Origin of the sequence: Streptomyces sp. yr375, from assembly GCF_900110755.1 — a bacterium.
Classification (GTDB): Bacteria; Actinomycetota; Actinomycetes; order Streptomycetales; family Streptomycetaceae; genus Streptomyces.
The window spans coordinates 1-113,663 of record NZ_FOFF01000026.1; the positions used below are offsets into that span (position 1 = coordinate 1).

The 113,663-nt window shown below is 71.1% G+C and carries 94 protein-coding genes and 1 pseudogene; 55 read left to right on the forward strand and 40 right to left on the reverse strand.

The genetic code is table 11. The annotated features are described in order from the left end of the window. Positions 1–258 precede the first annotated feature (258 nt). The 3 genes from BMZ82_RS24050 to BMZ82_RS24060 are packed head-to-tail and all read right to left on the reverse strand — an operon-like array spanning position 259 to position 6,913. Positions 259–1,023, reverse strand: a complete 765-nt coding sequence (locus BMZ82_RS24050) for an SDR family NAD(P)-dependent oxidoreductase (RefSeq protein WP_093779156.1) — start codon at positions 1,021–1,023, stop codon at positions 259–261. A 53-nt stretch (positions 1,024–1,076) separates the two neighbouring features. Continuing rightward, complete coding sequence (locus tag BMZ82_RS24055; RefSeq protein WP_093779158.1) at positions 1,077–1,919, reverse strand: Fpg/Nei family DNA glycosylase; 843 nt, start codon at positions 1,917–1,919, stop codon at positions 1,077–1,079. 50 nt (positions 1,920–1,969) lie between these two features. Next, positions 1,970–6,913 carry an ATP-dependent helicase gene (locus tag BMZ82_RS24060; RefSeq protein ID WP_093779160.1) on the reverse strand — a complete coding sequence of 1,648 codons (4,944 nt, stop codon included), beginning with the start codon at positions 6,911–6,913 and terminating at the stop codon, positions 1,970–1,972. Positions 6,914–7,033: 120 nt separating this feature from the next. On the opposite strand from BMZ82_RS24060, the gene BMZ82_RS24065 reads away from it, so the two are divergent. Genes BMZ82_RS24065 through BMZ82_RS24075 form a run of 3 tightly spaced genes read left to right on the forward strand, consistent with a single transcriptional unit; the run spans position 7,034 to position 9,005 of the window. Further along, positions 7,034–7,900 carry an AraC family transcriptional regulator gene (locus tag BMZ82_RS24065; protein ID WP_093779162.1) on the forward strand — a complete coding sequence of 289 codons (867 nt, stop codon included), beginning with the start codon at positions 7,034–7,036 and terminating at the stop codon, positions 7,898–7,900. Between the two features lie 50 nt (positions 7,901–7,950). Then, entirely contained in the window at positions 7,951–8,700 is a 750-nt protein-coding gene (locus BMZ82_RS24070; protein ID WP_093779164.1) for an AzlC family ABC transporter permease, read from the forward strand. Further along, entirely contained in the window at positions 8,697–9,005 is a 309-nt protein-coding gene (locus BMZ82_RS24075; protein ID WP_093779166.1) for an AzlD domain-containing protein, read from the forward strand. The genes BMZ82_RS24070 and BMZ82_RS24075 overlap by 4 nt, the downstream gene beginning before the upstream one ends. Before the next feature lie 51 nt (positions 9,006–9,056). On the opposite strand, the gene BMZ82_RS24080 is transcribed toward BMZ82_RS24075, so the two are convergent. The 4 genes and pseudogenes from BMZ82_RS24080 to BMZ82_RS41985 all read right to left on the reverse strand — a co-directional run. After that, on the reverse strand, positions 9,057–10,001 hold the full coding sequence (locus BMZ82_RS24080) for a hypothetical protein (protein WP_093779168.1): 945 nt from the start codon (positions 9,999–10,001) through the stop codon (positions 9,057–9,059). A gap of 129 nt (positions 10,002–10,130) precedes the next feature. Continuing rightward, positions 10,131–10,265: a hypothetical protein gene (locus BMZ82_RS41980; RefSeq protein ID WP_256252073.1), complete on the reverse strand. Its 135-nt coding sequence runs from the start codon at positions 10,263–10,265 to the stop codon at positions 10,131–10,133. Between the two features lie 134 nt (positions 10,266–10,399). Then, complete coding sequence (locus BMZ82_RS24085) at positions 10,400–10,750, reverse strand: VOC family protein (RefSeq protein ID WP_093779170.1); 351 nt, start codon at positions 10,748–10,750, stop codon at positions 10,400–10,402. Positions 10,751–11,087: 337 nt separating this feature from the next. Next, positions 11,088–11,756 (reverse strand): annotated as a pseudogene (locus BMZ82_RS41985) (hypothetical protein); the annotation flags it as partial. A gap of 239 nt (positions 11,757–11,995) precedes the next feature. Between BMZ82_RS41985 and BMZ82_RS24095 the strand changes: the two are divergent. Further along, the gene (locus tag BMZ82_RS24095) at positions 11,996–12,973 is read left to right on the forward strand and encodes an SGNH/GDSL hydrolase family protein (RefSeq protein ID WP_177244635.1); all 978 of its coding nucleotides are present in this window, start codon (positions 11,996–11,998) and stop codon (positions 12,971–12,973) included. 276 nt (positions 12,974–13,249) lie between these two features. Here the strand turns inward: BMZ82_RS24095 and BMZ82_RS24100 are convergent, their stop codons facing one another. Further along, a complete protein-coding gene (locus tag BMZ82_RS24100; RefSeq protein ID WP_093779174.1) occupies positions 13,250–14,080 on the reverse strand; it encodes an SDR family oxidoreductase in 831 nt (276 codons plus the stop codon). 308 nt (positions 14,081–14,388) lie between these two features. Between BMZ82_RS24100 and BMZ82_RS24105 the strand changes: the two genes are divergently transcribed. Further along, entirely contained in the window at positions 14,389–14,583 is a 195-nt protein-coding gene (locus tag BMZ82_RS24105; RefSeq protein ID WP_093779176.1) for a hypothetical protein, read from the forward strand. Positions 14,584–14,699: 116 nt separating this feature from the next. Here BMZ82_RS24105 and BMZ82_RS24110 read toward each other — a convergent pair whose 3' ends face one another. Next, entirely contained in the window at positions 14,700–15,584 is an 885-nt protein-coding gene (locus BMZ82_RS24110; RefSeq protein WP_218159044.1) for a helix-turn-helix transcriptional regulator, read from the reverse strand. Positions 15,585–15,620: 36 nt separating this feature from the next. Further along, the gene (locus BMZ82_RS24115) at positions 15,621–16,427 is read right to left on the reverse strand and encodes an SDR family oxidoreductase (RefSeq protein WP_093779180.1); all 807 of its coding nucleotides are present in this window, start codon (positions 16,425–16,427) and stop codon (positions 15,621–15,623) included. An 882-nt stretch (positions 16,428–17,309) separates the two neighbouring features. Between BMZ82_RS24115 and BMZ82_RS24120 the strand changes: the two genes are divergently transcribed. Together BMZ82_RS24120 and BMZ82_RS24125 are read left to right on the forward strand one after the other, a co-directional pair. Next, positions 17,310–17,504, forward strand: coding sequence for a DUF3046 domain-containing protein (locus BMZ82_RS24120; protein ID WP_093779182.1), 195 nt, complete (start codon positions 17,310–17,312; stop codon positions 17,502–17,504). 60 nt (positions 17,505–17,564) lie between these two features. Further along, positions 17,565–18,845 (forward strand): AI-2E family transporter, encoded by a 1,281-nt coding sequence (locus BMZ82_RS24125; RefSeq protein ID WP_093779184.1) that lies wholly within the window; start codon positions 17,565–17,567, stop codon positions 18,843–18,845. Positions 18,846–18,860: 15 nt separating this feature from the next. Here BMZ82_RS24125 and BMZ82_RS24130 read toward each other — a convergent pair whose 3' ends face one another. Further along, positions 18,861–19,778 (reverse strand): hypothetical protein, encoded by a 918-nt coding sequence (locus BMZ82_RS24130; RefSeq protein ID WP_256252074.1) that lies wholly within the window; start codon positions 19,776–19,778, stop codon positions 18,861–18,863. 355 nt (positions 19,779–20,133) lie between these two features. Between BMZ82_RS24130 and recA the strand changes: the two genes are divergently transcribed. The 4 genes from recA to BMZ82_RS24150 all read left to right on the forward strand — a co-directional run bounded on the left by recA (position 20,134) and on the right by BMZ82_RS24150 (position 25,920). Further along, a complete protein-coding gene (gene recA / locus BMZ82_RS24135; protein WP_093779186.1) occupies positions 20,134–21,264 on the forward strand; it encodes a recombinase RecA in 1,131 nt (376 codons plus the stop codon). A gap of 3 nt (positions 21,265–21,267) precedes the next feature. Next, the gene (gene recX, locus BMZ82_RS24140) at positions 21,268–22,131 is read left to right on the forward strand and encodes a recombination regulator RecX (protein WP_093779188.1); all 864 of its coding nucleotides are present in this window, start codon (positions 21,268–21,270) and stop codon (positions 22,129–22,131) included. A 370-nt stretch (positions 22,132–22,501) separates the two neighbouring features. Beyond that, entirely contained in the window at positions 22,502–23,269 is a 768-nt protein-coding gene (locus tag BMZ82_RS24145) for an ArsR/SmtB family transcription factor (RefSeq protein ID WP_093779190.1), read from the forward strand. Continuing rightward, positions 23,266–25,920 (forward strand): FtsX-like permease family protein, encoded by a 2,655-nt coding sequence (locus tag BMZ82_RS24150; RefSeq protein ID WP_093779192.1) that lies wholly within the window; start codon positions 23,266–23,268, stop codon positions 25,918–25,920. Before BMZ82_RS24145 ends, BMZ82_RS24150 begins: the two co-directional genes overlap by 4 nt. Before the next feature lie 73 nt (positions 25,921–25,993). Here BMZ82_RS24150 and BMZ82_RS24155 read toward each other — a convergent pair whose 3' ends face one another. The 8 genes from BMZ82_RS24155 to BMZ82_RS24185 all read right to left on the reverse strand — a co-directional run bounded on the left by BMZ82_RS24155 (position 25,994) and on the right by BMZ82_RS24185 (position 32,469). After that, positions 25,994–26,395, reverse strand: coding sequence for a rhodanese-like domain-containing protein (locus BMZ82_RS24155; RefSeq protein WP_093779194.1), 402 nt, complete (start codon positions 26,393–26,395; stop codon positions 25,994–25,996). Then, a complete protein-coding gene (locus BMZ82_RS24160; protein WP_093779196.1) occupies positions 26,392–26,928 on the reverse strand; it encodes a cupin domain-containing protein in 537 nt (178 codons plus the stop codon). The genes BMZ82_RS24155 and BMZ82_RS24160 overlap by 4 nt, the downstream gene beginning before the upstream one ends. Positions 26,929–27,024: 96 nt before the next feature. Continuing rightward, positions 27,025–27,111: a putative leader peptide gene (locus BMZ82_RS42760; protein ID WP_311605579.1), complete on the reverse strand. Its 87-nt coding sequence runs from the start codon at positions 27,109–27,111 to the stop codon at positions 27,025–27,027. A 119-nt stretch (positions 27,112–27,230) separates the two neighbouring features. Then, positions 27,231–28,856 (reverse strand): FAD-dependent monooxygenase, encoded by a 1,626-nt coding sequence (locus BMZ82_RS24165; protein ID WP_093779198.1) that lies wholly within the window; start codon positions 28,854–28,856, stop codon positions 27,231–27,233. Between the two features lie 175 nt (positions 28,857–29,031). Next, a complete protein-coding gene (locus BMZ82_RS24170; RefSeq protein ID WP_093779200.1) occupies positions 29,032–29,946 on the reverse strand; it encodes an amino acid ABC transporter permease in 915 nt (304 codons plus the stop codon). Beyond that, entirely contained in the window at positions 29,943–30,608 is a 666-nt protein-coding gene (locus BMZ82_RS24175) for an amino acid ABC transporter permease (protein ID WP_093779202.1), read from the reverse strand. The genes BMZ82_RS24170 and BMZ82_RS24175 overlap by 4 nt, the downstream gene beginning before the upstream one ends. 118 nt (positions 30,609–30,726) lie before the next feature. After that, positions 30,727–31,575 carry a glutamate ABC transporter substrate-binding protein gene (locus BMZ82_RS24180; protein WP_093779204.1) on the reverse strand — a complete coding sequence of 283 codons (849 nt, stop codon included), beginning with the start codon at positions 31,573–31,575 and terminating at the stop codon, positions 30,727–30,729. Positions 31,576–31,692: 117 nt separating this feature from the next. After that, entirely contained in the window at positions 31,693–32,469 is a 777-nt protein-coding gene (locus BMZ82_RS24185) for an amino acid ABC transporter ATP-binding protein (protein WP_093779206.1), read from the reverse strand. Positions 32,470–32,785: 316 nt separating this feature from the next. Between BMZ82_RS24185 and BMZ82_RS24190 the strand changes: the two genes are divergently transcribed. Together BMZ82_RS24190 and BMZ82_RS24195 are read left to right on the forward strand one after the other, a co-directional pair. Beyond that, complete coding sequence (locus BMZ82_RS24190; protein ID WP_093779208.1) at positions 32,786–33,472, forward strand: response regulator transcription factor; 687 nt, start codon at positions 32,786–32,788, stop codon at positions 33,470–33,472. A gap of 12 nt (positions 33,473–33,484) precedes the next feature. Continuing rightward, entirely contained in the window at positions 33,485–34,894 is a 1,410-nt protein-coding gene (locus BMZ82_RS24195) for a sensor histidine kinase (RefSeq protein WP_093779210.1), read from the forward strand. Positions 34,895–34,937: 43 nt separating this feature from the next. Here the strand turns inward: BMZ82_RS24195 and BMZ82_RS24200 are convergent, their stop codons facing one another. Next, positions 34,938–35,936 (reverse strand): TAXI family TRAP transporter solute-binding subunit, encoded by a 999-nt coding sequence (locus BMZ82_RS24200; protein ID WP_093779212.1) that lies wholly within the window; start codon positions 35,934–35,936, stop codon positions 34,938–34,940. A gap of 526 nt (positions 35,937–36,462) precedes the next feature. Here BMZ82_RS24200 and BMZ82_RS24205 point away from each other — a divergent pair. Next, a complete protein-coding gene (locus tag BMZ82_RS24205) occupies positions 36,463–36,873 on the forward strand; it encodes a pyrophosphohydrolase domain-containing protein (protein WP_093779214.1) in 411 nt (136 codons plus the stop codon). Positions 36,874–36,901: 28 nt separating this feature from the next. Here the strand turns inward: BMZ82_RS24205 and BMZ82_RS24210 are convergent, their stop codons facing one another. The 3 genes from BMZ82_RS24210 to BMZ82_RS24220 form a co-directional block, all read right to left on the reverse strand. After that, complete coding sequence (locus tag BMZ82_RS24210) at positions 36,902–38,389, reverse strand: hypothetical protein (RefSeq protein WP_093779216.1); 1,488 nt, start codon at positions 38,387–38,389, stop codon at positions 36,902–36,904. Between the two features lie 232 nt (positions 38,390–38,621). Further along, on the reverse strand, positions 38,622–39,845 hold the full coding sequence (locus tag BMZ82_RS24215) for a cation:proton antiporter (RefSeq protein WP_093779218.1): 1,224 nt from the start codon (positions 39,843–39,845) through the stop codon (positions 38,622–38,624). A gap of 5 nt (positions 39,846–39,850) precedes the next feature. Continuing rightward, a complete protein-coding gene (locus BMZ82_RS24220; protein ID WP_093779220.1) occupies positions 39,851–40,336 on the reverse strand; it encodes a cation:proton antiporter regulatory subunit in 486 nt (161 codons plus the stop codon). Positions 40,337–40,564: 228 nt separating this feature from the next. On the opposite strand from BMZ82_RS24220, the gene BMZ82_RS24225 reads away from it, so the two are divergent. The 4 genes from BMZ82_RS24225 (at position 40,565) to BMZ82_RS24240 (ending at position 44,732) form a co-directional block, all read left to right on the forward strand. After that, on the forward strand, positions 40,565–41,638 hold the full coding sequence (locus BMZ82_RS24225) for a HAMP domain-containing sensor histidine kinase (RefSeq protein WP_093779222.1): 1,074 nt from the start codon (positions 40,565–40,567) through the stop codon (positions 41,636–41,638). Further along, positions 41,635–42,333: a response regulator gene (locus BMZ82_RS24230; protein ID WP_093779224.1), complete on the forward strand. Its 699-nt coding sequence runs from the start codon at positions 41,635–41,637 to the stop codon at positions 42,331–42,333. Before BMZ82_RS24225 ends, BMZ82_RS24230 begins: the two co-directional genes overlap by 4 nt. Positions 42,334–42,423: 90 nt before the next feature. After that, entirely contained in the window at positions 42,424–43,953 is a 1,530-nt protein-coding gene (miaB, locus tag BMZ82_RS24235) for a tRNA (N6-isopentenyl adenosine(37)-C2)-methylthiotransferase MiaB (protein ID WP_177244636.1), read from the forward strand. A gap of 62 nt (positions 43,954–44,015) precedes the next feature. Further along, positions 44,016–44,732, forward strand: a complete 717-nt coding sequence (locus BMZ82_RS24240) for a class III extradiol dioxygenase subunit B-like domain-containing protein (protein WP_093779228.1) — start codon at positions 44,016–44,018, stop codon at positions 44,730–44,732. Between the two features lie 134 nt (positions 44,733–44,866). Here the strand turns inward: BMZ82_RS24240 and BMZ82_RS24245 are convergent, their stop codons facing one another. Then, the gene (locus BMZ82_RS24245) at positions 44,867–45,145 is read right to left on the reverse strand and encodes an antitoxin (protein WP_093779230.1); all 279 of its coding nucleotides are present in this window, start codon (positions 45,143–45,145) and stop codon (positions 44,867–44,869) included. 62 nt (positions 45,146–45,207) lie between these two features. Next, positions 45,208–45,555, reverse strand: a complete 348-nt coding sequence (locus BMZ82_RS24250; RefSeq protein ID WP_093779232.1) for a hypothetical protein — start codon at positions 45,553–45,555, stop codon at positions 45,208–45,210. Positions 45,556–45,737: 182 nt separating this feature from the next. On the opposite strand from BMZ82_RS24250, the gene miaA reads away from it, so the two are divergent. From miaA to hflX, 6 genes are all read left to right on the forward strand, one after another. Continuing rightward, complete coding sequence (gene miaA / locus BMZ82_RS24255) at positions 45,738–46,676, forward strand: tRNA (adenosine(37)-N6)-dimethylallyltransferase MiaA (protein ID WP_093779234.1); 939 nt, start codon at positions 45,738–45,740, stop codon at positions 46,674–46,676. Positions 46,677–46,784: 108 nt separating this feature from the next. Then, positions 46,785–47,294, forward strand: a complete 510-nt coding sequence (locus BMZ82_RS24260; protein ID WP_093779236.1) for a hypothetical protein — start codon at positions 46,785–46,787, stop codon at positions 47,292–47,294. A 33-nt stretch (positions 47,295–47,327) separates the two neighbouring features. Then, on the forward strand, positions 47,328–48,197 hold the full coding sequence (gene dapF, locus BMZ82_RS24265; protein WP_093779238.1) for a diaminopimelate epimerase: 870 nt from the start codon (positions 47,328–47,330) through the stop codon (positions 48,195–48,197). A 300-nt stretch (positions 48,198–48,497) separates the two neighbouring features. Continuing rightward, entirely contained in the window at positions 48,498–50,723 is a 2,226-nt protein-coding gene (locus BMZ82_RS24270; RefSeq protein ID WP_093779240.1) for a RelA/SpoT family protein, read from the forward strand. Positions 50,724–50,870: 147 nt separating this feature from the next. Then, entirely contained in the window at positions 50,871–52,370 is a 1,500-nt protein-coding gene (locus BMZ82_RS24275) for a M1 family metallopeptidase (RefSeq protein WP_093779242.1), read from the forward strand. Positions 52,371–52,507: 137 nt separating this feature from the next. Further along, a complete protein-coding gene (hflX, locus tag BMZ82_RS24280) occupies positions 52,508–54,001 on the forward strand; it encodes a GTPase HflX (protein WP_093779244.1) in 1,494 nt (497 codons plus the stop codon). Between the two features lie 136 nt (positions 54,002–54,137). Here the strand turns inward: hflX and BMZ82_RS24285 are convergent, their stop codons facing one another. Both BMZ82_RS24285 and BMZ82_RS24290 read right to left on the reverse strand, forming a co-directional pair. Beyond that, positions 54,138–55,352, reverse strand: coding sequence for a trypsin-like serine peptidase (locus BMZ82_RS24285; RefSeq protein WP_093779246.1), 1,215 nt, complete (start codon positions 55,350–55,352; stop codon positions 54,138–54,140). A gap of 247 nt (positions 55,353–55,599) precedes the next feature. Then, positions 55,600–56,823 (reverse strand): trypsin-like serine peptidase, encoded by a 1,224-nt coding sequence (locus BMZ82_RS24290; RefSeq protein ID WP_093779248.1) that lies wholly within the window; start codon positions 56,821–56,823, stop codon positions 55,600–55,602. Positions 56,824–57,235: 412 nt separating this feature from the next. Between BMZ82_RS24290 and BMZ82_RS24295 the strand changes: the two genes are divergently transcribed. The 4 genes from BMZ82_RS24295 (at position 57,236) to BMZ82_RS24310 (ending at position 63,887) form a co-directional block, all read left to right on the forward strand. Next, positions 57,236–58,918: a diaminobutyrate--2-oxoglutarate transaminase family protein gene (locus BMZ82_RS24295; protein ID WP_256252075.1), complete on the forward strand. Its 1,683-nt coding sequence runs from the start codon at positions 57,236–57,238 to the stop codon at positions 58,916–58,918. Between the two features lie 75 nt (positions 58,919–58,993). After that, a complete protein-coding gene (locus BMZ82_RS24300; RefSeq protein ID WP_177244637.1) occupies positions 58,994–61,003 on the forward strand; it encodes an IucA/IucC family protein in 2,010 nt (669 codons plus the stop codon). A 21-nt stretch (positions 61,004–61,024) separates the two neighbouring features. Then, positions 61,025–61,642 carry a GNAT family N-acetyltransferase gene (locus BMZ82_RS24305; protein ID WP_093779250.1) on the forward strand — a complete coding sequence of 206 codons (618 nt, stop codon included), beginning with the start codon at positions 61,025–61,027 and terminating at the stop codon, positions 61,640–61,642. 256 nt (positions 61,643–61,898) lie between these two features. Beyond that, complete coding sequence (locus BMZ82_RS24310; RefSeq protein WP_093779252.1) at positions 61,899–63,887, forward strand: ATP-dependent DNA helicase; 1,989 nt, start codon at positions 61,899–61,901, stop codon at positions 63,885–63,887. 182 nt (positions 63,888–64,069) lie between these two features. Here BMZ82_RS24310 and lexA read toward each other — a convergent pair whose 3' ends face one another. Beyond that, positions 64,070–64,849 carry a transcriptional repressor LexA gene (lexA, locus tag BMZ82_RS24315; RefSeq protein ID WP_093779254.1) on the reverse strand — a complete coding sequence of 260 codons (780 nt, stop codon included), beginning with the start codon at positions 64,847–64,849 and terminating at the stop codon, positions 64,070–64,072. Between the two features lie 582 nt (positions 64,850–65,431). Here lexA and nrdR point away from each other — a divergent pair. Together nrdR and BMZ82_RS24325 are read left to right on the forward strand one after the other, a co-directional pair. After that, a complete protein-coding gene (gene nrdR, locus BMZ82_RS24320) occupies positions 65,432–66,001 on the forward strand; it encodes a transcriptional regulator NrdR (protein WP_093779330.1) in 570 nt (189 codons plus the stop codon). Positions 66,002–66,168: 167 nt separating this feature from the next. After that, complete coding sequence (locus tag BMZ82_RS24325; RefSeq protein WP_093779256.1) at positions 66,169–69,069, forward strand: vitamin B12-dependent ribonucleotide reductase; 2,901 nt, start codon at positions 66,169–66,171, stop codon at positions 69,067–69,069. 110 nt (positions 69,070–69,179) lie between these two features. On the opposite strand, the gene BMZ82_RS24330 is transcribed toward BMZ82_RS24325, so the two are convergent. Continuing rightward, positions 69,180–69,713 (reverse strand): TerD family protein, encoded by a 534-nt coding sequence (locus BMZ82_RS24330; RefSeq protein WP_093779258.1) that lies wholly within the window; start codon positions 69,711–69,713, stop codon positions 69,180–69,182. A 155-nt stretch (positions 69,714–69,868) separates the two neighbouring features. Between BMZ82_RS24330 and BMZ82_RS24335 the strand changes: the two genes are divergently transcribed. The 3 genes from BMZ82_RS24335 (at position 69,869) to BMZ82_RS24345 (ending at position 72,219) form a co-directional block, all read left to right on the forward strand. Next, positions 69,869–70,474 (forward strand): YdbC family protein, encoded by a 606-nt coding sequence (locus BMZ82_RS24335; protein ID WP_093779260.1) that lies wholly within the window; start codon positions 69,869–69,871, stop codon positions 70,472–70,474. Positions 70,475–70,641: 167 nt separating this feature from the next. Then, positions 70,642–71,301 (forward strand): histidine phosphatase family protein, encoded by a 660-nt coding sequence (locus BMZ82_RS24340; RefSeq protein ID WP_093779261.1) that lies wholly within the window; start codon positions 70,642–70,644, stop codon positions 71,299–71,301. Between the two features lie 12 nt (positions 71,302–71,313). Next, positions 71,314–72,219 carry an ADP-ribosylglycohydrolase family protein gene (locus BMZ82_RS24345; RefSeq protein WP_093779263.1) on the forward strand — a complete coding sequence of 302 codons (906 nt, stop codon included), beginning with the start codon at positions 71,314–71,316 and terminating at the stop codon, positions 72,217–72,219. Between the two features lie 324 nt (positions 72,220–72,543). On the opposite strand, the gene BMZ82_RS24350 is transcribed toward BMZ82_RS24345, so the two are convergent. After that, positions 72,544–74,097 carry an MFS transporter gene (locus BMZ82_RS24350; RefSeq protein WP_093779265.1) on the reverse strand — a complete coding sequence of 518 codons (1,554 nt, stop codon included), beginning with the start codon at positions 74,095–74,097 and terminating at the stop codon, positions 72,544–72,546. 187 nt (positions 74,098–74,284) lie between these two features. Between BMZ82_RS24350 and BMZ82_RS24355 the strand changes: the two genes are divergently transcribed. The 3 genes from BMZ82_RS24355 to BMZ82_RS24365 all read left to right on the forward strand — a co-directional run bounded on the left by BMZ82_RS24355 (position 74,285) and on the right by BMZ82_RS24365 (position 76,422). Next, positions 74,285–74,908: a TetR/AcrR family transcriptional regulator gene (locus tag BMZ82_RS24355; RefSeq protein ID WP_093779267.1), complete on the forward strand. Its 624-nt coding sequence runs from the start codon at positions 74,285–74,287 to the stop codon at positions 74,906–74,908. Between the two features lie 105 nt (positions 74,909–75,013). Continuing rightward, entirely contained in the window at positions 75,014–75,715 is a 702-nt protein-coding gene (locus tag BMZ82_RS24360) for a ribonuclease HII (protein ID WP_093779269.1), read from the forward strand. A 68-nt stretch (positions 75,716–75,783) separates the two neighbouring features. Further along, positions 75,784–76,422, forward strand: a complete 639-nt coding sequence (locus tag BMZ82_RS24365; protein ID WP_093779271.1) for a hypothetical protein — start codon at positions 75,784–75,786, stop codon at positions 76,420–76,422. Positions 76,423–76,707: 285 nt separating this feature from the next. Here the strand turns inward: BMZ82_RS24365 and BMZ82_RS24370 are convergent, their stop codons facing one another. Both BMZ82_RS24370 and BMZ82_RS24375 read right to left on the reverse strand, forming a co-directional pair. Continuing rightward, positions 76,708–77,328: a hypothetical protein gene (locus BMZ82_RS24370; protein ID WP_093779273.1), complete on the reverse strand. Its 621-nt coding sequence runs from the start codon at positions 77,326–77,328 to the stop codon at positions 76,708–76,710. 296 nt (positions 77,329–77,624) lie between these two features. Then, a complete protein-coding gene (locus BMZ82_RS24375; protein WP_093779275.1) occupies positions 77,625–79,790 on the reverse strand; it encodes a RecQ family ATP-dependent DNA helicase in 2,166 nt (721 codons plus the stop codon). Between the two features lie 164 nt (positions 79,791–79,954). Between BMZ82_RS24375 and BMZ82_RS24380 the strand changes: the two genes are divergently transcribed. From BMZ82_RS24380 to BMZ82_RS24410, 7 genes are all read left to right on the forward strand, one after another. After that, positions 79,955–81,763, forward strand: coding sequence for a DUF4192 domain-containing protein (locus tag BMZ82_RS24380; RefSeq protein ID WP_093779277.1), 1,809 nt, complete (start codon positions 79,955–79,957; stop codon positions 81,761–81,763). 638 nt (positions 81,764–82,401) lie between these two features. Then, positions 82,402–84,321: a glycogen debranching N-terminal domain-containing protein gene (locus BMZ82_RS24385; RefSeq protein ID WP_093779332.1), complete on the forward strand. Its 1,920-nt coding sequence runs from the start codon at positions 82,402–82,404 to the stop codon at positions 84,319–84,321. Positions 84,322–84,451: 130 nt separating this feature from the next. Beyond that, positions 84,452–85,210, forward strand: coding sequence for an NUDIX hydrolase (locus BMZ82_RS24390; protein WP_093779279.1), 759 nt, complete (start codon positions 84,452–84,454; stop codon positions 85,208–85,210). Positions 85,211–85,327: 117 nt separating this feature from the next. After that, positions 85,328–87,556, forward strand: a complete 2,229-nt coding sequence (locus tag BMZ82_RS24395; protein ID WP_093779281.1) for an ABC transporter ATP-binding protein — start codon at positions 85,328–85,330, stop codon at positions 87,554–87,556. Between the two features lie 162 nt (positions 87,557–87,718). Then, positions 87,719–88,606, forward strand: coding sequence for a FadR/GntR family transcriptional regulator (locus BMZ82_RS24400; RefSeq protein WP_093779283.1), 888 nt, complete (start codon positions 87,719–87,721; stop codon positions 88,604–88,606). Positions 88,607–89,035: 429 nt separating this feature from the next. Further along, entirely contained in the window at positions 89,036–90,577 is a 1,542-nt protein-coding gene (locus BMZ82_RS24405) for an RNA polymerase sigma factor (protein ID WP_093779334.1), read from the forward strand. Between the two features lie 130 nt (positions 90,578–90,707). Beyond that, positions 90,708–91,574, forward strand: a complete 867-nt coding sequence (locus BMZ82_RS24410; protein WP_093779285.1) for a serine protease — start codon at positions 90,708–90,710, stop codon at positions 91,572–91,574. Between the two features lie 124 nt (positions 91,575–91,698). On the opposite strand, the gene BMZ82_RS24415 is transcribed toward BMZ82_RS24410, so the two are convergent. Further along, positions 91,699–91,929 (reverse strand): DUF7455 domain-containing protein, encoded by a 231-nt coding sequence (locus BMZ82_RS24415; RefSeq protein ID WP_079659053.1) that lies wholly within the window; start codon positions 91,927–91,929, stop codon positions 91,699–91,701. 445 nt (positions 91,930–92,374) lie between these two features. Here BMZ82_RS24415 and BMZ82_RS24420 point away from each other — a divergent pair, with 445 nt between their 5' ends. The 6 genes from BMZ82_RS24420 (at position 92,375) to BMZ82_RS24445 (ending at position 99,298) form a co-directional block, all read left to right on the forward strand. Continuing rightward, positions 92,375–94,495, forward strand: coding sequence for a DNA gyrase/topoisomerase IV subunit B (locus tag BMZ82_RS24420; RefSeq protein ID WP_093779287.1), 2,121 nt, complete (start codon positions 92,375–92,377; stop codon positions 94,493–94,495). A 202-nt stretch (positions 94,496–94,697) separates the two neighbouring features. After that, entirely contained in the window at positions 94,698–95,222 is a 525-nt protein-coding gene (locus BMZ82_RS24425; RefSeq protein WP_093779289.1) for a CcdC protein domain-containing protein, read from the forward strand. Then, complete coding sequence (locus BMZ82_RS24430) at positions 95,219–96,370, forward strand: sensor histidine kinase (protein ID WP_093779291.1); 1,152 nt, start codon at positions 95,219–95,221, stop codon at positions 96,368–96,370. Before BMZ82_RS24425 ends, BMZ82_RS24430 begins: the two co-directional genes overlap by 4 nt. After that, on the forward strand, positions 96,367–97,050 hold the full coding sequence (locus BMZ82_RS24435; protein WP_093779293.1) for a response regulator transcription factor: 684 nt from the start codon (positions 96,367–96,369) through the stop codon (positions 97,048–97,050). The genes BMZ82_RS24430 and BMZ82_RS24435 overlap by 4 nt, the downstream gene beginning before the upstream one ends. A gap of 80 nt (positions 97,051–97,130) precedes the next feature. Next, positions 97,131–97,709: a DUF485 domain-containing protein gene (locus BMZ82_RS24440; RefSeq protein ID WP_093779295.1), complete on the forward strand. Its 579-nt coding sequence runs from the start codon at positions 97,131–97,133 to the stop codon at positions 97,707–97,709. After that, positions 97,706–99,298, forward strand: a complete 1,593-nt coding sequence (locus BMZ82_RS24445; RefSeq protein ID WP_093779297.1) for a solute symporter family protein — start codon at positions 97,706–97,708, stop codon at positions 99,296–99,298. The genes BMZ82_RS24440 and BMZ82_RS24445 overlap by 4 nt, the downstream gene beginning before the upstream one ends. 122 nt (positions 99,299–99,420) lie before the next feature. On the opposite strand, the gene BMZ82_RS24450 is transcribed toward BMZ82_RS24445, so the two are convergent. Then, complete coding sequence (locus BMZ82_RS24450) at positions 99,421–100,113, reverse strand: response regulator (RefSeq protein ID WP_093779299.1); 693 nt, start codon at positions 100,111–100,113, stop codon at positions 99,421–99,423. A 161-nt stretch (positions 100,114–100,274) separates the two neighbouring features. Here BMZ82_RS24450 and BMZ82_RS24455 point away from each other — a divergent pair, with 161 nt between their 5' ends. From BMZ82_RS24455 to BMZ82_RS24465, 3 genes are all read left to right on the forward strand, one after another. After that, positions 100,275–101,090: an ABC transporter ATP-binding protein gene (locus BMZ82_RS24455; protein WP_093779301.1), complete on the forward strand. Its 816-nt coding sequence runs from the start codon at positions 100,275–100,277 to the stop codon at positions 101,088–101,090. Continuing rightward, positions 101,080–101,943 (forward strand): ABC transporter permease, encoded by an 864-nt coding sequence (locus tag BMZ82_RS24460; RefSeq protein WP_093779303.1) that lies wholly within the window; start codon positions 101,080–101,082, stop codon positions 101,941–101,943. The genes BMZ82_RS24455 and BMZ82_RS24460 overlap by 11 nt, the downstream gene beginning before the upstream one ends. A gap of 61 nt (positions 101,944–102,004) precedes the next feature. Further along, positions 102,005–103,072, forward strand: coding sequence for an ABC transporter substrate-binding protein (locus tag BMZ82_RS24465; protein ID WP_093779305.1), 1,068 nt, complete (start codon positions 102,005–102,007; stop codon positions 103,070–103,072). Between the two features lie 17 nt (positions 103,073–103,089). Here the strand turns inward: BMZ82_RS24465 and BMZ82_RS24470 are convergent, their stop codons facing one another. The 4 genes from BMZ82_RS24470 to BMZ82_RS24485 all read right to left on the reverse strand — a co-directional run bounded on the left by BMZ82_RS24470 (position 103,090) and on the right by BMZ82_RS24485 (position 108,007). Further along, a complete protein-coding gene (locus BMZ82_RS24470; protein ID WP_093779307.1) occupies positions 103,090–103,770 on the reverse strand; it encodes a response regulator in 681 nt (226 codons plus the stop codon). Further along, complete coding sequence (locus BMZ82_RS24475; RefSeq protein WP_093779309.1) at positions 103,767–105,473, reverse strand: ATP-binding protein; 1,707 nt, start codon at positions 105,471–105,473, stop codon at positions 103,767–103,769. Before BMZ82_RS24475 ends, BMZ82_RS24470 begins: the two co-directional genes overlap by 4 nt. A gap of 129 nt (positions 105,474–105,602) precedes the next feature. Further along, positions 105,603–106,544, reverse strand: coding sequence for a sucrase ferredoxin (locus tag BMZ82_RS24480; protein ID WP_093779311.1), 942 nt, complete (start codon positions 106,542–106,544; stop codon positions 105,603–105,605). 206 nt (positions 106,545–106,750) lie between these two features. Further along, entirely contained in the window at positions 106,751–108,007 is a 1,257-nt protein-coding gene (locus tag BMZ82_RS24485; protein ID WP_093779336.1) for a citrate synthase, read from the reverse strand. A gap of 98 nt (positions 108,008–108,105) precedes the next feature. On the opposite strand from BMZ82_RS24485, the gene BMZ82_RS24490 reads away from it, so the two are divergent. Continuing rightward, entirely contained in the window at positions 108,106–109,272 is a 1,167-nt protein-coding gene (locus BMZ82_RS24490) for a citrate synthase/methylcitrate synthase (protein WP_093779313.1), read from the forward strand. Positions 109,273–109,422: 150 nt separating this feature from the next. Here BMZ82_RS24490 and BMZ82_RS24495 read toward each other — a convergent pair whose 3' ends face one another. Further along, positions 109,423–109,662 (reverse strand): hypothetical protein, encoded by a 240-nt coding sequence (locus BMZ82_RS24495; RefSeq protein ID WP_093779315.1) that lies wholly within the window; start codon positions 109,660–109,662, stop codon positions 109,423–109,425. A gap of 278 nt (positions 109,663–109,940) precedes the next feature. Beyond that, on the reverse strand, positions 109,941–110,498 hold the full coding sequence (locus BMZ82_RS24500) for a DUF6082 family protein (protein WP_093779317.1): 558 nt from the start codon (positions 110,496–110,498) through the stop codon (positions 109,941–109,943). A 322-nt stretch (positions 110,499–110,820) separates the two neighbouring features. Here BMZ82_RS24500 and BMZ82_RS24505 point away from each other — a divergent pair, with 322 nt between their 5' ends. Both BMZ82_RS24505 and BMZ82_RS24510 read left to right on the forward strand, forming a co-directional pair. Continuing rightward, positions 110,821–111,948 (forward strand): CobW family GTP-binding protein, encoded by a 1,128-nt coding sequence (locus BMZ82_RS24505; RefSeq protein ID WP_093779319.1) that lies wholly within the window; start codon positions 110,821–110,823, stop codon positions 111,946–111,948. Positions 111,949–112,013: 65 nt separating this feature from the next. Continuing rightward, positions 112,014–113,600: an IS1182 family transposase gene (locus tag BMZ82_RS24510; protein WP_093779322.1), complete on the forward strand. Its 1,587-nt coding sequence runs from the start codon at positions 112,014–112,016 to the stop codon at positions 113,598–113,600. The last annotated feature ends 63 nt before the right edge of the window (positions 113,601–113,663 follow it).

Below are 113,663 nucleotides of genomic sequence, written 5' to 3' on the forward strand. Positions count from 1 at the left end.
GAGGGAAGGGGCGGGGGTGGCGGGGAATTTGGGGCTGGGGTGAGCCGGGGGCAGTGGGTGGAGGCTGGCTGGGAATTGGGGCTGAGGTGGGCTCGGGGAAGGGGTGGAGGTCGGCTCGGGGATGGGGCTGGGGTGGGGTGAGGGAAGGGGCGGGGGCGGCCGGGAATTGGGGGCCGGGGTGAACTGGGGGAAGGGGCGGGGGTCGGCTGGGAATTGTGGCCGGGGTGAGCTGAGGGGAGGGGGCGGGCGGAGTTTTGGTTACCACGGCATTGTTGTGCCGCCGTTTGGGCGGAGGATCTGGCCTGTGGTGAAGGCTGAGGCGTCCGAGGCCAGGTGGAGGACGGTGTGGGCGATGTCCTCCGGTTCGCCGACTCGGCCCAGCGGCGACAGGCGGGACATGCGCGCCTCGGTGTGCGCCTGCGCGCCGGCGTCGTGGCGGTCGGTCATCGGGGTGCGGATCCAGCCCGGGGCGACGGCGTTGACGCGGATGCCGTACCGGCCGACCTCGGTCGCGAGCGTCTTCGTCAACTGGACCACGGCCGCCTTGGCGGCGCCGTAGCAGAGCAGCCCGGGGCCGCCGATGTCCACGGCGCCCGAGGCCATGGTGATGATGCTGCCGCCGTTGTCGCGCGCCAGCATCAGGCGGGCCGCCTCCTGGCAGGCGTACAGGACGCCCTTGAAGTTGACGGCCAGGACCCGGTCCAGATCCTCGTCGCGGGTCTCCAGGACCGGGCTGCTGTGCATGATGCCCGCGACCGCCGCCATGACGTCCAGCCGCTCGCAGGACGCGACGGCCCGCCGGACCTGGCCGTGGTCGGTGACGTCGAGGTGGTGGGTGCGGGCGGTGCCGCCCTGGTCCTTGATCAGAGTCGCCGTCTCGTGCAGCCCCTGCGCGTCGCGGTCCGCGCCGTGCACGGTGGCCCCTGCCTGCGCGAGCAGTACGGCACAGGCGCGGCCGATGCCGCTCGCGGCGCCGGTGACGAATGCGGTGCGTCCGGTGAGGTCGTACGCCTTCACGGCCATGGAGGGACGGTACGAGGGTTTCTGACGGTCCGTCAATTGGCTGGGCGTCGACGTCAACGGGGGGTGCGCGGGCGGACGCGCCGCGTCGGTGGGGAGCCCGGAGCGGGGGCGGGGCCCGTCTGGCAGGCGGGGCACCAGTAGGTCGGGCGCTCGCGGGAGCCGTCGCCCTGGTCGGCCGCGCGGACCTGCGTCCCGCAGCGCAGACAGGGGCGGGGTGCGCGGCCGTACACGAAGAGGTCCTGGCCGCGGCGGCCCGTCGTGCTGCGGACCGGGCGGTCGCGGTTGGACTCCAGCAGGCGCTTCGCGAGGGCGGGCAGTTTCGCCGCGCGGTCGGCAGGGAGTGCGCCGATGGGGAGCCATGGGGTGGCGCCGAGGAGGAAGCAGAGTTCGCTCTTGTAGATGTTGCCGATGCCGGCGAGGTTGCGCTGGTCGAGGAGGGCCTCGCCGAGGGGGCGGGCGGGGTCCGTGAGGAGGTTGGCTAGGGCTTGCTCGGGGTTCCAGTCGGGGCCCAGCAGGTCGGGGCCGAGGTGGCCGACGGCGCGCTGTTCGTCTGCGGTGCGCAGCAGGTCGAGGACGGGGAGGCGGTAACCGACGGCGGTGCGGTCGTGGGTGGCGAGGATCACCCGGATCTGGTGCGCCGGGCCGCCGGTCCAGCGCTGGTCGGCGGCGTACACCTGCCAGGAGCCGTCCATCCGCAGGTGCGAGTGGAGTGTGAGGCCGCCTTCGATACGGGTGAGGAGGTGTTTGCCGCGCGGGGTGACGTCCAGGACGGTGCGGCCGGTGAGGTCGGCGGTCGCGTACTTCGGGACCCGGAGGTCCGAGCGGGTCAGCACCTTGCCGGCGAGGGCGTCGTCCAGTCGCCTCGCGGCCTGCCAGACCGTGTCACCTTCGGGCATGGGTCAAGGGTGGCACGGGGGGTGGTGGGCGGTGGGGTGGGTGGTTGTCGTCATGCGCGGAGGCGTAGGCCTCGTGGGGTCGCGATGAAGCCCGCTCCTTCCAGGAGGGTGCCGATGGGGGAGGTGAGGGCCGAGACGCCGTTGACGCGCTCCACCGTGACCGTGCCGAGGGAGCCCGCGCGCGCGGCCTCGGCGAGGGCCTGCGCGGCGGTGTGCAGGCGTGGGTCGTCGGTGGGTGCGTCCTCGGTGTCCGGGGTGGCGGGCCAGGCCAGCAGGGTCTTGCCGCCGCGCTCCATGTAGAGCGTCAGCTCGCCGTCGACGAGGACGACCAGGGAGCCGGCCTTACGGCCCGGCTTGTGCCCGGCGCCGCTGGGCGGCTCCGGCCAGCCCAGGGCGGCACCGTACGCGTTCGCCGGGTCGGCGGCGGCGAGGACGACGGCGCGGGAGGAGGCGGGAGAGGAGGCGGGGGAGGCGTAGGAGGCGCTGCCGTTGCGGTTGCGGCCTTGGGCGTGGATGCGGTTGGGGTTGAGGTTGGGGTGGCTGGGGAAGCCTGGGCCGTTCGGGAAGCTCGGGGTGTCGAAGGGGGACGAGGACGAGAAGGCGGTGTCGAGGTCGGGGAGGTCCCATGCGTCGCCGGAAGCGTTGCCGGATGGGTCGCCGTCGGGGAAGGGGAAGGTGACGTCGCCTGGTGCGCCCGGTGCGCCCGGTGCGGTGTTCGGGCCGGTGGGCAGGGGCTCGCCTCGGTCTCGGGCGTTGGCCACCGCGCGTAGGCGGTCCACCGCGCCGTCCATGGCGAACTGTGCGGCGCCGAGGCCCTCGACGACGTACCCGCGACGGGCCTGACCGCTCTCCTCGAAGACGGACAGGATGCGGTACGTCGCCGAGAAGCCGCCCTCGACGCCCTCGGCCGCGACCGCGCCCCGGGTCACCACACCGTGCCGGTCGAGGAGCGTGCGGGCCAGGGCGTGGGCGCGGACGGTGGGGTCGGGTTCGTGGGCGGGGAGCAGGGACCAGCGGCCGGCGACGGTCGGGGGGCCGCTGCGGGAGGCGGGGCGCGCCGCGGCCGTCAGCGAGCCGTAGCGGCCGCGCGGGACCGTGCGCCTGGCGCGGTGGGCCGTGGAGCCGGCGGTGCGGCCCGAGCCCAGCAGGGAGCGCATGGGGGCGAGCGTGTCGTTGGTGAGCCGGCCGGACCAGGCCAGGTCCCAGACGGCGTCGGCGAGTTGGGGGTCGGTGGCGTCGGGGTGCGTGGTGGCGCGGACCTGGTCGGCGATCTGGCGGAAGAACAGGCCGTAGCCCCCGGAGAGGGCGTCCAGGACGCACTGGTGCAGCGCCGTCGGCTCCAGGGGGTGGGGCGGGGGCAGCAGCAGGGGCGCGGCGTCCGCCACGTACAGGGAGACCCAGCCGTCCTTGCCGGGGAGGGCGCCCGCGCCGGCCCAGACGACCTCTCCGGCCGCGGTGAGTTCGTCGAGCAGCGCCGGGGTGTAGTCCCGTACGCGGGAGGGCAGGACGAGTTTCTCCAGGGCCGAGGCGGGCACCGACGCGCCCTGGAGCTGCTCGACGGCGCGCACCAGTCCGTCGACGCCGCGCAGGGAGTGGCCCTTGCCGATGTGCTGCCACTGGGGCAGGAACTGGGCGAGCGCGGGCGGCGGGACCGGTTCCACTTCGTGTCGCAGGGCGGCCAGGGAGCGGCGGCGCAGCCTGCGCAGGACCGTCGCGTCGCACCACTCCTGGCCGATGCCGGCCGGGTGGAACTCGCCCTGGACGACGCGCCCGCCCGCCGCGAGCCGCTGCAGGGCGCCCTCGGTCACCGCCACGCCGAGGCCGAAGCGGGCGGCGGCGGTGGTGGAGGTGAAGGGGCCGTGGGTGCGGGCGTGGCGGGCGAGGAGGTCGCCGAGGGGGTCCTTGACCGGCTCCGTGAAGGCTTCCGGCACTCCTACGGGCAGTGCCGTGCCGAGCGCGTCGCGCAGCCGGCCCGCGTCCTCGACCGCGGCCCAGTGGTCGGCGCCCGCGATGCGGACCCGGATCGCGCGGCGGGCGGCGGCCAGCTCCGGTGCCCAGTGCGGTGCGGCGCCGCGCTCGGCCAGCTCGGCGTCGGTGAGCGGGCCGAGGAGGCGCAGGAGGTCCGCGACGCTTTCGGTGTCCTTCGCGCGGCGGTCCTCGGTGAGCCACTGGAGTTCTCGTTCGAGTGTGGTGAGGACCTCGGCGTCGAGCAGTTCGCGCAGCTCCGCCTGGCCGAGCAGTTCGGCCAGGAGACGGGAGTCCAGGGAGAGGGCGGCGGCGCGGCGCTCGGCGAGCGGGGAGTCCCCCTCGTAGAGGAACTGGGCGACGTAGCCGAAGAGGAGGGAGCGGGCGAAGGGGGACGGTTCCGGGGTGGAGACCTCGACCAGGCGCACCTTGCGGGACTCCAGGTCGCCCATCAGCTCCACGAGGCCGGGGACGTCGAAGACGTCCTGGAGGCACTCGCGGACCGCTTCCAGGACGATCGGGAAGGAGCCGAACTCGCTCGCCACCTGGAGCAGTTGGGCGGCGCGCTGGCGCTGCTGCCACAGCGGGGTGCGCTTGCCCGGGCTGCGGCGCGGCAGCAGCAGCGCGCGGGCGGCGCACTCGCGGAAGCGCGCCGCGAACAGCGCCGAGCCTCCGACCTGGTCGGTGACGATCCGGTCGACCTCGCCCTTGTCGAAGACGACGTCCGCCGCGCCGACGGGTGCCTGTTCGGCGTCGTACTCCGTGCCGAAGGCGGCGTCGGCCCTCATCGGCTCCCGGTCGAGGAGGTCCAGGCCCATGAGGTCGGCGTCGGGCAGCCGCAGGACGATGCCGTCGTCGGCGTGCATCACCTGGGCGTCCATGCCGTAGCGCTCGGCGAGCCTGGCGCCCAGGGCGAGGGCCCAGGGGGCGTGGACCTGCGCGCCGAAGGGGGAGTGGACGACGACCCGCCAGTCGCCCAGTTCGTCGCGGAAGCGCTCGACGACGATCGTGCGGTCGTCCGGAATGTGGCCGCAGGCCTGGCGCTGTTCGTCCAGGTAGGAGAGCACGTTGTCGGCGGCCCACGCGTCCAGGCCCGCGGTGAGCAGGCGGAGCCGGGCGTCCTCCTTGGGGAGGGAGCCGACCTCGCGCAGGAACGCGCCCACCGCGCGGCCGAGTTCGAGCGGGCGGCCCAACTGGTCGCCCTTCCAGAAGGGCAGGCGGCCCGGGACGCCGGGGGCCGGGGAGACCAGGACGCGGTCGCGGGTGATGTCCTCGATGCGCCAGGAGCTGGTGCCCAGCGTGAAGACGTCGCCGATGCGGGACTCGTAGACCATCTCCTCGTCGAGTTCGCCGACCCGGCCGCCGCCCTTCTTGGGGTCGGCGCCCGCCAGGAACACGCCGAAGAGGCCGCGGTCCGGGATCGTGCCGCCGGAGGTGACGGCGAGGCGCTGGGCGCCGGGGCGGCCGGTGACCGTGCCGGCGACGCGGTCCCACACCACGCGCGGGCGTAGCTCGGCGAACGCGTCGGACGGGTAGCGGCCCGCGAGCATGTCCAGGACGGCCGTGAACGCGGATTCGGGGAGGGCGGCGAAGGGGGCGGCCCGGCGGACCGTGGCCAGCAGGTCGTCCACCTGCCAGGTGTCGAGCGCCGTCATGGCGACGAGCTGCTGGGCCAGCACGTCCAGCGGGTTGGCGGGGACCTTCAGGGACTCGATCGAACCGGTGCGCATCCGCTCGGTGACCACCGCGGCCTGGACGAGGTCGCCGCGGTACTTGGGGAACACGACGCCCGTGGACACCGCGCCCACCTGGTGTCCCGCGCGGCCCACGCGCTGCAGGCCGGAGGCCACCGAGGGCGGGGACTCGACCTGGATCACCAGGTCGACGGCGCCCATGTCGATGCCCAGTTCGAGGCTGGAGGTGGCGACCACCGCGGGCAGGCGGCCCGCCTTGAGGTCCTCCTCGACCAGGGCGCGCTGCTCCTTGGAGACCGAGCCGTGGTGGGCGCGCGCGATGACGGGCGGGGCGCCCTGGGCCGCGCCCGAGCCGCCCATCAGCTCGGCGGGGGCGTGGTGCTCGCCCAGCGGCTCGCCGGTGGCCCGCTCGTACGCGATCTCGTTCAGCCGGTTGCACAGGCGCTCGGCCAGGCGGCGGGAGTTGGCGAAGACGATCGTCGAGCGGTGGGCTTGGACGAGGTCGGCGATGCGCTCCTCCACGTGCGGCCAGATCGACGGGCGCTCCGCTCCCTCGGAGCCGTCGGCGACCGGGGAGCCGCCCAGCTCGCCCAGATCCTCCACGGGGACGACGACGGAGAGGTCGAACTCCTTGCCGGACTTCGGCTGGACGATCTCCACCTTGCGCTGTGGGGAGAGGTAGCGGGCGACCTCGTCGACCGGGCGGACCGTCGCCGAGAGGCCGATGCGGCGGGCCGGCCTCGGCAGCAGGTCGTCGAGCCGCTCCAGGGAGAGCGCGAGGTGCGCGCCGCGCTTGGTGCCGGCGACCGCGTGCACCTCGTCCAGAATGACCGTCTCGATGCCGGTCAGGGCGTCGCGGGTGGCCGACGTCAGCATCAGGAACAGGGACTCGGGGGTCGTGATCAGGATGTCCGGCGGGCGCGTGGACAGCGCGCGGCGCTCGGCGGGCGGGGTGTCGCCGGACCGGATGCCGACCTTGACCTCCGGTTCGGGCAGGCCGAGGCGGACGGACTCCTGGCGGATGCCGGTCAGCGGGCTGCGCAGGTTGCGCTGGACGTCGACCGCGAGGGCCTTGAGAGGCGAGACGTATAGGACGCGGCAGCGTTTCTTCGGGTCGGCGGGCGGGGGTGTCGAGGCGAGCTGGTCCAGGGCGGCGAGGAAGGCGGCCAGGGTCTTGCCGGAGCCGGTCGGGGCGACCACCAGCACGTCCGCACCCTCGCCGATGGCCTGCCACGCGCCCGCCTGGGCCGCGGTGGGCGCGGAGAACGCCCCCGTGAACCAGCCGCGGGTCGCGGGCGAGAAGCCGTCGAGGGCTCGGTGTGCGGAACTGACCATGCGTCCATCCTGCACCCAACCACTGACAATCGCTCTGACCTGTGGATATGTGGATATGTGGGTGAGGGTGCCGGTGGTTGGGGACGGGCGGGTGGTCCGGCCGTCGCGGAGAATGGAGGTATGGCGGGTTCGGGTGAGCTGGCGCGGCACTGGCGGTATGCCGAGCTGCCCGGGGTCGATCTGCTGCGCGCCCGGTATGTCCGCAAGACCTTCGTGCGGCACACCCACGAGCACTTCGTGATCGCCGCCATCGCCGAGGGCGTGGAGGTCTTCCACCATCACGGGGCCGACCAGTACGCGGGGGCCGGGGCGCTCGCGCTGGTCAACCCGGACACCCCGCACACGGGGCGGGCGGGGGTGCCGGAGGGGTGGCGGTACGGGGCCGTATATCCGTCGCCCGAGGTGGTGGCCGGGATCGCGGCCGAGACGACGACCCTTCGCGGCACCCCCGGGTTCATCCGTCCTGTACTCGACGATCCGCACGCCGTCGGGTTGGTGCACCAGGTGCTCCGAGCCGCCGAGGAGGGCAACGCGCTGGCCGCCGACACGCTGCTGCGGGTGGCCGTGACACGGTTGCTGCGGCTCAACGGCGGGCCGCTGCCGCAGCGCGAGGTGCGCACGGCCGGGGCGCGGATCGCCGTACGCGCGCGTGCCGTGCTGGAGGAGCGGCTGGCCGATCCGCCGACGCTGGAGCAACTGGCCGGGGATCTGGGCACCGGTTCGTTCGCGCTGCTGCGCGCCTTCCGGGACGTGTACGGGCTGCCGCCCCACGCCTGGCTGACCGATGCCCGCGTGCGGCGGGCGCGGCGGCTGCTGGATGCGGGGACGGCACCCGCCGAGGCGGCCGTCGCGGTGGGCTTCACCGACCAACCGCACCTCAACCGCCACTTCGCCCGGATCGTCGGCGTCCCCCCTGGGGCCTACCAGCGTGAGCGCAAGAACGTACAAGACGCGCGCGGGCCGCTGCTCCTACCGTCGCAGGTGTGACAGAGCAGGCAGAACGGGTAGAGCGGGCGGAACGGGCAGCACTCACCGGCATGGCGTCCGACGGTGACGGTGGGGGAAAGCCGGACGCCGTCGTCGTACGGGACGCCCTCGGGGTCGGGGTCGCCGTAGGGCTCTCCGGGTTCGCCTTCGGGGTGACCTCGGCGGGCAGCGGGCTCTCGGTGTGGCAGACCTGCGCGCTCAGTCTCCTGGTGTTCACCGGCGCGTCCCAGTTCGCGCTGGTCGGGGCGCTGGCAGCGGGAGGCAATCCGCTGACGGCCGCCGCGGGCGCCTTCTTCCTGGGGGTGCGCAACGCCTTCTACGGACTGCGGCTGTCGCAGGCGCTGGCCCTCCCGCGCGCGGTACGCCCGTTCGCCGCCCATGGGGTGATCGACGAGACGGCGGCGGTCGCGCTGGCCCAGCACGGGCGGCGGGGCGCGCGGATCGGCTTCGCCGTCACCGGGGTGAGCCTCTATGTGCTGTGGAACCTCACCACCTTGCTCGGTGCGCTGGGCGCCGAGGCCATCGGGGACACGGACGCGTGGGGGCTCGACGCGGCCGGGCCCGCCGTCTTCCTGGCGCTGCTCGCGCCCATGCTGAGGACCGCCGCCGAGCGGGCCGTCGCCGGGCTCGCGGTGCTTCTGGGACTCGGCCTGCTGCCCGTCCTGCCCGCCGGAGTGCCCGCTCTGGCGGCCGCGCTCGCCGTGCCGGCCGTCCTGTACCTCGAAGGCCGCCGCGCGGCCCGCCGGGGCGACGACGGTCGTTCGGGAGACGCGGGCGGCGCGGGAGAGGGGGAGCGTTGAACACCTGGATCGCGATCGGGGCGACCGCTCTCGGCTGCTACGCCGTCAAACTCGCCGGACTGCTCGTCCCCGCGGGCCTCCTCGAACGGCCTCTTGTCAGACGGTTCGCGGCCCTCCTCCCCGTCGCCCTGCTCGCCGCCCTCACGGCACAGCAGACCTTCGCGGACGGGCACGCGCTCGTCCTGGACGCGAGGGCCGCGGGGCTCACCGCGGCCCTCGTCGCCATCGTGCTGCGGGCTCCCTTCCTGCTGGTCGTCGCGGCCGCCGTGGTGGTGACGGCGGGGGCGCGGGCCCTGGGCGGGTGAGGCAGGGGGGGGCGGAGGCGGGGGAGCTAAGGAGGCCGCTGCCGACGAGGGTCAGCCGATGGCGCGGCCGTACGCCCTAAGGGTGCGCAGCGCCTCGATCGTCACCATAGGGCGGGCTTCCAGGACAGGACCGGGCGCCCAGTGACGCCACTGGATCGGCCAGCCGCCGTCCTCCTGCTGCTCGTCGGCGAGGTGGTCCAGACAGCGCGCCATCTCGTCGTCGGTGAACCACGCGCGCGCGAGAGAGCCCGGAGTCCGCGCGAAGTCGTACGGGAAGTGGTGCTCGCCGGGCGCGTAGCCCGGTGCGACCGGGTACGCGTCCAGGTGGTCCGGGTCCAGCGCGGCGAGCCGCTGCGCGCGCACCAGGCGGCCCAGCCGGTCGGCGGCCGCCTCCGCGCGCGGGCGGTCGGGGGCGGAGTCCAGGAAGGCCACCGCGGCCTCGACCTCGTACGGATGGGACCGCTCCAGGGAGTCCACCGCCTGCCAGCAGAAGTCCGTGGCCCTGAACAGCCAGGCGTGCCACGCCTCGTTGCGGTGCAGCAGGCCCACCACGGGCCCGGTGGACAGGAGTTCGCTGGGTGGGTCGTCCACGATCGGGATGAAGGGGGCCGCCGGGTACCCGCGCTGGCTGGGATGGATCGCCGGCAGCGCGCCGTCGCCGGTGGAGACCGAGGTGAGATAGCGGCACACCCGTTCTACGCGACGGCCGCCGAGGTGCCCGATGGCGTCCAGGACGCGCAGTGCGCGCACGGTGTGCAGGGGCTGGCTGACGGGGCCGCGCAGATCGGGCTCGAGCGCGTGGCCGTAGCCGCCGTCCTCGTTGCGGTAGGCGTCGAGGGCGGTCTCGACGGGATCGGCGGCGCCGTGGAGGAAGTCGTGCGCGAAGAGGCGCTGCTCCAGCACGCGCGCGGTGAGCCAGACGAAGTGCTCGGCGCGCAAGAGCGGGGAGTGCGCCGGGGGCGTCGGGGGGAGTGGGGATGCTCCGGTTTCGGCCATGGTCAGACCGTAGGGCGCGAAGCGGTCCCGTCAGGCGGTCCCGGCGAGGGGCACCCCCGCGCGGGGATACCGGTGTCATGCGGTTGACGGTCTTCGTACGTGCTCAGCGGCGGGAGACTGTCGGGGGCCTCAGCCCACAACCTCCGAGGTCGGGTAGGAGACCGTCTGCCACCGGTCGGGTGAGTCTCTACGCGACCAGCCGTTGACGGTGTCCGGATTTGCCCGCTCGGCGGGGTCGATGATGAACCCGTTCCCGTAGAGCATGCCGATCGGCAAAAATCTTGGACAGTTGATTACGGGATCACACCAGCCCAGCCTTTGGTGAGTGCGCTCAGCCTTTACTGCGAAGGGACAGCGATCTTCCGTTGTCCGGTGTCATTGAGCTGAGTGCTGTGGGGTCACAGGCTGTGGGCGATGGGGTGTAGCGGTTCGTACAGCGGGAGTTCGGCTCCGCTGGGGAGACGGATCGCAGTCAGTCTGCCCCAGCGCTGCTCGCTGACCGGGCGGGTGATCTCGACACCCTGGGCGCGGAACTCGCCGAGCTGGGCATCGAGGTCGTCGCACAGCAGGAAGAACTCATGCTGCGGCGGACCGTCGGTCGGGTGCACGGCCACCTCGGCCGGGGGCAGCTTGAAGATGAGCCAGCCGCCGCCCGCGTCGACGCCGGGAAAACCGAGGACGTCACGGAGAAAGGCGCGGTCTGCCTCGGCGTCCTGGCTGTAGAGGATGACATGTGCACCGCTGATCATGGCTGGCTCCTGCCCCGTTGACGTGCTGGCGGTCGTGCCCCCGGCATCCTGGCACGCTCAGGTCCAAGAAGACCTTCGGCTGCGTTCGACGACACACGACGACTGAATTGCATGACAGCGGACATCCGTTTCCATGGCCGGCCGACGGAATGCACCGGCCGCCTGCTGAAGTGCGGCCGCTGCGGAGTGAGTTCCCGCGTAGGGGCGTGGAGATTCCGGTGAACTTCCATACGCAGATGTGCCGTGTCATAAGCAGAGGCTCGCTCCCGGCCGGTGCTTGTGCGTGGGGGCGGGGTGCCTCGATGGGGTGAATCTGCGGTCTGCGTCGACGACGTCGCGTGCGCATGGCCAGGCCGCGCCACGGCTTCAGGCGGCTGATGCACCGCTCGACCGTGCTCCGCTCCTTGTAGGCCTCCGAGTCGAAGCCGGGCGGCCGGCCTCCGGGCGGGCCGCGCCGTAGCCGGTTGCGGACCTGGTCCGGGCGGGCGCGTCCCTCGCCTGCCCGGCCGTCACGACGAGTGCCAGTGGGCGAGCCCGGGTGTCACTGGCCAGGTGGGCCTTGGCGGTCAGGCCGCCGCACGACCGGCCGATGGCGTGGTCGGACGGCTCGCCCCGACCGCCGTCACCCATTGCGGGCGCCGACGGCGTGTTGGTGGGCCGGAGCACAGTGGAGTCCACCGCGGCTGTCCAGCCGATGTCGTCCTCGGCGTCCTTCGCGTTCTCCGCGTCCTCCGTGGCCGGCATCGCGGCGAAGAGCCGCTTGCGCGTGCCATCGACAGCCCGACGCAACAGCCGCGTGTGCGCGGTCCGGAACGGCCCCGGCTCCTTCGGCAGGTCACGCCAGGGAGAGCAGGTACGGCTACGTCCATTACGTCCACGCAGTCGCCTCAAACGTTCGCCGGTGGTTGGCCCATCGCCGCCCGCGGACCGGATCGGCCGGCGTCAACGGTTCGCTCCGATCCCGCCGTTGGCCGAGCCCGGCTGCCGAAGACCGAGAACAAGCCAACCGGTGGGGGTCTGTGAGCCGGGTTGTGATCGCGCGGTCGGTCAAAGGTCTTCCTCGTATCGCGCAAGTACCGTGCCGGGTCGAACGCGTATCGGGCGAGGCCGATCGACACGCGGAACCAGTCCCTCCGCAACGCGCACTCCATCACCGTCACATGACTGTCCGTATTGGATCTAGTGCTTATAGTGACGGTCCTTTTATGGTCAAAGCGACGCCAACGCCGTATCCCTGGAGGATTCGTGGCACGCTTCCGTACTCGTCTGGCCCTGCTGGGATCAGCCGCAGCTCTCACCGCAGGCGCTCTCTCGCCCGCCCAGCCCGCCGTGGCGCACCCGGCCGCCGCAGCGGCCGCGTACGACTGGGTCGCCCTGGGCGACTCCTACACCGCCGGGGTCATCCCCGCCGCGGGCGACGTCTTCGAAGTGCCCCGCGACGGCTGCGAGCGCACCGACCAGTCCTACCCGCAGGTCATCGACCGCGACCTCGGCTCCCTCATCGAGCTGACGAACGTGAGCTGCGGCGCCGCCACCATCAACGACATCACCTTCAACGCCCAGCAGCCGATCGGCCGTCACCTGCCGCCCTTCTCCGAGGACCCGGACTACCCCTTCCCCCCGGTGCCCCCCCAGTCCGAGGCGGTGGGCCCCGGCACCGACGTGATCACCGTCGGGGCGGGCGGCAACACCCTCGGCTTCGCCGACATCCTTGTCACCTGCCTACAACTCGGCGACGGCAGCGGCGGCGTGGGCACCCCGTGCCGGGACGACCTGGCCGACGACATCCCCGGCCGGCTGGCCAAGGTGGGCAAGGACTACGACGAGATGCTCACCGTGCTCCACGAACGGGCCCCGCACGCGAAGATCCTGGCCGTCGGCTACCCCACAGTCGTCCCCAAGGACACCTCCAAGTGCCGCTACAACGACTGGGAACAGTTCGCTTCGATCACCCCGGGCGACCTGGACTGGCTGCGCACCGACGTCCTGGAACCCCTCAACAAGGCCATCGAGAAGTCAGCCGGCACACACGCCCCCGTCAGCTTCGTCAACCTCTACGACTCCTCCCAGAACCACAGCGTCTGCGACACCGGCAAGTGGGTGGAAGGCATCTTCACTCGCTTCCCTGACCAGTTGGCCTTCGTGCACCCCAACGCCCGGGGCCACCAGAACGCCGCCAACCACGTTGCCGCGGCCATGCTGAACGCCATCGGCGTGAGCTGACCCGCACCCGGCAGTCCAGTCCAGTCCAGTCCAGTCCAGTCCAGTTCTGTCCTGTCCACGACGAACCGCCTCCGGCCCAGCCGGGGGCGGTTCCAGGATCCGGGCGGCCCTCCAAACCCGGCTCTGCCCACCCCGCTCACTCTCCGGTGAGAGCGCTCAGCCCTTGCAGGGACGGAACGGTCATGGAGGCGAGCCCGTCAGTAGTCCAGGTGGGACAGCAACTCGTTGACGGGCTGGTTCCGTATATGACAGGTACGTAGGCCTGGACCGGGCCGCCTACTCGTGGAGACGGAGGAATTCCCGCGCGCCGCGCAGGTGGGTGCGCAGGGACCGTTGGGTCGTCCGGCTGTCGAGGCGTACGTCGAGCGCTCCGGGAACGGGGCTCTCCGCCCGCAGACCCGCGGGCAGACGGGAGGCGTCGAGACCGTCGCGCCTGGCGATGAGGACGCCTAGTTCGTGGCGGCTCAGGGCGTCGGACCCTGCGAGATGGTGGACACCTGCTGCTCCGCTCGCCGCCAGTTCCAGCAGCGCTGCCGCCAGGTCCGAGACATGGACTGGGCAGCGTACGTCGTCGGTGAACAGGGCGCCGTCGAAGGTGCCGGTGACGAGTCGGTGCACCAGGCGCTCGTGCACGGAACGCCCGTGGCCGATGATCAGCGACGTGCGGGCGACCACGGCCGTCGGATGCACCGTGAGGACCCCGGTCTCCGCCGCGGCCTTGGCCGCGCCGTACGGGGTGACGGGGTCCGGGAGACAGGACTCGTCGTAGTGGACTCGGCCCACGCCCGAGAACACCGCGTCGCTGGACACGTGGACCATGCGGGTCCCGTGCTTCGCCGCGACCAGCGCGAGCTGGAGGGGGCCTTGCGCCGTGACCGCCCAGTCGGCCCCGCCGCTCGACGCGTTGATGACGACGCTGGGGTTCACCTCGGCCATGACGGCGTCCAGGCTGTCCGCGTCCCGCAGATCGAGGGGGCGCCACGCGGTCGGCGAGGCGGTGCCCGGTTCTCTCGTGTACGTCGCGACTGTCGTGTGCCCCGCCGTTCTCGCCTGCCGGACCAACTCGGACCCCAGGAAGCCGGACCCACCGACGATCAGAACCGTCATGCGCGTAACCGTAGCCCCGTGGGCCCCACGATGAAGGCGGTCACCCTGTGTTCGGGTGACCGCCTTCATCGTCCGTCCGGCCGGACGGGAAGCGACTACGTCTGCGGCTGCCAGAGGTAGTGGACGTCGGGTTCGCGCTCGTCGCTGCGCTGATCGTCGGCGCGCTCGGCCTTGGTGAAGCCGTGCCGCTGGTAGAAGCGCTGGGCCGGGCCATTGAGGTTGTCCCGAGATGCGGAGGAAGTTGACAGTGGGTCAGATGGGACTCGTAAGAGGACCTGTGGCTATGACTGCACCCCGGAAATACTCGCTTGCGCGGCTGGATCCGCCAGGCCGAGGCGGACGCCGGCGAACGCGACGACCGTCTCACCACCGGCGAACGCGCCGAGCTCGCGGCCCTGCGCAAGGAGATCGCCCGGCTCAAGCGGGCAACGACGTTCTGCGGACGGCCTCGGCTTTTTCGCGGCGCAACTCGACCCGACCCCGACCCGACCCGGCCCAGGTGACAGCGCTTGTTGACGAGCATCCCCGCCTGGGAGTCGAGTGCGTACTGCGGGAACTGCACATCACTTCCTCCACCTGCTACCGCTGGTGCACGCCGTCCTCAGATGAAGGGATTGGACTATCCGTTGTGTGCTTCGAGCTCGGTCGCCAGCGTCTGTTGGGTGGCCGCCCACGACGCCAGGAGCGCCAAATTGTCGGCGGTCGGTGTGCCCGCGGGGGCGGTGTAGATGTTGAGGTGCAGGCCGGGTTCGGCGGGCAGTTGCAGGGACTCGACGTCCAAGTCGAGCTGGCCCACGATCGGATGGCGCACCCGCTTGCGGCCGGACCGGTGCAGCCGCACGTCCTGAGATGCCCACCGCTGCCGAAATAGCTCACTGCACGTCGACAGTTCGCCGACCAGGGCGATCAGCTCCTCGTCGTGGGGATTACGGCCGGCTTCCATGCGTAGCTTCGCGGCCACGCCACCGGCGACTTGGTCGTAGTCGACAAAGAAATCTCTTGCCGCCTCGGGTTTCAGATAGACGAACCGCGCTGTGTTCGCGGGCCGTCGCGGTTCGGCCAGCACCGGTGAATACAGCGCGCGAGCGAGTTGATTCATGGCGAGCACGTCATAACGGCCGCTACCGATCCAGGCCGGCGCATCGGAGATCGCGTCGAGCACCTGCTGCAACGTCGAGCGCACCGTCACGACAGGCCTACGCCGGCGTGGGCCGCCGGGCGTCCTGGATTGGCGCGCGAGGTGGAACAGGTGGTCGCGCTCGGCCTCGTCGAGTTGCAAGGCAGAGGCCAACGCGTCGAGCACGCCGTCGGAGGCACCGGCGAGGCTGCCGCGCTCCATGCGCACGTAGTAGTCGACCGACACCCCCGCCAGTAGCGCCACCTCCTCGCGGCGCAGACCTTTGACCCGACGGTTGCCGCCGTAAGCGGGCAGGCCCGCCTGCTCGGGTGCGATGCGGGCGCGACGCGAGCTGAGGAACTCCCGGATCTCGGTGCGTAGATCCATCGTGGTCATCCCCTCACCGTAAGCCCGGCCCGCAGCCTAAGGGGTACCCGATGCGGTCGTCGCGGTGCCGCCGTCCACCGGGATGATGGCGCCCGTGAGGTAGGACCCGGCCCGGCTGGCGAGAAACACGGCGATACCCGCCATGTCGTCGTCGCGGCCGAGCCGGCGCAGAGGGGCCGCCGCCGCGATCTTGTCGCCGATGGCATCGAGCGTGGACTCCATCATCTGCGACGGGAACACTCCCGGTGCTACCGCGTTCACCGTGACGTGCTGCGGGCCCAGCTCTCTGGCGAGCACCCTGGTGAGTTGATGGAGTGCCGCTTTGCTGCTGGCGTACGAGTAGTTGGGCGACTGGGCGACGTGGATGGCGCCGATACTGCCGATGTTGATGATCCGCGCGGGATCATCGGCGGTGCCCGCCTTGCGAAGTGCGGGGAGCAGCGCCTGCACCAGCCAGAACGGCGACTTGAGGTTGAGATCGATCACTGTGTCCCAGGCCTCGTCCGGGAACGTCGCCAGCGGCTCGCGCCACATCGCTCCCGCGTTGTTGACAAGGATGTCCAGGCCTTCCGAGTGGGCCTGGACGAGATCAGCGAGGCGCTGACACTCGTCGTGCCTGGACAGGTCGGCGGGAATTGCTTGAACGTCGCCGAATTCGGACAGTTGATGCTGTGCCTCCGCGCACGCGTCTGCCTTGCGTGAGCTGATGACGACGCGGGCGCCCGCCTGGAGAAGGCCGCGCGCAATCATCATCCCAATGCCCCTGGTGCCGCCAGTGACAAGGGCGCACTTCCCACTCAGATCGAAAAGTTCTGTGTGAGTGGTGAATTGGTTGTCCGCCATTGGTCTCCATCCCTTATGCCGTGGAAGAATGCGCCGACACGGTCGCGCATTCGAGGCAGATGAATTGAACTGATGGGTGTAAAGCTGCAGTTGTGTCCATGGAGTGTTGTCGGCGCTTTCGACTCAACCAGGTTGACAGGCGTTTTGGACGTCTGGGAGACCCTGGTGATACAGGTACTGCGAGAGCCCCCCTTGCCTGGTGCGCTGACTCACCCCGGATCCAGCGGCTTGATGCCGGTGGATGGTTCTTCCACCGGAAACGAAGAAGTGCCTTGCGGCCTGCGATGGTGGGTTTCTCCAGGACCACATCAGGCACGATCGGCAAGGCACTTCCGAGATGCAGTCTTCCTGTGCCGCGCGGCGGTCCCATCCGCGTTCGATGATCCGAACCTGGTCGCGTACGGCGGGCTGGAGCCGGTGGTGCGGCTGGCCGAGCGGTGCGGTCAGCCCGCGCTGGTCGGGGCGTATGTCCGGCTGCCCGCCTCGAAGGACGGGGCGTCGACGACATGGACTGCTGCGGCATGGTGTGGTGGGCCGCCTGTTCTTCGGAGTGCGGGCCCCGTCCACGCCGGGGTCGTTCCTGCGCTGCTTTTCACTCACGGGCAGGTGAAGCAACTGCACGCCGTGGCCCGCCGGGTTCCTGCCCGAACTGGCCCGTCACAAGTCGATCGGCTCCCTCGCCCGCCGGCTTGGGCATGCCGGCCCTGGCTTTACTCTGCGTACATACACGCACTTCATGCCCGATGCGGGCGCCCGCGAGGTCGCGCCGCCATGGATGCTTGGATCAGCGGGGAGGCGAACTCCCTGGAAACGCCCTGACGGTCGTGCGGGGGTGTGAGGGGCAGGAAACATGCAGGTCATTGTGGGTATGGAGCAGAATTCATGCGGTTGACGGTCTTTTGGCAGCGGATGGACGAGCACTTCGGCGCGGGGTACGCCGACACCTTCGCGCGCGATCACGTGATGACGGAGCTCGGCGGGCGCACGGTGCACGAGGCGCTGGCGCACGGCTGGGAGGCCAAGGACGTGTGGCGCGTGGTGTGCGTGGCGATGAACGTTCCGCAGGAGATGCGCTGATCCGTCACGAAGATCGTAGGCGGTCCTCCGGTTGTCGGTGGCGTAGGCGAGACTTGGACCGTGGCACCCACTGACGAGACCGGGCAGGCGGCCCGGCACGCATCCCCGCCCGGGCCGCCGCCGCCCGCCGGGCCGCCGCCGCCCGCCGGGCCGCCCCCGGCCGACGGCGGCGCCGCGCAGGGTGCCCGTATGCCGCGCTGGCTTCCGCGCGCCATGGTGCTCGCGCTCGCCCTCTTCGGTGCGTTCCAGCTCGGCACCTGGGCCTTCCACCAGGTCATCGGGCTGCTGCTCAACATCCTGATCGCGTTCTTCCTGGCCCTCGCCATAGAGCCCGCGGTCAGCCGGATGGCCGCCCGCGGAATGCGCAGGGGGTTCGCCACCTTCCTGGTCTTCTTCGGCCTGCTGATCGCGGTCGCCGGCTTCTTCACGCTGCTCGGCTCGCTCCTCGCGGGACAGATCATCAAGATGATCGAGGGCTTCCCGGAGTACCTCGACTCGGTGATCAACTGGGTCAACAACACGTTCCACACCGACCTCAGGCGCGTGGACGTCCAGGAGGGACTGCTCCACTCCGAGTGGCTCAAGAAGTACGCCCAGAACAGCGCCGCCGGCGTCCTGGATGTCTCCACACAGGTCCTCGGCGGTCTCTTCCAGCTCCTGACGATCGCCTTGTTCTCGTTCTACTTCGCCGCCGACGGACCCCGCCTGCGGCGCGCGGTGTGCTCCGTCCTGCCGCCCGCCAGACAGGGCGAGGTGCTGCGCGCGTGGGAGATCGCCGTCGCCAAGACCGGCGGCTACCTGTACTCGCGCGGGCTGATGGCGTTGATCTCCGGCGTGGCGCACTACATATTGCTGCAGGCCCTGGGCATCCCGTACGCGCCCGTCCTCGCCGTCTGGGTGGGCGTGGTCTCGCAGTTCATCCCGACCATCGGCACCTATCTCGCGGGCGCCCTGCCCATGCTGATCGCCTTCACGGTCTCGCCCCTGTACGCACTGTGGGTGTTGATCTTCGTGGTGGTCTACCAGCAGTTCGAGAACTACATGCTGCAACCCAAGCTGACCTCGAAGACCGTCGACATCCACCCCGCCGTCGCCTTCGGCTCCGTCATCGCCGGCACCGCCCTCCTGGGCGCCGTCGGCGCGCTGATCGCCATCCCGGCGGTCGCCACGCTGCAGGCGTTCCTGGGTGCCTACGTGAAGCGCTACGACGTCACGGACGACCCCCGCGTCCACGGCCACCGGGGCCGCGGCGAGGGGCCGGGACCACTCACCCGCGCGCGGGGGTTGTGGACGCGCGTGCGGCACCGGGCGGGCGGCGGGCCGCGGGAGCGGTCCGACTGAGGGTCGCGGCGCGCGTCAGGACGTGAGGACGGCCCACACGGCCCACGCCCCGGCCGCGGCGACCGCGACCGCGTAACACCCCACCACCGCGGCCACGATCCGCCACCGCACCGACTCGCTCCAGGACGTGCGGGACAGCAGCCAGGCGAGAAGGGGCAGCACCACAACGGCGTGCAGGCTGACTCCGTGCAGCGGCTTGAACGGAGCCGTCGAGTGGTACGCCGCCTCCTGGTGCCCCGCGCGGGTGAGCACCACACCGCGCGCGATCATCGCCGCACCCGAGGCGAGCGCGACCAGCAGGATCGCGAAACCGGAGCGCACCGCCAGGGCCATCCCGGCCGGGCCCGTCGGCCGGTGCCGGAAGGACGCCACGGCGAACACGGTGAGCAGCACCACGAGGACGCCGCCGCCGACCGCGAGCACCATGGACACCGCCGTGTCGAACGGCGTCTCCATGTCCAGGTGCGAGGGCACTCCGCGCCACGCCTGGAGGGTGATCCCCCCGACCTCGACGACGCAGTCGACGGCGAACACCCCGAGCAGCGCGGTACGCAGCCGCGGTCCGACGCGCACATACGACGTGACCTTGACGACCGCGAGAAGCGTCACCCCGAAGGAGAGCCCGAAGGTCACCGGCTTGCGCCAGGAGACGGGCGCGTCCCAGGGACCGCCGTCGACGGCGAACACCACGAGGTGGACGAGCCCGGAGAGGATCAGGAGGACCGCGGTCCCCAGGTAGAGGCGGTACGGGATCCGGCTCGTCTGCCCCGGTGCGGCTCCGGCTTCGGTTCCGGGTCCGGCTTCAGGATCGGCTTCGGGTCCGGCTTCGCTGCGGGGCGTAGTGGTCTTCTGCTCGTCCATGCCGCCAATGCCATCGATGCCGTCCGTGCCGTCCGTGCCGTTCATGCTGCTCATGCCGTCCGTGTCGTCCATGCAGCGAGCGTCTCGGTCGCGTCGTGCGCCGTCGTCGTCCGGCCGAAGGCATCCGCCGTACGCCCGGGGCAGTAGCCGTGAGGGTGTGGGACGAGGGCGGGGCAGGGCCGGATCAGGGGTGTCGCCCGGTGGTGAACGTAGCCTCGGAAGTGCCGCGTGGTGCGCTTGACACGAAAATCGAACATCCATTCTCATGGAGGCTCCGGTGCAGCTCGTGGTGGGAATTTCGTCCCGTTTGGGGCGGGTAAGTGCCCGAGTTATCCACAGGCCGGACCGGCGTCGAGGCGCATTGTCAGTGGCAGGCGTTAGCGTCTTTGACGTGAAGCGATCGACTCAAGCAAACCGGGTGGAACCCATGGCAGGAACCGACCGCGAGAAGGCATTGGATGCCGCTCTCGCACAGATTGAACGGCAGTTCGGCAAGGGCGCGGTGATGCGCCTCGGCGAGCGGCCGAACGAGCCCATCGAGGTCATCCCCACCGGGTCGACCGCACTCGACGTCGCACTCGGCGTCGGCGGCCTGCCGCGTGGCCGAGTGGTGGAGGTGTACGGACCGGAGTCCTCCGGTAAGACCACGCTGACGCTGCACGCCGTGGCGAACGCGCAGCGGGCCGGCGGCCAGGTGGCCTTCGTGGACGCGGAGCACGCCCTCGACCCCGAGTACGCGAAGAAGCTCGGCGTCGACATCGACAACCTGATCCTCTCCCAGCCCGACAACGGCGAGCAGGCCCTGGAGATCGTGGACATGCTGGTCCGCTCCGGTGCCCTCGACCTGATCGTCATCGACTCCGTCGCGGCGCTCGTCCCGCGCGCGGAGATCGAGGGCGAGATGGGCGACAGCCACGTCGGTCTGCAGGCCCGTCTGATGAGCCAGGCACTGCGGAAGATCACCAGCGCGCTCAACCAGTCCAAGACCACCGCGATCTTCATCAACCAGCTCCGCGAGAAGATCGGCGTGATGTTCGGCTCCCCGGAGACCACGACCGGTGGCCGCGCACTGAAGTTCTACGCCTCGGTGCGACTCGACATCCGCCGCATCGAGACGCTGAAGGACGGCACCGACGCGGTCGGCAACCGCACCCGCGTCAAGGTCGTCAAGAACAAGGTCGCGCCGCCCTTCAAGCAGGCCGAGTTCGACATCCTCTACGGCCACGGCATCAGCCGCGAGGGCGGCCTGATCGACATGGGTGTGGAGAACGGCTTCGTCCGCAAGGCCGGCGCCTGGTACACGTACGAGGGCGACCAGCTCGGCCAGGGCAAGGAGAACGCCCGTAACTTCCTGAAGGACAACCCCGACCTGGCCAACGAGATCGAGAAGAAGATCCTGGAGAAGCTGGGCGTCGGCGTGCGTCCGGAGCAGCCCGCCGCCGAGCCGGCTGCGGACGCCGCGGTGGCTGCGGGCACGCCTGTGGACGACCCCGCCAAGACGGTTGCGGCTACCGCCGCCAAGACCGCCAAGACCAAGGCCGCGGCCGCCAAGAGCTGATCCGTGACGCGACGAACGGACTGGGCCGAGTACGTCCACCCCGACACCCCCCGGGAGGCGGGGGGCGGGGGCGGGGCCGACGGCGGCCTTGCACAAGGCGGCGACGGCTGGTCGGACCGGTGGCCGGACGGCGGCGCGAACCGGCCCGAGGGAGGTGAGGGGGCGGAGAGGGCCGAGGGGGCGGAGAGCGAGGCCTCGCCCCGTGGCGGTCGGGCCGGCCGGGCGCGACGCGGTGGCGAAGGCGGTCCACGGGGCGGGCGTGGGCGCCGTCGGCGCGGCTTCGGAGAACCGTCCGCCGAGGACGGAGGCGACTCCTCCGCGTTCTCCTCGTCTGCCTCGTCGAGGGCTGAACAGGGGGAGCCCTCAAGGGACCCGGCCGAGCGGGCACGGGCGATCTGCCTGCGCCTGCTCACCGGGAACCCGCGCACCCGCAAGCAACTCGCCGACGCCCTGCACAAGCGGGAGATCCCGGACGACGTGGCGCAGGAGGTGCTCTCGCGGTTCGAGGAGGTCGGGCTGATCAACGACAGTGCCTTCGCGGACGCCTGGGTGGAATCCCGGCACCACGGCCGGGGACTGGCCCGGCGCGCGCTCGCGCAGGAACTGCGGACCAAGGGGGTCGACTCGGCGCTGATCGACGAGGCCGTCGCCCAGCTCGACTCCGAGCAGGAAGAGGCGACAGCCCGCGAACTCGTCGCTCGCAAACTGCGCTCGACCCGCGGCCTCGACCGCGACAAACGGCTGCGCCGTCTCGCCGGCATGCTCGCCCGCAAGGGCTACTCCGAGGGCATGGCCCTGCGGGTGGTCCGCCAAGCGCTGGAGGCGGAGGGCGAGGACACGGAGTTCCTCGAGGAGGGCGGGGACTGAGCTTGTCACTGAGCTCGTCGCGGAACAGGGGGATGGGGCGGGAGGGGAGGGGGGAGGGGGGAGGGGGGAGGGGGACCCCAAGAGGTTGAAGGCGGTTGAGACACCCGTCCTCGCCGTATGACCCGGTGCCGGACACGGTAGACGCGCGGGGGCGCCGATCGCGTCCCGGGCCGGGCTTCCCCTTCTCTTCCCTTCTCTTCCCCTTCCCCGCCCCAGTCACAGCTCCCTCGTCCCTCCCCGCTCCTGTGTCTCTCCCCTCCCGCACCCCGCTGGACCCCGGCCGACGGCCGACAGGGTGGGGATAACCCCCCGCCCAGGACACCGGACCACCGCAGTGCACAGGCATCTGTGCACAGGCGACTGTGTACGCATGTCCCAGGAACCCGGTGAACACGAGGAGTTCCACGAGGCGAGACGCTCGTCCGCGCCCTCCGTCGAACTCGGTGACCTCGCCGCGCTCAAGGCGCTCGCCCAGCCACGCCGTCAGCGCATGCTCGAACACCTCACCCTGCACGGCCCGGCCACCTCGGCGACCCTCGCCCGAGCCCTCGGCCTGAACACCGGATCCACCAGCTACCACCTGCGCGAACTGGCCAGGTACGGCTTCGTCGAGGAGACGGCAGAGGAGACCGCCGAGGCCGGTTGCACGGAGCCGTCCGCGCATCGGGAGCGTTGGTGGCGGGCGGTACCCGGCGACCGCAGGTTCCCGCCGCGCAGCCGTCAGAGTCCCGAACTGCGGCACGTCATGAACGAGTTGAACCACCATGCCTACGCGGCCGACCTGGACCTCTTCGAGCGGCTCCAGCAGGACGCGGGCGACGGCGACCCGTGGGCGGACGCGTTCCCCTACTCGCGCGGCACCATCCGGCTCACCCTGCCTGAACTCCGGGAGTTCTTCGAGGAGTACATCGCCCTCCTCAACCGCTACAAGCGACCGGACTCCGAGACCCCACCGGACGCCCGCACCCTCCTCACCCGTTTCCTCGCCTTCCCTGCCCCAGCCCATGGGAACCACGACCCCGCGCGCACCCCACACAGCCCAAGCCCACACAGCCCAAGCCCACACAGCCCAAGCCCACGCACCCCACGCCCACGCACCCCACGCGCACGCAACGGAAGAGAGACCGATCCCTCATGATGCTGCGTTACGCCCTGAAGACAGTCCGCGCCCGCAAGGCGGGCTTCCTGGGCGCCTTCCTCGCGCTGTTGTGCGCGGCCGCTCTGATCACCGCGTGCGGTGCCCTTCTGGAGACCGGGTTACGGGGCACCATCCGTACCGAGCGCTATGCCGCCGCCCCGGTCGTGGTCTCCGCCGATCAGAACGTCCACCAGACCACCGTCAAGCACAAGAAGGGCAAGACGAAGGTCAAGCACAAGGCCAAACCCCTCGCCGAACGCGCCTGGCTGCCGGCCGACCTGGCGCGCAGGATCGCCGCCGCACCCGGTGTCGCTCGCGTGGTCCCCGAACTCACCTTCCTCGCCGAGCCGTTGACCCCAGCCGACACCCCCGACTCCGACAGCACCCTCGACTCCTCCGACGCCAAGCCCGGCTACGGGCACGCCTGGGAATCCGCCGTGTTGACGCCGTACCGGCTCACCGCAGGCACCGCTCCCGCAGCCGCCACCGAGGTCGTCGTCGACGGCGACCTCGCCGCCCGTGCCCACCTCGCACCCGGCGACAGCCTCACCGTCCAGTCGACGCAGGCCCCGCGCACCTACCGCGTCTCCGGTGTCGCCGCCCCGGTTGCCCCGACTGCCCAGGCCGCCCCCGCTGCCCACACCACCGCTGTACGCCACCAGACGGCCCTCTTCTTCACCGCCGCCGAGGCCCGCCGGCTCGCCGCACACCCCGGGCAGGTCACCGCGTTCGGAGTGCTCGCGAAGGCGGGCACCGAGCCGGGGCGGCTCCGGGAGGCCGTGGCCACGGCGCTGCACGGCACCGGTGCCCAGGTCAGTGCCGGTGACGACCGAGGGCGCGTCGAGTTCCTGGACGCCGCCGCGGCCCGCGTCAGGCTGGTCAGCATGGGCGGGGCGATGGGCGGCACCTCGCTGCTCGTGGCGGTTCTCGTGGTCGTCGGGACCTTCGCGCTCTCCGTCCAGCAGCGCGCACGCGAACTCGCCCTGCTGCGTGCCATCGCCGCCACCTCCGGACAGATCCGCAGGCTCCTCGGGCGCGAGGCCCTGATCGTCGCCCTGGCGGCGGGCACGGCCGGAGCTCTCCTCGGACTTCCCCTGGGGGCCTGGCTGCACGGCAGGTTCGTCGCCCTGGGCGCGGTGCCCGCCACGCTTCAGTACACCGTGGGCTTTCTCCCGCCGCTCGTCGCCGTCGCCGCGACCCTGTTCGGTGCGTGGGCCTCCGCGCGGATCGCGTCCCGCCGGGTGACCCGGATCCGCCCGGCCGAGGCGCTCGCCGAGGCCCGGACCGAACGCGCCCGGCCCGCCCGGGGTCGGCTCCTCGCAGGTCTGCTGCTGCTCGCCGGTGGCGCCGGCCTCGTCGCCCTGCTCGGCGTGCTGCGGACCGAACCCGCCTCGACGCCCGTGACCTTCCTCGCCGTCGTCGTACTGTCCACCTCCGTCGCTCTGCTCGGGCCGCTGCTGGTCAAGGCGGCCGCTCTTCTCCTGGCCGGTCCGCTGCGCCTGACCGGCCCCGGTGGCAGGCTCGCCACCGCAAACCTCCGCGGCAACGCAGTCCGGATGGCCTCCGTCGTCACCCCTCTCACTCTGCTCATCGGCATGACCTGCACCGTGCTGTTCGTGCAGCCCACCCTCGGCGCCGCGGCCCGCGCCCAGGCCCGCGAGGGCGTCCGCGCCGACTGGGTCGTCGCCTCCCAGGGCCCCGGAGTCCCGGGCGACGCGGCACGACAGCTCCGTACGCATGACGGTGCGTATGACGGCACGCAGAGCGACACCTATGACGGCACGCAGGACGGCACGTATGGCGACGTCGTCACCGAAGTGGTCCGTACGACCGTCCGGGTCGGCCTCGACAAGTACGCGGCCCAAGGCGTCACTCCGGCCGGTCTCGCCCGTACCTGGGACCCGGATGTCACCGCCGGGTCCCTCGGCGGACTCGCCGAGGACACCGTCGCCGTCAGTGAACTGGCCGCGGACCAGCTTCACTTGACGCCCGGCAGCACCCTGAAGCTCACGCTCGGCGACGGCACGCCCGCCACGCTCACCGTCGCCGCCGTCTACGCCAGGGGCCTCGGCTTCGGAGATCTCACCTTCGCGCACGACCTGATCGCCCGCCATGTCGACAACCCGCTCTCCTCCTCCCTCCTCGTCAGCACGGCCCGTACACAGACACAACTCTTGACCACACTGCGTAAGTTCCCGGGACTCACGGTGATTTCTCCGGCCGCGGCCGACTCGGTGCGGGCCGGGCGGCAGCAGGCGAATGCCGAGGTCGACTTACTGGCCATGGGGCTCGTGCTCGCGTTCACGGCGATCGCCGTCGTCAACACGCTCGCCATGTCGGTCGCCGAACGCGTCCGGGAGTTCGTGCTGCTGCGCCTCGCGGGGGCGACCCGCCGTCAGGTGCTGCGCATGCTGCGCACCGAGGCGCTGTCGGTGCTTCTCCTCGGCGCCGTCCTCGGCAGTGCCGTCGCCCTGGCCGTCCTGACCGCGTTCAGCGTCGGCATGACCGGGCGGGCGGCCCCGGCGGTCGTACCGCTCGGCTACGCGACGGTGGTCGCCGGCGCCGGGCTCCTCGCGCTCGTCGCTACCGCCGTACCGGGACGCGTGGCGCTCAGGGTCCGCGCGGTGACGGTGGCGACGGCCAAGGAGTGACCCCGCCCGCCGTCGCCACGCCCGGGCCCGCCCGCCCGCGCTCACCGCGCGACGGCACGGCTACACGGCGCGGCTACGACGTGACCGGGAGCCCCGCCGCCTTCCATGCCTGGAAACCGCCGATCAGGTCGGTGGCCCGGTGCAGTCCCAGTTGGTGCAGGGACGCGGCGGCCAGGCTCGACGCGTAGCCCTCGTTGCAGATCACGACCGCCCGCACCGCATGGCTCGTCGCCTCGGGGAGGCGATGGCTGCCCTGGGGGTCGAGACGCCACTCCAGTTCGTTGCGCTCGACGACCAGGGCGCCGGGGATCAGACCGTCCCGCTCGCGCAGGGCCGCGTACCGGATGTCGACGAGCAGCGCCTCACCCGCGCGGGCGGCTTCGTATGCCTCGCGTGCCTCCACGCGCGCGTACCCCGCACGCACGCGCTCCAGCAACGCGTCGATACCGGGCGGAGGCGTGCCCGCACCGCTCACTGCCAGTCCTCCGGACGCTCGACCTGCTCCAGCCGCAGTACCTGTCCCGTACGGCTGTAGCGGCGGATGCGCGGCAGCGGCGGGTAGTAGGCGTGGACGGAGACGGCGTGTTCCTCGGTGGACTCGTTGAGGACCTCGTGGACGTGGTGGCGTCCGAAGGAGCGGCCCCGGCCGGCCGTCAGCGTGCGCTCCCGGTCGACGCCCTCGGTCAGCTCCAGGGTCTTCCAGCCGTCGGTGGGCAGCCGCGCGGCGAGCGAGTACTCCTTCAGCCCGCCCCGCGCGGTGAGGAAGGCGCCCACCGAGTCGGCGTGGTCGTGCCAGCCGGTGCCCGTGCCGGGCGGCCAGCCGATCAGCCAGGCCTCGCTGCCGCCGGGACCCTCCAGGCGCACCCAGGTGCGGCCCTCGGGGTCGAGGGGCAGGGAGGCGATCAGCTCGGCGTCGGCGGCCGTGCGCCGGACGAAGTCGAGGAGGTCCGCCTGGGTGGGCGCGGCGGAGACGGCGGTGGCGGCGGGGAGGGGAGGAGAGACAGACACGGACACCGTCCTGGGAAGGTTCGCGGGGAGCGCACGGGACGCGCGAGCGGGTGCGCGTCGGCGGCGTACGCCGGTGGAAAAGGGGGGGATGCGAATTCAGCAGGACGGGCGACACACGCAGCCCGCATAGCGGACGAGGTCCATATGGACCCTCCGCCACAGGCGCACATCGGTGTCGGTCACGATCCGGAGTAGACCATGCCGGTGCAACCCGGTCAACCGGCTGTCACCATGTGGACCGCACGGTGACAGCCAGGCCGTCAGGGGCTGTCAGGGCCCCTCAGCGGGCTGTCAGGGGGGCGTCAGGTGGCCGCGGAGCCCGCCGTGGCCCCCGCCGCCGCAGACGTCTCCTGCGCCCCCTTCGGCCCGCCCACCGCCGCCTCCGCCGCCGCGTACAGATCGGCCGCGCGCACCCCGTCGAGCGCGGTGACCAGATGGCCGTCGGGCCGGATCAGCAGGACCGTGTGGGCGGCCGCACCCGGGTAGCTCTCGGCCACCAGCAGCTCGGCCGGGCTCGGCAGGGCCGTCACCGCGGCGGCCAGCCGGGGCATGATCCCGGCGCTCACCCAGTGCCTGCGCTCCCACACGCCCGTGCCCGGCGCGATCAGCAGGACGAGCAGCGCGCCCCGCCCGAGCCGCTCCCGCAGCCGTACGAACGAGCCGTCCTCCGCCGTCACGCGTACGTCCTCGACCGGTGCGCCGGTCGGGGTGTCCACCGGGACCTCCGCCTCCAGGTGCCGGGGGGCGAGCGGGGAGCCGTCGTACAGGCCCGGTGCGCCCAGCGGGCCGCGCCCCAGGTGGCCGTCGGTGAGCAGCACGTCGTGGCCGCGGGCCGCGCCGGGGACGTACGCCCTTATGCCGCCGCCACCGCGCAGCAGCGGCAGCGCCTGGTCGGCGGCGCGCAGCCGGCCGGCGACGGCCGCGCGCCGCTCCGCCTGGTAGCTGTCGAGCAGCGCCTCGTGCGGCCCGTGGTGCCAGGCCAGGGCCAGCTTCCAGGCGAGGTTGTCGGCGTCCCGCAGCCCCTCGTCGAGCCCCTGGGTACCGAGCGCGCCGAGCAGGTGCGCGGCGTCCCCGGCGAGGAAGACGCGGCCCACGCGCCAGCGGCGGGCCAGCCGGTGGTGCACGGTGTGAACGCCGGTGTCGAGCAGTTCGTACGTGGGCGTGGGGCCCTCGTGCCAGCCCGCCAGGGTCTCGCGGACGCGGGCCACGAGCAGTTCGGGCGTGACGAGGTCCTTGCCGGGCGGCAGCAGCCAGTCCAGCCGCCAGACACCCTCCGGGAGCGGGCGTCCGGTGATCTCCCCGGCGGAGGGACCGGACGTCCGCCACGGCGGCGTCCGATGGAGCAACGCTTCGTCGGCCCACGGAAGTTCCGTGCGCAGCGCGGCCACGGCGTGTCGTTCCACCGCCGTACGGCCGGGGAAGCGGATGTCGAGGAGTTTGCGGACGGTGGAGCGCGGGCCGTCGCAGCCGACCAGGTGGCTGCCGCGCCACCAGGTGCCCGTGGGGCCGCGGGTGTGCGCGGTGACACCGGAGGGTTCCTGCTCGACGGTGTCCAGTCGGCTGTCCACGGCGATCTTCACCAGCCGCTCGCTCGCGGCGGCGGCGCGCAGGGCGCTGGTGAGCACGTGTTGGGCGATGTGCAGGGGGGCGGGGTCGGTCGCGTCGTCGAACGGGATCGCGCGCGTCACCTGCTTGCGCCGCATCGACCGCCATCCGGCCCAGTGGACCCCGGCCGCGCCGAGGGGCGCCCCGGTCAGCCGCGTCAGCAGAGCGGCGGTGTCCTCGCGCAGGACGACGGTGCGCGCGAGCCGCGGTTCGTCCTTGCCGGGGCCCTCGTCGAGGACCACGGACGGCACCTGCTGGCGCGCCAGCGCCAGGGCGAGCGTGAGCCCCACGGGCCCCGCTCCGACGATGATCACCGGGTCCACGGCGTGCCGCCCCCTGCCCGCGACGGTGCCCACAGGGACGTAAGTGAACAAGAGGTAGGAGCAGGGTGCACGATCACAGAACGTATGCAACCCATTGCCGCAGCTTGCGTCAAGTGACGGAGGCAGCGGCGCGCACGCCACTGCCTCCGTACCGGTCACGCAAGTTGAGTGAGTGTCAGATCCTGCCGCCGCCTTCGGCGCCGGTGCCGAAGGCGCCGGGGATCCCCGCGGGGTTGATCTCCTCGATCTCCTCCGCGGCCAGTACCGCGCCCGTGCCGCGCTTGCTGCGCCGCAGGTAGCGCTCGAGCCAGCTCGCGAAGCTGGTGAGGATGAAGTTCAGCAGGATGAACATGGCCGCGACCACGATGAAGCTCGGGATGACGTTCGCGTAGTTGGCCGCGAGGGTGCCGCGCGAGTTGAGCAGCTCGGTGAAGCCGATCATCACACCGCCCAGCGCGGTGTCCTTCACGATGACCACGAGCTGGCTGACGATCGCCGGGAGCATCGCCGTGACCGCCTGCGGAAGCAGGATGCTGCTCATCGTCTGGCTCTTGCGCAGGCCGATCGCGTACGCGGCCTCCGTCTGCCCCCGGGGCAGGGAGAGGATGCCGGCCCGGACGACCTCGGCGAGGACCGAGGCGTTGTACAGCACCAGGCCGGTGACGACCGCGTAGAGCGGCCGGTCCTCGCTGGTGACGCCCGTGTAGTTGGCGTAGAGCTGGTTGGCGAACAGCATCAGCAGCAGCACCGGGATGGACCGGAAGAACTCCACCACCGTGCCGGCCACGCCTCGCACCCACCGGTGGTCGGACAGTCGGGCGATACCGAAGACGGCGCCCAGCGGCAGGGCGATCACCATGGCGAGGGCCGCGGCCTTCAGCGTGTTGGCGAGGCCGGGCAGCAAATACGTCGTCCAGGCCTCGGCCTCGATGAACGGCTTCCACAGGGCGGAGGTGAGCTGGTCCTTCTCGTCCATCTTCTGCCACACCCACCACGCGAACAGGGCGAGGAGGACGAAGAAGACCACCGAGAGGATGACGTTGCGCCGCTTGGCGCGGGGGCCGGGAGTGTCGTACAGGACCGAGCTCATCGCTTCACCGCCAGTCGCTTGCTGAGCCAGCCCAGGATGAGGCCGGTCGGCAGGGTCAGTACCACGAAGCCGAACGCGAAGACCGCGCCGATGAGCAGCGTCTGCGCCTCGTTCTCGATCATCGTCTTCATCAGGTAGGCGGCTTCGGCGACGCCGATGGCGGCCGCCACCGTGGTGTTCTTCGTCAGCGCGATCAGGACGTTGGCCAGCGGTCCGATGACCGAGCGGAAGGCCTGCGGCAGGACGATGAGCGTGAGGGTCTGACTGAAGCTCAGCCCGAGGGCCCGGGCCGCCTCCGCCTGCCCCATGGGCACCGTGTTGATGCCGGAGCGGATCGCCTCGCACACGAAGGCCGCGGTGTAGGCGACCAGCCCGAGCACGGCGAGCCGGAAGCCCTGGACCGCGAAGTCCTCGGTGCCCAGGGTCATGCCGAAGACGTCGGCGAGGCCGAGCGAGCTGAAGAGGATGATGACCGTCAGGGGGATGTTCCGGACGATGTTGACGTAGACGGTGGCGAACCCGCGCATCAGCGGGACCGGGCTGACCCGCATCCCGGCCAGCAGGGTGCCCCAGATCAGGGAACCGACGGCGGAGAGGGCGGTGAGTTTCACCGTCATCCAGAACGCCCCTAGGACGTCGTAGCCTTCAAGAAAGTCGAACACGATCTCCCGCGCTTCCGGGTGGGTGGCGTATGAGGAGGGCGGGGCGCGCCGCCGCCGTGATCGCGACGGACGGCGGCGCACCGCAGGAACCCCGCATGGCTGGGCCGCGGGACCCGGGTTACTTGACGATGACGCCGATCTTCGGGGCGGGCTCGTTCTTGTAGCCGGCCGGGCCGAAGTTGGCCTCGACGGCCTTCTGCCAGGAGCCGTCGCTGACCATCTTCTCGAGCGCCTTGTTGATCTTGTCCACGGTCGCGGCGTCGCCCTTCTTGACGCCGATGCCGTAGTTCTCGTTGCTCAGCTTCAGGCCCGCGAGCTTGAACTTGCCCTTGTACTGCTCCTGCGAGGCGAAGCCGGCGAGGATCGAGTCGTCGGTGGTGACCGCGTCCACGGCGCCGTTCTGCAGGCCGGCGATGCACTCCGAGTAGGAGCTGACTTCCTTCAGGTTCGCCTTCGGCGCGATCGTGTCGTGGATGTTCTGCGCCGAGGTCGAGCCGGTCACGGAACACAGCTTCTTGCCGTTGAGGTCCTCGGCCTTGCTGATCTTCGAGTCCTTGGTGAGCAGCAGGTCCTGGTGGGCCAGCAGGTACGGGCCCGCGAAGTCGACCTTCGCCTTGCGCTTGTCGTTGATCGAGTAGGTGGCCGCGATGAACTTCACGTCACCGCGCGCGAGGGCGTTCTCGCGGTCGGCGCTCTTGGTCTCGACGAACTCGATCTGGTTCGGCTCGTAGCCGAGCTGCTTGGCGACGTACGTGGCGACGTCCACGTCGAAGCCGGCGAAGGACCCGTCGGGCTTCTTCAGACCGAGGCCGGGCTGGTCGTACTTGATGCCGATCTTGATCTTTCCGCCGCTGCCGCTGGAGCCGCTGCCGGCGCTGTCGTCCTTCTTGTTGCTGCTGCACGCGGTGGCGCTCAGGGCGAGGACGAGGGCTGCGGCCGAGACGGCGGTGACCTTGCGAAGCTTCATGGGGAACTTCCTTAGAAGAGTGGTGACGTACTGCGGGCGGTGCGGAATTCCGTCAGTGATGCAGATCAACGATGCAGATCAGCGACGCAGTTCAGTGGTGCAGAACTGCGGCGCAGGTCAGTGGTGCAGGATCTTCGACAGGAAGTCCTTGGCACGGTCGCTGCGCGGATTGCTGAAGAACTGGTCGGGCGCAGCCTCTTCGACGATGCGTCCGTCCGCCATGAACACCACGCGGTTTGCAGCCGATCGTGCGAAACCCATCTCATGGGTGACGACGATCATGGTCATGCCGTCCCGGGCCAACTGCTGCATGACCTCGAGGACCTCGTTGATCATCTCGGGGTCCAGCGCCGACGTCGGCTCGTCGAAGAGCATGACCTTCGGGTCCATCGCCAGCGCCCGCGCGATGGCGACGCGCTGCTGCTGGCCGCCCGACAGTTGCGCGGGGTACTTGTCGGCCTGCGTGCCCACGCCGACCCGGTCCAGGAGGGCGCGTGCCTTCTCCTCGGCCTGCTTCTTGTCGGTCTTGCGGACCTTGATCTGGCCGAGCATCACGTTCTCGAGCACGGTCTTGTGCGCGAACAGGTTGAACGACTGGAAGACCATGCCGACGTCGGCGCGCAGCCGGGCCAGCGCCTTGCCCTCCTGGGGCAGCGGCTTGCCGTCGATCGCGATGGTGCCCGCGTCGATCGTCTCCAGGCGGTTGATGGTGCGGCACAGGGTCGACTTCCCGGACCCGGAGGGTCCGATGACCACGACGACCTCACCGCGGTCGATCGTGAGATCGATGTCCTGGAGAACGTGCAACGCGCCGAAGTGCTTGTTGACGCTCTTCAGGACGACCAGTTCACCGCTCGCGACCACGTCTTCCTTGGCCACCGATACTTCGGTCATCGCTCTGGGGCTCCGTCCTCCTCGGTTTCGGAGGACAGTAGTGACCACCTGCGACCAGCGTCATTACATCTGAGGGGAATCTGAGCATCACGATCCGATAGCAATCGGACACGTGTCGTAGCACTTGTGACCTGCGCCCCGTATCGGCCGGGTAACGGAAGCCGCGCGCAACCGGAACTCTCTTGACTGCGTCCTCGTCCATCAGCGTGACTGCCATGATGCACACACGCGTGTGCACGCGTTTTTCCGCTGCCGAGAACCGAACGCCCGTTGTAGTGAGTCAGACCGTATGCCCGATGAACCGGAGGAGGACGGGATGAGACTGCTGCTCGTCGAGGACGACAACCACGTCGCCGCCGCCCTGTCCGCGGTCCTGAAGCGGCACGGTTTCGACGTCACCCACGCGCGGAGCGGCGAGGAAGCGCTGCAGGCGCTCGTGCCGGAGGGGGCCGGCTTCGGCGTCGTGCTGCTCGATCTGGGGCTGCCCGACCAGGACGGGTACGAGGTCTGCGGCAAGATCCGCAAGCGCACCACCACCCCGGTGATCATGGTGACCGCGCGGTCCGACGTGCGCTCCCGCATCCACGGCCTCAACATGGGCGCCGACGACTACGTGGTGAAGCCGTACGACACCGGGGAACTGCTCGCCCGCATCCACGCCGTCAGCCGGCGCACCGTCCACGAGGACCCGGCAGCGGCCGGCGAGGACGCGCTGAGCCTGGGCCCCGTACGGATCGAACTGCCCACGCGGCGCGTCACGGTGGACGGTTCGGTCGTCCAACTGACCCGCAAGGAGTTCGACCTCCTCGCGCTGCTCGCGCAGCGGCCCGGTGTGGTCTTCCGCCGGGAGCAGATCATCAGCGAGGTGTGGCGCACGAGTTGGGAGGGGACCGGACGCACCCTGGAGGTGCATGTGGCGTCCCTGCGCGCCAAGCTGCGCATGCCCGCGCTGATCGAGACCGTACGGGGCGTCGGTTACCGGCTCGTCGCCCCGGCCGCTTAGCGGGGACCGCGGTTGCGTACTCGTCTCCTGCCGCTGCTCATCGTCCTGATGGCGGCCGTGCTGCTGGCTCTCGGGGTGCCGCTGGCCGTCAGCGTGGCGGGCGCCCAGCAGCAGACGGTGGTCGTCGACCGCATCGACGACACCGCGCGCTTCGCGGCGCTCGCCCAGTTCGTCACCGCCTCGTCGGACACGAACATCTCCGCGTCCGGGTCCACGAACGAGCGACGCGAGACGCTCGGCCGGGAACTCGCCAACTACTACGACGTCTACGGCATTCGGGCCGGTGTCTTCTACGGCACCGACACCCCCATGGCTCATGCTCCGACGGACTGGTACCTCCCCGAAACGGGGGAGGTACGGGACGCGTTCGAGGAGGCGCTGCTCAGCCGGCGCAGCCACGACCCGCAGCAGGTGTGGCCGTGGCAGCGCAGCCGGCTCGTCGTGGCGTCGCCGGTCATCCGGGACGGTGACGTCGTCGCCGTCGTCGTCACCGACTCGCCCACCGGGCCCATGCGGTCGCGGATCCTGCACGGCTGGCTGGTCATCGCCGCGGGCGAGGCCGCCGCGATGCTGCTGGCCATCGGCGCCGCCCTGCGGCTGACCGGCTGGGTGCTCAAACCCGTACGGGTCCTGGACGTCACCACCCACGCGATCGCGAGCGGCCGTCTGAAGTCGCGGGTCGCGGTGGCCGGCGGGCCGCCGGAACTCCGGCGGCTGGCCGGGTCGTTCAACGAGATGGCGGACAACGTCGAGGACGTGCTGGAGCAGCAGCGCGCCTTCGTCGCCGACGCCTCGCACCAACTGCGCAACCCGCTCGCCGCGCTGCTGCTGCGCATCGAACTGCTGGGTTACGAACTCCCGGAGGGCAACGAGGAGATCGCGTCCGTCCAGGGTGAGGGAAAGCGCCTGGCCCAGGTTCTGGACGACCTGCTCGACCTGGCGCTGGCCGAGCACGCCGAGGCCGATCTGCGGGTCACCGACATCGGCGCGCTGGCCGCCGAGCGCGTCGCCGCGTGGGCGCCCACCGCCGAGCGCAAGGGCGTCCGACTGGTCGGCGACTGCCCGCCGACCACCGCGTGGGCCGACCCGGTGACGTTGTCCAGCGCGCTGGACGCCGTCATCGACAACGCGGTGAAGTTCACCCCCGAGGGCAAGAGCGTCGAGGTCACGGTCGCGGCCGACGGCGAGATCTCGACCGTCGTCGTCACCGACAACGGGCCGGGGCTGACCGACGAGGAGCTCACGCGCGTGGGCGACCGGTTCTGGCGCAGCGGCCGCCACCAGAACATCAAGGGCTCGGGCCTGGGCCTGTCCATCTCCAAGGCCCTGCTCGCGGCGGGCGGCGGCGCCCTCACCTACGAGCACCACGAGCCCAGCGGGCTGACGGCGATGGTGTCGGTGCCGAGGTCGCCGGCGTCGTAGTGAGGCTTCGTAGCGAGGCGTCCTAGGGGGGCTTGGCGGGGTCCTACGGCTTGACCGAGCGGTAGTAGCGGCGGGCGCCCTCGTGCAGCTTGAGCGGGTCGGTGTAGATGGCCGTGCGCAGGTCCACCAACTGGGCGGAGTGCACGTGCGCGCCGATGCCGTCCCGGCTCTTGATCACGGTCCGGGTCAGCCACTCGGTGAGCCGGGGGGCCATGTCCGTACGGGTCATCAGCAGGTTGGACACCGCGATCGTCGCCACGGTGGAGCCGTTCTGGATGGTGGGGTAGGCCGACTCGGGCATGTTCGTGGCCCGGTAGTAACTGGTGGAGTCGTCCAGGTCGTGCATCTTGGCGACGAGCTCGGGGCTGATCGGCACGAACCGGAAGGTGAAGTCGTCGGCGAGCTTCTCCAGCCCGGCCGTCGGCACCCCGCCGGACCAGAAGAACGCGTCGATCTTGCCCTGCTTCAGCTTTTCAGGGCCGGTGTCGATGCCCTCCGACACGGCCCTGATGTCCTTCGACGGGTCCAGGCCCGCCGCCTTGAGGACCCGTTGGGCGATCAGCCGCACGCCCGAGCGGGGCAGCCCCGTCGCCACGGTCCTGCCGCGCAGATCCGCGATGGACCGGATCTTCGAGTCGCGCGGCACCACGAGCTGCACGTAGTCGTCGTACAGGCGGGCCACCCCGCGCAGCCGCGCGGCCGAGCCGGGGTGCTGCTGCTCGTAGGTCTCCACGGCGTCGGCCGCGGCGATGGTGAAGTCGGCCTCGCCGGTCGCCACGCGCGCGACGTTCTCCTGCGATCCGTTGCTGGTCGACAGCTTCACCTTCAGGTCGGGCATGTCCTTGGCGAGTTCGGCGCGCAGCCGGGTGCCGTACTCGGAGTAGACCCCGCTCGTCGTGCCCGTGCTGAACGTGATCGAACCGCGCGGCGGCGCCTCACCCAGCGGCAACAGCCACCACAGCAACAGCCCGAGGACGACACCACCGACGGCCGCACCTTGCAGGGCACGGCGCCTACCGACCCGGGAGAACACCTTGGACATGGCCGCGATCCTGCCAGCCGGTAGGCGGTGCTGACCAGGGCACGGCTTGCCGGCGGGATGGGTGGGGCTTCCCGGGTTCGGCGTGGTGGGGCTTCCGGGGCCTGGCACGGTGGGGCTTGCTGGGCGTGGCAGTCGCGGCCCGCTGGGCCGGCCGGGTTGGGCCTCCTGGGCCCGGCATGGCGGGGCTTCCCGGGCCTGGCAGTTGCGGTCCGTCGGGTCGGGAGGGTTGGGTTTCCCGGGCCCGACGCGGTGGGGTTTCCCTGGCCCGGTATTCGCGGTTCGTCGGGTCGGGAGGGTTGAGCTTCCCCGGGGCCGGAACGGTGGGGCTTCTCGGCCCGGCAGGGTGCGGCTCGTGGGGCCGCTGGGTGGTGCTCCCCGGGGCGGCAGGGTGCGATTGCCCGGGGCCGCAGTGCGGGGCTCCCGGGGCGGGCTGGCTGGGGCTCCCCGGACCGGTGGGGTCGGGCTCTCCGGGGAGGCTGTGGAGGGGGCGGGTGGGAGTGTCAGTGGTGGTCGTTACAGTCTGTGTATGAGCTCTTCCTCGCCTGCCGACCTGGTCCGTGAGTTCCACCGTGCCTTCGGGCTCGACGCCCGCAGTACGCCGACCGAGGTGTCGCCGAGCCTTGCTGCGCACCGTGGGGAACTGCTCGCCGAGGAGGCCGCGGAGGTCGCCGAGGTGTCGGTGAGCGGCCCGCTGGACCGGCTCGCGCACGAGCTGGCCGACGTCGTCTACGTCGCGTACGGCACGGCTCTCGTGCACGGGATCGACCTCGACGCGGTGCTCGCCGAGATCCACCGGTCCAACATGACCAAGCTGGGCCCCGACGGTCAGGTCGTCCGCCGCGCCGACGGCAAGGTGCTCAAGGGCGAGCATTACGAGAGGCCGGACGTCTCCGCGGAGCTGCGCCGCCAGGGCTGGATACCTGGCGGCGCGGCCTGAGGCAGCAGGCTGAAGCAGGAGCGGCGGGTTACGGCTTTCCGGTGCCCGCCAGCTTCCACTCCCGGTGCAGCGAGCCGAGCGGGATGTTCCGCTGGAACAGGGGCGTACCGAAGATCGTCAACTGGAGCCGCAGCGTGCCGCTGAGATCGACGCCGCCGTACACGGCCCAGGAACCCTTGGTCTTGAACACCGAGTCGTTGCCGATGACCGTGGCGTCGCCCTTGCTGCGGACGTAGGGCGCCAGGTCGGCCACGATGCCGGCGCTGCCGTACAGGCCGACCGTGGCCTGGGTGCCGAGGGCCGCCTGCACGCTGCCCGCGGTGGTGACGGAGGTGCGTACCCCGGTGCCCTTCATGTTCGAGGAGCTGACCGGGGTCCAGCCCTGGGCCAGGCCGAAGGTGCCGCCCGCCTTGAAGTCGCCCTTCAGGCTCTGCTCCACGTCGACGGTGATCTTGCCGTCGCCGCTGATCTGGACGTAGCAGGTCAGGTCCAGGTTGACCACGACCGGCACCGGCCCGACCTGGAGCACCGGATCGGCGTGCAGGGTGGCGAAGGGGATCCGCACCGGGGTGGCGGAGCCCTTCACACGGCCCTTGAGCGACCAGTCCGAGGACCACTTGCCGGACACGCCCAGATAGGCGGAGGCGGGCGCGGCCTTGGCGCCCTCGCCGCCGTAGCGGAAGTCGACCTGGGGGGCGACCTGCACAAAACCGGAGACGGAGGCGGCCGCCGACGCGGACGCGTTCCCGACGGTCGGCAGCGCGGCGCGCACGTCCAGCCGCAGGCTGCCGAGCGGAACCGTCGCTCCCTTGGGGCCGACGTGCACGTCACCGGTTCGCTTCCAGGAGACGTCGACGTCGGGGAGCAGAGTGTCGATGTCGAAGGCGGCCGGGTCGACCGGCACGGTGCCCTTCGCGGTGTTGTTGCGCAGCAGGGCGTTGAGCTGGGCGGGCTTGGTCTGCACCTCCGTGCCCTTGGCCGTCTCGCCGATCACCTTCGTGACCTCGGCGAGCAGCCCGTCCGGCGCACCGGGCGCGGGAGCGCTGGCGATGACGTCGCCGACGGCGGTGCGGTGCGGGGTCGCCGAGGCGCTCGGGGAGGAGGCCGCGGGGGACGTGGGGGAGGCGGAAGCCTCGGCGGGCTCCGAGGCCTCGGGCGAGGTGGGGGACGGTGAGTTCGGCGGGGCGGAACTCGGCGTACCCGGATCGTCGTTGGAGGGGGTGGAGGGTGTGGAGGAGGTGGCGGAGGTGGAGATGACGGCGCGTCGGGTCTTGGCGTCGTACGAGGCGACGTCGAGCTCGGTCCGGTGGGCCTCGTCGTCGGAACTGCCGGGGTGGGCCGCGGCGGTGGCGATGTCCGCGGGGGCGGCGTCCACGGTGAGGGCGCGGTCGGCGGAGGGGGCCGAGGTGTCCGCGTCGGTCGGCCGGGCGGAGGGCGAGGCGGGTGGTTCGGCCTGCGGTGGGGCGGAGGAACAGCCCGCGGCGAGGAGGAGGGCGGAGGCGGCTAAGGCGGGCATGAGGGCACGGGAGTGCCTCGTGCGTCTGCGCAAGGTCGGTCCTGAGGGGTGGGGAATCCGAAAAGGGAAACCGGCGGGGCACGCGTTGCTACTGGCCGGTAATGGCCATGAGCATGCCACGGGCTTCGCACCGGAGCTTCACAATTCACCCCCGCCCGAGTGTGACGCGCATCACTTCCCGCACCGCGCCTTTCACGCGCGCCACATCTCGCACTGCGCCCTTCAGAGGCCGTCAGTCACCCACCGGCGCCTGGGTCCGCGGCTCGGGCAGCGGCTCCGCCGTGCCGCCGCCGGGGACGGTCCGGCGGCGCGCCCACCGAGCCGCCAGCGGCTCCGTCCAGCGCGCGGTGAGCGGTCCGAGGACGACCAGGATCAGCACGTACGCCGTCGCCAGCGGTCCCAGGGACGGTTCGATTCCGGCGGTGACCGCCAGCCCGGCGATGACGATCGAGAACTCCCCGCGCGCCACCAGCGCACCGCCCGCCCGCCAGCGCCCCTTGACCGAGATCCCGGCCCGCCGGGCCGCCCAGTAGCCGGTGGCGATCTTCGTCGCGGCGGTGACGACCGCCAGCGCGAGAGCGGGCAGCAGGACGGGCGGGATGCTCGCCGGGTCGGTGTGCAGCCCGAAGAACACGAAGAAGATCGCCGCGAACAGGTCCCGCAGCGGGCTCAGCAGCGTGTGCGCGCCCTCCGCGGCCTCCCCGGACAGCGCGATGCCCACCAGGAACGCCCCCACCGCCGCCGACACCTGGAGCTGCTGCGCCACACCGGCCACCAGGATCGTCAGCCCCAGCACGACGAGCAGCAGCTTCTCCGGGTCGTCGCTCGACACGAAACGGGAGATGACCCGGCCGTGCCGCACCGCCACGAACAGCACGAGCCCCGCGACGCCCAGCGCGATCGCCAGGGTCACGCTGCCGGCCGCCAGCCCGACCCCGGCCACCAGAGCGGTGACGATGGGCAGGTAGACCGCCATGGCCAGGTCCTCGAGGACCAACACGCTGAGGATCACCGGGGTCTCCCGGTTGCCGACCCGGCCCAGGTCGCCCAGCACCTTCGCGATCACCCCGGACGAAGAGATCCAGGTGACGCCCGCGAGTACCACGGCCGCCACCGGCCCCCAGCCCAGCAGCAGCGCCGCGAGGGCGCCGGGCACGGCGTTGAGGGCGCAGTCGACGAGACCGGCCGGATAGTGGGCCTTGAGGTTGGAGACCAGATCGCTCGCCGTGTACTCCAGGCCGAGCATCAGCAGCAACAGGATGACGCCGATCTCGGCGCCGATGGCGACGAACTCCTCGCTCGCGCCGAGCGGCAGCAGCCCGCCCTTGCCGAAGGCCAGACCGGCCAGCAGATAGAGGGGGATCGGCGAGAACTGGAAACGGGCGGCGAACCGGCCGAGCAGGCCGAGGCCCAGGATGATGGAACCGAACTCGATCAGCAGGACTGCGGAGTGCACGCGTCTCACACCCGTCCCAGTATCGCCGCGGCCGCGTCCACGCCTTCGCGGGTGCCGATGACGATGAGGGTGTCGCCGCCCGCGAGCCGGAAGTCCGGCGCCGGGGACGGAATCGCCTCGGCCCGCCGCAGCACCGCCACGATCGAGGCGCCGGTCTCCGTGCGCATCCGGGTGTCGCCCAGCAGCCGTCCGTTCCAGTGCGAGGCGGCCGCCACCTCGATGCGCTCGGCGACCAGCCCCAGGTCAGTGGTGTAGAGCAGGCTCGCGCTGTGATGGGACGGCATCAGCGCGTCGATCAGCGCGCCCGCCTCGGCGCCGGTCAGCCGCAGGGACTGGGCGCAGGAGTCGGGGTCGTCGGCCCGGTACAGACTGACGGTCCGGGTGCCGTCGCGGTGCGCCACCACGGACAGGTGGCGCTGCTCCCGCGTCACCAGGTCGTACTGGACCCCGATGCCTGGCAGCGGCGTCGTTCGGAGGCGTGGAGCAGACACGTTTCTTCCCCTTGCTGGTCGGGTGCCCGGAGCCGCCATGCTGCCATCCGACCGTACGGTGGCGACATGGGTGTCGTGACGGATGGACAGGGGCGGCGTCGCACGGAGAGGCTGGTCACGGCGGTACGAGTCGCAGCAGGACGAGCCGGAAGCGCCGGAAGGTTCAGCAGAGGCAGCACAGGCAGCAGAGGCAGAGACAGAGGTAGAGGGAGAGGGGGAGCCGCGCGGGTGTCGCTGTTCTGGCGGATCTTCGTCCTCGACGCCGTCGCCCTGATCGCGGCGGCAGCGCTGCTGCTGGGTCCGGTCACCGTCTCCACACCCATACTGCCGGGCGAGGTGCTCGTCGTGGTGGCCGGACTGGCCGCGCTGCTGACCGTCAACGCGGTCGTGCTGCGCGTCGGTCTCGCCCCGCTGGGCCGACTGGGGCGGGCCATGGCCGACGCCGACCTGCTGCGCCCCGGGGCCCGGGCCGAGGTCTCGGGACCGGTGGAGACGGCCGAGCTGATCAGGACGTACAACGCCATGCTGGACCGGCTGGAGGCCGAGCGCGCCGCCAGCGCCGCCGGTGCGCTGTCCGCCCAGGAACGCGAGCGCCACCGCATCGCCCGCGAACTCCACGACGAGGTCGGCCAGACTTTCACCGCCGTACTCCTCCAGCTCAAACGGGTCGCCGACCGGGCCCCGGCGGACCTGCGCGAGGAAGTGGGCCAGGCGCAGGAGGCCACCCGGGCCGGTCTCGACGAGATCCGCCGCATCGCCCGCCGGCTGCGCCCCGGCGTCCTCGACGAACTCGGCCTGCTCAGCGCGCTGCGCTCACTCGCCGCCGAGTTCACCACCCATGGACTGACGGTGCGCCGCGACCTTCGTGCCGGCCTGCCCCCGCTGACCGAGGAGACGGAACTCGTGCTCTACCGCGTGGCCCAGGAAGCCCTCACCAACACCGCCCGCCACTCCGGCGCCGACCGCGCCGAACTCCGCCTGCGCCCGGTCGCCGACGGCGTCGAACTCCTCGTCCGGGACAACGGCAGCGGCCTGGGCGCGGGCGCGGGGGAGGGCGCCGGCATCCGGGGGATGCGCGAACGGGCCCTCCTGATCGGGGCGACCCTCACCGTCTCGTCGAAGGCGTCCGACAACCGCGACGGCAGCGGCGGCTACGACGGCAGCGGTGGCAACGTCGGTTACGACGGCAGGGACGTCAAGGACGGCTACGGCGGCGGGACGGACGTACGCCTGCGGGTGGCGGCGGGCACCGACCAGGCCGACACCGTGCCCCCGGCTCCCGCAGCCGGAGGCCACCGATGACCGACGGCACCTCCCCGGCCTCGTCCGGATCGCCCGCCGCACCGACCCGCGTCCTCCTCGCCGACGACCACACACTCGTACGCCGTGGAGTGCGGCTCATCCTGGACGGCGAGCCCGATCTGACGGTGGTCGCCGAGGCCGGCGACGGGGCCGAGGCCGTCGAGCGCGCCCGCGCGGGGGCCATCGACCTGGCCGTCCTCGACGTGGCCATGCCCCGGATGACCGGTCTGCAGGCGGCCCGCGAACTCTCCCGCCGCCTCCCGGACCTGCCCATCCTCATCCTCACGATGTACGACAACGAGCAGTACTTCTTCGAAGCGCTCAAGGCCGGGGCCCGCGGCTACGTCCTGAAGTCGGTCGCCGACCGGGACCTGGTCGAGGCCTGCCGCGCGGTCGTACGCGACGAGCCGTTCATCTACCCGGGCGCCGAGCGGGCCCTCGTCCGCTCCTACCTGGACCGGCTCCACCGCGGCGACGGCGTCGAGGGGCTGCCCGAGCGGCCCATCACCGAGCGCGAGGAGGAGATCCTCAAGCTCGTGGCGGAGGGCCATACCTCCCGAGAGATCGGCGCGCTGCTGTTCATCAGCGCCAAGACGGTCGAACGCCACCGCGCCAACCTCCTGCACAAGCTGGGCATGCGCGACCGTCTGGAACTCACCCGCTACGCGATCCGCGCGGGCCTCATCGACCCGTGAGGCCTGACGCCCGCCCGGCGGCGCGCGCCGGCCGGACGTCCCGCGCGAAGCGGCGGCGGGCGTTGTCCGGGGAGCGCCTACCCTTGAGCCATGACCAGCAGCAGCGACCGGAGCCTCGCAGTGGACGTTCACACCCCCAAGAGCTACGAAATCCGCACTTACGGGTGCCAGATGAACGTCCATGACTCCGAGCGGCTGTCCGGGCTGCTCGAAGAGGCCGGGTACGTGCGCGCTCCCGAAGGGGCGGACGGCGACGCGGACGTCGTCGTCTTCAACACCTGCGCGGTCCGTGAGAACGCCGACAACCGGCTGTACGGCAACCTCGGCCGGCTCGCCCCGATGAAGACGAAGCGACCCGGGATGCAGATCGCGGTCGGCGGCTGCCTCGCGCAGAAGGACCGCGACACCATCGTGAAGAAGGCGCCCTGGGTGGACGTCGTCTTCGGCACGCACAACATCGGCAAGCTCCCGGTCCTGCTGGAACGCGCGCGCGTGCAGGAAGAGGCGCAGGTCGAGATCGCCGAGTCGCTCGAGGCGTTCCCCTCCACGCTGCCGACGCGGCGCGAGAGCGCCTACGCGGCCTGGGTGTCGATCTCCGTCGGCTGCAACAACACGTGCACCTTCTGCATCGTCCCGGCCCTGCGCGGCAAGGAGAAGGACCGCCGCACCGGCGACATCCTCGCCGAGATCGACGCGCTGGTCGCCGAGGGCGTCTCCGAGATCACCCTGCTCGGGCAGAACGTAAACGCTTACGGGTCCGACATCGGCGACCGCGAGGCCTTCAGCAAGCTGCTGCGCGCGTGCGGCGCGATCGAGGGCCTGGAGCGCGTCCGCTTCACCTCCCCGCACCCGCGCGACTTCACCGACGACGTCATCGCCGCCATGGCCGAGACGCCCAACGTGATGCCGCAGCTCCACATGCCGATGCAGTCCGGCTCGGACACGGTCCTGAAGGCGATGCGCCGGTCGTACCGCCAGGAGCGCTACCTCGGGATCATCGAGAAGGTCCGTGCCGCCATCCCGCACGCGGCGATCACCACCGACATCATCGTGGGCTTCCCCGGCGAGACCGAGGAGGACTTCGAGCAGACCCTCCACGCGGTCCGCGAGGCCCGGTTCGCGCAAGCGTTTACGTTCCAGTACTCCAAGCGTCCCGGCACCCCGGCCGCGACCATGGAGGACCAGATCCCCAAGCAGGTCGTGCAGGCGCGCTACGAGCGTCTCGTCGCCCTCCAGGAGGAGATCTCCTGGGAGGAGAACAAGAAGCAGGTCGGCCGGACCCTGGAGCTGATGGTGGCCGAGGGCGAGGGCCGCAAGGACGGCGCCACCCACCGCCTCTCCGGCCGCGCCCCCGACAACCGCCTGGTCCACTTCACCAAGCCGGACCAGGCGGTGCGCCCCGGCGACGTCGTGACCGTAGAGGTGACGTACGCGGCCCCGCACCACCTCCTCGCCGAAGGCCCCACCCTGGACGTGCGCCGCACGCGCGCGGGCGACGCGTGGGAGAAGCGCACCGCGGAGAAGGCGGCGAAGCCGGCCGGCGTCCTGCTCGGTCTCCCCAAGATCGGCGTGCCCGCACCGCTCCCGGTGGCCACGGGCAGCGGCTGCGGTTCCGACTGACGCCCGGCGCGACACCCCTGGCGGGTGCCCTGCGCAAGGGGCACGCGGCTACCCTGCCGATCATGCTTGTCGCCGCCGCAGTCTGCCCCTGTCCGCCCCTTCTCGTGCCCGAGGTGGCAGCGGGCGCCGCTCCCGAGCTGGACGCGGCGCGCACCGCCTGCTCCGACGCGCTGGCCGTGCTGACGGCGGCCCGGCCGGACCGGCTCGTGGTCGTCGGGCCCGCCGAGCAGGCCGGGCGCGGCCCGTACCCGGAGGGCACGCGGGGCGCGTTCCGCGGTTTCGGAGTGGACCTCGCCGTACGGCTGGGCCGCGGCGGCGCGGACGCGCCGTCCGACCGCGCGCTGCCGCCGTCCCTCGCCGTCGGCGCCTGGCTGCTGGAACGGGCCGGGTGGTCGGCCGCCCCCGTCGGGGGGCTCGGCGTGGCGGAAGCGCTCGCGGCCGAGCGGTGCGCCGAGGCCGGACGGGAGATCGGCGCGGCGGCGGGACGGGTGGCGCTGCTGGTGATGGGCGACGCCAGCGCGTGCCGGACGCTGAAAGCGCCGGGCTACCTCGACGAGCGCGCGGCGCCCTTCGACGCGGCGGCCGCCCAGTCCCTCGGCACGGCGGACGTCGCGGCCCTCATGGCACTGGACGCGCAGGTGGCGTACGAACTCAAGGCGTCGGGCCGAGCGCCCTGGCAGGTACTCGCGGGCGCCGCCGAGGCCGCCGGACTGACGGGCGCGCTGCTCTACGAGGACGCGCCGTACGGCGTGGGGTACGTGGTCGCGACCTGGTCGTAGCGCTCCCTGGCGGTCCCTGGCCGCAGGGCGACGGAGATCTCGGCCGCAGGGCGTGAAACGGCGGACGGCCGCGAGCGTCTCCGCTCCCCGGCCGTCCGCCGATCCACGCTCGGTGTCGGGTGCTCGGTGCTCCGTCAGGAAGCCGGCGGGGGCGGGTTCGGCGGGGTGAACGTGTCGCCGTCGCCCGCCTTGGGCTCGTCGCCGTCCTTGTGCGCGAGCTTGTCCATGGCGCCCTTGGCCTTACCGGTGCCCGTATGGATCTTGTCGCTGTACTTGCCCTTGGTCTTCTCGTCGACGACCTTCGCGGCCTTGTCGAGACCGTGGTGGACCTTGTCCCCGTGCTGATGGGCGAGGTGCGAGACCTTGCTCTTGGCGGGGGCGAGTCTGGCCTTCAAATTGTCCAAAAGACCCATGGGGCACCTTCCTCGCGGGTTCCTGCGGGTTCCTGCGGGTTCTTATGTCTCCGTGCGTGTCCTTACGTGCGGGCGCTCTCGCCGGCTCCGCTGTCGGCGGCCTCCTCGGCGGACTGCTGCCGGGGGATCTCGACACCGTCGGCGGCTACGACCGACTCGGTTGCCGACCCGGTCGCCTTGCGGGTCTCCGTCTCCGTTTCAGGCTGCGTCCGAGTCTCCTTCAGCGCGGTGTCCCCGGCTCCGGTCGCCCCCTGCGAGGCTTCCGCAGCCTGGTCCGCCTCGTCCACCTGTGCCGCCTCGGTGCCGTCCTCCGGCGTACCGGCCGATGCCTCGACGGCGGCCGTCGTCTCCTCAGTCGCCAGCTCCTCCGTGACCTTGGACCTCCGGAAAAGTCGCGCCAAAACGCCCATATCCACTCCATACGGTACTCGTGCGGGCGAAATCCCGCGTTGACCGGTGCGTCCGATTGCGCCACCGGGGATCGCCGCCCCTGCGCGGGGCGACGGGAATCTCGCAACGGGGAACGACGCCGGACAAGCGCCGTCACGTAACTCGTTCGAGGGTGGGTCTCGACGTTTGCGAGACTGGTGCCGTGAGCAGCGCACCCCCCGCCCCCCGCGTCATCGCCGTCGTCGGACCGACCGCGGCCGGAAAGTCCGATCTGGGCGTCTTCCTGGCCCAACGGCTCGGCGGCGAGGTCGTCAACGCCGACTCCATGCAGCTCTACCGAGGGATGGACATCGGCACCGCCAAACTGACGCCCGAGGAACGCGGCGGCGTCCCGCACCACCTCCTGGACGTCTGGGACGTCACGGTCACCGCCTCCGTCGCCGAGTACCAGAGGCTGGCGCGCGCCCGGATCGACGCCCTGCTCGCCGAGGGCCGCTGGCCGGTTCTCGTCGGCGGCTCCGGGCTGTACGTCCGGGGCGCGGTCGACAACCTGGAGTTCCCCGGCACCGACCCCGAGGTCCGCGCCCGGCTCGAGGAGGAGCTCACGCTGCGCGGATCAGGCGCCCTGCACGCCCGGCTGGCCGCCGCCGACCCCGAGGCCGCGCACGCGATCCTGCCCGGCAACGGCCGCCGGATCGTCCGGGCCCTGGAGGTGATCGAGATCACCGGCAAGCCCTTCACCGCCAACCTGCCCGGCCATGACTCCGTCTACGACACCGTCCAGATCGGCGTCGACGTGGCGCGCCCCGAACTCGACGAGCGCATCGCCCGCCGCGTCGACCGGATGTGGGACGCGGGGCTCGTGGACGAGGTCCGCGCGCTGGAGGCGCAAGGCCTGCGCGAGGGGCGTACGTCGTCGCGCGCGCTCGGCTATCAGCAGGTCCTCACGGCCCTGGCCGGCGAGTGCACCGAGGACGCGGCGCGTGCCGACACGGTGCGTGCCACCAAGCGCTTCGCGCGCCGTCAGGATTCGTGGTTCAGGCGCGATCCGCGGGTGCACTGGTTGAGTGGGGCCGCGGCTGATCTCGCAGAACTTCCGAAGCTCGCGCTGGCATGGGTGGAACGACCGGTCACAGCCTGATCACGTCATGGCATCGGGACGCCCAGGCCGTCATCCGGGCCTCCGGTGCCGTGCCATCATCGAGCTTCGATCGAGCAAGTGGAGTCCGAGTTGGGAGGGCGCGTGGCGATGGAGGCCGGCCCTCGCGACACCGCACAAGGCACGGAGCACCGCACCACCGGGCCTGGTGGACCGGAGCCCGAAGAGGGCCGTCTGAGCCCCGACGGGCCGGACGACGACGAGACCCAGGGCGGTGTGACCGACGACGGTCCCGAGCCCGAGGAGATGTTCGCGAGCGGCCCCGAGGTCGAGGTCGAGCTGCGCCCGCAGCGCCGGCTGCGGATCTGGCAGCTCGCGCCCATCGTGTCCCTCGCCGCCCTCGGCTCCCTGATGTTCGCCTTCCCGCTCGCCTTCGACTTCGGCGACAGCGGGGCCATGATCGCCATGCTCGGCCTGCTGATCTGCTTCTGCGCGGCCGGCTGGGGAATGACGGCCGCCCGCCGCGTCGGTTACACGTGGCCCGGCCTGCCCGAGCGCGGCTCCGGTCGCCGCCCCGACTGGCGGGTCGCCTTCGCCTACCTGGTGATGGTCGCGGCGGTGGTGGCCCTGGCCGTCTGGCGGGTCGCCCGGCTGCGCTGACCTTCCCGCGCGCCGACCCCGTACGATCGAGGAATGAGCACGCGGATCGCCTTCCTCAAGGGGCACGGCACCGAGAACGACTTCGTGATCGTCCCGGACCCCGAGAACGCCATCGACTTCCCTCCGGCCGTCGTCGCCGTCCTGTGCGACCGTCGCGCGGGCATCGGCGGTGACGGCCTGCTGCACGTCGTGCGGTCCGCCGCGCACCCCGAGGCGAAGCACATGGCCGCCGAGGCGGAGTGGTTCATGGACTACCGCAACGGTGACGGCTCGGTCGCCGAGATGTGTGGCAACGGAGTCCGCGTCTTCGCCCGCTACCTCCAGCGGGCCGGCCTCATCACCGAGGGGGACCTCGCCGTCGCCACGCGCGGGGGCGTCAAGAGCGTGCACATCGCCAAGGACGGGGACGTCACCGTCGGCATGGGCAAGGCCCGCCTCCCCGAAGGGGACGTCACGGTGCGCGTCGGCGAGCGCAGTTGGCCCGCGCGGAACGTCAACATGGGCAACCCGCACGCCGTCGCCTTCGTGGACGACCTCGCCCACGCGGGCGACCTGCTCTCCCCGCCGCCCTTCAGCCCCGCCGCCGTCTACCCGGACGGCGTCAACGTCGAGTTCGTCGTGGACCGCGGCCCGCGGCACGTCGCCCTGCGGGTGCACGAGCGCGGGTCCGGCGAGACCCGCTCGTGCGGCACGGGCGCGTGCGCCGTCGCCGTGGCGGCCGCCCGCCGGGACGGCATCGACCCGGCGGTCACCGGGACGCCGGCCACGTACACCGTCGACCTCCCCGGCGGACGCCTGCTGATCACCGAGCGGCCCGACGGCGAGATCGAGATGACCGGTCCCGCAGTGATCGTCGCCACAGGAGAGATCGACCCCGAGTGGCTGGAAACCGCCGCCCGCTGACCCGGTCGTGACTTGGCATCAGAGGCTGGAACAGCCCGTAGGTACAGGCGAGTAGGCCCTGTGGGCCGGTGGTGGGTTCGAATGCGCGACCGGCTCCGGCTCTTGCGGCTCAAAACCGTAAACCTCTTTTCTGTCGCTCGAATGGGTGATCCGTTTCACGCTCGGCGAGAGGCGGTCAGTCGCGCGTGATGGGCTCGGTAGCATCAAGCACCGGCCCGGACGGGGGACCGATGACCAGTCCCCTGAGCCGTGTCCGCCCTGGGACACCCCGTCCGCCGGTCCACGCAGCCGGAGGTGCCCATGAGTGCGGAGGCCACGAACCCTGCGACCCCAGGCCCGGTAGTGCCTGCCGCGCCCCGCAGGCGCAGCCGTCCCCGGATCGACCTGCGCCGCCTGGGTCGGGCCGCGCTGCTGGGCCCCGCCTCCCGCGGCCGGCTGCCCGACGCGATCGGCCACGTGGTCGAGGCGCACCGCGCCCACCACCCCGACGCCGACCTGGAACCCCTGCACCGCGCCTACGTGTTGGCCGAGTCCTCGCACCGCGGCCAGATGCGCAAGAGCGGCGAGCCCTACATCACCCACCCGCTCGCCGTGACCCTGATCCTCGCCGAACTCGGCGCGGAGACCACGACCTTGACGGCCTCTCTGCTCCACGACACCGTCGAGGACACCGAGGTGACACTCGATCAGGTCGGCGAGCAGTTCGGCGCCGAGGTGCGCTATCTCGTCGACGGCGTCACGAAGTTGGAGAAGGTCGACTACGGCGCGGCCGCCGAGCCCGAGACCTTCCGCAAGATGCTCGTCGCCACCGGCAGCGACGTCCGCGTCATGTCGATCAAACTCGCCGACCGGCTGCACAACATGCGCACCCTGGGCGTGATGCGCCCCGAGAAGCAGGAACGCATCGCCAAGGTGACCCGCGACGTCCTCATCCCGCTCGCCGAACGCCTCGGCGTCCAGGCCCTCAAGACCGAGCTGGAAGACCTCGTCTTCGCGATCCTGCACCCCGAGGAGTACGAGCACACCCGCGAGCTGATCATCGACAACGCGTCCCGCGCGGACGATCCGCTCGCCGAGTTCTCCGACGCCATGCGCACGGTTTTGCGCGAAGCCGGCATCCAGGCCGAAGTCCTCATCCGGCCACGCCACTTCGTCTCCGTGCACCGCGCGTCCCGCAAACGCGGCCGCATGCGGGGCGCCGACTTCGGCCGGCTGCTGGTCCTGGTGAACGAGGACGCCGACTGCTACGCCGTCCTGGGCGAACTGCACACCTGTATGACGCCGGTCGTCTCGGAGTTCAAGGACTTCATCGCCGTCCCGAAGTTCAACCTGTACCAGTCGCTGCACACCGCCGTGGCCCGCGAGGACGGCCAGGTCGCCGAAGTCCTCATCCGTACGCACCAGATGCACAAGGTCGCCGAGGCCGGCGTCGTAGCGCTCGGCAATCCCTACACGACCCCTGACCCGGCTCCTGACCAGGCTTCAGCAGAGGAGCAGGGCAGAGCGGGAGCCCCTGCCGACGGGGAGCGCGTCGACCCCACCCGGCCCGGCTGGCTCTCCCGCCTCCTCGACTGGCAGGAGGCCGCCCCCGATCCCGACACCTTCTGGTCCACCCTGCGCGAGGACCTCGCCCAGGACCGCGAGATCACCGTCTTCCGCCCCGACGGCGGCACGCTCGGCCTGCCCGACGGGGCTACCTGTGTCGACGCCGCGTACGAGCAGTACGGCGAGGACGCCCACGCCTGCATCGGCGCCCGCGTGAACGGCCGTCTGGCGACCCTCAGCACCGTTCTGCGGGACGGCGACACCGTCCAGCTCCTCATGGGCCAGGACCCCGCCTCGGAGCCCTCCAGGGAGTGGCTGGAGCACGCCCACACCCCCGCCGCCCGGATCGCCATCCAACGGTGGCTGGCGACGCACCCGGCCCCGGCCGAGCACTCCGTACCGGAAGAGGGCTCCGCGCCGGAAGGGAGCCCCGGACCGGAAGGCGGCGCCGGGGCCGCCCCCGCGCGGGCCGTGGCCGACGCGGCCGCCACCGACGCGCCCGCCGCGCGGCCCGGCGCCGCGATCACCGTCGTCGACCGGCCCGACGCGAGCGTCCGGCTCGCCGGGTGCTGCACGCCCGTACCGCTCGACGAGGTCACCGGATTCGACGTGCGCGGGGGAGTGGTGACCGTGCACCGCGCGGAGTGCGCCGCCGTGGCCCGCATGGCGGACGCGGGACGCGACGCGGTCGACGTGCGCTGGGGCGACACCAGTGGATGCCGGGTCACCCTGGTCGCCGAATCGTTCGGCCGCCCCCATCTCCTCGCGGACCTCACCGAGGCCATGGCCCTGGAGGGCGCCGAGATCGTCTCCGCGACCGTCGAGCCCCCGACCCAGCAGCGCGTGCGCCACACGTACACCGTCCAACTCCCGGACGCGGCCCACCTGCCCACCCTCATCCGCGCCATGCGGAACGTGCCAGGGGTGTACGACGTGGACCGCGCGCAGCACCACGCCTCGTCCTCCTCAGGGACGACGTGACGAGGTGACGACGTAACGCGTAGGTCCTATCGGACCCATAGCACCCGTAGTCCCGAGCGTCTGTCCACGCGCGCGTGAGCAACTCGTTCGGGTGGGCCGGGCGCGCGTCGCCCACGCGGTACCCGTGCGCGCTGGTAGCCGTGGTGCATGCTGCTCACCCCCCGCGCCCGAACGCCCCGAGCCCCTTCCGGCCGCCCCGGCACCTCCCGGCGGCTGAAGTCCGCGCTGCTCGCCTCGGCCGTCGCCGTCTGCCTGGTCGCCGCGAGCGCCCCGGCGGCCCCGCTCGGCGTCGGCGACCGCCTCTTCCCGGAGCTGGGCAACCCCGGGTACGACGTCGCGTCCTACGACCTGTCCTTCGCCTATCCCGGCAGCAACGGCAAACCCCTCCAGGCGGTCACCACCATCGACGCCTGGACCACGACCGACCTGGACCGGATCAACCTCGACTTCGCCCACGGCAAGGTCGACTCGGTCGAGGTCGACGGCGAACCTGCCACCTTCGCGAGCGCCGGCGACGACCTGGTGGTCACCCCGGAGGACGCGCTGACCCGGGGTAGCTGGATGCGGATCACCGTGCGGCACACCAGCGACCCCGTGAGCCCCGCCGACCGGGACGGCGGCTGGGCCAGGACCAAGGACGGCCTCGCCATGGCCAACCAGGCGGACGCCGCGCACCTGGTCTTCCCGTGCAACGACCACCCGTCCGACAAGGCGATGTTCACCATCCGCATCACCGCGCCCAACGACTACACGGCCGTCGCCAACGGGCTGCCGACCGGCGTCGACCGGGTTGGCCCGTCGACCACCTGGACGTACCGCACCCAGCACCCCATGGCCACCGAGCTCGCCCAGGTGTCCATCGGCCGGTCCACCGTCGTGCACCGCAAGGGGCCGCACGCACTGCCCGTACGGGACGTCGTGCCCACCAAGGACCGCGCGCTCCTCGAACCGTGGCTGAAGAAGACCCCCGACCAGATCGCCTGGCTGGAGGGCAAGGTCGGCCCCTACCCCTTCGAGACATACGGCGTGCTCATGGCCGAGGCCTCCACCGGGTTCGAACTCGAGACGCAGACCCTCTCTCTCTTCGAGAAGGACCTGTTCACCGAGCCCGGCTACCCCGCCTGGTACATCGAGTCGATCATGGTGCACGAGCTGTCGCACCAGTGGTTCGGCGACAGCGTCAGCCCGCGCACCTGGTCCGACCTGTGGCTCAACGAGGGACACGCCACCTGGTACGAGGCGCTGTACGCGGAGGAGAAGGCGGGCCGCACCCTGGAGGCGCGCATGAAGGCGGCGTACGGCGCCTCCGACCGCTGGCGCGCCGCGGGCGGCCCGCCCGCGCTGCCCAAGGCACCGCAGCCCGGCCAGAAGATCAGCATCTTCCGCCCCAACGTCTACGACGGCGCGGCTCTCGTCCTCTACGCCCTGCGCCAGGAGATCGGCCGGCCCGCGTTCGAGCACCTGGAGCGGGCCTGGGTGCACGACCACCGGGACTCCACGGCGACCACGGCCGACTTCGAGCGGCTCGCCGAGGACGTCTCCGGACGCGATCTCGCCGGGTTCTTCAAGGACTGGCTGTACGGCGAGAAGACCCCGCCCATGCCCGGCCACCCGGACTGGAAGTCGGTGGCGCCGGCCGCGAAATAAGACCGTGACGAGACGGGCCGTACCGTGCGACCATCGTGAGGTCGGCGCGGCACGGGACTCGGGAATCTCCGGGGGCGCTCGTGCGTTGAATGTCACGAAGACCGCCGAATCGGCATCCCCAACGACGTAAGGACCCAATGACCTCCTCTTCTTCCCCTTCCCAGGAGCCCCAGCGCATTGCGCACGCCTACCCCGAAGGTCTTCGGGCCGATGCCCTGATGGAAGAGGACGTCGCCTGGAGCCACGAGATCGACGGAGAGCGGGACGGCGACCAGTTCGACCGCTCCGAGCGCGCGGCCCTGCGCCGCGTGGCGGGCCTCTCCACCGAACTCGAGGACGTCACCGAGGTCGAGTACCGCCAGCTCCGCCTGGAGCGGGTCGTGCTCGTCGGCGTCTGGACCACGGGGACCGCACAGGACGCGGACAACTCCCTCGCGGAGCTGGCCGCCCTCGCGGAGACGGCGGGCGCACTCGTCCTCGACGGTGTCATCCAGCGCCGTGACAAGCCCGACGCGGCCACCTTCATCGGTTCCGGCAAGGCCCTGGAACTGCGCGACATCGTCGTCGAGTCCGGCGCGGACACCGTCATCTGCGACGGTGAGCTCAGCCCCGGCCAGCTCATCGCCCTCGAAGACGTCGTCAAGGTCAAGGTCATCGACCGTACGGCCCTGATCCTCGACATCTTCGCCCAGCACGCCAAGTCCCGGGAGGGCAAGGCGCAGGTCGCGCTCGCGCAGATGCAGTACATGCTGCCGAGGCTGCGCGGTTGGGGTCAGTCGCTGTCCCGTCAGATGGGCGGCGGCAAGGGCGGCGGCCTCGCCACCCGTGGTCCCGGTGAGACCAAGATCGAGACGGACCGGCGGCGGATCCGCGAGAAGATGGCGAAGATGCGCCGGGAGATCGCGGACATGAAGACCGGCCGCGAGATCAAGCGCCAGGAGCGCAAGCGCCACAAGGTGCCGTCCGTCGCCATCGCGGGCTACACCAACGCCGGCAAGTCGTCCCTGCTCAACCGCCTCACGGGCGCGGGCGTCCTGGTCGAGAACTCGCTGTTCGCGACCCTGGACCCGACCGTGCGCCGGGCGGAGACGCCCAGCGGCCGCCTGTACACGCTGGCGGACACGGTCGGCTTCGTCCGGCACCTGCCGCACCACCTGGTCGAGGCGTTCCGCTCCACCATGGAGGAGGTCGGCGAGTCCGACCTGATCCTGCACGTGGTGGACGGCTCGCACCCCACCCCGGAGGAGCAGCTCGCCGCCGTGCGCGAGGTGATCCGGGACGTCGGCGCCACCGGCGTGCCCGAGATCGTCGTGATCAACAAGGCGGACGCGGCCGACCCGCTGACGCTCCAGCGGCTCATGCGGAACGAGAAGCGTTCCATCGCGGTCTCGGCCCGCACCGGCCTGGGCATCGCCGAGCTGCTCGCGCTGATCGACAAGGAGCTGCCGAGGCCGTCGGTCGAGATCGAGGCGCTCGTGCCGTACACCCACGGCAAGCTGGTCGCCCGTGCCCACTCCGACGGCGAGGTGATCTCCGAGGAGCACACCCCGGAGGGCACCCTGCTCAAGGCGCGGGTCCACGAGGAACTGGCGGCGGACCTCGCACCGTACGTACCGGCACCGGCCGCCTGACCCGTCACAGCCGCCCGCCAGCTGACGGCAGATAGCCGATGGCTGTCGGCTGATTGGCTGCCGACTGATGGCTGAACGCCCGAAGGCCCGCCCCCTGTGACAGGCAGGGGGCGGGCCTTCGGCGTGCGGGTACGGCTCACTCGCCGCCGTAGGTCCTGCTCATGCTCTGGTACAGCGCCTCGGCCTCCGGGCCGAGCTGCGGGCCCGCCAGCCAGGTGTCGTCGGCCGGGCCGATCGAGGTGTTGGAGACCAACTTGGTCTTGCCGTCCACCACCCGGAACCAGCCGCCACCGGAAGAGCCGCCGGTCATCGTGCAGCCGATGCGGTACATCGCCGGCAGCGAGGCGCTCAGCGAGAGCCGCCCGGGCCGGTCGAGGCACTTGAACATCTTCAGCCCGTTGTAGGGCGGTGCCGCCGGGTAGCCCCAGGCACCCATCGAGGCGACGTCGGTCGCGGACGGCGCGGAGAAGTCCATGTCGAGCGCCGCGCCGACCGTCTCCTCCAGCGACTTGGAGCCCTGCTCCGGCGTCACATGCAGGACGGCGTAGTCGTACGCGGCACCCGCGCCGCCCGTCTCCGAGCCGCCCGCGATCCATTCGTTCGAGGTCGACGCCCAGTCCGCCCACCACTTGCCGTAGGGGGAGATCTCCGCCGCCGTGGCGTCGCCGAGCTGCGCCTCGCTCTTGCCGAGGTCGTTGTAGGCCGGGACGAAGACGAGGTTGCGGTACCAGCCGCCGCCACCACCGGCGTGCACGCAGTGCCCGGCCGTCCAGACGAGGTTGGACTTGCCCGGGTGGTTCACGTCCGTGATGACCGTGCCCGAGCAGACCATCGTGCCCTCGGGCGAGTCGAAGAAGACCTTGCCGACCGGCGCCGCGTTCTCGTGGTACGGCGTCTTCTCGGCCGCCGCCTCGACGGGCGTCGGCTCAGGGTCGCTGACGCCCTGGTCGGCGGCGGCGTCCTTGGTCGTGACCGTCTTGTTCGCTTCCTTCGCGGACCGCATCCGCTCCGGCTTCCACAACCCCTCGATGACCGGGTTGACGAAGTCCTTGGCCGCGCTGAGCCACTTGTCCTTGTCCCAGTCCTGCCAGCCGCCGTCGGCCCACTTGTCGACGTCGACGCCGTGCTTCTTGAGCTTGTCGGCGACGTCGGCGGGAACCTTGACCTTGCTGTCCCCCGAGCCGGAGCCGGACTCGGCGGCGGCGGTTCCGGAGGCGGTGGCGTCGGCCTTGGTGTCGTCGGAGCCGTTGCAGGCGGTCGCCGTCAGCGCCAGGGCGGTGACGAGCCCGGCGGCGAGCAGCGTGCGCCGCCGGCCGTGCCGGCGCGCGACGGGCGTACGTGTGGAACGCATGGTGCGGTGTCCCCCGTTGAAGCGTGTGAATCGTCTGAAGCGTGTGGATCGTCGAAGCAGTCGAAGCATGGGAAGGGCGCGACCGTCAGCCTGCGCCCAAATCCACCCATGTCATGCACCTGCCATCGAGGATGTCGAGTCCGTACGACGACCACCCGCAGGCAACACTCCACTATGCCCGGGGAATTCGGGACGAACGGCGGTGGGATGGTGAAGGTTCCCGTCAGGCACCCCACCGCCGATCCGGCTACTGACCGGCGAACTTGTCGCTCACCGAGTCGTACACACCCTTGGCCACATCACCGAGCCGCGGACCCGCGAGCCAGCCCGAGGCCACCGGGCCGATCGACGTGTTGGACACCAGCGCGGGCTTTCCGTCCGACCCGGCCGCGACCCAACCGCCGCCCGACGAACCGCCGGTCATCGTGCAGCCGATGCGGTACATCGTCGGATCCGCCGAACTGAGCGAGAACCGCCCCGGCTTGTCCTGGCACTGGTAGAGCTTCTGCCCGTCGTACGGCGCCGCCGCCGGGTAGCCGGTCGCGGTGATGCTGCTGACCTTCGGCACCGCGGGCGCGTTGAAGTCCACCGGCAGCGCCGAACCGACCGTCTCCTCGAGGGATTTGCCGGAACCGCCGTCCTCCGGCGTCACATGGATGACCGCGTAGTCGTACGAGGCGCCGTCGCCGCCGGTCTCGCCGCCCTGCGCGATCCACTGGTCCGAGGTCTTCGTCCAGTCGCCCCACCAGACCCCGTAGGGCGCGGCCTGTTCCTTGGTGGCCGTCTGCAACTGCTCGGCCGACAGGCCCTGGTCGTTGTACGACGGCACGAACGCGATGTTGCGGTACCAGCCGCCGCCCTTGCCCGCGTGCACGCAGTGGCCCGCCGTCCACACCAGGTTGGACTTGCCGGGGTGGGCCGGGTCCTGCACGACCGTGGCCGAGCAGACCATCGTGCCCTCGGGGGAGTCGAAGAACACCTTGCCCGCCTCGGGCGCGTTGGCGTGGTACTTCGTCGGCACGGCCTTTGCGTCCACCGCCTTCGGCGTCGGGTCGGTCACGCCCTGGTCACCGGAGAGGTCGCTGTCGTCGACGCCCCGGTCCGGGTCCTCGGCCTGCCGCATCCGGTCCGGGTCCCACAGCCCCTTGATGATCGGGTTGACGTAGTCCTGCGCCTCGCGCAGCCAGTCGTCCTTGTCCCAGTTCTTCCAGGCGCCGTTCTTCCACTTGTCGAGGTCGATGCCGTGCTCTTTGAGCTGGTCCTTGATGTCGTCCGGGATCGTGATCTTTCCGTCGCCGGCGGCCGACGCCGACGCGCTGGCCTTGCTGTCCGCGTTGGTGTCGCCCGAGTCGCAGGCGGTCGCGGTGAGTGCGAGCACCGAGGCGAGGGCAACGGCGCCCAGCACGGGGGCGGTTCTGCGGCGCGTGTTCCTCCCCCGACGAGCGGTGAACGACGGCCGTGTGGATCGCATGGTCTGAACTCCCCCTGCTGTGAACGAACGTGAAACACCGGCCGTTCCCCCGGCGCGGAACTCGCGCTGCTCTCATGGCGAGTTCGGACGACTTCGAGGGGGTCTCGCGGCCCGGTGCGATGCCACCACACGATATGCCGTCGCCGTGGGGGACTTCTGGCGGAACGGCAACTGTTCGGTCACAGCAAGGATCTTGAGGCAACCCGTAACCAGGACGACCTTTCGGGGTTGGTAGCGGTGGGGAGTCCGCTGTCCGCGCCCGGACTCCTGAACTGCGGGAGGACGGGAAGCCGTGGCCGTGACCGAGCGAGTGCCCGAGGAGGCCCCCACGGGGCGTGCCACCGGAATCTCCCCCGCAGGGACTTCCCTCCCGGGGACTTCCCCCGCCGGAGCTTTTTCCGCCGGGACTGCCATCGTCTCGGAGTCGCCGGGCGAGCGACCGGCGCACGAGGGCATCCTGCGGCGCCAGTCGGCACGCGAGTCGGCGGCGCGCACGTACGCGCGTGCCCTCCCGATCGTGCCGGTACGGGCACGCGGGCTGACCATCGAGGGCGCGGACGGCCGCCGCTACCTCGACTGCCTCTCGGGCGCCGGCACCCTCGCGCTCGGCCACAACCACCCCGTCGTGCTGGAGGCCATCCGCAAGGTCCTCGACTCGGGCGCGCCGCTGCACGTCCTCGACCTCGCCACCCCCGTCAAGGACGCCTTCATCACCGAACTGTTCCGCACCCTGCCGCCCGGTCTCGCCGACCACGCGCGCGTGCAGTTCTGCGGACCGGCCGGCACGGACGCCGTGGAGGCAGCCCTCAAACTGGTCCGCGCCGCCACCGGCCGCACCGGCGTCCTGGCCTTCACCGGTGCCTACCACGGGATGACGGCAGGCTCCCTCGAAGCGTCCGGGGGCGCTTTCGACGTACGCGTCGCCCGCCTGCCCTATCCGCAGGACTACCGCTGCCCGTTCGGCGTCGGCGGCGAGCGCGGCGCCGAACTCGCCGCCCGCTGGACCGAGTCCGTCCTCGACGACCCCAAGTCGGGCGTACGACAGCCCGCCGGGATGATCCTGGAACCCGTCCAGGGCGAGGGCGGTGTCATCCCCGCGCCGGACGCCTGGATGCGCCGTATGCGGCAGATCACGGCCGACCGCTCGATCCCGCTGATCGCCGACGAGGTCCAGACCGGCGTCGGCCGGACCGGTGCCTTCTGGGCGGTGGAGCACAGCGGGGTCACCCCTGACGTGATGGTCCTGTCCAAGGCCATCGGGGGCAGCCTGCCGCTCGCCATCGTCGTCTACCGCGACGACCTCGACGTCTGGGAACCCGGCGCTCACGCGGGCACGTTCCGCGGCAACCAACTCGCCATGGCCGCCGGTACGGCCACCCTCGCCTACGTCCGCGAGAACGGCCTCACCGCACGCGCGGCCGCACTGGGCACCCGCATGCTGGCCCAACTCCGCAACCTCGCCCAGGACTTCCCCTGCCTGGGCGACGTACGGGGCCGCGGCCTGATGATCGGGGTCGAGCTGGTGGACCCCGAGGGGGATTGCCGGCACGGGGCAAGCGGGCACACGGGGGTCGGGCGAGGTGGAATCGGACACGCGGGAGGCAGGCACGGCGAGACCGACGCCCCGCCGGTCGCCGCTCATGCCGGTGACGATTTCGACGCGCCGACCGATCGTGCTGGTGCCGACGGTGATGCCGGTGCCGCCACGTCCCGCACGGCATCGCCGTCGGCCCCCGCGCACGGCCCCTTCCCGGCCGCCCCCGCGCTGGCCGCCGCCCTCCAGCGGGAGTGCCTGCGGCGCGGCCTGATCGTCGAACTCGGCGGGCGCCACGCCAGCGTCGTACGGCTGCTTCCCCCCTTGACCATCACCGACGAGCAGGCCGCCGCGGTACTCGACCGACTCGCGGACGCGCTGGCGGCGGTATCCCGCGCGCAGGCGAGGGGCCAGGTCAGCGGCCCGCCCGGCGGCCAGGTCAGGGGCCAGGTCGGCGGCACGGGCAGCGGGGACAACGCCCGGTCGAACCGGCTGGACCGAACCCTCCGGCCGCCCGGGCAGGTCCCGCGCCAGGGTGACCCCGCCAACCGGGCGGGGTAGCCCGAGCGACCGCTGCTGCCGACCCCGCGCCACTGCCCGCTCGCGGCCAGCCCCACCACGTCACGAGGAACGACCTTGACCACCTCCCCACCTCCCGCCGACTCCGATTCCGACACCGACTCTGACGCCAACACGACTTCGGTCGCTGTCCCCCGACAGCAGGGCGAGACTCCCCACGCCCTCCACGTCCGCCAAGCCGAACTGCCGCACCACCCCGCTGCCGCCGATCTCCTGGACCATCCCGACCCGCACACGGCGGCCCAGGCCGCGGCCGTGGAGAACCTGCTGCGCTGCTGGGTACGCGAGGCGGGCCTGCCCGCCCCCGCCCCCGGCGACGACACCCTCCACGTGCCGCTGCCTGCCAGTGGCACCGCCCTGCTCACCCCCGTCCACTACTGGTCCCCGACGGGCTGCCATCGCTTCGGCCTCCCGCGCCTGGCCGGCGCCCCCGAGCAGGCGCCACCCGCCGACGCCGTCACGGTCGCGGCCCTGCTGGCCCGCGAGGCACCCCCGGCCACAGCACACCGCACCGCAGGCACCCCGAGCACCACAGGCACTTCGGGCACCGCAAGAACCACCGGGACGACCGTCACCCCCGGCCCGACCGCAACCGCTGAACCGGGCCCCGCCCCCGTGAACGGCGACGGTGTCGACCTGGTGGCACGTGTCGCCGACTCGGTCCGCCGAACCGCCGACTTCATCGCCGAGCACCGCGAACGCCCGGCCGACGGACCTGACCTGGACCTGTTCCTGTCGTCCGAACAGGCACTGCTGCTCGGACACCCGCTGCACCCGACCCCGAAGAGCCGCGAAGGTCTCTCGGAGGCTGAAGCACGGCTGTACTCACCCGAGTTGCGTGGATCCTTCCCCCTCCACTGGCTGGCTGTCGCTCCTTCCCTGCTCGCCACGGACTCCGCCTGGACGGAAAGCGGCCGTACCGTCCCCGCCGACCGGCTGACCGCCGCGCTCGCCGGCCCCGACCTGCAACTGCCCGACGGCTACGCCGCCCTGCCGCTGCACCCCTGGCAACTGAGCGAGGCCCGGCACCGCCCCGACGTCGCGGCCCTGCTCGACGCCGGGCTGCTCCGCGACCTCGGCGCACACGGCTCGCCCTGGTATCCCACCTCCTCCGTACGCACCGTCCACCAGTCAGGCGCCCCGGCGATGCTCAAACTCTCGCTCGGGCTGCGCATCACCAACTCCCATCGCCAGAACCTCCGCAAGGAGCTGCATCGCGGGGTCGAAGTGCACCGCCTGCTGCGCGCAGGCCTGTCCGAGCGGTGGCGGGCGGCCCACCCGGGCTTCGACATCGTCCGGGATCCGGCCTGGCTCGCGGTCGACGCACCGGACGGCCTCCCGCTGCCGGGCCTCGACGTGGTCATCCGCCACAACCCGTTCGCCCCGGCGGACGACGTCTCCTGCATCGCCGGCCTCGTCGCCCCCCGGCCCGACCCGCGTGCCGTCCACCGCTCCCGGCTGGCCTCGATCGTCAGGCACCTCGCCGCCCGGACCGGTCGCCCGCCCGGGGCGGTCGCCGCCGAGTGGTTCCTGCGCTATCTGGAGCAGGTCGTCCGGCCCGTCCTGTGGCTCGACGGTGAGGCGGGCATCGCCCTGGAGGCGCACCAGCAGAACACGCTCCTTCTCCTGGACCCCGACGGCTGGCCCATGGGCGGCCGCTACCGCGACAACCAGGGCTACTACTTCCGCGAGTCCAGCCGCGCGGACCTCGAAGCCCGACTGCCCGGTATCGGCGAGCGCAGCGACACCTTCGTCTCCGACGAGGTCACCGACGAGCGCTTCGCCTACTACCTGGGGATCAACAACGTGCTCGGGCTCATCGGCGCGTTCGGCTCCCAACGGCTCGCCGACGAACGACTGCTGCTCGCCGCCTTCCGGCGCTTCCTCGCCGACGCCGCCGCCGGCCCCGAACGTATGCGCAGTTCGCTGCCCTCCCGACTCCTCGACTCGCCCTCCCTGCGCTGCAAGGCCAACCTGCTGACCCGGTTGCACGGCCTCGACGAACTCGTCGGCCCGGTGGACACCCAGTCCGTCTACGTCACCATCGCCAACCCCCTGCGTTCCTGAGCCGTCCGAGAGGAGCCCGCCGTGCCTGCCGTCGATGTCGATACCGGTACCGCCGCCGCCCCCTGCCCGGTCGGTGCCTTCGGCATCGGCGAGTGGGGGCCCACCGCCACCCCCATGGGGGCGTTCCGCCTCGTCCCTGTCATGATCGAGCGGGACCTCTCCCTCGTCGGCCGGTGGATGAACGACCCCGCTGTCGCCGCGTTCTGGGAACTGGCCGGGCCCGAGCCGGTGACCGGGCGGCACCTGCGCCGCCAACTCGCAGACGACGGGCACAGCGTCCCGTGCCTCGGCGTGCTGGAGGGGCGGCCCATGAGCTACTGGGAGATCTACCGGGCCGACCTCGACCCCCTGGCGCGGCACTATCCGGCCCGGCCGCACGACACCGGGATCCACCTGCTCATCGGCGGTGGCGCCGACCGTGGGCGAGGACTCGGCAGCGTTCTGCTGAGAGCCGTCGCCGACCTCGTCCTTGACAGGAGACCTGCGTGTGCCCGCGTCGTCGCCGAGCCCGACCTTCGCAACATTCCGTCCATCGCCACCTTCCTGAGCGCCGGGTTCCGGTTCTTCGCCGAGGTCGACCTGCCCACCAAGCGGGCGGCTCTCATGGTCCGGGACCGGTCCCTGCGCGATCTTCTGTGACGCACTGTAATCGCGTCGTTACTGATGAAACGTCGCTCGTGCCCGTCCGGTTCCCGCCGGCGTCCACCACTTTCGCCCCCACCGAGAAACCCGCCGTCTTGATCCCACCTCTCCCACCTCTCCCACCTCTCCCACCTCTCCCACCTCTCCCACCTCTCCCACCTCTCCCACCTCTCCCTCCTCTCCCTCCTCTCCGGTCTCTCACGTCCGCCTCGGCCACTCGTTTGTCAGTGCCGCGCCGTAGGGTGGACGCGCTATGACGAAGCCCTCACTCCCCGAACTCCTGCATGCCGCCGTCACCGCCGTCGGCGGCACGGAGCGCCCCGGCCAGGTGACCATGGCCGAAGCCGTCGCCGAAGCGATCGACGAAGGCTCCCACCTGCTGGTCCAGGCCGGCACCGGCACCGGTAAGTCGCTCGGCTACCTCGTGCCCGCGCTCGCGCACGGGGAACGCGTGGTGGTCGCGACCGCCACCCTCGCCCTGCAACGCCAGCTCGTGGAGCGCGACCTGCCGCGTACGGTCGACGCGCTGCATCCGCTGCTGCGCCGCCGCCCGGAGTTCGCGATGCTCAAGGGCAGGTCGAACTACCTGTGCCTGCACCGCCTGCACGAGGGCGTCCCGCAGGACGAGGAGGAGGGCCTCTTCGACCAGTTCGAGGCGGCCGCGCCCACCAGCAAGCTCGGCCAGGACCTGCTGCGGCTGCGGGACTGGTCGGACGAGACCGAGTCCGGTGACCGCGACGACCTCACGCCCGGCGTGTCCGACCGCGCCTGGGCCCAGGTGTCGGTGTCCTCCCGGGAGTGTCTGGGCGCAACCAAGTGCGCCTACGGGGCCGAGTGCTTCGCGGAGATGGCCCGTGAGCGCGCCAAACTGGCCGAGGTCGTCGTCACCAACCACGCGCTGCTCGCCATCGACGCCATCGAGGGCGCCCCGGTCCTCCCGCAGCACGAGGTGCTGATCGTCGACGAGGCGCACGAGCTGGTCTCGCGGGTCACCGGCGTCGCCACCGGCGAGCTCACCCCCGGGCAGGTCAACCGGGCCGTGCGCCGGGCGGCGAAGCTGGTCAACGAAAAGGCGGCGGACCAGCTCCAGACCGCCGCCGAGGGCTTCGAGCGGCTCATGGAGCTGGCCCTGCCCGGCCGCCTGGAGGAGATCCCAGAGGACCTCGGCTACGCCCTCATGGCGCTGCGCGACGCCGCCCGGACGGTCATCTCCGGCATCGGCGCGACCCGCGACAAGTCCGTCCAGGACGAGGACGCGGTCCGCAAGCAGGCCCTCGCCTCCGTGGAGAGCGTGCACGACGTCGCGGAGCGGCTCACGAACGGCTCCGAGTGGGACGTCGTCTGGTACGAACGGCACGACCGCTTCGGCGCCTCCCTGCGCGTCGCCCCCATGTCCGTCTCGGGCCTGCTGCGGGAGAAGCTCTTCGCGGACCGCTCCGTGACCCTGGCCTCGGCCACCCTGAAGCTGGGCGGGGACTTCAACGGTGTGGGCGCGTCGATGGGGCTGGCCCCGGAGGGCACCCAGGGCGAGGACGTCCCGCAGTGGAAGGGCATCGACGTCGGCTCGCCCTTCGACTACCCCAAGCAGGGCATCCTGTACGTCGCCAAACACCTGTCGCGCCCCGCGCGGGACGGCGACCGCGGCGACATGCTGGACGAACTGACCGAGCTGATCCAGTCGGCCGGCGGACGCACCCTCGGCCTCTTCTCCTCCATGCGGGCGGCCCAGCTCGCCGCCGAGGAACTGCGCAGCCGCATCCCCGAGTTCCCGATCCTCCTCCAGGGCGAGGAGACCCTCGGCGAGCTGATCAAGAACTTCTCGGCAGACCCGAAGACCTGCCTGTTCGGCACACTGTCGCTCTGGCAGGGCGTCGACGTCCCCGGTGCCAGTTGCCAACTGGTCGTCATGGACAAGATCCCGTTTCCGCGCCCGGACGACCCCCTGATGAGCGCCCGTCAGAAGGCGGTGGAGGACGCCGGCGGCAACGGCTTCATGGCCGTCGCCGCCACGCACGCGGCGCTGCTCATGGCACAGGGCGCGGGCCGCCTCGTACGGGCGTCGGGGGACCGGGGCGTGGTCGCCGTACTGGACCAGCGGCTGGCGACGGCCCGCTACGGGAGCTATCTGAAGGCGTCCCTGCCGGACTTCTGGTACACCACGGACCGCAACCAGGTCCGCAGGTCGCTCGCGGCGATCGACGCGGTGGCCAAGCAGACGGAAGCGCAGACAGAAGCAGAGTGAACGCAGGAGCGCGGTGAAGGCGGGGGCCGTCCCTGTTCCTCCAGGGACGGCCCCCGCCTTCACCGCGCTCCTGCACCCTTTGGCTCCTTGGGCTGGGCGCAGCACAGGGCCCCGGAACCGGCGCAGGGATCCCGGGGCCCAGTCACAGGGGGTGGACGGGGGAGGCCCGTCCACCGCCGTGCTCAGACGCGGCGGAGTACGGCCACCACCTTGCCGAGGATGGTCGCGTCGTCGCCGGGAATCGGCTCGTACGCGGCGTTGTGCGGGAGCAGCCACACATGGCCGTCCTCGCGCTTGAAGCGCTTGACGGTGGCCTCGCCGTCGAGCATCGCGGCGACGATGTCACCGTTCTCGGCGACGGGCTGGCGGCGGACGGTGACCCAGTCGCCGTCGCAGATCGCGGCCTCGATCATCGAGTCGCCGACGACCTTCAGCACGAACAGCTCACCGTCGCCGACCAGTTGCCGAGGGAGCGGGAAGACGTCCTCGACGGACTCCTCGGCGAGGATCGGGCCACCGGCGGCGATCCGGCCGACCAGCGGAACGTACGAAGCGGCGGGCTTGCCGGCGGTGTCCGTGGGCTGCACGGAGGATGCCTGGTCGGAGCCGCGCACCTCGTACGCGCGCGGGCGGTGCGGGTCGCGGCGCAGGAAGCCCTTGCGCTCCAGCGCCATCAACTGGTGTGCGACCGAAGAGGTGCTGGACAGGCCGACCGCCTGACCGATCTCCCGCATCGACGGCGGATAACCGCGCCGTTGCACGGAGTCCCTGATGACCTCGATCACTCGGCGCTGCCGGTCCGTGAGTCCCGAACTGTCCGCGCGGATGCCTGGAGGTCGGCCCGGCAGCGAGCGCTTGTGCGCCTCGGGATTCATGGCTTCGTTCATCGCATGCACCGGCTCGAGTCGGCCCTGGGAGCGGTCCTGGGCAGTGATGGTGGCACTGTCTGCGGTGGTGGTCACGTCGGCCCCTCTCGGTTGTCTCCCTGCTGGACAACGGTAGTTGCTTTCGAAAGGTTGCGCCAAACACACGTTCGAGTGAAAAAGCGTGGATAGCCTGACTTGATCATGTGTCTGGGTGTATGGCTAACGCTTGCCCTGGCGGATAAGAGGGTTGACGGGTTGTACCCTTCACCGCCGAGGCCGATGACCTGGTGAGGCGTGGCCCAGTCTGCCATCCGGTCTCCCGTCGGCCGGGGATCGGCCCCACTCTGCGCGAGAGTCCCACTTCTCCTCCCCGCGGCGCCCACGGTATCGCCGTAAGCGCCGGGGGGATACGGCTGTACGCGCGCGTGCACGGGTGGATTTCGGGTGCTCGGCGTGACGGTGGGATCGCGTGGGGTGAGCGCGGTCGGTGCGACACGCGATGCGGCCTGGATGTATGGGCCAAGCCCCACATGTAGTGGTTGGATTGCATCGGCAGCCCAGAAGTTGTGGTCCCCGGTGTCTTCGGATGCTCATGGATCCCCTATGCTTGGGGCTGCTTCGAGGGGCCCGTGAGGCCCGGCGAGGCCAATGAGTCTGCTGTGAGGAGGGTTGGAGTTCATGCACTGCCCCTTCTGCAGGCACCCCGACAGCCGTGTCGTCGACAGTCGTACGACGGACGACGGCACGTCGATCCGCAGGCGCCGCCAGTGCCCTGACTGCTCCCGTCGTTTCACGACCGTGGAGACGTGCTCGCTCATGGTGGTGAAGCGGTCCGGAGTCACGGAGCCCTTCAGCCGCACCAAGGTCATCAACGGCGTGCGCAAGGCATGCCAGGGGCGGCCGGTCACCGAGGACGCGCTCGCCCAGCTCGGCCAGCGGGTCGAGGAGGCGGTGCGGGCCACCGGAAGCGCCGAGTTGACCACCCACGACGTGGGGCTGGCCATACTCGGCCCGTTGCAGGAGCTCGACCTCGTCGCCTATCTGCGATTCGCCTCCGTCTACCGGGCGTTCGACTCGCTCGAGGACTTCGAGGCCGCCATCGTGGAACTCAGGGGCCAGACGGGACACCCCGCCGCGGACGGCGACGACCGCGCGGACGACGCAGGGGATGTCGTGGGGAGCCGGGAAGAAGACGGCGGGCGCGGAGGGACCGTGCAGGTCCCCGAGCCCGCCCACGCCGCCGACTGACCGACGGGCCGAACCCCGGAACCTGAGGTTCCGGGAACGGCCGGGCGGCGGCGGACGAAGACCTGCTGCGGGCGGTAGCGCGTGGACGCCCGCAGTACAAGACAGAACACCGTGTCACGGGAACAACGTGGCATTTCTGGGCGTTTTGCCCGTACCAGGGAGGCGGCATGACAGAGACGGCGAGCGGTCCGGCACGAGGTTCCCGAGCCAAGGGCACCAAGACCACCAAGGGCCTGCGTATCGAGCGCATCCACACCACCCCCGGCGTGCACCCGTACGACGAGGTGGTCTGGGAGCGCCGTGACGTCGTCATGACCAACTGGCGCGACGGCTCGATCAACTTCGAGCAGCGTGGCGTCGAGTTCCCCGACTTCTGGTCGGTGAACGCGGTCAACATCGTCACCAGCAAGTACTTCCGGGGCGCCGTCGGCACCCCGCAGCGCGAGACCGGCCTCAGGCAACTGATCGACCGCATCGTGAAGACGTACACGAAGGCCGGCGAGGACTACAAGTACTTCGCCACGCCCGCCGACGCCGAGATCTTCGAGCACGAGCTGGCGTACGCCCTCCTGCACCAGATCTTCAGCTTCAACAGCCCCGTCTGGTTCAACGTCGGCACCCCGCAGCCCCAGCAGGTCTCCGCCTGCTTCATCCTGGCCGTCGACGACTCCATGGAGTCGATCCTCGACTGGTACAAGGAAGAGGGCATGATCTTCAAGGGCGGCTCCGGCGCCGGCCTGAACCTCTCCCGCATCCGCTCCTCCAAGGAGCTGCTCTCCTCCGGCGGCAACGCCTCGGGACCGGTCTCCTTCATGCGTGGCGCCGACGCCTCCGCCGGCACCATCAAGTCCGGTGGCGCCACCCGTCGCGCGGCCAAGATGGTCGTCCTCGACGTGGACCACCCGGACGTCGAGGACTTCATCGAGACCAAGGTGAAGGAGGAGGAGAAGATCCGCGCGCTGCGCGACGCGGGCTTCGACATGGACCTGGGCGGCGACGACATCACGTCCGTCCAGTACCAGAACGCGAACAACTCGGTCCGCGTGAACGACGAGTTCATGACGGCCGTCGAGAACGGCACCGAGTTCGGCCTGCGCGCCCGGATGACCGGCGAGGTCATCGAGAAGGTCGACGCCAAGAAGCTGTTCCGCAAGATGGCCGAGGCCGCGTGGGCCTGCGCCGACCCGGGCATTCAGTACGACGGTGTGATCAACCGCTGGCACACCTGCCCCGAGTCCGGCCGGATCACGGCGTCGAACCCGTGCAGCGAGTACATGCACCTGGACAACACGTCCTGCAACCTCGCCTCGCTGAACCTGATGAAGTTCCTCAAGGACGACGGCAAGGGCACCCAGTCCTTCGAGGCCGACCGCTTCCAGAAGGTCGTCGAACTCGTCATCACCGCGATGGACATCTCCATCTGCTTCGCCGACTTCCCGACCCAGAAGATCGGCGAGAACACGCGCGCGTTCCGCCAGCTCGGCATCGGCTACGCCAACCTCGGCGCCCTGCTGATGGCCACCGGCCACGCCTACGACTCCGACGGCGGCCGCTCGCTGGCCGGCGCCATCACCTCCCTGATGACGGGCACGGCCTACCGCCGCTCCGCCGAACTGGCCTCGGTCGTCGGCCCGTACGACGGCTACGCCCGCAACGCCGACGCCCACAACCGCGTCATGAAGCAGCACTCGGACGCCAACGCGACGGCCGTCCGCGTGGACGACCTGGACTCCCCGGTCTGGGCCGCCGCCACGGAAGCCTGGCAGGACGTGCTGCGGGTCGGCGAGAAGAACGGTTTCCGTAACTCCCAGGCGTCCGTGCTCGCCCCGACCGGCACCATCGGTCTGGCGATGTCCTGCGACACCACCGGCGTCGAGCCCGACCTCGCCCTGGTCAAGTTCAAGAAGCTGGTCGGCGGCGGCTCGATGCAGATCGTCAACGGCACCGTCCCGCAGGCCCTGCGCCGCCTGGGCTACCAGGAGGAGCAGATCGAGGCGATCGTCGCCCACATCGCCGACAACGGCAACGTGATCGACGCCCCCAGCCTCAAGCCCGAGCACTACGAGGTGTTCGACTGCGCCATGGGCGAGCGCGCCATCTCCCCGATGGGCCACGTCCGCATGATGGCCGCGATCCAGCCGTGGATCTCCGGCGCGATCTCCAAGACGGTCAACATGCCGGAGACGGCGACCGTCGAGGAGGTCGAGGAGATCTACTACGAGGCCTGGAAGCTCGGCGTCAAGGCGCTCGCGATCTACCGCGACAACTGCAAGGTCGGCCAGCCCCTCTCCGCGAAGACCAAGGAGAAGGAGAAGACCGAGATCACCGAGAAGGCCGAGGACACGATCCGTGCCGCGGTCGAGAAGGTCATCGAGTACCGCCCGGTCCGCAAGCGCCTGCCCAAGGGCCGCCCCGGCATCACGACCTCGTTCACGGTCGGCGGCGCCGAGGGCTACATGACCGCCAATTCCTACCCGGACGACGGTCTCGGCGAGGTCTTCCTGAAGATGTCCAAGCAGGGCTCGACCCTCGCCGGCATGATGGACGCCTTCTCCATCGCGGTCTCCGTCGGCCTCCAGTACGGCGTGCCGCTGGAGACGTACGTCTCGAAGTTCACCAACATGCGCTTCGAGCCGGCCGGCATGACCGACGACCCGGACGTGCGGATGGCGCAGTCGATCGTCGACTACATCTTCCGCCGCCTGGCGCTCGACTTCCTGCCCTTCGAGACGCGCTCCGCGCTCGGCATCCACTCCGCGGAGGAGCGTCAGCGCCACCTGGAGACCGGTTCGTACGAGCCGAACCTCGAGGAGGAGGACGTGGACGTGGAGGGCCTCGCCCAGTCCGCCCCGCGCCCGACGGACCTGAAGGCCGTCGTCACCCCCAAGGCCGACATCGAGGTGGCCGTGCCCGCCCCGAAGCAGGCCCACACCAGCGCCGAACTGGTGGAGATGCAGATGGGCATCCAGGCCGACGCCCCGCTGTGCTTCTCGTGCGGCACGAAGATGCAGCGGGCCGGCTCCTGCTACATCTGCGAGGGCTGCGGTTCGACCAGCGGTTGTAGCTGATGTCGTACCCCTGCTGGATGTGAACCAGTAGCGAGGGCGGTGGAACCGGACAACGGCTCCACCGCCCTCGGCGTGTCGTGACCCCGCGCGCCGCCACGCGCGCGTGGCGGTCAGGACTGGCGGACCTGGCCCATGATCCTCGTGAACGTCGCCGGGTCGTCCTCGAAGCCCTGGACACCGGAGTGGAACGACCACCCGTCGGCCGTCTCGCGCACGAACTCCCCGACCGTCGCCGCGGTCGCGCCGAGGACGCCGCCGAAGTCGTCCTCGGCCAGGACGCCGTAGCCCTCCCGTATCCGGAAGCCGGGGTTGAGCACGCTGACGAAGGTCCGGTGCTCCGGGTTCTGCTGGATGACGACGCCGACGACCACGCGCGCGTACCGCGCGTCGAGGCGGTCGAGTTCGAGTGTCATGACCTCGTCCCAGCCGAAGCCCTTGCCGTCCTTGCTGTCCCGGTTGAGATAGATCGTGCCGTCGGGGGAGCGACTGTCGAAATGCACCACATAGGCGGGGGCGCCGTTCGGATCGCCCGCCAGGTACGTCGCGGCCACGATGTCCAGGTCGGTGGGCGGCTGCCCCGCCGGACTCGGGTCCCACTTCAGCGACATCTCGATCTTGCGGATTCCCTTGTTGAGGCCGCTCACGGACTTCTCCTCCCCGTATCCCCGTCTGCCGTCGCCCCGAACTGGCCGACCGCCAGGGGCGGTTGTCCATCCTGCCACGCGCGCGTGCGTCGCCGCAGCGCTGCACCGCGTCCAAGGGTGACCAACGCCACGCCCGCTGGCCTTACCATGGCGCGGTGCTGGTCAAGTGGATTCGCTGCACCGTGGTGGACCGCCGCGGTTTCGAACGGGGACAGCGAAAGTGGGCGGGGCTTCTGGGAGAGCCGGGATTTCGGGGACAGGGCGGGGGCTGGAGCAGAGGGCGGCCCTCCGTCGCGCATGTCTTCGCCTTCTGGGAGAGCCGCGCCTTCTACGACTCCTTCATGGCCCGCTCCCACGACCGGCTGGCGGCGGCGCAGGCGGGCACCTTCAAGGACGCCCAGGTGCGTCTGTTCGACTACCGCTTCGACGTGAAGACGGGCTTCGAGCCCCGCTTCACCGACTCCGACCTGGTACGGGTGGCCCTGTGCCGGGTCCACGAGGAACGCGCCGAGCACTTCACCCTGATGCAGGAGAAGGTGTGGAACCCGGCCATGGCCGGCTCGCCCGGCATGATCCGCGGACTCTTCGCCGAAGCGCCCGGACACGAGTTCCTGGTGCTGTCGATGTGGCGCTCGGAGGCCGAGCACGGAAAGTACCGCACCGAGCGAGTGGAGCGGCTCGCACTGCGCGCCCAGACGGAGGCGGACATCTCCTCCCTCACCGGCGACATCGTCGAACTCGAGCCGACCTGGACGGTTTGAAATCCGGACTCACTGCCGGACTCACTGCCGGACCCGCCGCCGGATCCGCCGCTGGGGTCGCTGAGCGTGCGTTGTTATGTGCCTTCTGGTGCGGGATAGGTGTGACCTGCGCCGTATGGAGGCCGTACGAGTGCTCGATCCGCCGTGATCCGATCTAGGGTTTTGGCATGGCACGACCACGGCGCATCGTCCTTGTCCGGCACGGGGAGTCAACGGGCAATGTTGATGACACCGTCTACGAGCGTGAACCCGACCACGCACTGGCCCTGACCGAGCAGGGTTGGCGGCAGGCGGAGGAGACGGGAAAGACCCTGCGGGAGGTGTTCGGCCGCGAGCGGGTCAGCGTGTACGTCTCCCCCTACCGGCGCACCCATGAAACCCTCCGCGCCTTCCACCTCGATCCCGAGCTCATACGGGTACGCGAGGAGCCCCGGCTGCGCGAGCAGGACTGGGGGAACTGGCAGGACCGCGACGACGTACGGCTGCAGAAGACCTACCGGGACGCCTACGGGCACTTCTTCTACCGCTTCGCCCAGGGCGAGAGCGGAGCCGACGTCTACGACCGGGTCGGCGGCTTCCTGGAGAGCCTGTTCCGCAGCTTCGAGGCCCCCGACCACCCGCCGAACGTGCTCCTGGTGACCCATGGCCTGGCGATGCGGCTGTTCTGCATGCGCTGGTTCCACTGGACGGTCGCCGAGTTCGAGTCCCTCGCGAACCCAGGGAACGCCGAGATGCGGATGCTCGTTCTCGAGGACGACGGCAGGTACGCGCTGGACCGGCCTTTCAAGCGCTGGCGAGATCCGGAGCCGTATGGAATCACTGGATAGGGTGACGAAGTGATGACCGTTGACTCCTCTCTCGAAGGGCGCTTGGAGCGCGCCCTGGCCAGCCTGCGCGGCCTCGCCGTGGGTGACGCGCTGGGCTCTCAGTTCTTCGTGCCGGTGAACTACCCCCTGTTGCAGCGCCGCGAGCTGCCGCCCGGTCCGTGGCAGTGGACCGACGACACCGAGATGGCCTGCTCCGTCGTGGCCGTCCTCGCCGCCCACCACCGCATCGACCAGGACGCCCTGGCCCACGCCTTCGCGGAGCACCACGACTTCGACCGCGGGTACGGTCCGGCGGTCAACCGGCTGCTGAGGCTGGTCAGGGAGGGTGCCGACTGGCGCGAACTGTCGGCCGCGTTGTTCAACGGGCAGGGGTCCTGGGGTAACGGCGCCGCGATGCGGATCGCCCCCTTGGGCGCCTGGTACGCGGACGACCCCGAGCAGGCGACCCACCAGGCGGAGATCTCCGCCTACCCCACGCACCAGCACCGGGAGGCCGTGGTCGGGGCCATGGCCGTCGCCGCGGCCGCCGCGCTAACCGGCGCCCCCGGCGGGCCGCCGAGCCCCGAGGCGCTGCTGGACGGTGTCATCGCCCTCGTCCCGAAGAGCGCCGTCGGCGCCGGCCTACGGCGCGCCAGGGACATGCTCGACTACGCCGACGCGGCCACCGTCGCCGCCGTGCTGGGCTGCGGGAGGCGTACGTCGGCCCATGACACCGTCCCCTTCGCGGTCTGGTCGGCGGCTCGCGCCCTCGGTGACTTCGAGGCGGCGTTCTGGACGACCGCACAGGTCGGTGGGGACGTGGACACGACCTGCGCCATCGTGGGCGGCGTGCTGGCGTCCGGCAAGGCCGGGAGGCCTCCGGGGGGCTGGGCGCGACAGGTGGAGGCGCTGCCGGGGTGGGTGCCCGCGTCTGCGTGAGGCGTGTGGCGTGAGGTGTGGTGGGTTTTCCGGCACCACCCGGTCGCGGAAACTCTCGGTGTCCGACGGGAACTCTGCGTGACCGGTCGTGCGTTGTTCCGACATCCGCTGTGCGACGTGTGCGTGCAGGTGGGCGAGTGAGTGCGGGAGCGATGCAGGGGGGCGTAGGGGATGGGCATGTGGTTCGTCTTGTTCGTGATCATGCTGCTGATTGCGAGCGGTCGGGTGGGCAGGGCAGGCCAGGTGGGCCGACCGGGGAGCGGCGGACGCGCCCGCGCCGTGCGAGGCGGCGACGCTCCGAGGCCGGCCCGTGGGGCCGTTCTGTCAGCCGACCGTAGGAGCGGTCGTGGTCGTGCCGGACAGCGCCTCCAGGTCGCTCTTGCGGACGCGGATCACGAACCAGGCCGTCACGAGAGCGATCGCGGCGATCGCGGCGGCCGGGACAAAGGCGGTCGAGATGCTGTGGGCGAGTACCTCGTGCCCCCAAGGGGCGGGCAGTTGGTGCGTCCTGGCGAACTCGGCCTTCTGCTCCGCGGATCCGTCGGCGAGGAACTTCGGCAGTTGTTTCTCCGCCTCGTTCTTGCTGGCCGAGCCGAACACGGTCGTCAGGATGGACAGTCCGAGCGAACCACCCACCTGTTGCGTGGCGTTGAGCAGGCCGGACGCGGCGCCCGCCTCGTGCGGGGCGACACCCGAGACCGCGGTCACCGTCACCGTCACGAAGTTCAGACCCATGCCGAGGCCGAAGATCAGCATCGGTCCCAGCACCCCGCCGACATAGGTACTGTCCGGGCTGATGAAGGCCTGCCAGGTGAGGCCGATGACCACCAGCGTGGACCCCGTGAGCATGAACGGCTTGGGGCCCAGGACCGGCAGGAAGCGCTGCGACAGACCCGCCCCCGTCGCGATGGCGACCGTGACGGGGAGGAAAGCGAGGCCGGCCTTGATCGGGCTGTAGCCCAGTACGTTCTGCACGAACAGCACGATGTAGAAGAACATGCCGAACATGGCCGCAGCGAGGCTCAGCATGATCACGTACGTGCCGGAGCGGTTGCGGTCGGCGAACATCTTCAGCGGCGTGATCGGCTCCTTTGCCCGCATCTCCGTGAACACGAAGGCGATCAGCAGGACCAGAGAGGCGCCGAACGCCCCGAGGGTGAGACTGTCCCGCCAGCCTTCCTCCGCGGCGCGGATGAACGCGTAGACCAGGGAGGCCATGCCGGTCGTCGACGTCAGCGCGCCGGCGATGTCGAAGCGCCCGGGGTGCCGCTCGGACTCGCTGATGTACAGCGGCGCGAGGGCCGCGATGAGCACCCCGATGGGTACGTTGACGAACAGCACCCAGCGCCAGTCGAGCCACTCGGTGAGCATGCCGCCCGCGAGCAGGCCGATGGCGCCACCGCCCGCGGACACGGCGGCGAAGACGCCGAAGGCCCGGTTCCGCTCCGGCCCCTCGGGGAAAGTGGTGGTGATGAGCGCCAACGAAGTGGGCGACGCGATGGCCCCGCCAATGCCCTGGAGGGCGCGTGCGGCCAGCAACTGCCAGGGCTCCTGGGCCAGTCCGCCCAGGAGCGAGGCGAAGGTGAAGAGCAGGATGCCGGTCATGAACACCCGACGCCGCCCGAGGATGTCACCGGCCCGGGCGCCGAGCAGCAGCAGACCACCGAAGGTGAGCGTGTAGGCGCTGACCACCCAGGTCAGGTCCGTGGTACTGAACTTGAGCGCGTCTTGAATGTGCGGGAGCGCGATGTTCACAATCGTCGCGTCGAGTACCACCATGAGTTGGCAGGCCGCGATCACGGTGAGCGCGATGCCGGGATGTCCCTCCCGGCGGGCCGCGCCCGGTTTCTGATTCTGGATCAATTGAGAGGTAGTCACTATGGGTCCCCCACAGGAGCGTTAGTGAACGCTGGCGTTCACTGGCTCGACAACGGTAGTGAGTCCTCCATAGTGAACGCAAGCGTTCACTCGCGGCGTCATCCTTCGGCGTGTCCCCCGCCGCGGCCGCACACTGCCTCGCCCCACCCCGTAATCCCCGCTCCCTCTGCCCGCTGGAGACACTCAGATGGTTACTTCGCGCTGGACGGCCGCCCCCGCTCAGGCGACGTCCCCCCGTCGGCGCGGCGCCGTGCTCGAACGTGCGATTCTCGATGCCGCGCTGGATCAGTTGGGCACCGTCGGCTGGAACGGCCTCACGATGGAAGGCGTCGCGGCCGGCGCCCAGACCGGCAAGGCCGCCGTCTACCGCCGCTGGCCCTCCAAGGAGGACCTTGTCGCGGACGCCTTGCGGGCCGGACTGCCCCGGCTGGACGCCGCCCCCGATCTGGGGAGCGTGCGCGAGGACCTGGTGGCGCTGTGCCGCGAGGCGCGTGACGCGATGTTCTCCCGGCCCGGCTCCGCGCTGCGCTCGGTGCTTCACGAATGCGATCCGGCTCGAGCCGAGCGCTTCCATGCCCTGATCCTCGACGGTGTGGTGGAGCCGACCGTCAGGCTCCTCCATGAGGTCATCAGCCGAGGAATCGAGAGGGGTGAGGTGCGGCCGGATGCGGCGAACGGATACGTCTTCGATGCCATTCCGGCCATGCTGATGTATCGATCCAAGGTGTGCGGATGTGAATGGAACGATCGCGATCTGGACGAGATGATCGACCAGCTCATGCTGCCGCTGCTCCGACCGGCCGCGCCCTGAGAGCGGTTTCGGCACCGTTGCAGTCGGCCTCGCAGCCGGCCTCGGAGAGGCCGCTGCCGCCCGGGGTGTCGCGAGGGGATCCCGGCGGCGTAATCTAAGGGCGCCATGCCGTACGAACCACCCACACACACTGTCGAGCGCTCCCTCCGCGCCACGACCGGAGCGAAGGTCATCGCCGGTGTCGACGAGGTGGGCCGTGGTGCGTGGGCCGGCCCCGTCACCGTCTGCGCGGCGGTCACCGGACTGCGCCGACCGCCCGTAGGTCTCACGGACTCCAAGCTGCTCACCGTCAAGCGCCGCACCGCGCTCGCCGAGGAACTGCTGAAGTGGGTGACGTCGTACGCCCTGGGGCACGCCTCCCCGGAGGAGATCGACGATCTGGGGATGACCGCCGCGCTGCGGCTCGCCGCCGTGCGGGCCCTGGAATCTCTCCCGATCCGTCCCGACGCGGTGATCCTCGACGGGAAGCACGACTACCTCGGTGCCCCGTGGCAGGTCCGCATGGTGATCAAGGGCGATCAGTCGTGCGTGGCCGTCGCGGCGGCCTCGGTCATCGCCAAGGTGCAGCGCGACAAAATGATGGCCGAACTGGGTATCGACCATGCAGACTTCGGTTTTGCGGACAATGCCGGGTATCCGGCGCCCGTCCACAAGGCCGCACTGGAGGAGCGGGGCCCCACCCCGTACCACCGGTTGTCGTGGGCGTATCTTGATGCGCTGCCCCAGTGGCGGCACCTCAAGAAGGCCCGTAGCTGGGCGAACGGAAGCGCTCCGGAGATCGAAGGTCAGCTCGGCTTCGACTTCTGACGAATCCGGCCGCACCGATGTGCCACCCGCTGGCGCGTGCCGCATCAACGTTTGATAGACAACAGCTCATGCCTCTCATTCCCGAGGAGCCTCAGATTCACGAGAGTGCCCAGGGTCCCCGCGCGACTCCGGCCAGCGGCCGCACCGCACCGACCCCTCGACCTGTACCCGGACCCCGTCCCGCGGCTCCGTCGCGTCCCGGTCGTCCCGGACCCCCTCGGCCCACGCCACCGGCGCAACGCGCGCCGCGCGACGTGGCCGCCAAGCCCGGGCCCTCGGCCCCGGCAGCTCCCGCCGTCGCCTTGCCCGCTTCGGTGACTCCCCAGGTCCAGTTGGTCCCGGCCTCGGCCGAGGGCGCGCTGGACGCCGCCGAGGAGGCCGTGGACCTCCTCCTGGACTCGGGCCGCGCCCCGGGGGACGTGCTGGTGATCACCACCGGCGAGCGGCACCCCTGGGCCGCCCACGAACTGTCCTTCGGTGAGGTGCCCTACTGGGCGCAGCACGACGCGGGAGACGACGTCTTCTACGCCGATGCCGCCGACGTGGCGCGCGCGGGCGTGCGTCCCGTCGTCGTGGTCGCCGTCAACGGCGGTTCCGACACCGTGGCCGCCACCGCTCTGCCGCTGGCCCGCGCTCGGGCCTCCGCCGTGCTGATCGTCTGCGGTGACGCGCAGCAGATCAACGCGGTGCCGGGCGCCGGCGTCTGAGCAAGTTCCGGTAGGCCGGGAGGCTCCGGACCCGCGGAGGCGTCGCTGTCTGCGGCGCCTCTGCGGTGCGCCTTGGGGCCTTGTGCCCAGGGGCATTTGGGCGGCGCCATGAGTGCCGTACGGGCACGGCTCCCCCCCCCCGGGTGCCACGCGCCCTCGGCGATTACCAAGGCAGCGCCACAGCACCCGTAGCGCCCGCAGGCGGCCGTGACGTACTCGCCCTCGCGGGCGGTTCGGTCGGCGGATCGCCTTCAGCGGGTGCCTCGCTCGGCCGACCGGTCGCCCTCAGCGGGCGGCCGCGCGGCGCAGCACATCCGAGGCGACGCCGCCGGTCCGTGGCAGCGGGGGCGGGGCCTCGGACAGGCCGAACGGCTCCGGAGCGGAGTCCGCGTTGGGCCGACGGCCTCCACGCCCCTCTCCGAGGACCTGCCAGCCGTCCCGGGTCAGCGTGATGTAAGCCCCGCAGCGCAACCCGTGCAGCGTGCAGGCGTCACGCAGGCCCCACATCCACGCCCCGTCCTCCTCCGTCCAGCGGGCGTCGCCCTCACGGCAGTAGAGCAGCACGGCGGTGCGCACGGGCGTGCGGCGCCGCAGGTCGTGCGGGATGACGCGGCGCAGTTGGGCGAGCAGGGCGTTGCGGAACATCCAGCCGTCGCTCGACGCCTGGCGCCGGGTGAACGAGGCGCTGGCCTGCACCCGCTCGTCCGGGTCGAGCACGGCCACGATCGCGGTGGCCGGCCCTGGCCGGTGCCGCGAGTGCAGCCCGCTGACGACTTCCCGAGGGTTGCGCAGCAGTGGTATGCCGGCCGCGGCCCATTCGGCAGGCTCGAGCAGGCGGTTGGCGGAGGTGGCGGACGTGGACGTCGACAACGAAGCCGCCGAGGACGGAGCGAATCCGAAGGTCACGATCCTCCCTTCGGCTACGGCCCACACAGCGGGCGGGTCGGATTCGGGGGAGCGCACACCGCAACAGAGCCCTACCGGACTACGGACGAGCCGTGCGGGGAGCGGACCTCAATTCTTCCTGTCGAACTTGGATGCGGCAACGAGCAATTGGGGCCACCGACCGTTATATGACGGTGAGTGTCATATATCCCTACCCAGTGATTCGTGTGAGGACGCCCGAGCCCACAGCTCATGCCTTGTCAGTACCCCTGAGGCGGGCGGTTCAGTTGCACATCGCCGCAGGGCCGCTTCCCTCGTCAGCCCTGAACGGCCAGAACCAGAGGCAACACCCCCTGCGCGCCCCCGCGGCGGAGCATCCGGGCCGCGACCGCGAGGGTCCAACCGGTCTCCGTGTAGTCGTCCACGAGCAGGACGGGGCCCTGCGCCTCGGCCAGCGCGGCAGCGAGCGCGGGCGGCACCTCCAGCAGCCCGTGCAGTGCCTTGAGGCGTTGGGCGCTGTTGCTCCGCGAGACCGGCGAAGCGTCGGCGGCGTACTCCAGGGTGCCCAGGAACGGCAGTCGGCCGACCTCCGCGATGCGCGCGCCCAGTGAGTGGATCAGCCGCGGTCTCGTGCGTGAGGCGACGGTGACCACGCCGACCGGGCGCGCCAGGGCGTCCGCCGCTGTGGAGGCCCAACCGCCGGGACCCTTCGCCCAGTCGGCCAGCACACCCACCACGGCCTTCGCCACGTCGTCCGGAATCTGCCCGTCGGAAGCCTGGGCGGTGAGCATCGGACGGAGCCTGTTGCCCCAGCCGATGTCGGAGAGGCGCCCCAACGCCCGCCCGGCCGCCGCCTGTTCACCGGCCGGAATGCGCCCCTTGAGCTCCATGCCGATCGCCGGCAGGCCGGTCGGCCACATCCGTCGGGGCTCCACCTCGACGCCCGCGCGGCCCAGGTCCACCCGCGCGGCGTCCAGCGCGGCCGTGGACGTCTCGGCCGCATAGCGCGCCCCCGCGCAGTTGTCGCAGCGTCCGCAGGCCTTCGCGCCGTCGTCGTCGAGCTGGCGCTGGAGGAACTCCATCCGGCAGTCCGTCGTCGACGCGTACTGCCGCATCGCCTCCTGTTCGGCCTTGCGCTGCCGCGCAACCCACTCGTACCGCTCGGTCTCGTACGTCCACGGCTCGCCGGTCGCGAGCCAGCCGCCCTTGACCCGTTTGACCGCACCGTCCACGTCGAGGACCTTGAGCATGCTCTCCAGGCGGGAGCGGCGCAGCTCCACCAGGGGCTCCAGGGCCGGCAGCGACACCGGCCGCTCCGCGCGCGCGAGGACGTCCAGCGTCCGGCGCACCAACTCCTCCGACGGGAAGGCGAGCGACGCGAAGTACTCCCAGATCGCCTCGTCCTCCTTCCCGGGCAGCAGGAGCACCTCCGCGTGCTCGACACCGCGTCCGGCGCGGCCCACCTGCTGGTAGTACGCGATGGGGGAGGAGGGCGAGCCGAGGTGCACGACGAAACCGAGGTCGGGCTTGTCGAAGCCCATACCGAGCGCGGAGGTGGCGACCAGTGCCTTGACCTTGTTGGCCTGCAGATCCTCCTCGGCCTGCTGCCGGTCGGCGTTCTCCGTACGGCCCGTGTACGAGGCGACGACGTACCCGCGCTGCCGCAGGAACGCGGTGACCTCCTCGGCGGCGGCCACCGTCAGCGTGTAGATGATTCCGGAGCCCGGCAGTTGGTCGAGGTGGTCGGCGAGCCAGGCCATCCGGTGCGCGGCGTCGGGCAGCCGCAGCACGTTCAGACTGAGACTCTCGCGGTCCAGCGGGCCGCGCAGCACCAGGGCGTCCGACGTGCCGCCGGTGCCGAGCTGTTCGGCGACGTCGGCGGTCACGCGCGCGTTGGCGGTCGCGGTCGTCGCGAGCACCGGTACGCCGGGCGGGAGATCCGTGAGCATGGTCCGCAGCCGACGGTAGTCCGGCCGGAAGTCGTGGCCCCAGTCGGAGATGCAGTGCGCCTCGTCGACCACGAGCAGACCGGTCGCGGCGGACAGCGCGGGCAGCACCTGATCGCGGAAATCGGGGTTGTTGAGCCGCTCTGGACTGACCAGCAGGACATCGACCTCACCCGCCGCGATCTCCCCCTGCACGGTCTCCCACTCCTCGCTGTTCGAGGAGTTGATGGTCCGCGCGTGGATACCGGCCCGGGCCGCGGCCTCGACCTGGTTGCGCATCAGGGCGAGCAGCGGAGAAACGATCACTGTGGGGCCGGCGCCGCGGGCCCGGAGCAGGGAGGTCGCCACGAAGTAGACCGCGGACTTGCCCCATCCCGTCCGCTGGACCACCAGAGCCCGGCGCCGGTCGGCCACCAGCGCCTCGATCGCCCGCCACTGATCCTCGCGCAGCCGGGCCGCGCCCGAGGCATCGCCGACGAGGCGGGCGAGGACGGCGTCGGCGTCGGCCCGGAGATCCGTGTTGCTCGTGTGCTCCATGCCCCCCATACAACAGGACGCCACTGACAATCCGGTCACGGCCGGGGTGGGGGCAGGGCGCTCGGCGGCACCGCGAGCCCGCCGAGCCGCCCGAATGACGTGTTCCTGATCGGACTTATCCACAGGCCAAAACGGAATCTCAGGATTCGCGAGATCGTCTGCGCATGACGAATCACAGCGAAAACACTGGTTCCCCCGAAAACGGCGACATCACCGGACGCGACGGACTTGACGGACGCGACGGATGTGGCGGACTTGACGGGCGGGATGTGCACGACGGGCGGGACGGACGTGACACGCGGGATGGATGGGGCGTGCAGGTCGGAAGGGACGGACAGGTCGGAAGCACCGGGGGCCCGTCGCGTGAGGGACAGCCGACGACCAGCGGGCACACGGCGTACGTCAGTCACGCGAGGTACGACGGGAACGCCGAGTACGGCGCAAGCCCCGCCGCCCACCAGGTGACCCTGCGCACCCCGGGCGAACTGGCCGACGCCTTGCCCTACTTGCTGGGGTACCGACCGGAGGACAGCATTGTCCTGGTCGCCCTGCACGACCTGGGCGGCCGGGGCCGCTTCGGTGGCCGGGCCCGGCTCGGCATTCCCGCGAACCCGGACGACTGGGGAGCCGTCGCCCAGCAGTTGGCGCAGGGCCTCGTGAAGGGCAGCGAACGCCGGGGCGACCGTCCGGCGCAGATGGTCGCCTACCTCTGCCAGGAACCGGCGAGGGGCGAGACGGGCCGTCAGGTCATGGAACGGCTCCAGTCGCTGGCCCACCAACTCCGACTCGAATGCGGCAACCTCGACATCCCCGTGATCGAGGCGCTCTGCATCTCCGACGGCCGTTTCTGGTCGTACTGCTGCGGAGGCAAGGGGTGCTGCCCGGTCGAGGGCGTCCCGATGGGCCTGCCCGGCACCTCCGTGCTCGCGGCGGCCGCGACCTACGCGGGGATCCAGGTCCGAGGGACCTTGCGCGAACTGCGGGCCCGACTGCTGCCTCTGGAGACCGGTGCCGCAGTGGAGCAGGAAATCGCCCTGGACACCGCAGGCATGGCGCTCGTCCCGAGGATCGTCGACGAGACGAGCCGCTCGGCGGTGGCTCAGGAGACGCTGGACCTGGCCGGACGGGTCATGCGCCGCTTCGCCGAGGCGCCCGTCGTCACGGGTGTTCTCATCGCGGACCACAGGGACGACGAACTGCTCGGATTCGACGAGGCCGCGGCTCTGATCCTCGGCCTTCAGGACCGGGTGACACGTGACCGGGCGGCGGAGTGGATGGAGGGCGACGAAGCCGCTCCCGCCCTGCGCCTGTGGCGGGCACTGGCACGCCGCTGCGTGGGCCCCTACAGCGAACACGCGGCGGCGCCCCTCACCCTCGCCGGCTGGGTCGCCTGGTCCAGCGGCGATGAACTCGAGGCGAGGGAGGCCCTTGCCGTGGCCCTGGGCGCGGACCCCGGATATCTCTTCGCCCGCCTCCTCCACCAGGCTTGCAACGAGGGCCTCGACCCCGAGTCGGTACGACGCTGCCTGCGCACCGAGCGCGAGGGGCGCGAACGCCACACAGCAGCGCAGGGTCCGGGCAGCCCGACGACGCCCGAGGGCTCCAAGGGCGCGGAAGGTGCAGAAGGCACGGGCGGGACGGACGCCCCCGCAAACCCCGGGGAAGCCAAGGACGCGAACCGTCCCGGTGAGGGTCCCGGTGAGGTGACGGACACCCCGGACTCGGGCCAGCACGGCTCAGCCGCATGCGCGGAAGCTGGACAGGAACCGGAACCGCAACGCCGATCGTCGGGAACGAACGCCCTTCGCTCTCGCACCCCGAGGACGCACACCACGCGTCCCGTCGCGCCGAGCCGTGGTGTATCCCGCCCCCGCTCCGCCCCCCGCTCCGCAGGCAAGGCCTCCCCGTGGCGTCGCGGCAACCGCGCGGAAGGTGCCCGGCCCGACGGCGACGACGCCACGGGGCAGGCGTGACGCCCTGGCAGGCCCCCCGAAGCGGGCCCGGGGTGTCCGGGTCCTGCCGTTCCGGCCGCCATTCGGTGGGGCCTGAGTGCCAGGGGCGTGACCCGGGAGAGTCCCGTCCCGTTCACCTGAGTGGCGGAACACCTGCACGGTCGTACCGCCACAGCGCACCCGCCCTGTCGGAGCCTTCCACCCGGCCTCGAACATGTCCGAGGCGCACAGAGAGCAGAAGAAGTCACCGCATGCATCAGCCGACTCCGCCCTCCGCCGCCGACGACCGCTCCCGCCGCCTCGACACCCCAGGGCCGACCCACCTCATGGGCACCGGCCAACCGCTTTCGGACGGACCCGGTCCTCGAAGGGCCGGAGTTCCCGGAGCCGGTCGACGCATCTCGCCAATCGGCGGGCCCGGGGTAGGTCCCGGCATGCCCGCAGGCCCGGGCATCCGTGGCACGTCTCCGTCTCTGTCCCCGGCCCCTCCCCCTTCCCCGTCACAGTCACCGTTTCCGTCTCTGTCCCCGCCTTCGCCGCGGCCGCAGCCCGCCGGTACGCCCCGTCAGACATCCCCACCCTCGCCCAGAGGTGCCGCGCCACCGCCCCGGCCACCGGTGCCGCCACGCGGCACCGGCCTGCCGCCCGCCCACACGGCGATGATCTGCGTCGCTCTGCCGGGACTCGCCATCTCGACGGAACAGGGGCAGCTCACCGGGCGGGGGCTGGAGGGGTTCTACCGGTCGGGTCGGCGCATCCTCTCCCGTTGCCAGGTGCGGGTGGCGGGACGCGAACCGCTGGTGGTCCAGGCGAGGATGACCTCGGCCGACCGGGCCCGCTTCGTCGGCACCCTGCGCGTCACTCCACACGGCGGTCCGGACCCGGACGTCGTCGTCGAGCGGACCCGCTCCGCCGACGGCACGGAGCGCATCACCCTGCACAGCGCCGCCCCCCGGCCGCTGCGACTCCCGGTCGAGGTGGCCCTCGCCGCCGACCTGGCCGACCTGGGGGCGATCGCGTCCGGCACCGTGGGCCCCGAACTACCCGCCGGCGTCCACGACTCCGGCCTGCGCTGGTCCTGCGCCACCGGGACCTCGATCGTCACCGCCGACCCACCACCGTCCGACGCGATCGCCTCCGCAGGGCTGCTGCGCTGGAACTTCGACCTGCCTCCCGGCGGCAGCGTCTTCGTGGAGCTGAGAGTCCGCCTGGACGCAGCGGGCCCGGTCCGGGCCGTGGGCCGTGCGGCGACAAGCCCGTTGGCTGCGGCGCACGCGACGGGCGACGACCCACGCGTCCGGGCGTTCCTGGCGACGAGCCTCGAGGATCTGCAAGCCCTGCTGATGCGCGACCCGGCGCACCCCGCGGACATCCACCTCGCGGCGGGGGTGCCCTGGCGCTGCGGGCTGGCCCCGGCCGAGGCGCTCGCCGCGGCCCGTATGACACTGCCCCTCGGCACCCGCCTCGCCGCGGGCACACTGCGCACCCTGGCCCGCACCCAGATCACCGGCCGGGGGCCGCGGTCCGGCATGATCCCCGGCCCCCGGCGGGATGCGGGCGCGCACCTCCCGCCGGGGTGTACGGGCACGGAGGCCACGCTGCTCTTCCCGGTACTCCTCGCGGAGGCCCGCCGATGGGGCCTGCCCGACCAGGAGACGGAGGAACTGCTGCCGGCGGCCGAACGCTGCCTGGCCTGGCTGCGCGCCACGGCCGGCGAGGGGCCTTACCTGAGCGACCCCCAGCCCGGCGGTCCCGTCCGCTGCGAGACACAGGCCCACGCCCATCGCGCGGCTCTGCTCGGTGCCGACCTGCTCGACGCCTGCACCAGACCGGGCGCCGGCGGACTGCGGGAGTGGGCACAGAGCCTGCGGGCCGCGTTCCGGCGGGACTTCTGGATCGACGACCGGGGAGGCGGCCGACCCGCCGCCGCCCGTACGCCGGACGGGCGGCCGCTGCCCCACCTCGGCGCGACGACCGTCCACCTCCTCGACACCGGCTTGCTGGGTGGCGGCGCCCACGCACCCGGGCTGCTGGACAAAGTGCAGACCGAACAACTCGCCCGGCTGCTCGGCAGCCCCGCTATGGACTCGGGCTGGGGACTTCGGAGCCTCGGCGCGAAGGAGACCGGTTACAACCCCTTCGGTCACCGCAGCGGATCCGTCCGAGTCCACGAAACGGCGATCGCCGTCGCGGGCCTGGCTGCCGCGGGATACGAGAAGGAGAGCGCCGCGCTGCTGCGAGGCGTACTGGCGGCGGCCGAGGCCTTCGGCCATCGCCTCCCGGAGATGTACGCGGGGGAGCAGCGCGGTGACGGCAGTGCTCCGCTTCCCCACCCGGCCGCCTGCCGTCCCGCCGCCACCGCGGCGGCGGCCGGAATCCTGCTGCTGACCACCCTGGCCGGCATCCGCCCCGACGCCCCGGCCGGAACCGTCACGCTGCGCCCGCTGCACAGCGCACCCCTGGGCGAGATCGGCCTGACCGGGCTGCGGGTCGCGGGCGCCCCCTTCTCCGTACGGGTCAGCCGCCTTGGACTCGCCATGGTGGAGGAGGCGGCCGACGGGCTGCAATTGGGAGTGTGACCTCGTACGACGCAGAGCCGGAAGGGCGTCTGGGCGACCGAAGACAGCCGGATGCAACCGAAGTGGATCAGCCGTCGAAGCGCTTGACGAAGGGAGTGTTTATCGTCAGGAAGACGACTATGATCGCCGCATGCCCTACGACCCGTCAGCCTTTCCGCCCTTCGCCGTCACCGTGGATCTGGTCGTGCTGACCGTGCGCCGTCACGCCCTGTGCGCGCTGGCGGTGCGCAGGGGCGAGGCGCCGTTCCAGGGGCGGTGGGCGCTGCCGGGCGGCTTCGTGCGGGCCGACGAGGATCTCACCCAGGCGGCGGCGCGCGAGCTGGCCGAGGAGACCGGGCTGCACGCCCACGACCCGTCGGTCCCGGCCCAGGACAACGGTGCTCACCTGGAACAACTCGCCACGTACGGCGATCCCAAGCGTGATCCCCGGATGCGTGTCGTGAGCGTCGCGCATCTGGCGCTCGCTCCCGACCTGCCGGCCCCGCGAGCGGGCGGCGACGCCAGCAACGCGCGCTGGGCGCCCGTCGAGGAACTGCTGCAACACGGCGGATACGGCCGGGACGGGGAACCGGTCGCACCGCTGGCCTTCGACCACGCCCAGATCCTCGCGGACGGGGTGGAACGCGCCCGCTCCAAGATCGAGTACTCGTCCCTGGCAACTGCGTTCTGCCCCACCGAGTTCACGGTCGGCGAACTGCGCCGGGTCTACGAGGCGGTATGGGGCGTGGCGCTCGACCCGCGCAACTTCCACCGCAAAGTGACCGGCACACCCGGCTTCCTGGTACCCACCGGCGGCACCACCACCCGGCAGGGCGGCCGGCCCGCCCAGCTCTTCCGCGCGGGCGGCGCGACCCTGCTCAACCCGCCGATGCTGCGCCCCGAGGTGTGACACCCGCCCACCGCGACCGCTGACGCACGGCCGGGACCCCGAACAGGTCGATCACGCCCGCGCAGCCGACCGTGCGGCACTCAGGGAAAACGGACATAACGCGCTATCTTGCTACGGGTGATCCAGGCCTTCGGATTGACCAGCAACTCCCGCAAGGCGCTTTTGCCCGCCGTCGACGATGTCTCCTTCGAGGCACGCGCGGGCAGCGTCACCGTACTGCTCGGAGCGCCCGGCGCGGGCAAGACCACGGCGCTGAGACTCATGCTCGAACTCCAACAGGGCCGCGGCCTCACCTACTTCAGAGGCCGCCCCCTGCACCGCATCGCCCACCCCTCCCGCGAGGTCGGCGTCCTCCTGGGCGAGGTGCCCGGGCACCCGGCCCGCACGGTCCGCGGCCACCTGCGCATGTTGTGCGCGGCGGCCGGCGTCCCGGTCCGGCGAGCCGACGAGGTACTCGAGGTGGTCGGCCTGGCCAGCCTGCGCGACGAACGTCTCAGCACCCTCTCCCGCGGCATGGACCGGCGACTCGGCCTGGCCTGCGCCCTCCTTGCGGACCCCCACACCCTCGTCCTCGACGATCCGACCGACAGGCTCTCCGGGCGCGAGAACCGTTGGCTGCACGGCATGCTGCGCGCGCACGCGGACCAGGGAGGCACGGTCCTGATGACCACGGCCGACCCCAAGGAGGCCGCCCGCACCGCCGACCGGGTCGTCACCCTGGACCAGGGCAGACTCGTCGCCGATCAGGAGGCCGCCGACTTCGGCCGCACCCGGCTGCGCCCCCGGGTTGCCGTCCGCAGCCCGCACGCCGTCCGTCTGGCCGCCCTGCTCGCCAAGGAGGCCCGCGCCGCACGACGCTCCGTCGAAGTCGCGCAGGAGGACGGCAACCGACTCTCGGTGTACGGCAGTAGCTGCGCCCACGTCGGCGAGACGGCGTTCCGGCACGGCATCCTCGTCCACCAACTCGCCGACGAGACAGGAGACATGGGGCCTGGAGCAGGAGCACCGCCACTGGCCCCGCGTCGGACACGCGCCGAAACAGGGCCGTCCCCCTCGGACGGTGAGCCGACCACCGTCGGAGCCTCAGCGCCGGGCGCAGAACGCCTGGAGGCCTCCGGGGACGCCCGCGCCGGGAACGGCACCCAGGAAGCCGCTGTCGCTGCCGCGGCCACTGCCACCGCCGCTGTAGCGCCGCGCACGCCTGAGTCCGAGCCGCAGCCGTTCCCCGCGCCGGGCCCGCCGACCGACGCACCTCCTACCGATGGCATCCGGGGTTCCGACGGCGACTCCAGGTCCGGTCCTGCCGCAACGACTGTCCACAGCACGGCCTCGGCCGACCCTGGCACGACCGCGACCGATACCACCGCCGTCGTGACCGATACCACCGCCGCCGTGTCGACCGACACCCCCGCCGAGCAAGACCGGCACTCCAGCACCGAGCCGGCCGCCGTACCCTCCGCCCGGCACCCGCTGCGCACCTCCACCTCCCGCTCTACCTCCCGCTCCGCGTCCCGCTCCTCCTCCCGCACCTTCGACACCCTGCCCGCCCTGCCACCCCCCATCTCCGTCCGCTCCGCCCCCAGCCCCCTGCGCCCCCTCCGCTACGAACTCCGCCGCGCCACCGGGATCAGCACCGGATTCCTCACCGGTGCCGCCGTGCTGCTCGTCTCCGCCCTCACCGCCGTACTCCTGGCCCGCGTGGGCCACACCTCGCAGGCGCGGCTGCTGGCCGCCTGGCCCGTGCAGTTGCCGCTGCCGCCGGCCGCACTCGGCGCGGGACTGCTCGGTGCATTGGCCTTCGGGGACGAGTTCCGCCACCCCGCGCTGGCGGTCGACCGCGGCACCGTGCCCCGCAGACTGGGCGTGCTCACCGCCAAGCTCCTCGTCGCCGCGCTCACCGCCCTGATGCTGGCCTTCCTCACAGTGGGCTGCGACGCCGAAGCGCTCTACCTCGTCTACGGACGGGAGCTCGCGCAAGTTCCCGCGGAGTGGCTTCCGCTGAGTGCGAGTTGGCTCGGACTCGTGGTCGGCTGCGCCTGGGCCGGTGTGCTGGCCGCCGGCGTCTTCCGGTCCACCGCGGCAGGCCTGGCCGCGGTGCTCGCCGTCCCCGTCGTCGTCGTACCCCTCGTACAGAAGGCCGTGGAGAGCGCGTCCGTGCGGACGGCGGCCGGACTCTCGATGCGGTTGCGCGAGACGCTCCTGGTGCAGTGGCCCTTCGGGGGAGAGCGCTATCTGTCCGCCGCGGCACGCGTGATCGTCCAACCCGTCGGTGGAGCAATGACGTTGTCCCTGACGGCCTTGCTGTGCGCGTATCTGCTCACGACCCTGCGAAGCAGGGTCCGATGACGACCGCCTGGACCCATCCGGTCCGGGCGTGTGCGCAACTCCCCGGAGAACGCCCATTTCTTTCCGATAAGGCGTCAATTGCGACGGGGTGAGCGATCACCCTTTCGTGTGCTTTTCACCAAAGACCTCAAGGGAGTTGGAGGCAGCGCCGACAAAGGATCCGTGAGTACCCTTGCGCACACCATGATGACCGCCGCCCGCTCCGCCGACTCCGGTCTGGCCGGCCCGGGCGAACTCGATCGCTACCCCTACGCCCAGGCCCCTGCCGCCGACCGCGTCGGAGCTCCCGTCTGGGAGACCGCGGACCCCGAGCTGGGCCGCGTGGGCCGGCGCAGCGCGGGCAGCCGCGGACGCGGACTGCACGGCCAACTCGTCCAGCAACTGGGCCAGATGATCGTCTCGGGTGACCTGGGCGCCGACCGTCCGCTGGTGCCCGAGGAGATCGGTCAGCGGTTCGAGGTGTCCCGCACCGTCGTCCGCGAGTCGCTGCGTGTCCTCGAGGCCAAGGGCCTGGTCAGCGCCCGGCCGAACGTCGGCACGCGCGTGCGTCCCGTGAGCGACTGGAACCTCCTGGACCCGGACATCATCGAGTGGCGGGCCTTCGGCCCCCAGCGCGACGACCAGCGGCGTGAGCTGAGCGAGCTGCGCTGGACGATCGAGCCCCTCGCCGCCCGCCTCGCCGCCGGCCATGGGCGCCCCGACATCCAGCAGCGGCTGTCCGACATGGTCGAGATCATGGCGCACGCCATGGCGCAGGGCGACGCGCTCACCTACTCCCGGGCCGACGCCGAGTTCCACTCGCTGCTCATCCAGGTCGCGGGCAACCGCATGCTGGAGCACCTTTCCGGGATCGTGTCGTCCGCCCTCCAGGTCTCCGGCAACCCGGTCACGGGCTGTGACCGGCCGACCGAGGCGTCGCTGGGCCACCACGGCAGGATCGCCGACGCCCTCGCCGCGGGCGACGGCACCGCGGCCGAGGCGGCCATGCGGCAGTTGCTCACCGTCCACCCCGAGGTGGAGCGCGTCGTGCCGGCCCCGCGCGAACACTGACCGCACCCACGGGTGGAACGGTCCGGGGATGTCTTCCCCCTCCCGCGCCGTCCCCGGCCGCTTCCCCCGCACTCCCGTCGGACCCCGCAGGACCCGTCACGGGGACTGCGGGGTCCGACGGCCGATGTGGCCTGGAATAGGCCGCGGAGGCCCGATAGGCGCCACGGGTGACCTCTTCTGCCCATGTTTGACCGTTTTTGAATGCTTACGCGGTGTGACTCGGGCCACGAAGATTGGGCGTAACGCTTGTGGAAACAACGCGATGACCTAAGAGGTGACTGCCGCAGAGGGAATACGGATGCCGTTCAAGGCGCTGTGCATCCTCCCGGCCCCCGCCCGCGCCGTCGGCCCATCCCCAGGCCGGTGGTCGGCTCCTGTCCATCATGGACGGGGCCGGAAGCCGTTTTCCAACGTTCCGAGAGGTTGTTCGTGTCGGCCAGCACATCCCGTACGCTCCCGCCTGAGATCGCCGAGTCCGTCTCTGTCATGGCGCTCATTGAGCGGGGAAAGGCTGAGGGGCAGATCGCCGGCGACGATGTGCGTCGGGCCTTCGAAGCTGACCAGATTCCGGCCACTCAGTGGAAGAACGTACTGCGCAGCCTCAACCAGATCCTCGAGGAAGAGGGTGTGACGCTGATGGTCAGTGCCGCGGAGCCCAAGCGCACCCGAAAGAGCGTCGCAGCGAAGAGTCCGGCCAAGCGCACCGCCACCAAGACGGTCGCGGCCAAGACGGTGACCACCAGGAAGGCCACCGCCAGCACGGCCGCCCCGGCCGGACCCGCTGTGGACGACCCCGCAGAAGAAGCCGCCCCCGCCAAGAAGGCGGCTGCCAAGAAGACGACGACCGCCAAGAAGACGGTCGCGAAGAAGACCGTCGCCAAGAAGACGGCGGCCAAGAAGACCACCGCCAAGGGCGACGAAGCCGAGCTGGCCGAGGAAGAGGTCCTCGAGGACGCTCCCAAGCCTGGTGAAGAGGAGGAGGAAGGGGCCGAGAACAAGGGCTTCGTCCTCTCCGACGACGACGAGGACGACGCGCCGGCCCAGCAGGTCGCCGTCGCCGGCGCCACCGCCGACCCGGTCAAGGACTACCTCAAGCAGATCGGCAAGGTCCCGCTGCTCAACGCCGAGCAGGAGGTCGAGCTCGCCAAGCGCATCGAGGCCGGTCTGTTCGCCGAGGACAAGCTGGCCAACGCCGACAAGCTCGCCCCCAAGCTCAAGCGCGAGCTGGAGATCATCGCCGAGGACGGCCGGCGGGCCAAGAACCACCTCCTGGAGGCCAACCTCCGCCTGGTGGTCTCCCTGGCCAAGCGCTACACCGGCCGCGGCATGCTCTTCCTGGACCTCATCCAGGAGGGCAACCTCGGTCTCATCCGCGCGGTCGAGAAGTTCGACTACACCAAGGGCTACAAGTTCTCCACGTACGCCACCTGGTGGATCCGTCAGGCGATCACCCGCGCCATGGCCGACCAGGCCCGCACCATCCGTATCCCGGTGCACATGGTCGAGGTCATCAACAAGCTCGCGCGCGTGCAGCGCCAGATGCTCCAGGACCTGGGCCGCGAGCCCACCCCGGAGGAGCTGGCCAAGGAACTCGACATGACCCCCGAGAAGGTCATCGAGGTCCAGAAGTACGGCCGTGAGCCCATCTCCCTGCACACCCCGCTGGGCGAGGACGGCGACAGCGAGTTCGGTGACCTCATCGAGGACTCCGAGGCCGTCGTCCCGGCCGACGCGGTGAGCTTCACGCTCCTCCAGGAGCAGCTCCACTCCGTCCTCGACACCCTGTCCGAGCGTGAGGCGGGCGTCGTCTCCATGCGGTTCGGTCTCACCGACGGTCAGCCGAAGACCCTCGACGAGATCGGCAAGGTCTACGGCGTGACGCGCGAGCGCATCCGCCAGATCGAGTCCAAGACCATGTCGAAGCTGCGCCACCCGTCCCGTTCGCAGGTGCTGCGCGACTACCTCGACTAGGTCGTAGCCGTACGACACGAAGGCCCGGTCCCCTGGGGGACCGGGCCTTCGGCGTGGGCGTGCGGGTGCGCGGCGGCGCGCACTGAATCACCCTGGGTGTTCATCGATCACTCCAGAGTGAGGAGCGCGCATGCGTCGTCTCTTTGTCCGGGCCTTGTCCCGGCCGTTGATCCTGGCGGCCGCGGCGATGGCCATACCGTTGGCCTCCGCGGCCCCTGCGGCCTCCGACGGTGTCGTCGTGGGCGGTTTCCCGGTCGACGTCTCCCAGAGCCCTTGGACGGTCGCGCTGTCCAGTCGTGACCGGTTCGGAGGTATGCGCTCGGGGCAGTTCTGCGGAGGCGTGGCGGTCGCCCCGTCGACCGTGCTCACAGCGGCCCACTGCATGGCCCAGGACGTCCTGGGAGCGCCCCCGGGGCGGGTGGCCGACCTGAGGGTCGTCGCGGGCCGTACGGACCTGTACGCGGAGACCGGCCAGGAGATCTCCGTACGCAGAGTCTGGGTGAACCCGGGCTACGACAGTGCCAGCAACGCCGGGGACTTCGCCGTGCTCACCCTTGCCGAGCCGCTTCCGGCGGCGGCGGTCGTCGCCATGGCGGCCGAGGGTGATCCGGCGTACGCGTCCGGCACGGAGGCCGTCGTCTACGGCTGGGGCGACATCACCGGGTTCGGTGCGTACGCCCACACCCTGCGGGCGGCTCGCGTGCACGTGCTGGCCGACGCGCTCTGTGAGCGGGCGTATCCCGGTTCGGCGGACGGCACGTACGTCGCGCGGAGCATGGTCTGTGCCGGAGAGGTGCCGGGCGGCCGCGATGCCTGCCAGGGGGACAGCGGAGGGCCGCTCGTCGCCGGAGGCAAGCTCATCGGGCTCGTGTCGTGGGGCAGCGGCTGCGGCCGGCCGGGGAGCCCGGGCGTCTACACGCGGGTCTCCGACGCCGTTCGGACGCTGGGCTGGGGTACGGGGACTCGGAGCCCCCGCGGGGCGCCTGACCGCGTCTGAGCGGGTCTCCCCGCACGGTCGCGATCTCTTCGTGCTGCGAGAAGCGGGTGGCTGTCCCTGAGAGCAGGGACAGCCACCCGCACACCGGCCTGTGCCGATTCTCGCTCGTCGTGGACGCGCAGGATCAGCGCTCTTCTTCGGAGACGGACGCCGGAACGGTCGTCAGCCGCTCCGTCTCATCCTGTATCTCGGCGGCGATCTTCTTGAGTTCCGGCTCGAACTTGCGGCCGTGGTGGGCGCAGAAGAGCAGTTCTCCGCCGCTGAGCAGGACGACGCGTACGTACGCCTGGGCGCCGCAGCGGTCGCAGCGGTCAGCGGCCGTCAGCGGGCTCGCGGGGGTCAGAACAGTAGTCACGTCGCCTCTTCTCTAGCTCGACGAGCTGTCGTACCAGGGTCAACATCCAACCAGCCCCAAAACGTTCCCGCTCGTGGCTTCTCCTCGAAAAATCTTTCCGAGGCGGCCGTCTGCTGCCGGTTTGGCGGCGAATGTGCCGTATTGCGTGGTCTGTGGTGCTTACGGTTTCGCGCTGTCGGTCATGGTCCGATCCTCCCGGCTGGCTTGCCGGTTTGTTCATGAGGACGTGCCCGGAGCCTAAATGGTTCATGCCCCGAAGGGAACGTGATATGTACTTCACTCCAACGAGGGATCGAACACGCATACGACGCTGGACTAGTCTGAGTTTCAGACCCAGGGTGGCGTTACAACGGCTCTACCAGGCCTCGGTACCCTCTTGGCGGCAACCCAAGCCGCGCCCTTACCCAGAAGGGCCTCAACTGAAATTCAGCGAGGAGCGAACCGCGTGACCGCCGAAACGTCCGTGCCGTCCACAGCGCTGCTGGCAGGAGCAGACCGGGACGGTTCCAACTACACCGCGCGGCACCTGCTCGTCCTCGAGGGCCTCGAGGCCGTGCGGAAGCGCCCGGGTATGTACATCGGCTCGACCGACAGCCGTGGTCTGATGCACTGCCTGTGGGAGATCATCGACAACTCCGTCGACGAAGCCCTGGGCGGATACTGCGACCACATCGAGGTGATCCTCCACGACGACGCCTCGGTCGAGGTCCGTGACAACGGCCGTGGCATCCCCGTCGACGTCGAGCCCAAGACCGGGCTGTCCGGTGTCGAGGTCGTCATGACCAAGCTGCACGCCGGCGGCAAGTTCGGCGGCGGCTCCTACGCCGCCTCCGGCGGTCTGCACGGCGTCGGCGCATCCGTGGTCAACGCCCTGTCCGCCCGACTCGACGTCGAGGTGGACCGCAGCGGCAACACGCACGCGATCAGCTTCCGGCGAGGAGTCCCGGGCTCCTTCGCCGCGGACGGCCCCGACGCCACGTTCGAGACGGGCGGCCTGCGCAAGGTCAAGAGGATCGCCAAGAACCGCACCGGCACGCGCGTGCGGTACTGGGCCGACCGCCAGATCTTCCTCAAGGACGCCAAGCTCTCCCTGGAGCACCTCCACCAGCGGGCCCGCCAGACCGCGTTCCTGGTCCCCGGCCTGACCATCGTCGTCCGCGACGAGTACGGCCTGGGCGAAGGCGGCAGCAAGGGCGAGGAGTCCTTCCGCTTCGACGGCGGCATCAGCGAGTTCTGCGAGTACCTGGCCACCGACAGGCCTGTCTGCGACGTCCTCCGCTTCACGGGGCAGGGCACGTTCAAGGAGACGGTCCCGGTCCTGGACGAGCACGGCCAGATGACCCCGACGGAGGTCACCCGCGAACTCGGCGTGGACGTGGCGATGCGTTGGGGCACCGGCTACGACACGACACTCCGGTCGTTCGTCAACATCATCGCCACGCCCAAGGGCGGCACCCACGTCGCCGGCTACGAGCAGGCGGTCGCCAAGACGATGAACGAGGTGCTGCGCGCCAAGAAGATGCTGCGCGTCGCCGAGGACGACATCGTCAAGGACGACGCCCTGGAAGGCCTGACCGCGGTCGTCACCGTCCGCCTCGCCGAGCCGCAGTTCGAGGGCCAGACCAAGGAGGTCCTCGGCACCTCGGCGGCCCGGCGCATCGTGAACACCGTGATCTCCAAGGAGCTCAAGGCGTTCCTGACCTCCACCAAGCGCGATGACGCGGCTCAGGCCCGGGTCGTCATGGAGAAGGCGGTCGCCGCCGCGCGGACGCGCATCGCGGCCCGGCAGCACAAGGACGCGCAGCGCCGCAAGACGGCACTGGAGTCCTCGTCCCTGCCCGCCAAGCTGGCCGACTGCCGCAGCGACGACGTCGAGCGCAGCGAGCTGTTCATCGTCGAGGGAGACTCCGCGCTCGGCACGGCGAAGCTCGCCCGGAACTCCGAGTTCCAGGCACTGCTGCCGATCCGGGGCAAGATCCTCAACGTCCAGAAGTCGTCCGTGACCGACATGCTGAAGAACGCGGAGTGCGGCGCGATCATCCAGGTCATAGGAGCCGGCTCCGGGCGCACCTTCGACATCGACGCGGCCCGCTACGGCAAGATCATCATGATGACCGACGCCGATGTGGACGGCTCCCACATCCGGACCCTGCTCCTGACCCTGTTCCACCGCTACATGCGGCCCATGGTCGAGGCAGGGCGGGTGTTCGCCGCGGTGCCGCCGCTGCACCGCGTCGAACTTGTCCAGCCCAAGAAGGGCCAGGACAAGTACGTGTACACGTACTCGGACCGCGAGCTGCGCGACAAGCTCATGGAGTTCCAGAGCAAGGGTGTCCGGTACAAGGACTCCATCCAGCGCTACAAGGGTCTCGGCGAGATGGACGCCGACCAGTTGGCCGAGACGACGATGGACCCCCGTCACCGCACCCTGCGGCGCATCAACCTCTCCGACCTGGATTCCGCGGAGCAGGTGTTCGACCTGCTCATGGGCAACGACGTGGCACCGCGCAAGGAGTTCATCTCCAGCTCGGCGGCGACGCTGGACCGGTCCCGCATCGACGCGTAGCCGCTGCGCCAAGCTGGGCGCGCAGTTCCGAGGTTCGGATGGTCAGGCCCGGCTTCTCCACCCACGGGTGGAGAAGCCGGGCCTTCGCATATCCACCCATGATCCACCCCAGCGCCGATCTGCGGACCGGCAAGTTTCCGTAGCGTCGAAGGCGTCGGCAGCACTCGCGGTCGCCATCCCCTTCCCGCTCACGGAGGCTGTGATGTCCGGGCTCGTCAACGCACTGGTGATCGTGGTCGTGGCCGCGGTGGTGATCGTGCGGCAGTTCCGCGCAAGCCGCATCGACACGGACCGGCGGTGGTGGCTCCTGCCCGCGATCCTGGCCGTCATAACGCTGCGCGAGCCCGACCTGCTCGACGCCCGTCACCACACCGCTTCGGCTCTGCTGCTCGGCGCCGAAATGATCGTCGGCCTGGCTATAGGAGCCGCCTGGGCCTGGACCACCCGCATCTGGGTGGAGTCGGACGGCGCCGTGTGGAGCAAGAGCACCAAAGCGAGCGCGGCCGTCTGGGCCGTCGGCATCGGTCTGCGGATGGGCCTCTTCGCGGTCGGTGCGCTGATGGGCGTCCACCAGCACAGCTCGGCCCTGATGCTGGGGCTCGCGGCCACCCTGCTGGTCCGCTCCGGGATCCTGATCTGGCGCACGCGGTCTCTCAGCCAGGCTCCTGTGTACGCCACGGCGTACGGTGACCACGTGCCCCGGTCCGCGTGGAAGGAGCGCGTGTGACGGAGAACGTCTGGACCCGCTGGCCCTCACGGGAGGCGCTGGGCCCCAAGGAGATCTCGCGGCCGAGGCGGCTGCTGGCCTGGGCGGTGCGGCTGCTGGTGCTGGGCGCGCTGCTGTGGAGCGCCTTCCACGACAACCGCATCCATGGGTGGGTCGCGATCGCCCGCGCCGGCGGAGCACTTGTCGCAGGTGGGCTGGCGTGGGCTTTGTTCCGGACCACGCTCGAGCACAGGCTGTGGCCGTCCCTGGCACTCGTCCTGATGCTGCTGGGACTGGCGGCCGGAGCCGGGGCCGCCGACTTCCGCACCCTGGCCGTGGTCCTGTGCTGCGGGTGTGCCATCGCGGCACTGGAGCGACTGCCTCTGGCGGCCGCGTTGCCGGTGGCCGCGCTCGGCTTCGCCTCCTTCGCCAGAGTCAACGACGACACGGGGCTGACCTCGGCCGCCGTCATCGGAGGCATGGCCCTCGCCGGATACGCACTGCGTCTGGACGCCGAAGCCAGAGGCAACGCACAGCGGCTGCTCGCCCAGGAGCGGGCGGCGCGTGCGGCCGAGGCCGAGTCGGCCGCACTCGCGGAGCGGGCCCGCATCGCCCGGGAGATCCACGATGTCCTGGCCCACAGTCTCTCGGCGCAGCTCGTGCACCTGGAAGCGGCCCGGCTGCTGATCGAGCGGGGTGCGGACCACGAACAGATACTCGAACGCGTGGTGGCGGCACGGGGGATGGCGCGCGACGGTCTCGAGGAGACCCGACAGTCCCTCTCCGCGCTGCGCGGTGAACTGACGCCGCTGGAGGACTTCCTGACCGACCTCGTCCGTGCATCGGACGGTGCCGAGGTCACCGTGGGGGGTGAACGCAGACCGCTGCCGGCCGAGGCGTCGCAGGCGGTGCGCAGGGTCGCCCAGGAAGCCCTGACGAACGCCCGTAAACACGCGCCGGGCGCGAGGGTGAGCGTGCGGCTGGAGTACAGCCCGCGTGAAGTCACCCTGGATGTGCGGGACTCGGGGGGTTCGCCGGGCGAACTCTCCCAGGCGGGAGGCGGGTACGGTCTGCTGGGTATGCGGGAGCGCGCCGAACTGCTGGGCGGGTCGCTCGCTGCCGGACCGGACGAGGAAGGCTTCGTGGTGACACTGAAGGTGCCGGTATGACCGAGGACGCGGAGAAGAAGTCCGCCAGAGTGGTGGTCGCGGACGATCAGACGGTCGTCCGGGAAGGCATCGTGATGCTGCTCGGGCTGTTGCCGGGAGTCGAGGTCGTGGGCGCTGCCGGGGATGGGGACGAGGCGGTGCGGCTCGTCGCCGAACTGGCCCCCGACGTGGTGCTGATGGACCTGCGTATGCCCCGCTGCGATGGAGTGGAGGCGACTCGGCGCATCCGGGCGGAGTATCCGGGAACACAGGTCGTGGTGCTCACGACCTTCGCGGACGACGACTCCCTGTTCCCGGCGCTGGAAGCCGGAGCGCGGGGATACCTCACCAAGGACGCGGACGGGGACGAGATCGTCAGGGCCGTGCACAGCGTGCTGTCGGGGGACGCGGGGCTGTCGCCGAGTGTCCAACGCAGGCTGCTGGAGCGCCTGTCGGCGCCCGAACCGGCGCCGGCGGAGCCCGCTGCCGCCCCCGACGGGCTGACGACCCGGGAGGCGGAGGTGCTGGTGCTGATCGCCGAGGGGTTCAGCAACCAGGAGATCGCGCACAGGCTGAGTGTGTCCACCGCGACGGTGAAGACCCACATCAACAACATGTTCACCAAGACGGGCCTCAAGGGTCGCGCCCAGGCGGTGCGTTACGCATATCGGAAGGGGTTGGTGCGGCCCCCGATGGGGTGAATGGCTCTCTGGTCACCTGATGGGGTGAAGCGTGCGGGGAAGAAGTGTCGGGGATCTTCCCGTTCTGTCCATCCTTGGGTATGCAGTCAAGCAACGGCCGTGCCCGCGCCGACGGGGACGGTCCCGAGATCGGTGATCCCGAGCCCTCCGTGGGCGAGTACCACCAGAGTCAGGCCCAGGCGTTCATCGAAGCGCGAGGAGAAGTGCGCTACGAGGACCCGTGGTACGACGCGCTCGCCTCGGGTTGGGGCGAGTCGGTCGCCGTGGGCCCGCCCTCGGCCGAGTTTCCGGCGGCACGTCGGGGCCAGGAGACCGGAGCCGTGGCAGCGGCGCAGGTCTACCTCGAGGTGCAGCGCAGCGCGGCCTTCCAGGAGGTGCGCAGCCGGTACCGGCGGTTCGTGGTGCCTGCGGTCGCCGGGTTCTTCGTCTGGTATGTGGCGTACGTCGTGACCGCGACGACCGCGCCCGCGTTCATGGCGCGGCCGGTGGCGGGGGCGGTGAACGTGGCGTTGCTCGCCGGGCTCGGACAGTTCCTCAGCACGTTCCTGCTGACCTGGGCCTACGCCCGGCACTCACGGCTGCACAGGGACCGGGCCGCGCTCGAACTGCGCTGGGACACCCAGGAGCTGACGCGCGGAGCGAGGGGTGATGCGTCGTGACCGGTAACCATCAGACGCCGGCGTTGCTGCTGTTCAGTGCCTTCGTCGCGGTCACGCTGGGCATCACGACCTGGGTGAGCCGCAACCGGCAAGGTTCTCAGGAGGAGTTCTACGCCGGCGGGCGGCTGTTCTCCCCGATGGAAAATGGTTTTGCCATCGCGGGCGACTACATGTCGGCCGCCTCCTTCCTGGGAGCCACCGGGCTCATCGCGCTGTACGGATACGACGGTCTGCTGTACGTGGTGGGCTTCCTCGTGGCCTGGCTGGTGGTGCTGTTCCTCGTCGCCGAACTGGTGCGCAACTGCGGGCGGTTCACGCTCGCCGACGTGGTCGCCGCGCGCATGAGCGAGCGGCCGGTGCGGATCGCGGCGGGAACTTCCTCGGTCACCGTGTCCGTTCTCTATCTGGTGGCGCAGATGGTGGGGGCGGGCAGCCTGGTCGCGCTGCTCCTGGGGAACACCGGCGAGGCGGCTCAGTCCTGGGCCGTCATCGGGGTCGGTGCGCTCATGGTGATCTATGTGTCGTTGGGAGGGATGCGGGCCACCACGTGGATTCAGATCGTGAAGGCGGTTCTGCTGCTGGGCGGCACCATCGTGCTCACCACGCTCGTCCTGGTGCGCTTCCACGGTGACTTCGACCAGTTGCTGCGCACGGCGGCCGAGCGCAGCGGGCACGGTTCCGCGTACCTGGCACCCGGGCTGAAGTACGGCGGAGACTGGACCGCGCGCTTCGACTTCATGAGCCTGGGGCTCGCACTGGTGCTGGGCACGGCTGGGCTGCCGCACATCCTGTCCCGCTTCTACACCGTGCCGACCGCGCAGGCCGCCCGGCGCTCCGCCGTCTGGTCGATCGGGCTCATCGGCGGCTTCTACCTGATGACGATCGTCCTGGGCTTCGGCGCGGCGGCGATCGTCGGCCCGGAGGCCGTACGCGGCTCGAACGCGTCCGGGAACACGGCGGTTCCCCTTCTCGCCCTCGACCTGGGCGGCGGCGCCGACTCCACAGGGGGAACGGTCCTGTTCGCGGTCGTGGCGGCCATCGCCTTCGCCACGATCCTCGCCGTCGTCGCCGGGATCACGCTCGCCTCCTCGGCGTCGGTGGCGCACGACCTGTATGCCTCGTTGCGTCGCCGGAACGCCGAACCCCGCAGCGAGGTCGCGGTGGCGCGGGTCGCCGCCGTGGGCATCGGCGTGATCGCGATCGCCCTCGGCCTGCTGGCCCGCGATCTCAACGTGGCGTTCCTGGTCGGGCTCGCCTTCGCCGTCGCCGCGTCCGCGAACCTGCCCGTCCTGATGTACTCGCTGTTCTGGCGGGGCTTCACCACGCGGGGTGCCGTGTGGTCGGTGTACGGGGGGCTGGTTCCGGCCCTGGCGCTCGTCGTGCTGTCGCCGGTGGTGTCCGGCAGCCCCCAGTCGCTCTTCCCGGCCGTCGACTTCCAGTACTTCCCCCTGCAGAACCCCGGCCTCGTCTCGATCCCGCTGGGCTTCCTGGCGGGCTGGCTCGGCACGGTCACCTCGGCCGAGGTCGCCGACGAAACCAAGCACGCGGAGACCGAGGTGCGGTCACTGACGGGGGCGGGCGCCGCCTAGCGGGCGACTCCGGCAGCCGGTCGTAACAGCCGTACCGCATCGCTGCCGCTGCCGCTGCCGCAGCCGCCGTACCGCACCGCCGTGCCCGGCGGACGGGATCGGAGCCGCTGCCTGTGGTGCGGCTACGGGGCCACCCACGCGTACCGGTGTTCCGGGCGGCCTGTGTCGCCGTACTTGAGGGAGAGGTGCAGGCGGCCGGCCTGTTCCAGGTGGCGGAGGTAGCGCTGGGCGGTGGAGCGGCTTAGGCCGGTCTCGGCGGCGACCTCGTGGGCCGACAACGGGTGGTTCGCGCGGTGCAGGACGGCGCAGATCAGGTCCGTGGTCGGTTCCGAGTGCCCGCTCGGCAGGCCGGGCGAGGACGGCACCGGTCCCGTGCGCAGGGCACCGAACATCCGGTCGACCTGCTCCTGGCCGGCGATGCCGTGACCGCCCACCCGGTCCACCGTGCGGCGCAGGGCGGCGTACGAGTCGAGGCGGGTGCGCAGTGCGGCGAAGGTGAACGGTTTGACCAGGTAGTGCAGGGCGCCCAGACGCATCGCGGTCTGCACGGTCGTGACGTCGCCGGCCGCCGTGATCATGATGACGTCGGTTCCGTGCCCCTGTTCCCGCATGCGGTGGACGAGTTGGAGGCCGGTCTCGTCGGGCAGGTAGTGGTCGAGCAGCACCAGGTCGATGGTTCCGCGCTCGATGGCGGCCAGCGCCTGCGCGGCGCTGTGCGCGCGGGCGGCGACCCGGAAGCCGGGAACCTTTTCCACGTACTTGGCGTTGATCTCGGCGACACGGAAGTCGTCGTCCACGACCAGGACGTCAATCATCGGGCCTCTCTCCGTGAAGGCCAGGCGGGCGTCAAGCCCGTGTCTCGGCTTCGCTGTTGTAGCGTGAGCAAAACGAGCACAACAGGCTACTGCAAGCAAAACAAGAGCATGCGCCCACAAGGCTGATGCCGCCTCCCGGGTCGCCTCTACCGTCCCCGGCCATGAGCGCAGACACCAGCCCCGCCATCGAGTTGCGGGGTGCGAGCAAGGTCTTCCGGACCCCGTCGGGCGCCCCGCACACAGCCGTGCGGGCACTCGATCTCACCGTCGGGCGCGGCGAGTTCGTGGCGGTCGTCGGACCGACCGGCTGCGGCAAGTCGACCACGTTGACCCTGGTCAGCGGATTGGAAGAGCCCACCCAGGGCGAGGTGCTGGTCGCCGGGCGACCCGTGCGCGGAGTCGGCGACAGCGTCGGCTTCGTCTTCCAGCAGGACGCCACCTTCCCCTGGCGCACGGTCCTGTCCAACGTCATGGCCGGCCCCCGCTTCCGCGGTGTGCCCAAGGCGGAGGCGAAGAGGAGGGCCCGCGAGTGGCTGGCCCGGGTCGGTCTCACCGCCTTCGAGGACCGCTACCCGCATCAGCTCTCCGGCGGTCAGCGCAAACGCGTCGCCCTCGCCGCGACCTTCGTCAACGACCCCGAGATCCTGCTCATGGACGAGCCGTTCTCGGCGCTCGACGTGCAGACCAGGGCCCTGATGTCGGACGAACTCCTCGAGCTGTGGGAGGGCACCGGCGCGTCCGTCGTCTTCGTCACCCACGACCTGGAGGAGTCCATCGCGCTGGCCGACAAGGTCGTCGTCATGACCGCAGGCCCCGCCGCCGTGAAGCAGGTCTTCGCCATCGACCTGCCGCGTCCGCGCAAGGTCGAGTCGGTGCGTCTGGAGCCGCGGTTCATCGAGATCTACCGCGAGCTCTGGGAGTCCCTCGGCGAAGAGGTCCGCATCACCCGCGAGAGAGGTGCCGCCCATGTCGCTTGACCTGCTGGGCACACCGGTCGTCGACACGGCGAAGGCTCCGGATCGCGCCCACTCACGCGCGCGCGGCGCCCGCAGCCGCAAGGTCGCTGTCACGGCGTCCCGCGTGCTGCTCCTGGTGGCCGTGCTCGCCTTGTGGGAGGCGCTCTCCCGGGCCGAGGTCATCGACCCGTTCAACTTCTCCATGCCCACGAAGATCTGGGACCAGATCCACACCTGGGTGACCCACGGGACCGCGCTCGGCTCCCTGGGCGAGCAGATCTGGTACACGCTCTACGAGGCGCTGCTCGGCTGGATCATCGGTGTGGTCACCGGTGTCGTGTGCGGTATCGCCCTCGGGCGGATCACCTTGCTCGCCGACATTCTTGGTCCATACATCAAGGTGCTCAACTCGATACCCAGGATCGTCCTGGCCCCGATCTTCGTGATCTGGTTCGGCCTCGGCCCCGCCTCCAAGGTCGCCTCGGCCGTCGTCCTGGTGTTCTTCCCGGTCTTCTTCAACGCCTTCCAGGGCGCCCGCGAGGTCGACCGCGACCTCGTCGCCAACGCCCGGATCCTCGGCGCGAGCGACCGCAGGGTGACGCTTCAGGTGGTCGTCCCGTCCGCCACCTCCTGGATCTTCACCAGCCTCCATGTCAGCTTCGGCTTCGCCCTCATCGGCGCCATCGTCGGCGAGTACATCGGCGCGACCAAGGGCATCGGCCTGCTCGTCGCGCAGTCACAGGGCACGTTCAACGCGGCCGGGGTGTACGCCGCGATGGTCGTCCTCGCCGTCGTCGCGCTGGTCGCCGAGGGGCTGCTGACCTTCGCCGAGCGCCGCATCTTCCGCTGGAAGCCGTCGGGTTCCGACGGCTGACCCTTCCCGGCTCCCACAACCACCCCCTCCGCATCGCCTCTCACAAGGACGTGAACCCGCCATGCGCACAACCGCCAGACGCACCGCCAGACACACGGCCCTGGCCGCAGCCGCCCTGCTCGCCCTCTCCTCGCTGACCGCCTGTGCCGACGACGCGGCGAGCACCGCCGCCACCGGCTCCGGCGGCGACGGCAAGGGGACGAAGGTCAAGATCATGGTCGGTGGCCTGGACAAGGTCATCTACCTGCCTGCGATGCTCACCCAGCGGCTGGGCCACTTCGACGCCCAGGGACTCGACGTCGAGCTGCTGAGCGAGCCGGCCGGTGTGCAGGCCGAGACCGCGCTCGTCTCCGGGCAGGTCCAGGGCGCCGTCGGCTTCTACGACCACACACTCGACCTTCAGGTGAAGGGCAAGGACGTGGAGTCCGTCGTGCAGTTCTCGCACGCGCCCGGTGAGGTGGAGATCGTCTCGGCCAAAGCGGAGGGTGACATCACCTCGCCCAAGGACTTCAAGGGGAAGAAGCTCGGTGTCACGGGCCTCGGTTCCTCGACCGACTTCCTGACGAAGTACCTGGCGGTCAAGAACGGCGTGAAGGTCAGCGAGTTCACCCCGGTCGCCGTGGGCGCGGGGCCGACCTTCGTCTCGGCGCTCCAGCAGGGCGCCATCGACGGGGGCATGACGACCGACCCGACCGTGGCGACCGTCCTGGACAAGAAGGCCGGCAAGATCCTGCTCGACATGCGCACCCCGCAGGGCTCGGAGAAGGCGCTCGGCGGACCGTATCCCTCGTCAAGCCTGTACATGCAGACGGACTGGGTCAACAGTCACCGGGACACCGTCCAGAAGTTGGTCAATGCATTCGTCAAGACGCTCAAGTGGATGTCCACCCACAGCGCGAGCAAGATCGCCGAGAGGATGCCGGCCGACTACTCGCAGGGGAACAAGCTGCTGTACGCGGTGGCCATCAAGAACACGCTGCCCATGTTCACCAAGGACGGCGTGATGCCCGAGAACGGTCCCGAGACCGTCGAGAGGGTCCTCAAGGCGTTCAACCCGAACATCCAGAACACCGAGGTGGACCTGAGCAAGACCTACACGACCGAGTTCGTCGACAAGGCGGTGGGCTGACGGCAGAGCAGGCTCCCTCAGGCGCGGGTCGCCCACAGGTACCGGTGTTCCGGGCGGCCCGCGTCGCCGTACTTCAGGGTCAGCCGGGCCCTTCCCGTGCGCTCCAGGAGCTTCAGGTAGCGCTGGGCGGTCTGGCGGCTCACCCCGGTCCGGTCGGCGATCTCCTGGGCCGACAGGGGCCCTTCGGCGTTCATCAGGGACTGGCGTACGAGTTCGGCGGTGGTGGGGGAGTGCCCTTTGGGCAGACCGGGCTCCGAGGGGGCGGACAGCGCGCCGAAGATGCGGTCGACGTCGGCCTGTTCGGCCTCGCCGCCGCCGTCGAGCGTGCGGCGCAGGTCGGCGTACGCCTCCAGCTTGGCGCGCAGGCCCGCGAAGGCGAACGGTTTCACCAGGTACTGCAGGGCGCCCTGGCGCATCGCCGCCTGCACCGTCGAGACGTCCCGCGCGGCCGTCACCATGATCACGTCGGTCTGGTGGCCGCGTCGGCGCATCTCCTGGACGACCTCCAGACCCGTCTCGTCGGGCAGGTAGTGGTCCAGCAGGACGAGGTCCAGACGGGGCAGCAGCTCCACCTGGCGCAGCGCCTCTGCCGCGTTGTGCGCCTCACCGGCGACATGGAAGCCGGGCACCTTCTCGACGTAGGCGGCGTTGACCCGGGCGACTCTGGTGTCGTCGTCCACGACCAGGACCTCGATCATCGCGACTCCCCCTCGACAGCACCCTGCGCCGGAGCGGCCCACGCGGGTTCCGGGCCGGGGTCCAGACCGGCGTCCGGACCGGGTTCCAGGTCGGGTTCGGTCAGCGCCTCGGGCAGGACGACGGTGAACTCGGCGCCCCCGCCGGCCGCCTCGCCGACCGCTGCGCTGCCGCCCTGCCGCTCGGCGAGCCTGCGCACCAGGGAGAGCCCGATGCCGCGCTTGCCGTGCGCGGGCGGCTTCTTCGTCGACCAGCCCTCGGTGAAGATCAGTTCCCGCTGCTCGGCCGGGACGCCGGGGCCGGTGTCCCACACCCGCAGTACGACGGCATGGCCCTCTGTGCGCAGTTCGACCTCCACGCGCGCGTGCGGCTTGCCGCCGACGGCGTCCAGCGCGTTGTCCACGAGGTTGCCGACGACCGTGACCAGCCCGCGCGGGTCGATCAGGCGGTCGGGCAGCCGGGTGCGGTCGGAGACCCACAGGGCGACGCCGCGCTCGGCCGCGACGGTCGCCTTGCCGACCAGCAGGGCGGCGAGCAGCGGGTCCTCGATCTTCTCGGTCACCTGCTCGGCGGTGGCCCGGTGATCGCCGACCACCTCCCCGACGAACTCCACGGCGTCGTCGTACATCTCCAGTTCGAGCAGTCCCAGCAGTGTGTGCATGCGGTTGGCGTGCTCGTGGTCCTGGGCGCGCAGCGCGTCGATCAGGCCGTGTGTCGAGTCCAGCTCGCGGCCGAGCTGTTCCAGCTCGGTGCGGTCGCGCAGGGTGGCCACGGCGCCGCCGTCGTCGGTGGGCATGCGGTTGACGACCAGGACGCGCTGGCCTCGGACGGCGATCAGGTCCGTGCCGGTCACCCGGCCGGCCAGGACGTCGGCCGTACGTCCCTCGCCGAGGGCCTCGTCGGGCGACGCGCCCATGGTCTCGTCCCCGACACCGAGGAGGCGCTGCGCCTCGTCGTTGAGCAGCCGGACGCGGCCCGCGCGGTCCAGGGCGACGACGCCCTCGCGGATGCCGTGCAGCATCGCCTCGCGCTCGGCCAGTAGCGCCGAGATGTCCGAGAAGGCCAGGTCACGCGTCTGGCGCTGGACCCGCCGGGAGATCACCCAGGCGGCCAGCGCGCCCACGGCGAGGGCGCCTCCGGCGTAGGCGAAAAGCCCGGGGATCGCGTGGATCAGGCGGGCGCGCACGCTGTCGTACTCGATGCCGACCGAGACCGCGCCGATGATCCGGTCCTCGCTGTCGCGCAGGGGCACCTTGCCGCGTGCCGAGCGGCCCAGGGTGCCGCTGTCGATCTCCATCACGTCCTTGCCGGCCAGGGCCTCGCTCGGGTCCGTCGAGACATGGCCGCCGATCTGCTCGGCGTCGGAGTGCGACCAGCGCGTGCCGTTGAGGTCCATCACCACGACGTACTCGGCGCCGCTGGCCGCACGGATCCGCTCGGCCTGCCGCTGCACCGGTCCGCCGGCGGTCGGCCGGGTGCTCTGGAGGTCCTCGGCGATCTGCGGCACCGCTGCGGTGGTCTGCGCGATGGCGAGGGCGCGGCGCATCGCCTGGTCGTCCAGTTGATCGCTGAGCGGGGCGAGGAACAGCCCGGTCGCGAGCACCACGACTCCCGCGGCGATCGCCAACTGCATCAGCAGCACCTGCGAGAACACACGCCGAGGCATTCCGAGGCGCAGGCGGCGGGCGGGGGGAGTGGGGCTCATACCCAAGACGGTACGTGGGTGGGCCGGTGCAGCCGTAGGGGCGGGTGATGTGGATCTCTTGACCCGATCAAGAGGAAACGGTTCGGCCGTGTCCGCGCGGGGCGCGGTCGAGCCATGTTCGGGGGTGTGTCAGCCCGCCAGTGCCGTCCCCGCCAGTTCACGCACCGCGAGCACATCCATCCGCGCAGGTGAACCGAGGACCGACGTGCCGCAGCTTTCCGGCCGGGGCGGCCGGGAGTCGCCCCGGGCCACGTCGACCTGCCAGTGGCGTCCGTCGGTGTGCGCGACGGTCACCTCCCAGTGCGGTGCGCCGCCGGTGGTCCGTACGACGCTCAGCGCCTCCGCCGCGTCTTCGCCGGTGGCCGCGCGCACCGCCAGCTCCGCCGCCTGGCCGGGCCGCTCCCAGGCCGAACTCCCACGGCACCCCTCCACGACGATGCGCCCCTCCTGGACGCCGTGCAGGACCTCCTTGACGGCGTGGGCCTCGGCGCGGCCGTACGCGTACCCGTGCGGCAGGACGAGCAGGGTGGGGGAGAAGCGATGACCCCCCAGATGGGTGACCTCCCAGGCGCCCCGTACCCCGGAGGCGGCGAGTTCCGCGGCCAGCGGACGGCCGAGGAGGGCGCAGCAGCGGTCGCGCTTGCCGTTGGTGCAGACGAGGGCGAGCGGGTCGCCGGTGTGCGGCCGGCCCCGGAGCGCGCTGTCGAAGGTGTGGTGGTCGCCCCGGCCCAGCGCGGCGAAGTCGAGGTCCAGCAACTGCCGGGGGTCGTGGGTCGTGGCGCTGTGCAGCCACACCCTGCCGGGGACAGTGTGCGCCGCGTACACCTGCCGCAGGCGCGGTGCGCCGAGGTCCGCGTGGCGGCCAGGACGCCGGATGAGCGCGACGCGTACGCCCGTGTCCTGCGCGGCGGTCTCCAGGGCGCGGCCCAAGGCGGGGTCCAGGTGGCTCGAGACCAGCGCTTTCGCACCCCAGGGGCCGGGCTGTTCCAGGAGGAGCCAGGTCGTTGCCGTGGCCGCGGTTCCGGAGAGGGGCTCGTCGAGATCCCGCGAGACGGTCGCGCACGTACTCACAGAGGTGAGCCTAACCTGACTTGACGCGGGGCGACTTCCGGGCGAGGCCCTGCCGGGCACGTGTCCTGCCGCACGGGGTACGCGTACGCGTGCCGGTACGGCACCTTTGCGCCGGCTTGGCGACGAGGCGCGCCCCTGACCTCTCCCGTCCCGTTCCTGCCCTGCCCCCGAACTCCCGAGTGACCCGCGCGCGTGATCGGCCCCGCCTACTCCGGCAGCGGCTGCGGAGGCTTGGGCCCCACGTAGTGTCCGCTCGGGCGCATCCGTAGCGGGCGTTCGCCGTATTCCTCCAGGGCGTGGGCGATCCAACCCGCCGTGCGGGCCACGGCGAAGATCGTCTCGCCGGCCGAGGACTCCATCCCGCAGGACACCGTGAGGACGGCGAGCGCCAGGTCGACGTTGGCGTGCAACGGCGCGTGGCGGGCGGTCGTGGCGACGATGTCCCGGGCCGCGGCGAGGGCGGGCGCGGCTTCGGGAATGTCCTCCAGGAGGGCGAACAGGGCACGCGCGCGTGGGTCCTCGCCGGGGTAGATCCGGTGGCCGAGGCCGGGCACGCGGCGGCCGGCCCGCAGCTCCTCCGCGATCACGGGGGCGGCGCTGCCGAGGTCGAGCACCTCTTGCAGCATGCGGTGGGCGAGCCCGGCGGCCGCGCCGTGCAGCGGTCCCTCGATCACGCCGAGCCCGGCGGAGACGGCCGCGTAGGCGTGAGCGCGGGCCGAGGCGGCGACGCGCACCGCGAGCGTCGAGGCGGCCAGGTCGTGGTCGACGAGCAGGCCGAGTGCCGTGTCGAGGGCGTGCAGCCGCGCCTTGTCGGCGGGGCGTCCGCTGAGCCGGGCCCACAGGCGCAGGGCGAGGGAGCCCTCGTCGCGGTGAGTGGGCCGCTTCGGGGGCAGGGCGGCGACGAGGGTGGGGATCAGGATGCGCGCCGTACCGAGCACGGCGTCCTCGGAGAGGTCGAACCGCAGGGGGTCCGCGGCCGCGGCGGCCACGGCGGCGACCCGCAACCGGTCGGTGGGGCCAGTGTGTTCGGGCAGCGCCGCCACGACCCGGCGGGCGGCCATGACGGATTCCTCGGGCGCGGTGAAGGTGATCCCGGGGCGCAGCCGACCGGTCCACAACCACTCGGCGACCTCTTCGTAGGAGTGCCGGGCGGTCAGTTCGACCGCGTCGACGCCCCGGAAGTAGTAGCGGTCCTCGTTGATGAACGTGACGTGCGTGCGCACCGACAGCTCCGACCCGGACCCCGGACTGCCGCTGCCCTCCCGCCTGTTGCGCCGGGCGAGGGCCTCGACCTCGTCGGCGTCCAGGGTGCTGCTCCGGCCGCCGGGCGTGCGTCTGCTGCTCAGGTGGCCGCGGCTGACGTACGCGTACACGGTCTCGGGCTTCACGCCCAGCAGTTCGGCGGCCTCCTTGGTGGTCAGCCGTCGTTCGGGGTGGCCTGGGCCGGGTTCCTGATCACGCATGTGGGTCACCGTATCCACAAGACACATATATTGATTCAATCAATATTGACAGAGGTCGAGTCAATCATGGACAGTCGAATCAAGTCCAGGGAGGAAACATGTCCGTCAACATGGCCGCAACCACCCGCCTCGACGTGCCGCGGGGCCTCGCGGGTGTCGTCGTCGCCGAAACCGAGGTCGGCGACGTCCGGGGACGCGAGGGCTTCTACCACTACCGCCAGTACTCCGCCGTGGACCTCGCGCGCACCCGCCGCTTCGAGGACGTCTGGTACCTCCTGGTCCACGGCGCTCTGCCGGACGCGCGACGGAGCGCCGCCTTCGCCGCCGAGACCGCAGCGCTACGGCGGCTGCCGGACGAGGTGTCCGCCGCACTGCCCGCCATCGCGGCGGCCGGCGCGGACGCGAACCCGCTCGCCGGGATGCGGACGGCGCTGTCGCTGCTCGGCGCGGCGAAGGACTTCCGGCCGGTGTACGACGTCGACGCGGACCGCCGCCGCGAGGACACGGTCGTGGCGGCCGCGGCCGTACCGACGCTGCTCACGGCGCTGCACCGGCTGGGGCGCGGGCTCGATCCCGTCGAGCCGCGCGAGGACCTGCCGTACGCGGCGAACTACCTGTACATGTTGACCGGCGTCGAGCCCGATCCGGAGCGCGCCCGGGCCGTCGAGCAATACTTGATCGCCACCATTGATCACGGCTTCAACGCATCAACGTTCACGGCGAGGGTGATCGCCTCGACCGGGGCGGACGTGGCCGCGTGTCTCGTGGGGGCGGTGGGGGCACTGTCGGGGCCGCTGCACGGCGGCGCGCCCAGCCGCGCCCTGGACACCCTGGACGCGATCGGCACTCCCGACCGCATCGACCCCTGGATCCGTGCGCGGGTCCTCGCCGGTGAGCGCATCATGGGCTTCGGACACGCCGTCTACCGCACGGAGGACCCGCGTTCGCGCATGCTCCGCGAGATCGCCCTGCGCTTCGGGGGCCCGCGCGTCGCGTTCGCCGTCGAGGTCGAACGGCACGTGGAGGCCATCCTCGCCGAGCTGAAGCCGGGCCGGGAACTGCACACCAACGTGGAGTTCTACGCCGGCGTGGTCATGGAACTGTGCGGACTGCCCCGCGAGATGTTCACCCCGACCTTCGCGGCGGCGCGGGTGGTCGGCTGGAGCGCCAACATCCTGGAGCAGGCGGAGGACTCGAAGATCATCCGCCCGGTCGCGCGGTATGTGGGGCCGGGAGCACCGGCGGAGGTGCCGGTCATGACCTGAAGAAGTCCCGTTCGAAGAGCGGCCGGACGCGAGGAAAGGCCCGGTGTCGCGGGCGGGCGAACCGGGCCGTTTTCGCTCGAGAGGCCCATCGGCGGAGGCCTTTCGGAAGCCGCCGGAGGCCTCGGGAGGCTCCGGAGAGCCTAATGGGGCTTAGAGGTCCGGAATATCGGCCTTCGCGCGGAGGAGAGTCTCGCGCGTGATGACGACAATGCGCTCGTGGCCGCCGCGTGAGGCGTCGGCGGGAAGCGCGGGGTCCAGTGAGTGCGTCGCGTCCGTACCGATGACGGCGAAATTACCGTCGGCAAGTTCGAAGATATCGGGGCAATTTGCTCCGCTCACGCTTCCTCGTTCGCGCGGAGACGCACCGATTCGTCGAATGATCTGGCTCACTGTTGTTTCCCTCGGGTCCGTTGGCTTGCGCACGACGACTGCGCGGTGCAAGGCGGGCCCTGTGGGGTGCGCTCGTCATCCGGCGGCGTAGCGACGATCTGGTGGGGTCCTCTACGCGATCAAGCGCGAGTCAACCTCTTTGCATCCCCCTCAACTCCCGACTTGACCTGTTCGTTATGGGCCGAGGGTGTGAACTCGGGGAACGGGGAGTGCGGCCGGACGTGTGAGCCCTCGGCCTCCGGTGTGCGCCGCGCGCGCGGTGCTCACGGGCCCGGCGCTCATGGGCTCGGCGGCTCGCCCACCACCCACCATTCGTCCGCGTCCGACTCCTCGAGTTGTGTCAGGAGTTCGTCCACCATGCGGCCGAGTTCCGCCTCGTCCGAACCGTCGGCCATGGTCGCCCGCTGATGTCTCGTCGCATACCAGTACTCCCGTACGACAGGGTTCTGCAGAATGCCACGGATGTACCCGAAGAACTCTTCACGGGATATATTGCCGATCCGGTAATAAAACAGCGCGTTCGTGTAGAGAGCGTTGGCGTAGAGGTACTGGCGCCGCTGCTTGGTGGAAACGGGTGCCTCGAAGAGGTCCAGCACTTCCGCCAGTTCGGGGTCGTCGATGGCTTTGCTCAGCAATTCCCAGTGCAGGCGCTGCTGGTTGGCCAGGTTGGTGTGCTGCTGGGAGTGGGCGGTCCGTTCCAGGTGTTCCAGTCGCACGCGGAGTGCCTCCAGCGCATGGCGCTGTGCCGCCATGGTGACGAGGGCGCCCGCGGCCATGCCGACGGCCGCCGCAGCGGCCGTACGGAGTCCGCGTACCCCAAACCTTTGTGTGGCCATGTCAAAGACCCCCGATCGGGCGGCCGAGCGCCGGTCGTCGGGGTGCGGGTGGGCGTGACGGGGACCGGCGAGCGGTGGGCGGCGCTTGCCGTCTCCCAGAGTGCCGAGCGGCTCTGATCGGCGGGGGAGGCGGAGGGGAGGCGCACAGAGGGAAGCGAGGGTCGCACGCCAGGGCGCCTTGCCAGACGTCTGCCCCGCCAGTGCGGCTGACAATCGTTCACTTCGCGGTGTTTCTGGCGGCTCGTATCCTGGGGCCGCATTCAGTTCTCGTACGCGCGCCGGGCCGTGAGCCGGTGCGCGCGAGGTGTCAGAGAGGTCGCACGTGTCGCAGAGCCGTAGTCCGCAGCAGATCCCGGTCGTCGTGCTCGCCGGATTCCTCGGCTCCGGCAAGACGACCCTGCTCAACCACCTCCTGCATCGCAGCGGCGGCAGCCGGATCGGCGCGATCGTGAACGACTTCGGCGCGATCGAGATCGACGCCATGGCGGTGGCCGGCGCGCTCGGCGACTCCACCGTCTCCCTCGGCAACGGCTGCCTGTGCTGCGCCGTCGACGCCAGTGAACTGGACGTCTACCTCGAACGGCTCGCCGCGCCGGCCGTCGGCATCGACGTGATCGTCATCGAGGCCAGCGGCCTCGCAGAGCCCCAGGAACTCGTGCGGATGGTGCTCGCCAGCGAGCACCCCGGCATCGTCTACGGCGGGCTCGTCGAGGTCGTCGACGCCGCCGAGTTCGACGAGACCCGGGCCAGGCACCCCGAGGTCGACCGGCACCTCGCCCTCGCCGACCTCGTCGTGGTGAACAAGCTCGACCGCGCGCCCGACGCCGACCGCGTCCTGGGGCTCGTCCGGTCCCTCACCGACCGGGCCGCCGTCGTCCCCGCCACCTACGGCCGCGTCGACCCCGAGTTCCTCTTCGACTGCCGGCCGAGCGAGGAGCGCGTCGGGCAGCTCTCCTTCGACGACCTCCACGACCACACAGGCGAGGACCACGCTGGGGGCGCGCACAGCGAGGACGACCACACCGGCCACCTCCACACCGCCTACGACAGCCTCTCCTTCACCGCCGAGGCCCCCCTCGACCCGCGTCGGCTGATGGCGTTCCTCGACAGCAGGCCCGAGGGGCTGTACCGGATCAAGGGGTACGTCGATTTCGGCCCGCACGACCCGGCCAACCGGTACGCCGTGCACGCCGTCGGCCGCTTCCTCCGCTTCTACCCGGAGCTCTGGCCGACCGCGGCCGCCCGCCTCACCCAACTCGTCCTGATCGGCTCCGGCATCGACACCGCCGCCCTCGGCAAGGAACTCGAAGCGTGCACGAACGACGCCCCACACGCCGACGAACACGGCATGTGGGGCGTCCTGCGCTACGTCCAGGGCCCCGAGGAAGAGACTTTCCCCGAGACCGAAGCCGAAGCCGAAGCCGAAGTCGAGACCGAAGCCGTCGTCTAGAAGACTGCTGAAAATCTTTTGCGTTCTGGCCCCGGACCGGCTGGTCCGGGGCCAGTCTTGTAGGCATGCAGGGGGAATGGGCCGGGGAGATGGTCGGGCCGGATGTGTGGGAGACCTGCCGGGAGTTGATCCCGGCCGGGAGCGTGTTCGCGTTCCTCGCCGAGCACCGTGAGGTGTTGTTTCCGCAGTCGATGTTCGCGGACATGTATCCGTCGTCCAACGGGCGTCCGAGTCTGCCGCCGCAGGTGCTGGCCGCGACGGTGGTCCTGCAGAGCCTGCACGGGCTGTCGGACTTCGAGACGGTCCAAGAGCTGCGCTGTGACCTGCGGTGGAAGGCCGCCTGCGGACTCGGCCTGTACGACACCGCGTTCGATCCGTCGCTGCTGACGTACTTCCGGCGCCGCCTGCGTCACTCGGCCGACCCGACGCGGATCTTCACCAAGGTCAAAGAGGTCGTGGCCTCAACCGGGGTACTCAAGGGCAAGCGGCGGCGGGCACTGGACTCCACCGTCCTTGATGATGCAGTGGCCACCCAGGACACCGTCACCCAGATCATCTCCGCGGTCCGCCGGGTGATCCGCGAGGTCCCCGGCGGCGAGGAGACCGCGCAGCAGTGGTGCACGGCGCACGATTACACCGATCCGGGCAAGCCGAGGATCGCCTGGGACGACGAGCAAGCGCGCGCCGCACTGGTCGACGCGCTGGTCACCGACGCGATCAACCTGCTCGGACACCTGCCCGAACAGGACCTGGGCGAGAAGGCGGCGAACGCGGTGGGTCTGCTGGCCCTGGTCGCGGGCCAGGACGTGGAGCCGGCCGAGGACTCCGACGGACGCGACGGACGCTGGCGCATCGCCCGGCGCACGGTCGCGGACCGGACCGTGTCCACCGTCGACGCGGACGCACGGCACATCCACAAAAACCGAACCCGCCACCAGGACGGCTTCAAAGGACATGCGTCCTTCGAGCCGGAGACCGGGCTGTTCACCGCGATTGCTGCCACCGGCGGCCACGGCCCCGACAACCACGAGGCCGCCGTCGCCGTCGGTCTGCTGGCCGACGAGGACGAGGGCCAGGAGTTAACCGTGCTCGGCGACTCCGCGTACGGCACCGGCCGGCTGCGCGAACAGCTGCAGGCCGACGGCCACACCCTGGTGATCAAGCCGCCACCGCTGCGGCAGGCCGTCCCCGGCGGCTTCACCATCGACGACTTCCACATCGATGCGGCGTCCGGCACCGCGACCTGCCCGGCCGGACACACCGCCAACCTCGGACAGGTCAAAGCCGACGGCGCCCGCACCGCCCAGTTCAAACGCCTGTGCACCGGCTGCCCCCTGCGCGGACGCTGCACCACCTCCAAGACCGGGCGCACGCTCAACGTCCACCCCCAGCACGAGCTGCTGGCCGCCGCCCGGGCACAGGCCGCCAACGATGTGGCCTGGCAGGACGAATACCGCAGATGGCGGCCACCAGTTGAACGGGCCATCGCCTGGCTCGTCGCCAAGGGCAACCGCAGAGTCCCCTACCACGGCGTCATCGCCAACAACATCTGGCTCCACCACCGCGCCGCCGCCCTCAACCTCCGCCGACTCATCAACCTCGGACTCACCCGGGCCAACGGCAGCTGGCACCTCACCCCGGCCATCGCATAGCGCAAGGGCCGCCCGGCCCACGGCCGGACAGCCCCACCCTCAAGATTTTCAGCAGTCTTCTAG

What these genes read in the sequence shown, in the direction of transcription:
- BMZ82_RS24115 (WP_093779180.1), bottom strand. Translation starts at nt 16,427, where the DNA reads ATGGCGGACAACCAATTCACCACTCACACAGAACTTTTCGATCTGAGT.
- BMZ82_RS24290 (WP_093779248.1), bottom strand. Translation starts at nt 56,823, where the DNA reads ATGCGATCCACACGGCCGTCGTTCACCGCTCGTCGGGGGAGGAACACG.
- BMZ82_RS24360 (WP_093779269.1), top strand. Translation starts at nt 75,014, where the DNA reads ATGCCGTACGAACCACCCACACACACTGTCGAGCGCTCCCTCCGCGCC.
- BMZ82_RS24375 (WP_093779275.1), bottom strand. Translation starts at nt 79,790, where the DNA reads ATGGAGCACACGAGCAACACGGATCTCCGGGCCGACGCCGACGCCGTC.
- BMZ82_RS24210 (WP_093779216.1), bottom strand. Translation starts at nt 38,389, where the DNA reads ATGCCCGCCTTAGCCGCCTCCGCCCTCCTCCTCGCCGCGGGCTGTTCC.
- BMZ82_RS24190 (WP_093779208.1), top strand. Translation starts at nt 32,786, where the DNA reads ATGAGACTGCTGCTCGTCGAGGACGACAACCACGTCGCCGCCGCCCTG.
- BMZ82_RS24085 (WP_093779170.1), bottom strand. Translation starts at nt 10,750, where the DNA reads ATGATCAGCGGTGCACATGTCATCCTCTACAGCCAGGACGCCGAGGCA.
- BMZ82_RS24490 (WP_093779313.1), top strand. Translation starts at nt 108,106, where the DNA reads ATGTCCGTCAACATGGCCGCAACCACCCGCCTCGACGTGCCGCGGGGC.
- BMZ82_RS24325 (WP_093779256.1), top strand. Translation starts at nt 66,169, where the DNA reads ATGACAGAGACGGCGAGCGGTCCGGCACGAGGTTCCCGAGCCAAGGGC.
- BMZ82_RS24345 (WP_093779263.1), top strand. Translation starts at nt 71,314, where the DNA reads ATGACCGTTGACTCCTCTCTCGAAGGGCGCTTGGAGCGCGCCCTGGCC.
- BMZ82_RS24285 (WP_093779246.1), bottom strand. Translation starts at nt 55,352, where the DNA reads ATGCGTTCCACACGTACGCCCGTCGCGCGCCGGCACGGCCGGCGGCGC.
- BMZ82_RS24150 (WP_093779192.1), top strand. Translation starts at nt 23,266, where the DNA reads ATGATGCTGCGTTACGCCCTGAAGACAGTCCGCGCCCGCAAGGCGGGC.
- BMZ82_RS24250 (WP_093779232.1), bottom strand. Translation starts at nt 45,555, where the DNA reads ATGGGCGTTTTGGCGCGACTTTTCCGGAGGTCCAAGGTCACGGAGGAG.
- BMZ82_RS24050 (WP_093779156.1), bottom strand. Translation starts at nt 1,023, where the DNA reads ATGGCCGTGAAGGCGTACGACCTCACCGGACGCACCGCATTCGTCACC.
- hflX (WP_093779244.1), top strand. Translation starts at nt 52,508, where the DNA reads ATGACCTCCTCTTCTTCCCCTTCCCAGGAGCCCCAGCGCATTGCGCAC.
- BMZ82_RS24310 (WP_093779252.1), top strand. Translation starts at nt 61,899, where the DNA reads ATGACGAAGCCCTCACTCCCCGAACTCCTGCATGCCGCCGTCACCGCC.
- BMZ82_RS24465 (WP_093779305.1), top strand. Translation starts at nt 102,005, where the DNA reads ATGCGCACAACCGCCAGACGCACCGCCAGACACACGGCCCTGGCCGCA.
- BMZ82_RS24450 (WP_093779299.1), bottom strand. Translation starts at nt 100,113, where the DNA reads ATGATTGACGTCCTGGTCGTGGACGACGACTTCCGTGTCGCCGAGATC.
- BMZ82_RS24110 (WP_218159044.1), bottom strand. Translation starts at nt 15,584, where the DNA reads ATGGATCTACGCACCGAGATCCGGGAGTTCCTCAGCTCGCGTCGCGCC.
- BMZ82_RS24380 (WP_093779277.1), top strand. Translation starts at nt 79,955, where the DNA reads ATGACGAATCACAGCGAAAACACTGGTTCCCCCGAAAACGGCGACATC.
- BMZ82_RS24470 (WP_093779307.1), bottom strand. Translation starts at nt 103,770, where the DNA reads ATGATCGAGGTCCTGGTCGTGGACGACGACACCAGAGTCGCCCGGGTC.
- BMZ82_RS24080 (WP_093779168.1), bottom strand. Translation starts at nt 10,001, where the DNA reads ATGGCCGAAACCGGAGCATCCCCACTCCCCCCGACGCCCCCGGCGCAC.
- BMZ82_RS24070 (WP_093779164.1), top strand. Translation starts at nt 7,951, where the DNA reads ATGGCGTCCGACGGTGACGGTGGGGGAAAGCCGGACGCCGTCGTCGTA.
- BMZ82_RS24410 (WP_093779285.1), top strand. Translation starts at nt 90,708, where the DNA reads ATGCGTCGTCTCTTTGTCCGGGCCTTGTCCCGGCCGTTGATCCTGGCG.
- BMZ82_RS24260 (WP_093779236.1), top strand. Translation starts at nt 46,785, where the DNA reads ATGGAGGCCGGCCCTCGCGACACCGCACAAGGCACGGAGCACCGCACC.
- BMZ82_RS24365 (WP_093779271.1), top strand. Translation starts at nt 75,784, where the DNA reads ATGCCTCTCATTCCCGAGGAGCCTCAGATTCACGAGAGTGCCCAGGGT.
- BMZ82_RS24390 (WP_093779279.1), top strand. Translation starts at nt 84,452, where the DNA reads ATGCCCTACGACCCGTCAGCCTTTCCGCCCTTCGCCGTCACCGTGGAT.
- BMZ82_RS24460 (WP_093779303.1), top strand. Translation starts at nt 101,080, where the DNA reads ATGTCGCTTGACCTGCTGGGCACACCGGTCGTCGACACGGCGAAGGCT.
- recA (WP_093779186.1), top strand. Translation starts at nt 20,134, where the DNA reads ATGGCAGGAACCGACCGCGAGAAGGCATTGGATGCCGCTCTCGCACAG.
- BMZ82_RS24355 (WP_093779267.1), top strand. Translation starts at nt 74,285, where the DNA reads ATGGTTACTTCGCGCTGGACGGCCGCCCCCGCTCAGGCGACGTCCCCC.
- BMZ82_RS24510 (WP_093779322.1), top strand. Translation starts at nt 112,014, where the DNA reads ATGCAGGGGGAATGGGCCGGGGAGATGGTCGGGCCGGATGTGTGGGAG.
- BMZ82_RS24475 (WP_093779309.1), bottom strand. Translation starts at nt 105,473, where the DNA reads ATGAGCCCCACTCCCCCCGCCCGCCGCCTGCGCCTCGGAATGCCTCGG.
- dapF (WP_093779238.1), top strand. Translation starts at nt 47,328, where the DNA reads ATGAGCACGCGGATCGCCTTCCTCAAGGGGCACGGCACCGAGAACGAC.
- BMZ82_RS24180 (WP_093779204.1), bottom strand. Translation starts at nt 31,575, where the DNA reads ATGAAGCTTCGCAAGGTCACCGCCGTCTCGGCCGCAGCCCTCGTCCTC.
- BMZ82_RS24245 (WP_093779230.1), bottom strand. Translation starts at nt 45,145, where the DNA reads ATGGGTCTTTTGGACAATTTGAAGGCCAGACTCGCCCCCGCCAAGAGC.
- BMZ82_RS24055 (WP_093779158.1), bottom strand. Translation starts at nt 1,919, where the DNA reads ATGCCCGAAGGTGACACGGTCTGGCAGGCCGCGAGGCGACTGGACGAC.
- BMZ82_RS24440 (WP_093779295.1), top strand. Translation starts at nt 97,131, where the DNA reads ATGCAGTCAAGCAACGGCCGTGCCCGCGCCGACGGGGACGGTCCCGAG.
- BMZ82_RS24170 (WP_093779200.1), bottom strand. Translation starts at nt 29,946, where the DNA reads ATGAGCTCGGTCCTGTACGACACTCCCGGCCCCCGCGCCAAGCGGCGC.
- BMZ82_RS24240 (WP_093779228.1), top strand. Translation starts at nt 44,016, where the DNA reads ATGCTTGTCGCCGCCGCAGTCTGCCCCTGTCCGCCCCTTCTCGTGCCC.
- BMZ82_RS24435 (WP_093779293.1), top strand. Translation starts at nt 96,367, where the DNA reads ATGACCGAGGACGCGGAGAAGAAGTCCGCCAGAGTGGTGGTCGCGGAC.
- BMZ82_RS24340 (WP_093779261.1), top strand. Translation starts at nt 70,642, where the DNA reads ATGGCACGACCACGGCGCATCGTCCTTGTCCGGCACGGGGAGTCAACG.
- BMZ82_RS24455 (WP_093779301.1), top strand. Translation starts at nt 100,275, where the DNA reads ATGAGCGCAGACACCAGCCCCGCCATCGAGTTGCGGGGTGCGAGCAAG.
- BMZ82_RS24130 (WP_256252074.1), bottom strand. Translation starts at nt 19,778, where the DNA reads ATGGACGACACGGACGGCATGAGCAGCATGAACGGCACGGACGGCACG.
- BMZ82_RS24060 (WP_093779160.1), bottom strand. Translation starts at nt 6,913, where the DNA reads ATGGTCAGTTCCGCACACCGAGCCCTCGACGGCTTCTCGCCCGCGACC.
- BMZ82_RS41980 (WP_256252073.1), bottom strand. Translation starts at nt 10,265, where the DNA reads ATGCTCTACGGGAACGGGTTCATCATCGACCCCGCCGAGCGGGCAAAT.
- BMZ82_RS24120 (WP_093779182.1), top strand. Translation starts at nt 17,310, where the DNA reads ATGCGGTTGACGGTCTTTTGGCAGCGGATGGACGAGCACTTCGGCGCG.
- BMZ82_RS24145 (WP_093779190.1), top strand. Translation starts at nt 22,502, where the DNA reads ATGTCCCAGGAACCCGGTGAACACGAGGAGTTCCACGAGGCGAGACGC.
- BMZ82_RS24425 (WP_093779289.1), top strand. Translation starts at nt 94,698, where the DNA reads ATGTCCGGGCTCGTCAACGCACTGGTGATCGTGGTCGTGGCCGCGGTG.
- BMZ82_RS24485 (WP_093779336.1), bottom strand. Translation starts at nt 108,007, where the DNA reads ATGCGTGATCAGGAACCCGGCCCAGGCCACCCCGAACGACGGCTGACC.
- BMZ82_RS24275 (WP_093779242.1), top strand. Translation starts at nt 50,871, where the DNA reads ATGCTGCTCACCCCCCGCGCCCGAACGCCCCGAGCCCCTTCCGGCCGC.
- BMZ82_RS24185 (WP_093779206.1), bottom strand. Translation starts at nt 32,469, where the DNA reads ATGACCGAAGTATCGGTGGCCAAGGAAGACGTGGTCGCGAGCGGTGAA.
- BMZ82_RS24230 (WP_093779224.1), top strand. Translation starts at nt 41,635, where the DNA reads ATGACCGACGGCACCTCCCCGGCCTCGTCCGGATCGCCCGCCGCACCG.
- BMZ82_RS24500 (WP_093779317.1), bottom strand. Translation starts at nt 110,498, where the DNA reads ATGGCCACACAAAGGTTTGGGGTACGCGGACTCCGTACGGCCGCTGCG.
- BMZ82_RS24270 (WP_093779240.1), top strand. Translation starts at nt 48,498, where the DNA reads ATGAGTGCGGAGGCCACGAACCCTGCGACCCCAGGCCCGGTAGTGCCT.
- miaB (WP_177244636.1), top strand. Translation starts at nt 42,424, where the DNA reads ATGACCAGCAGCAGCGACCGGAGCCTCGCAGTGGACGTTCACACCCCC.
- nrdR (WP_093779330.1), top strand. Translation starts at nt 65,432, where the DNA reads ATGCACTGCCCCTTCTGCAGGCACCCCGACAGCCGTGTCGTCGACAGT.
- BMZ82_RS24200 (WP_093779212.1), bottom strand. Translation starts at nt 35,936, where the DNA reads ATGTCCAAGGTGTTCTCCCGGGTCGGTAGGCGCCGTGCCCTGCAAGGT.
- BMZ82_RS24385 (WP_093779332.1), top strand. Translation starts at nt 82,402, where the DNA reads ATGATCTGCGTCGCTCTGCCGGGACTCGCCATCTCGACGGAACAGGGG.
- BMZ82_RS24205 (WP_093779214.1), top strand. Translation starts at nt 36,463, where the DNA reads ATGAGCTCTTCCTCGCCTGCCGACCTGGTCCGTGAGTTCCACCGTGCC.
- BMZ82_RS24100 (WP_093779174.1), bottom strand. Translation starts at nt 14,080, where the DNA reads ATGACGGTTCTGATCGTCGGTGGGTCCGGCTTCCTGGGGTCCGAGTTG.
- BMZ82_RS24065 (WP_093779162.1), top strand. Translation starts at nt 7,034, where the DNA reads ATGGCGGGTTCGGGTGAGCTGGCGCGGCACTGGCGGTATGCCGAGCTG.